Source organism: Desulfonatronovibrio magnus (genome assembly GCF_000934755.1).
In the GTDB taxonomy this organism is placed as follows: domain Bacteria; phylum Desulfobacterota; class Desulfovibrionia; order Desulfovibrionales; family Desulfonatronovibrionaceae; genus Desulfonatronovibrio; species Desulfonatronovibrio magnus.
Genome location: NZ_KN882180.1, coordinates 1 through 93,432 on the forward strand (window position 1 = coordinate 1; position 93,432 = coordinate 93,432).

Below are 93,432 nucleotides of genomic sequence, written 5' to 3' on the forward strand. Positions count from 1 at the left end.
ATTTCTGCAGTCTTTCCTTTATCTCATCATCTGTCGGATCAGATTCAGGGTACATGCGGATTACCAGGTGGAAGTGGTTGCCTAAAAGTGCGAATCCCAGCACATCTACAAAGTAGAGTTGCGACAGTTTCTTGATCAGGCCCAGCAGAAAGTCATTGTCTTTGTCCTTGATGGGCAGGCCCTGCAGGGCGGTTCGGGATATAACATGGTATACTGTAGGTTGGTTTTCACGAATAAATCTGGCTATTCTTGGCATGGTAAACCTCTGTTAGGGCTTGTGGTTGTTGGGTTGAAGGGAATGTAGCGAAATATGGTAGAAAATGCAACTTAAAGAACCTGTCCCAAATTTCTCTTATAGAATACAAACCCTCCACCCCGCCAACGGGAGGGTAGAAAATGCAACTCAAAAAACCTGTCCCCAATTTCATTGTTCAATCATCTTCACATTTCGCGCTTGACGCGATGTGTGAAGATGATGGGCTGCGGTCACCAGAGCAAAAGCATTGTCAGATTCAAGAAGATTATCCAAATCAGGCTCCCAGTCCAGAAGCTTAACCACTGGAAAATCCAGTCTCATGCGGCAGCCAAAAACTTCATAACCAAAACTGTCAGGCCTCCATCCGGTATTATCATCTGCCAGCACGGCAAGGCTGGCCAACGGCCGGGCATAACGGTCAAACAAACGGTAATGGTAGGTAAACATCCGCCTGGCAAAAACGTCTTCAGGATCTCCCTGTACCTCAATATGAACACTGACCCAACCCTCTTCTCCTGCAACCCTGAGCACTTGAACCAGTTTGTCCACGAAACGCCGCCCCAGTTATGCATCCCGAGTCACTTGCTGCAGTTCTTTGTCCAGAAACTGATATCCCGCAGTCCAGTCAATCTCTTTATAAACATCAGGGAAAAAGAAGGCAATAAACTCTGGAAAATAGCGCTCCAAGGCTATCTTCCATGGGCTGACCTACTCATCCTGCATCAGATCATGCTCCAGTACACTTTATTGGTTATAGCTTAATCCCTGCTTTAATTAGGCTGAAAAAGATCAAATACACTTAGAAAATCCTATTAAGAAGGTATAGGTTTACAAGAGCTATCCCGTTCTCCATCTGTCACTCCATTAATTATCCTTACTTCACTATTCTTTGCATGTTCAGCGCATGTATCTTCTATATAAATAGTGCCTCCAGCATCAAACCTGATGCCTGTATTAGCACCAGATCTCTCGGTCGTTAATTGGGAGCGCTGGGCATATATATTTCCACCTGCCTCTAAATAAATGTTTATCCTGGCTTCAATATTGACACCACGAATATCAATATTTCCTCCTGCTTTTATATGTATTTCTTCTCTATCACCACCAGAATTGCTTTCTGTTGAAAAAATCACACCTTCTTCTAGTGTAATATCTCCATTTTCTGATTCTAAAATAATCGAGCCGTGACCACTGTCAGGAGATGCTAAATTAACTCCAGATTCGATATATATTCCTCCGGGTGCAATATAATTAAAATGTTGACTTGATTGTAGACCGACAGCTGAAGTTAAGACAAGTATTTGATTCGCAGCGCATTCTATATCAGCATCTATGTTGTCTTCATATCCTAAGTATTCGGTTGGTTCCTCACCCACACATAAAACAATACCGTCATTACCATTCACTGAGCACATCATCTGAGTATCAAGATAATGAAAAAATGAGTGACTACCCCAAGTCCTTATTCCTGTATGCAGGTTTTTCCCAACAGGGCTAAAGATGTATGTTTCTGAAAATGTAAGTCTATGTTCCCAAGGTCCGAAATAAAAATCAGTAAAGTTTTCCATGTAATCAGGATCTGTATAATAATTTGTAGGTTCAAGATCAAAAACAGATGCCTGGACATTCCTTTGACCATCAGAATTGCTGACGTATAATCTAATATAATGAAGGTCTGTCCACCATGGATCACTTCGAGGTTCAGGTATTTTAGGATCATCACTATTTGTTAATATTTTATGCCAATTAGTTGCGGCATTGACACTTCTTAATTGAAGTGCTCCTTTTTCACCAAGCCCTCTGTCAAACATAAATCTAAATCCTGGGTCTGCGTCATTATTTAAACCCAAAACGGTATCAAAGTATATTCCGTAACCATGACCACCAGAACCTGCTGTAGTCCTAGCAACCGCCCTAACAACATAGTCATCACATTCATCCGGAATGGGCAAAAAAAGTTTTTGTCCATCACCACCTACCGTGCTTGTGTTGCCAAGCACAACATTGCCTGTTACACGAGACTCATAACTGTTAGCATCTCCTGTTGAACCCCAGCGATCTTGATGGGGGTCGTCAGTGGGGTATATTGCGACGTCATGAATAAAGTCAGAAATTTGTACTTGATCCATGGTGGCAAAGTTAAATTCTGTTCCCTCAAGTCCACCATTCCCATTATCCGAACCTACCTGTGCATACCCAAACAAAGCAGTCAACGTCTCCCCAGAATGTACATTACTCCTCAGCCCAACCTTCAAAACACAAGCACCAGAAGGAGCATTCTGATCACAGTCGCTTTCCATATATGAACCATTATTTTGGACAAATTCAATAAGCTTATTGGTATCCACAGCAGCATCACTTCCAACAATACCTGTCACGCTATCCCTGAAATTTTTTAGGGATTCGATATCTTCAGGTGAATCTTTGCGGTATTCCCCGGTTATTTTTGCCATGACCGAACTCAAATTGGCCGCATGGTCCAGATTCTCCAGAGGTTCATGACTTCTGGTCAGGGCAGTGCTCATAAAAGGGACCATCACAGCGGCCACAATACCGCCAACAACAATAACGGCGATTATTTCGAGAAGAGTGAAGCCTGAATTTTTATTATGCATGACGATACCTTACTTATTCGGGACAGTTAATTTCAACCCCAGTTCCAGAGCCATCAAAAGTAGAACTATAAGTAGTTGAAATGGGACTTGAGTCAAAAATTGATACACTAATTTCAATGCAGTTGTTATCATTATAATTGGCTGTAACTAAATAATATGGACCTTGTCGCAAACCTGGCTCCATGCCATCTGTCCCTTCAACAATGCTCTCAATTACAATGTCTTCGGGATTCCAGCATCCATCACAATCAAATGTAAACGCTCTTCGTGGGATACCTTCAACTGATTGATCACTTTCATCTCGTATCCAGACTTTAAAACTGAAAGATTGGCCAGGGCTCGGATCAAAGGATGGAAAAAGATCTTCAGCATGGTGACTCCAGCTGATGCTTACAGGCTCGTCATGCCAAAGGTCTCTGTCAACTCTAAACTGAGACTCTCTTGTACTGCCTGGGAAAACACGCCCCACAGAGATTACCCTTGGGCGGACAATTCCAGATTCTCCTGGCGTTACCTCTTGGCTATGAAAAGATATGTCGATTTCTTCATTGTCACTCATTGTTAAGAGAATTGGTTCGCTATTCTGCCAATCATACTCATCGAGGTTCAAGATATCCTCTTCAGCTTCCAAGGCAAATAGTCCATAATTCACCCCGGACATAGCCAGATACCTGGCCCGGTCTGATGGGTTGTAGGTCAATTCCGTGAACGTGGAAGATGTGGTCAGAGAAACAATCCCCGCTCCAAGAGCACCTGCAACAACCAGCACTGCCACCAGATAAATAAGAATTGATCCCTGCTGGGAGTAGCACAAGTTCGCAATGTTTTCCTGATCGCTCTGTTTGTGTTTTTTCATGAACTATTCTTCATCCTCTTCAGGCAGGGCCATGGTTTTTACAAATGTTTTCTGAGCATTATTGGCGCCTTTCATGATCAGGGTTACTGTGAAATAGCCATCGCTGAGCTGGGAATCGTCAATTACAAATGATTCAACCCTGTCAGTCAGGTTATGTTGTATATTGTTTTTTTCAAAAATCAGAAAGTTTCCATCCAGTTCGAATTTATTCTCCGTTTCTTTAGAATTATCAGGATATATTGCATCGAACTTAATTACATCATTACCAAGCTCAACTTCATCAACAGAATCAGCGTAGGCCATCTCCACAGACATCCTTGTCAAAGCAACCTGGGCCTTTTGGGCCAGATGGGCGTTGTCCTCGGCCCACTTATAGCTCTGAACCATCCTGACCATGAACAGTCCTCCGAACACTCCAATTATTCCAATCAGGACCAGCACGGTGATAAGTTCTATCAGGGTAAAGCCCTTGTTGTTTCTTGTCATAACAATACCATATTTTTGTCAGGATTAAACATCCCCGCTGCTCCCCTCAAGCAACTGGTCCCCAATCCACTTCTTCATGGTGGTAAGCACCAGTTCAATATCGCCAAGGTGATCAGTGCATATTGTACGGATTTCCTCATTGGAATCACCATGATAAAAATGAACCATGCGATTTCTGTAACCCGCCATGTTTCTCAAAATTTGAACTTGATTATCAGGGATAAGTCTTACCCTGGCCAGGGCAGGGCCGATTTCCCTGTATTCTTCAACTGCCTGGCCAAATTTTTTGGCCTGAATATGTCTTCCAAGATCAAGCAGGGCTTCCAGGGCGCGGCGCAAGCATGATTCACAGGCCAGGGCGTTTCTGGGGTCCGCAAAAAAATCGTCAATGTTTTCAACAGGAAGTTCTCTTATGTTCGCGATCATGTTCTCAATCCATTGAACCCTGTCCGCAACAACGCGCCTGGAAATATCACCCCTGGTCATATGTTGCCTCCAAAAAGCAGGCGAAGCCTCTCCCTGTGAAAAGGCATCAGGTCTCCAGCCCTTCTCAGAATGTACAGGTCGTATTCATCGGCCTGGTATTCATCCGCAGCATAAAGCCTTTGTCCCTGGATGATCCTTGAAGCCAGAAAAGGTGGTGCTTCCGGCAGAAAAACCAGGTCCACCCGGCTGACCCCGAAAAAGTCTTCCAGCCGGCTGCAAAGCTCCACCTTTTGTTTTGGCGACGTCTTGACACCAGGCATGGGCAGGACCCCGATATCCAAGTCTGAACAGGATGCACGCATTTTTTCGGTTTGATTTCTGATCCAGGAATAAGCATCCTTTGCCCGGCTGCCAAAGGCGTAAGCAATGGTTATGGAAAACTCTCTGCAGATGGCGGCAAGGTCTTTTTCCCTGGATTCTGATTTATATATTGTTGTTGATAGAGACATAATCACTTGAGACTTAAAAGTTATCAGTTAATTGTTAAGGAGCATTACGCGTTTCTGACAACCAGATAGGGGACAGTCCCGAAGCCAGGGACAGTCCCCCTCCGGGCTGTAAGCCTCCGGGCAGGAAGCCGTGCCAAGGCATGATAAATCGCTTTTAACCCCAAAAAAAACTGTGACAAACACATCATTTTTTTCAGTTGTCAGAAACGCGTAATGCTCCCAATTGTTATTAGTTGAAGAAAAAACGTTATGATTTCAAATGTTTAGGCCGTGAAAACGTCTGGACATCTAAAGCTTGTAAAATGGAAATAAATCCAAGGGGTTGCACAAGAAATTTTGACTGTCCAGTTAAGGATTATGTTCTGGTATATATTCTGATTCATCAATTTCAGTCATAAGATAGAATTCGGTAATCCCCCCAGAAGCACTACTTGATCACCTTTTCCGCTGATTGCAGTTTTCTGTCCATTTATACCTGTTATTGAATAAACCCGGTTTCAGGGGTTATGGTGATTGTCTGTGTGTTGCCAACGGATATATCATATGGGTTGGAAAAATTTTCAGGATCGCTGCCTTCAAGATAAGGTCTGCCACGAGCGGCACTAAACATGATGGTATCCTGAGGAGAAAGAGTTGCATCAAGATCATTATTTTCTGCGCTGTTTTCCCCTGGTAGATTTGGAACTGAACCATTATCCCTTACAAGTGTATACTTATTCGCCTCAATCTCAATCCCCCAGGCAACAATATCCCCCATGGCCCGGAGCTGGGCGTAGCGAAGATGAGCCTTAAGGGTATTAGCCGCGGCCAGATCATCAGCCCCGGTATCCTGATATCTGGAAACAGCCACTGCTGCTATTATCCCCAGGATAATGAGGACCGCCACAACTTCCAGCAAGGTAAAGCCCTTGCATGACTTGGGGTATGTATGTACGTTATGTTGCTTATTCATCATAAACTTACCTTATCCGCAAGAAAAATAGAAAGTCAATTTAAAAAGTGATCAAAATATATATTTCTCTGAAAATACATGAAAGGCGATTATCCCATGCTGAAGCTCGTTAACAAGGTCATGGAGCAGTCCCATATTTGGACATTGGGACAGTCCCCGCGAGGAACTGTGAGAAAGATTGATACTGAACTGGTTTCTGGAAGAAATTTGCTTTAATGAAAAAATATACACAGCGAGGGACAGTCCCCCTCCGGGCTGTAAGCCTCAAAATTAATGAAGGAATATAAGCTTACAATGTTTTCATTGACAGGAATTTAGCTTTGATTCATAGTCAAACATCTGAGTGATAATAGGTAATCATATTTATGGTTTTTGTCTTCTATCATAACTCATAACTAATTCGGGCTGTGCCCATAACACAGATGAAATAAGGGGCGTTTAGTTGAAGCGCTTCACCCTGTGGGTCCGGGACCGAACCTACGACTAACTTGAAATAGCCTTAGCGCGAGATTGCTTCGCTTCGCGCGCAACAAGGATTGCCGCGCTCGAAGACTCGCTCGCAATGACACCTGAGCTGACAGGGATGTGGTAACTGAAAACCTGTCATTGCGAGGGAGCCTAAGCGACCGAAGCAATCTGTATCGTAAAACCGTAATGCTTTGAATTTATTGCATATACGTTTGTAGTTACTTAGAAGCTCCTCACCTGGGCGGACCGGGACCGAACCTGTGAGTAACTTTAGGATACTGTCACTTTTCTGGAAATTGGGACAGTCCCCGCGAGGTACTATAAAAAAGATTGATACTGCATTGGTTCCTGGTAGAAATTTGTTTTAATGGAAAAATTTACACAGCGAGGGACAGTCCCTGTGCCTGGCGCAAAGCTCCCATCTTTGACGGAACTTTGCTGGCAAATGTGCATCAATCAAAGCAAAAATCGTCAAAATGTGAAAACTGTAAACATCTGATTTTATTAGCAAAACGATTGTAGTTACTTGTAAGGATTATTTTAAAAACAATGATTTTTTATATAGTTTAGTCTGGAGTCCTTTGAATTGGTACTTTAGTTTGACTTCGGACATTGACTTTGCTGTTTTTGCATATCTCAAAATTTTTGGTTTTTTTCTGCGATTTTGAAATTATATTAGAATTGCAAATATTTAATTTCTGGAATTCCTGGCGGGAGTATAAAAGTGCGTAGACTTATATCATTATTTTGCATGTTGCTTTTGAGTTTTGCTTTGTTGTCTTGTGGAGGTGGGGGCAGTGGAGGGCACGGTACTGACTATATGGTCTCTTTTAGTGTGGTAGGCGATGAAACCACACAGGTCGGTCTTGGTGCATCCAGAACTATTATGGCAAATGTTTTGAAATTTGATGGTGAGAGTCCTGCACCTGGAATTAAAGTCAGCTTTTCTATAACGCAAAACAACACTGGTGCAAGTCTAAGCAACGTTCAGTCTGAAACTCTTTCCAATGGTTCAGCTTCAGCTGTTTACAGGGCAGGCACTATGCCTGGAGTGGATATTATTGAAGTCAAGGCTGGGGGTGCAAAAAGCAGCATTACATTTACCGTGGCCGGAGGTGGACAGGTTGTGAGCACGATGATTCTGTCCGCTGATCAAGATGATGTATCTATAGGTGGTTATAGCACAATAAGAGTCGAAGGCAGAACCTATGATGACCTGCCTGCTTCCAATAGCCGGGTTGATTTTTCATTTCAAGTAAACAATTCCAATGCATCTTTCATTCATAATAATGAAAACGTACAGTCATTCAGCACAAATTTAGACAATGATGGTGTAGCAACTCTTACTTATCGTGCAGGAAACAGTTCAGGTATGGATATCATTCAGGTAGTCTTTCCCCAGGCTGTTGATGTTCGCGATACAATCAGCATTAATGTTGGGCAGGGTAAAGCTCTGGGCGAAGTGCGATTAGAGGCTTTCAGAATGACGGAAGCTTATAACTGGATTGTCAGGGCAGTTGTTCGAGACAGGGATGGCAATTTGGCATCTGGAGTGCTGGTTAATTTTATCGCTGATAATGGCGATTTATATTGGGATCTTGGAGAAGTGCTTCGTGAATATGAAGTTGAAACCAATGAAAATGGCATAGCACAGGTAAGACTTGTCACTTATGGTCAAGCAAGAGTTTACGCAAATGTGGAAAATGTTAGGCATGATATAACCGTTTCCATATACGACTATCTGGAAGTTGATTCTTTGACCCTGGAAGCGCCAGCTTCTACTAATGAATCGCCCGTAGCTGTCCGGGCTGTGGTCAGAGATAAAGATAACTTTCCAATGAATGGAATGCAGGTCAGCTTTTATTCTAACAAAGGAATTTTGTCAGAAACAACTGTTTTAACAGACTTTAACGGAACTGCATCAACGCAATTGTCTGCTGAAGAATCAGGAACAGCCAGGGTCTGGGCCAATGTCGGGAATATCAGTGTGTCCAGAGTCATTACTTTTAATTTTCCTCTGCCTCCCGGACCGGAACCCGAACCGGATCTTCCAGCCATCACCACGGGATCGCCACTTCCCAGCGGAACCCAGAATTCCAGTTATGGATTTCAGCTTGCGGCAAGCGGAGGCTTTCAGCCTTACACTTGGGGCATTGCCAGCGGTACTTTACCGTCCGGCCTTACTTTAAACCCTGAAACAGGTCTAATTTCAGGCACTCCCACTGAATCAGGATGGTACTCTTTCAATGTGGTAGTCACAGATGCCCGTGGATTTAGCGGGACTGCTTCCTTGTCCATGGAAATTGAGTGGGATGATTTCTCGTTGGTAATTACCACGGGATCGCCACTTCCCAGCGGAACCCAGAATTCCAGTTATGGATTTCAGCTTGCGGCAAGCGGAGGCTTTCAGCCTTACACTTGGGGCATTGCCAGCGGTACTTTACCGTCCGGCCTTACTTTAAACCCTGAAACAGGTCTAATTTCAGGCACTCCCACTGAATCAGGATGGTACTCTTTCAATGTGGTAGTCACAGATGCCCGTGGATTTAGCGGGACTGCTTCCTTGTCCATGGAAATTGAGTGGGATGATTTCTCGTTGGTAATTTCCTCTGATAATGACCTTGAACAGGGGACAATCAACACTTACTACACAGAAGTGCTCGAGGCCGAAGGAGGTAGAAGACCTTATTTATGGAACATTAAAGACTCACTTGGCTCTTTACCAGATGGTCTTGTTCTGGATAATAACCATGGCATAATCAGTGGTCTACCGACTACTACAGGTCAATTCAACTTCGTCATTGAAGTTACGGACTCCGAAGGAGCCCAGCATTATCAGCGCATGCGCATAGTGGTCAGCTCAATGGATGTAAATATAATTACTTCGTCGCCTTTGCCAGACGCTTACACAGGCGAACCGTATGAGCTAGTCCTTGCTGCCACAGGGTTTGTTGTGGCCGTATGGGATGCTCTTGAGTCAACTGATGGGGATCCCTTTGGAGCTCTTCCTGATGGATTAATAATAGAGGACGGCTTGATTCGAGGAGTTCCAACTGGACCTGCTGGAGTGTATTCGTTTACAATCAGGGTTGACGAAGGTTTTGCCACGAGGGATCCCGCTTTCAAAAGGTTTGAGCTTACTGTAAGAGAATAACTGAAATATCACTCACTTTAAATTCGCCTGTAAAATATTATTTGCAGGCGATAAAAAATTTTTTTGCCCTGAATGACCAACTTTTATGGAGATAGAGCCAACAATAGGATTTATATGTCAAATGGTTTGGCACATAGGGCTATGTGTGTTAGTTTTTCGTGAAATCAACTGAGCATTATTAGGATCTGAAACAAACTTTTAGTGTCAAACGCATATGGTCAAATCCTAACCATAAGATACATATTTGTTTAAAAAAGCCAAACCCGCTGAGAGGCGGGGACGGAAAGCCACGGGCCCATAATTATTGATTGTATTGCTTATTTATTCTAATTGGTTTGCTCACTATTTGGTTAAACAAGCAGGTCGCATAATATGATCATAATTATTCCCTCAGTAGATTACATGGGTAGCCGGGTTGCAAGCAAAGTATTTTTATGCTGCAACCCGGCTTTTTTTGTTGCAGGCGTCTTATCCTGGCGAGCCCATCGAGCACGGATCTCATCAGGACCACGCTGAAGATACTATTTTTAAAACCCGATAGAGGCAATCTTGACAAAAGACAATGAGATTTCTTCCACAGATAAACTATTGAGCCTTATCAGGAGCAATAAGGATGATATCTATGATAACTCAAGTCCTGAAAAGCCCTCAATAGAACATTCTTCTAAAGTCGAGGATAAGGCTGACCTGGAATTTCCTGACTTATCTGATGACTTGTTTGAAGATAGATCTGCAAATGCTGATAGTAGTGAGGATCCAGGCAAACAGGAGGAGGTAGAGAGTTCAGACATTGATGACCATGACTTGAGCAGGGAGGAATCTTATGGCCTGCCTGCTGGCCACAAAGAAGAATCTTACGAGCAGAAGACAGAAGATCCAGTTTCTTCAAAATATCAGGCAAAGTCATCCTATCTGGGTTTTTTGAAAAAGATGAAATTCTGGCCCGGCAAAGGTCAGGAGACTGTTGCTGTAGATTTTTCGCGAAAATCTGTGAAGATGATACGCATGGGGCAGCATCATGGCTCTAAAGCAGTGCTGGATGCCAGGGTTGTCAACCTTGACAGGGAAGTGGACGTTGATGATCCTGCTTTTATAGCGGCTTTCAAGAAAGCCTTAGATGACTTTGTTAAAGGTCGTAACGTGCAGCTTTGGTCAAGAGTGTCATCTTCCAAGGCTGAAGTCTGGACCATAAAGGTGCCGGTGGTGAAAAAAGGGCTGGCCAGTGCCATATACTGGACAGCAAAAAAGGAAAAGTCATTTGATGAAAAGGAAAATATATTTGACTATCGCATTGCCGGGTTTGTAAAAGATGAAGATGTTCAGAAGTATCTTGTCAGTGTTTACACAGTTCCAAGGCAGGAAAAAGTTGATATGGAAAATATCTTCATCAGAGCCGGTTATAAATTACAAGGTCTGACTGTTTCCACTTTTGCATTTCAAAATATTTTCAAGCACAGAATTGTACCTGTTGAAAGTGAAGGGTTTGCTGTTTTATATATAGACAATGAATCCACCAGGATTGATATTTTTGAGGCTGACCGGTTAAGACTTAGCAGACTGATTAAAACAGGTCTTGACAGTATGCTGGAGTCCATCGCTTATGAGACCATGCGCCGCAGGGATGCAGGTCAGCCTGCTAATGACAGCCCTGATGGTTCACTTGAAGAGCAGGGGCCTCCATTGGAAGAGATGGAAAAAGCCTCTGAGATGCTTTTGTCCATGCTTTGCAGATTTGACGAAGATAATGACGATGACAGTGACTGTTTTGAGTATATCGCTCCTGTATTGAGAAGGCTGGCTCTCCAGGCAGAGCGCACTCTTGATCACTACGTCAATGTTTTGGGCAACACACCTGTGACTCAGGTTTTTCTGGCAGGAAGCTCTTCTGGTATAGCAGGCATGAAGAGCTTTATTGCTGAGCAGCTGGCAGTTCCGGTTGAAGTGCTTGATCCTCTTAACCCGGCTTATTCTCTTGGCTCATCCAGAGTCTCGCTGAACAGGCTTGACAGGATGGAACTGGCTCTGGCCACCGGACTTTCACTTTCCGAGAGCCTGCAGACAGCCAACCTGCTATTTACAGCCAAAGACTACGAGCAGCAGAAAACTTCCAATGTTGTAAGCAGGGTTACTGCTGCAGGTTGTATGGTCATTGTTCTCGCTGCCGTCAGCTATTCATGGACTCAAAAGCTTGAAGCTGATTCTCTCGCCCAGCAGGCTGACGTACTTGAGGCTCAGCTTGATGGGTTTGACCAAATTTTAACAACTGATTATATTCAGGGAATTGCAGAAGAGCTTGAAGATTCCAGCCTTATGCTGCGTGAGGCTGTGAGAAAAAATGTACCGCTTGGAATATTAAGTGAGTTGTCAAGGGTGACTCCAGGCAGTATTAGGATTTTAAACCTTGTATACAACCCGGACAACAAAGCCCGGGAAGCAATATCTGGTTTTTTGACTGTGGAGGGAATTGTTCGGGGTGATCCGCAAATGTTTGAGACCTATCTTTCAAGCTATATAAGAATTCTTGGCGGTTCAGGTTTATTTTCTGACTCATCAATACACAACAGCTATAGAGACAGTTTGTATGGAGAAGGGGAAGTTTACAGGTTTGTTATTAACGTAAATCTTCCCACAACATGATGGATCTGCAAAATCTTACTTTTCCAAGAAGAGCCATGTATTATCTGGCACTGGCTCTAATAACGGTGGCAGTCATATTTTTTTTGGCCATTCTGCCAGCCTGGGATGATATTGATCGCCTTGAGCTTAAAATTAAGGAAAATCAGGTTTTGCTGGAGGAACAGCAGATACTGTTTCCAGTGTATTCAAACCTGATGAGTATTGTGGACTCCACAACTGCTCGAAAGGCTGGCTTGGAAGATAAAGGTTCCAACTCTTCTCAGGTAAATGTTGATCAGGGAATCAGAATGTTGAATGTTGCCGCCTTAGAAGCCGGATTTGTTGATGTATCATTTTCCCCGGTGCCTGCGAGTTATTCCCAGTCTGGCAGCAGAATTATGGTCAACGCGGTCCTTAAAGGCTCTTACCAGGCTGTATATGAATTTTTGGCAGAACTGGCTTTAAAGCCATTTTTTCTGGAGTATCAACAATTTGAGATTCGCAGCAGGCCGGATGAGTTTCGAGTAATCATGGAAATATGGATTGCTGTTGATTAGTTGTTCACAGTATTTGAATGTTAATTGTTATCAGTTAATTGTTAATAGTTATCAGTTAATTGTTATCAGTTAATTGTTAATTGTTAATGGTTAATGGTTAATGGTTAAAGAAGATTAGAAGCTTCTCACCGGGGGGCCTGGGATCGAACCTGTGAGTAACTTATACCCCTCGTTCACAGGCTCCAGCCTGGGGACGTTTTGCTCTTGCGGCTCCAGCCGCTTCTTTGAAATGTGGCTTAAGCCACAAAAAAAGAGGTAATAGCCTCAACACGTTTGAGATTGCCGCGCTCGAAGACTCGCTCGCAATGACAGCTGAGGTGTCAGGGATGTGGTTGCTGAAAACCTGTCACCCACGAGGGAGCCTGAGAGACCGAAGTAATCTGTATGGCAAAACCATAATGCTTTGAATTTATTACTTATTTGGTTTTAGTTACTTAGAAGCTCCTCACCTGGGCGGCCTGGGATCGAACCTGTGAGTAACTGTCTTTAAAGTGGAGCCTGCATCCTGCAGGCTATTTAATTCCCGGCGGCTGGAAGCCGCCTCCACATTGAAGAACTGTCACTTTTCGGGAAATTGGGACAGTCCCCGCGAGGTACTTTAAAAAAGATTGATGCTACATTGGTTCCTGGAAGAGATTTTCTTTGATGACAAAATTTACACAGCGAGGGACAGTCCCCCTCCGGGCTGTAAGCCTCCGGGCAGGAAGCTGTGCCAGGCGCAAAGTTTCCATCTTTGACGGAACTTTTCAGACAAATGTGCATTAATCAAAGCAAAAATCGTCAAAAGATGAAAGTTATAACCATCTGATTTTATTAGCAAAACGATTGTAGTAAACTATAAGTCATCTTATGTTGGGGGTTTGCACAAAGCTTCATGCTTTATTCTAACTTGATAATTTGCAAGCGGGCTATGCACTCCCGCAAAAGCAGCTGAATAATATGGAAAAAAGGCAGAAAATTATCCTGGCGGTGATGGTTATTGCTATCCTGTACGGGATATATGATTTTTTTTTGAAATCACCAGGGCAGGCTCCACAGGTTGTGCAGGAGCAAAGAGTTGAAAGAACCCGGCAATTAACTTCAGATGTGTTGGCCAGAATTGATAATTTAACGCTGGATTCTGAAGAAATGCTTGTTCTCGAGGCTTCAGTGGGTCGACCTGGCACAGACATCTTCTATTCCTGGCCTTATGGTGAAAGACCAGAGGAGAGAGAACCCGAGGTAGTTCAGGAGGAAATCACAGGACCTCTTACATTTGGGGGGTTCATTGAGATGGGTGATAAGAAGATTGCCATTATCAATGGATATGAATATACGGTTGGGGAGGTTATCCCGGAAGAGGGACTGCGGATTGTCAGCATTCTTCCTAATGAAGTGGTGCTGGAGTCTATTTCAACAAATAGAAGATTGTCCATTTATTTTGAGGACTCTTTGTTCGGGGTTAACTGATTATACAAGAATATCTGTAAACTCGTAACAGTTTACTCCTTTGGCTGGAGCATGGGGTCTGGATCATCCTGGACCCGCTTGCCGTAAAAAATTACAAATTGAAAACATAGATTGATAGTTCAGGTGGATCTCGGACCACCTGCCCCTGCTTTCCTTAAAATAGGGCTAAACTTTTATGTAAACTTCAAACAGATAAATTGTTTGTTGTAGATGCTTATGTTTTGAGTTATGGGGAATCAAATCGTCCTGCTTACAAAAAACATACTGAGGAGCGCCTGCAGTCATCCTCTAAGATCATACAGGAAAAGGCTTTTGGAAAATAATACTACTATCAGCAGGAATAAGTTTCAGGTATGGACCGTAACCATTTGTTTTTTTGTGGTCATGTTGCTTATGAGCGGATGCGCACACAAGCAAAAGGATTCCGGCCCTGATTTTTTTGAAAAGTGGAGACTGATGGCGGAACAGTCTCAGGGATACTCACCACCTCCCAAGGAACATGAAGTTGAAGTAACTGATATATTTTTAACACTTGAAGACGAATATGAAGACGAAGATATACAGCCTGTGCGATCATTGCCCACCAACAGGGTTACCCTCAAATTCCGTGATGTAGACATTAGAGCAATCATGCGGGCCCTGGCAAGGGCCGCAGAAATGAATATCATAATGAGCAGCAGAGTACATGGTACTTTGAGCATCAATATTGACAACATGCCCTGGGATCAGGCTTTTATGAGTATAGTGCGCACTCACGGGCTTGATTTTGTATGGGAAGGCGACATCCTAAGGGTTATGAGTGTTGAGGATATGCAGCGTGATATCGAGATTGAAAATGTAAGAAACAATAGGATGACTGCTCTGGCCAAACAGAAAAGGCTTGAACCGCTTAAGACATCAGTAGTCAGAGTTCGCTATCTTAATTTGACTGACTCAGGTAGAACTTCTACTGATGACAGAATAACAACAGATAATAGAAGGGCACAAGCAACAAGAACTGTTCAGTCCAGTAGCGCAGATTCCATTAGGAATAACCTTGAGAGACTACTCACCAGGGATGAGCATGGCACTCCAAGGGGTTCAATTTCTGTTGATGGACATAACAATGCTCTTATCATCCAGGCCATAGAAGATGATACTCGACGAATACTCCGTCTTTTGCAAAGTTTGGACCAGCCAAGGCCACAAGTCCTGCTTAAAGCCCATATTGTTGAAACCACTCAGGATGTTGCAAGAGAACTGGGTGTGCAATGGGGGGGGCGCTACAGATCCAGATTATTAGATGGAGATAACAGATTGTATATTTCTCCGGGACAAGGTGCTGAAGTACCTGGAGATATCAGGGCAGATCGGGCACCATGGGGTGGAATCAGTCCTGTTGGTCCGATAGTTGATTTTCCAGGAGCATTTGAAGAAGGTGGCGCCAGGCTCAACTTGATGTACGGCATCCTCGACGGTAATATTTTAGAAATGCAGCTTTCCGCCCTGCAGTCTGACGGGAGGCTGAATATTCTTTCATCGCCTTCCATAACCACTCTTGATAATCAGATGGCATTTACTGAAAACGGCGAAAGGGTGCCTTATGTATCAAGGGATGGAGATGGCGATCCTGAAGTCAGGTTTGAGGATGCTGTACTTAGACTGGAAATTACTCCCAACATTATCGATGCAGAACAGCTCCGGCTAGCAGTCAAGGTTCATAAAGATGAAGTGGATCTTTCAAGGACAGTTCAAGGCAATCCGTTCATTATTAAGAAACAGACCGAGACAAACCTTGTAGTCGCTGACGGAGAAACCATTGTTATTTCGGGATTGACCAGAGAAAGAAATTTCACTGCTCAGGATGGTGTGCCCGGATTGAAAGATATCCCAGGTCTGGGCGCTTTTTTCAGAAGAGATTCCAGAGGACGAATTATGGAGGAAGTTCTGATTTTTATTACGCCTCATATTCTCCCTTACAGACCACCGCACAGCAGAGAGTTTCGCTGATAATATAACATCCAGCATAAATTATGGACTACTTTAGACTTCTTGACTTCTACACGGAACCTTTTTCCAACTCACCTGATCCAGAGTTTTTTTATGGTTCGGCAAGTCATGTAGACTGTTTGCAGAAGCTGGAAATTTCCATCAGACTCAAGCGTGGTTTATGTGTTGTTGTGGGACAGGTGGGGGCTGGAAAAACCACTTTGTGCCGCAGGCTCATACGGGACCTTAAAGATGACCCGGAAATAGATACCCATCTTATTCTGGATCCGACATTCATGGGTTCTTTAGAGATGCTCGGCCATCTTAACCGGCTGCTCAGGAGACCAAACCCCAAAGAGCGCCCGCCAACCTCTGAAGCAGGCTATAAGGAACTGATCAAAAACCATCTGTTTGACAGAGTCGTACAAAAAGGCAGAAATATTGTTCTGATTATTGATGAGGGACAGAAAATTTCACCCTCCTGTCTTGAAGTTTTGCGTGAGCTTCTGAATTATGAGACCAATGATCACAAGCTTTTGCAGATCGTAATATTTGCTCAAAATGAATTTATAAAAGTTCTCAAGTCCCACCCGAACTTCAATGATCGAGTCAGCTGTTTTTGTCGCATCAGGCCTTTGACTGTGGATGAAACAGAAAAGCTTATCAACTTTCGTATTGAAAAGGCTTCTAACTATAAATCATCCCCAAGACCCAGGATTCGCTTTACCAGGGGGGCAGTCAAAACACTGCACACATTAACCCGCGGACATCCCAGGCGGATAATGAACTTGTGCCATCTGGTCATGTTGCTGATCATTGTGCTCAACAGGTACCGGGTTACTTCCTCCATGGTCAAAAGGGCTGTGCAAAATCTGCCCGGTGCCCCCAGGCCTTCCTTTTTCCGCAGGCGTGCCAAATATGTAATAAGCGCGCTTACGCTGATTATCATGGTAACAATCGGGTATTTTTATTCATCTGAAATCAGAACAGGTGTAGCTTCCTTACTCCTGCCAGGAGTTGAATCATCAGGGACTGATGGTCCATATTATGTTCGAATGCGCCTGGACCCTGTTTCTGAAGTGGAAGCAGGCAGAGTTGTGATTATTGAGGATACCTTAGTAGAAAAACAGGAACAGGAGGGAAATCCTCATGAAGGGTTGATTGATTCTGAAAGTGAGGTTTCTCATGTTGGTTCAGACAATGCTTCTGATTCTGATACAGAAAATCCTGCTGCAGATAGTTCTGATTTAGAAGCGCCTGCTTTAGATAGTGATGAATATTACTCAGATTCAGATTATGACTTTACTTCGCAAAATCATGCAGATGCAGATGTAGAAGGTGTACTGGATGCAGTTGCAAATACTGCTACATTGGAGTCTGATGTATTGAATGATCATGTCCGCAAAATTATAATACCGGATGAGTTGGGCAAAATCAGGGTCAGAAGAAATGAGAACCTTTGGAATATTCAACAAAGAGTTTATGGAAACGCTACAATTTCCAGAACTGAAAAAATTGCAGCCTATAATCCTCATATTGATGATCTGAATACTCTGTATGAAGGTTTGCGTGTTTTTATGCCTGTCACCAACACTCGGGAGAGAAATGCAGATGAACGATTCTGGATTGTAACCGGAACTTTTGCAGATCTGCATGATGCCTACATGGAATTAATCCAGACAGACAGTCGAAGGCTCAGGCTTGTTTCTTATCTTGATTCTGAATCTGAATTGTTTTTTTCCGTAGCCTGGCCCAGAAGCTTTGCCACCCGGGAAGATGCTCTTAACGAGCTTGAAAGCATGCCCTCTCATCTTGCTGGAAGTTCTGATTTATTGGAGATTGAGGAGGGAGTGATTCTGAATTAGGAATGAGTCATGATGCATTATGATCATGAATGAAGAAAGGAGATGGGAGACAATGATGAATGCCGAATTAAGAGTGAAGTTATATGCGTAAGAAGATCCGTCTTGGTGAAATGCTTGTTAATGAGGGGTTGTTGACTGAGGAGCAGTTACAGTCTGCTCTGGAAAACAAGAAGGGCTCTCCCCTCAGGTTGGGGCAGTATCTTATTCGAAATGACTATTGTAAAGAAGAAGATATTGTCAACACTTTAAGTAAGCAGCTTAGAATTCCTCGTTACGAACCGGAAAAGCATCCTTTAGATATGGGAATGGCTGATGTTTTACCTGCTGATGTCGCCAGGAAAAATGGTGCTGTTCCTCTTTATTTGCGCGGCAGGGTGCTTATTGTGGTCATGACGGATCCTCTGGATATTGACGCCTTGGATGCCTTGGAAATATACACAGATCGAGAAGTTGAGCCAGTGGTCTGCACTGAAGCCGAGTTTACCCAGCTTTTTTCTTCTGTTTACGGTATGTACAGGGGGCTGGATGATATTCTGGAAAGTGTGGAGAATATTACCACAGGAGATGATCCTGATTTTGCTGATGGCCAGGATCTGGATGTTGGGACCCTGGAAAGCCAGGCTGATCAGGCCCCGGTTATCAGGCTTGTTAATTCCATAGTTGCCCAGGCAGTTTCAGAGAAAGCCAGTGATATTCATATCAGCCCGGAAAAGGACCGGGTACAGATTCGATTCAGGGTTGACGGCAGACTTAAGGACGTACCCGCTCCCTCCAAGAAGCTTATGCCATCCATTGTTTCCAGGATAAAGATTCTGGGCAGAATGGATATATCCGTGACCAGGGTGCCTCAGGATGGCAGGTTTACTGTCAATATGGAGGGCAAGGAAATTAATGTAAGGGTTTCATGTCTTCCCACCATTTATGGTGAAAATGTTGTCATGCGTATTCTGGATATGAGCGCAGGATTATATACCCTGGACCAGCTGGGCATGAATAAGATGGATCTCAAAAAGATTGATTCAATTATTTATAAGCCTTATGGTATGATTTTGTCTACAGGACCCACAGGAAGTGGTAAAAGTACCAGCCTGTATGCCATTCTTAAAAAGGTGAACCGGCCGGACGCCAATATTATTACTCTGGAAGATCCTGTTGAATACAGAGTGACCGGCATCAGGCAGGTGCAGCTGAACCGCAGAGCTGGAATGACCTTTGCTTCCGGGCTGAGATCTGTTTTACGTCAGGACCCGGATGTTATCATGGTAGGTGAGATTCGTGACTCTGAAACTGCAAACATTTCTGTTCAGTCTGCCATGACAGGCCACAGGGTATTGTCTACTGTCCATACCAATGACGCTGCAGGAGCCATAACAAGGCTTGTTGATATGGGGGTGGAACCCTTTCTTGTGGCATCAGTACTTTTGTCATCATTTGCCCAGAGGCTGGTGCGCAAGGTTTGTTCCAACTGTGCAGAACCTTTTGATCCCCCAGCGGCAGGTTTGCGGGCCCTTGGCATTGATTCAGGAGCAGACTGCAAGTTCATGAAAGGCAAAGGGTGTCATACTTGTTCAGATACAGGCTACAAAGGCAGGACAGGGGTCTTTGAAATTCTGGTAATCGATGATGAAATTCAGGATATGATTATGAAAAGGGCTTCTGCCGGTGAAATAACCCGTTCATGTATCAAAAGAGGCAAATTGTCCACTCTGCGCGAAGATGCTGCCGATAAGGTCTGTCAGGGAATTACTACGGTGGAAGAGGCGTTGACCGTAGTTATGGCTTAGGAAGAGTATGAGGAATGAATTTTAATTATACAGCAATAGATCATATAGGCACCAAGGTTACAGGAACAGTAGAGGCCGCGTCTCCGGATGAAGCCATGGAAAGGGTTGCGGCGAGGGGGCTGATTCCCACCAATGTAAAAAGTGCGCAAAAAAATAAAGGTGATACTCTTACTGACAGAATCAATCTGGCTCTGGCCAAGGTAAAAGTTCCTGAACTGATTATTTTTACAAAGCAGTTTCGCACTCTGTTCAGAGCAGGGCTTTCCATGCGCAATTTGTGGACAGTCATGCAGGAGCAGACAGACAACTTAAAGTTGAAAAATGCGGCCAAACAAATAGGCAAGGACATTGATTCTGGTTTCAGTCTTTCAGATGCTTTTAAAAAACATCCCAAGATTTTTTCCAATCTTTACAGCAGTATGATCCAGGCCGGAGAAAACAGCGGTCGTCTGCCCGAGGTTCTGGATCGCCTGGTATATCTTTTACAGCATGAGCATAAGGTAAAGTCTGACATCAAGGCGGCCTTGAGATATCCCATTATTGTTGTGTTTGCCCTGACCGGTGCGTTTTTCTTTTTGCTGGGCTTTGTCATTCCGCAATTTATTCAAATTTTTGAGGGGGCTGACATTGATCTGCCATTGCCTACCCAGATCGCTGTAACTCTTCATGCATGGATTATTGTCAACTGGCATATTTCCTTTGCGGTTTTTGGTGCTGTTCTTACAGCTCTTATATTATATCTAAAAACCGATCATGGTCAGCTTCAAAAGGATAGATTTCTTTTAAGACTGCCTATTCTCGGGCCGGTTTTTGTGAAAGGGGCCATGGCCAGATTTTCAAGTATTTTTGCTATTTTGCAGGCCAGTGGAGTGTCTGTGATAAATACGCTGGGTATTCTTTCAGGCACCATTGGCAATGTGGCCATATCCTTAGAGTTTGACAAATTGCAGGAGAAGTTAAGAGAAGGTAAGGGAATTTCCGGTCCGTTACGCCAGGCCAGGTATTTTACGCCTATGGTTGTGAATATGGTAGCCATTGGTGAAGAGTCAGGTAATCTTGATGAGATGCTTCAGGAAGTTTCCAGCCATTATGATGACGAAGTGGCTTATGTGGTCAGCCGCATGTCTGAGACCATAGGGCCAGTACTCATGGTGGCTCTGGCCGGGGTGGTGGGCTTTTTTGCTTTGGCTATTTTTATGCCCATGTGGGATTTGGTGCAGATGGTTTAAAGATGTGGCTGCAAAAATATTTTTGCATCCACAGGAGTCAGAACTCAGGGGTCAGGAGACAGTAAAAACAAAGAGTTATGGAGATGTTTTTGCTGAATAGTTATTTGTCCGACTTTTTGCAGGAAAATCTTTAAAATTTAAGAGTTCAAAGTTCCAGGTTTTTCGTTCCTGGATGCAGGAAATAAAGCCCATAAATTAAAATATATATGGCCTTGATCGAAAGACCTGTTGAACTACCAGCTACCAGCTATGAGCTAATTGTATGCCAACTATATCTTTTATAATCGGACTGCTGTTGTTAAGCACCGGAATTTTGACAGTACTCCACCCGGTCCTTGCCGGGAGGTTTTTATTGTCTGTCTGGAATATGCTTCCCGGGTTAAACGCATACTATCGCATTGAGCGTTACTATTACCGCCATCACAGGCTGAGCGGGCTGCTCACTGTAGCTGGTGGTTTGGCCCTTTTATATGTTTCTGCAATAATGGCTATGAATCTGGCTCAGCCAGGAAGTCAAAATATTGAAGCCATAATCAGAGATGCTGGAACTATTTTGTTTCTTCTTTGCGGTCTTTTGATCTCAATTTTTGGACTGACTGTATTTATCAGGCCAAGTGCCCTCAAACCCATTGAATCCTGGGCCAATCAGCCCGTGACCAGAGAAAGAGCTTATGAATTTTTTGTAAAAATCAAAAAGTTTATCAGACAGTTTATTATATCCTTTCCAAGGGTGGCAGGTCTTTTTGCTGCATTAACAGGACTGGTTCTGATTTGTTTAACTGGAAATTAATGTCCATAACATGAGTTGTTAGCATGCGAAAATACAAAGTTTATCATCACCCATCCCAAGGCCTGGTTGCAGTCAAAGATGGTTTTTGCTGGCCCGCTTTTCTTTTGTCCATCCTCTGGATGGCCTTTAAGAAACTCTGGTTTCATGTTCTTGCCTGGGCATACTGGATTTTTCTGACAGTATTTTTATATGGGGAATTTTCTGACAAGCTTGCAGACAGTTTTGTGTTTTATGGTGCAGCAGCAGTTTTTTTCATGGTATTTTTTCTGATTCCAGGTATTTCCGGGCATAAATGGTTACAAGTCAAGACTAAGAAACAGGGTTTTGAATACTTGGATAGTGTTGCTGCAGCAAATGCATCTGCTGCTGTTAATGCAGTTTCCCAAAAAAAGCTCAAGTGGACTATAGCAGATTATACTGATCCGGATGAATCATCTATGCAGGATGAGCAGCTTTCAAAACCTGTTAGATTCACTCAGAATAAAGCCTCAGAAAAGCCTGGAAATTCCCTGAGGTATGGAGTTCTGATTTTGCTTTTTCTAAGCCTTGGGGCTGTCTGGTGGTTTTTAAATCCTTCAATATTTTCCACTGAAGATAATGGACTGGATGAGCAGGTTCAAAAAACAGAACAGGCAGATGACATTAATGATCATGCTTCGCAGGAAGCAACAACTGCATCCTCAAAAAAATCAGCACAGGATCAGGATCTTACTGAAAAAACAGACATGGGAACAATTTCAGAGCGACCTGGTGAACATTCTTCAGAAAATGATGAGGTTCTTCAAACTGATATTGATTATGCAGCCCGGTGTAACCAGGATTTTCTAACTGAGGATTGGAAACGGGCAAAAGAATCCTGTCATAATGCCGTCCAGGAAAAACCCGAAGATGCTCAGCTCTGGAACAGGCTCGGCCAGGTTTACATGCAGACAGACCAGGCCCACCAGGCGGAACAAGCCTATGAACAGGCTGCCGGCATTAACCCTGAGAGTGTTCAGGCCTGGTCTGGAAAAGCAGATGCCTTGTTAATGCAGGATAAGTCAGAACAGGCGGTTCAGGCCCTGAGTCAGGTTGTGAGTTTGGACCCGGAAAATATGCAGGCTCGAGCCAGACTGGCTGATGAATATACTCGTACAGGCCAATCTCATAAGGCCATTGATGTCTGGAACCAGGCAGAAAATATTCAGCCTGGATCAGGCATACAGGGCCTGCAGGACATAACCCGCATCCAGCCGCAAAATCCAAAGGCCTGGCATGAGCTGGGAAATGCTTATGACAATGTTCAGGATTCAGGCGGTGCGGCCCGGGCATATCAGAAAGCAGTAGATATTGACAGCGGCCGGGCTGATACCTGGGAAAACCTTGGAAATGCTCAAATGGCTATGGGAGATTTTAAGCAGGCCATTTCTTCTTATGAAACAGCCACCAGCATCAACCCCTCTCTGTCAAAATCATGGTACGGCCAAGGCAGGGCTTATCTGAGCAGTGAAAATTTCCATGAGCAGGCTGCCTTAGTCGGTGCGGGACAGACACACGGCTTTTTTCATAAGGAGCTCAATGTCTGGCATGGATTTGAAATGACCGGGGATGACCTCCTGCTTAGACTCAAGGCTGTAAAGGCCTTCAATAATGCTGTGGCCATTGATCCGGGTTTTGCTGAAGCATGGTATGAAATGGGCAGTTTTTTTCTTTCAACAGGCCAGTGGATGAAACCAGCCATTGTTTATCTTGAAAAAGCTGTTGATATGAAACCTGATTATGATCAGGCCTGGAAAACCCTATCCAAGGCCTATGATGCTGTCGGCAGAAAAAGTCAAAGCATTGACGCCCTGGAAAAAGTGCTCAAACTGCAGAAATACAACCCCGAGAACTGGGAGGCCTTGATCAAAGCCTGTCAAGAACATGGGCTGGAGAACAGAGTGAAAAAATTGACCCGGGAAATGAAGGTCTATTTTGAGGAAGAGTGAACGTAATAGTTAAGTAATTTGCATGTGGCATGTGGACAGGCACTCCGGCACCCACTTGAAGATGAAAACAGGCTCAAAAGGCACAAAAAACATTCAAGTGGGTGCCGGATAGTGCCTGTCCCCTGCTTTCCTTCTTCAGCCTTCAGCCTGAAAATTATGGTTATCGCCCCAACTTAACGATCATTTGTTAAATTGGGTTGCAGGCAAAGCTCGCCTTAGCTGATATGCCCGTAATGGCGGTGACAGTATAAAAAGTACATATCTGCAAGAGAAGTTATCAAGCATAACATTTTTGCCTGGCACATGATTTGCTTTTTGTTTTTCACTGCCTGCCCCTGTGGGACAGATCAGTACTATGAGGGTTTAAAAATTTTGGTAACTGTTCACCACATATGGTATTAGGCTATTAAAACACCCTGGATTCCGGCTTTCGCCGGAATGACGGAAAAAGGCAACTATCTGCTTTAACCGTCACCCCGGACTTGATCCGGGGTCCATGTCTTCTTATTCGATCGTATTGAATAGTTACAATTTTAAAAAAGAAAATGAAAATAACGCTTGACAATAAGATAATAAATAACATTAAATGATTAAGAAACAATTTATATCGGTCTCAAGCATAAATAGTTGCGACTCATTTTCGCTTGGGCTAACAATCTTAACAATCACCTGCGGGTGAAGTGGAGGTAGAACATGGAAAGAAGGATTCAAGGCGGACAAGGCGGTTTTACTTTGATTGAATTAATTGCGGTTATTGTTATCTTGGGGATTTTGGCTGTTGTTGCAATACCCCGTTATGTTGACCTTCAGGAAAGTGCAAGAGTGGCAGCTGCTGATGGTGCATGTGCAGCTGTTAATTCTTCAGTTAGCCTTGGTTTTGCAGAGGCATTAATTGGTGGTGAAGACACATCTACTGCTGCTGGTACAGCATGTGCTGAGGGAATTGCAACTTCAATTAGCGGAGATTGGGCATTCTCCACTTTTACTGCATGTACTGACACTGGAAATGGTAGCGTAGAAATTAGTCGTTCTGATTGGGATGGTGATTATGAATGTACAATCTTTTCACCAACCCCTAGCCCATAATGAATAGCAAGATTGCAATCATTGTTAGCCGGTTAAAATTTTGACTATCTGTTGTTTTGTTGGCTAAAGATAATTGTTCTCATGCACAAGCTATGAGAACAATTATCTTTAGGCCTCTTAGAATCCAGGCAAGTCAAAATAGATGTACTTCTTCTTCATAATTTACTAAATTTCTAAAGAAATGAGGCTGTATTTTCAGAAACAACTTGGCATCACCTTATACCCTATTAATACTTTTCACAGACATTTACTTTTCTTTAACTTCCAATTGCTGAACAAGCTCGTGACTTGACGGGTATTGTTCAAAATATCCGATAGTTTCGGATATTTTGAACTTTCGATTGGAACATTTCACTTGAAGATTTTTGCTGCAAGACGGTAATCTTTGCACCTTCCCTTGAAATTTCAAGATAACCATCTCTCCATTGCATCATTTTTTCATCATGAAGCGCCCCGGTTATAAACCCCTCTAATGGATTATTGATCCACATCGACCAGTTGAATTTCGACAACTCTTAAATCAAATAACCAACACTCATGAAGCCTTGGATCTGCCCATGCTCCTGAAACCGTGAGTGCACATTTACAATTATTCCAATTATGCCGGTGAAAGAGAGTGGTAAAAAGCTTCATTAATTTTTCTTGGCTTTGATGCCCTATGGGAGATGAGATTGAAAAGTGGATAATTAGTGGACAAAATAACCCCATGTCGATGATAATCATACGACATAAATGCCAGTTCTATAATTTTATTCTCTGTGAACACTGCGCCTCTATCGGAATCTTCAAAGGGGGCAAGAAAAAATATCTCACGCCCGGCCTGAAGCAGGCGGTTAGATTGACAAGCCATGAATAATGTACAATACTTTTGTACAAATCATTTCAATTTGAGAATTAAACGCTTATAACTATGATATAAATTACCACAGGCAGAATAAGGAGTACAAAATGCACGCCATAAATATATCTGATGCCCGCAAAAATCTTCCCCACCTGATCTCTGAAATTGCCGCCTCCCGAAATGAAGTGCTCATCACCAGACACGGCAGGCCGATTGCCAGGCTTATAGCCTATGAGCCTGACAAAAGTACACAAAACAAATACCCTTTGCGCGGTCTTGAGTTTCAGGTTGAGGGAGATTTTGACGAACCAATGCCGGATATGTGGGACGCCATGAAGCTATGATCATCCTTGATACACATGTCTGGCTCTGGTGGCTGCACACCCCGAACCTGCTGTCTAATGCTGCCTACCAGCGAATCAAAGAGGAAGAAAAGCTTGGAGGGATCAGAGTTTCAGCAATTTCAATCTGGGAAATTGCCGTCAAAGTGCAGATAAAAAAGCTTGTTTTACCTCTGGATATTGAAACATGGTATTTTTCAGCCAGCTCATATCCCGGTTTGACTATTGAACCCCTGTATCCTTTAGATGCCATTGAGAGCACACGCCTGCCCGACATTTTTCACAAAGATCCAGCAGACCGGATTATTGTTGCTGTTTCCCGGCGCTACGGAGTTCCTCTTGTAACATGTGACCAGAAAATTCTGAATTATGATCACGTACAAACATTATGGTAATATACCGAACACTCCCTGACCCTCTGTCCGGGCCCTGGAAATTAAATTTTTATGGTTAATCCTACGTAACTATTCACCACATTTTTTTAAAAAAAAGCTTGACAGGGTTTTAGTCAAAATTTTCAAAAATCAGCTATCTTTTCTGTAAGGCTACAGCATGGCTATGTGGCCTCATAATAAGCCTTTAGAGGCATGCTTGCAGCGGACGACAAGAAGCCTTGTGGGAAAATTATTTGCGGCCCGTACAAGCAAAGCTGGAGACAAAAATTCCGTTTTTAAAACCTGTGATATAGTGTTTTCATCACACGGAGCACAGGCTTTTAAGCATGACCATAAACACTAAAAATATCCAAGACCTTTTAGCGCAGGTCGAAAAGCAGATTGCCGAAGAAGAGGATTTGTCTCCAGCTCTCAAGACAAGTCTTGAGTTGATGGTAATGGTCATTAATCTGCTTGCTCAAAAACTTGGACTCGATTCCACAAACAGCAGTATTCCTCCTTCTGCTGACCCAAACCGGAAAAAGAAGTCCAAGTCACAGGGCGATAAAAAACCTGGCGGACAAAAAGGCCGCAAAGGGATCAATCTTAAGCCTGTAGATAAGCCAGACATCATTCATCAGATCCCCGTTGATATAAACACTTTGCCACAAGGGCAATACCGAGCTGGTGGTTACGAACGTAGACAGGTCTTTGACATAGACATATCAATGATTGTTACAGAGTACCAGGCCCAGATATTTAACAATGAAAAGGGACAGCATTTTGTTGCTCCTTTTCCTGAGGGCGTCTCCAGGCCAGCTCAGTACGGCCCCGGAGTCAAAACGAATGCAGTCTATATGTCACTGTTCCAGCTCACGCCCTATAATCGTGTTCAGTGCGAAATATGCCTGGAGCTATACGCCCCATGAGATAAAAAAACATGGCCATGATGAAAAACATACCGGCCATGGAAGCCATGCGCTGCACTATAAAGGTTACTGAAGTAACCATGATGGGGCTGGTGGCCCACAGGGCAGCAGCCAGCAGGGCAATGGAACCGGCCCGGTCCATGTATTTCTCCCGCAGTCTGGGCAGGTGCAGGGTATGGAAAATAAACAGATACAGGAAGAGTGCTGACAAACAGTGCACTATAAAATTAACCAGGTGATAGCCCCAGGTATCTAAGCCATGAAAAAAATAGTTCAGCCCGAATGTCAGGTAGGCGAAGGGCCGGTCAAAGCTCTTACCCCTGATGCTTTCAAATGTCCTGGCAATGCCCTCCCAGTTCAGCTGCTCCATGTGTACGTATGGATTCTGGACAATATTGGGCTCATCATCAAATACCCATGCGCCATTAAAGCTGTTGGCATAGATTATGGACAGGAAAATAAACAGAAGAAGCAGAGGAAATAGATGCGTCCGCCAGCACCTGGTGTTATCCGGGGTACAGGTCGGGGTGATGGTGGTGGTTGTTTGGTTGTGCATGTTGGTTTGTGGCTTGAGAGTTAAAGGTTGTCAAGGGTCAGAGGTCAGATGTCAGATATCGGAGGTCAGAGATCAGAGGTCAGTGGTCAGAGATCTGAGGTCATAGTTCGTCAGTTATAGGGACTGACCTTAAGCGTGGAGGTGGTTTCTAACCGCCTTTGCTCTAATAGCCTGCAGGATGCAGGCTCCACTTCTTCTTACAAGTAACTATAATCGTTTTTGTAATAAAATCAGACGGTTATAATTTTCACAATTTTTATAATTTTTACATATGATTGATTCTCAATTTCCTGAAAAGTTCCTTCAAAGATGGGAACTTTGCGCCTGGCACAGCTTCCTGCCCGGAGGCTTACAGCCCGGAGGGGGACTGTCCCTCGCTGTGTATATTTTTTCATCAAAGCAAATTTCTTACAGGAACCAATGCAGCATCAATCTTTTTTATAGTACCTCGCGGGGACTGTCCCAATTTCCAGATATGGGACTGTTCTTCAAGGTGGAGGCGGCTTCCAGCCGCCTGGAATTAAATAGCCTGCAGGATGCAGGATCCAGTTATAAAGACAGTTACTCACAGGTTCGGTCCCGGTCCGCCCGGGTGAAGAGCTTCTAATTGCCTTTGCTCTAATAGCCTGCAGGATGCAGGCTCCACTTATAAAGGCAGTTGCTTATCGGCATGGCTGTAGTCTGCCCGGATGTGGCGATCAACTGGGCTGCTATATTTATTTACCAGTCATAAAATTGTCTGAAAGTTTATGTTGCGCCATCCTGAGGTATTTGGAGCACAGCACGGACTACTCCCCTCCTCTTCAAGGAGGGGTTGGGGGAGGTTTGATCTAAATGACCAGTCCCTCATTATAATTGACCAAGATTAACGTAATTATAACATGGCAGTAGCCATAATTACCGTGACTATTGTTATGAGTTGAGTAAGTATCAGACCAGTCATCCAGCGTATAACTTTCTGATTGCCGCTGGCAAAGTCTGTTTTTACTTCAGTACGCAACTGTTCTATCTCAATCTGCAAGTCAGCTTTAACTTGTGCTATTTCTTTACTTAAGTCGGCTCTAACCTGTTCAATATCTTTGGTCAGGTCGGATTTAACTTGCGCTATTTCTTTGCTTAAGTCGGCTCTAACCTGTTCAATATCTTTGGTCAGGTCGGATTTAACTTGTGCTATTTCTTTGCTTAAGTCGGCTCTAACCTGTTCAATATCTTTGCTCAGATCAGCTCTTGCTTTCTCAATTTCTCTACCTAACTCAAAACGTACTTCTTCTACTCGTAACTTCACCAACTCAATTTCTTTCTGCAGGCGCAGTTCACTTTCACGAACACCACCAGCAGTAGCCAGATCTTTTAGTTCTGGATAACGTTCTTCCAGCCGCTCAAAAGCTCCGGCTATTATTTTTGCTCTGGATTTTTCGTCTTCCGCGCTAACCAGGCTTTCATATAAATCAATCACTGAAGCAGCATGGGCCATTATTTTCTCCTTATTAAGATGGCATATTATCATCAATTGTAAAATATTTCAATCCTGCTGAGCATGGATTAGTGATATGAATTGAGTTTTAAGTTTTAAGATTTAAGTGTTAAGCTCCTCACCCGGGCGGCCCGGGACCGAACATGCGAGTAACGTCTTTAAAGTGGAGCCTGCATCCTGCAGGCTATTTAATTCCAGGCGGCTGGAAGCCGCCTCCACCTTTAGTTCTTGCGGCTCCAGCCGCTTCTTCAAAATGTGGCTGGAGCCACAAAAAAATAGGTGTTCCCAGGCTGGAGCCTGGGAACAAGAGCAAGTATACTGAAATTTGTAAGTGTTTGATTTGATAGTCATTACGATTCCAGTTACTTGCAAGCTCCTCATCCGGCTGGCCCGGGACCGAACCTGCGAGTAACTGAAAATGAGTCTCCTCTATGGACATTGGGACAGTCCCCGCAAGGAAACGTTAAAAAGTTTGATACTGAATTGGTTTTTGGCAAAAATCGGTTTTAATGAAAAAATTTACATAGCGAGGGACAGTCCCTGTGCCAAGCGCAAAGCTCCCATCTTTGACGGGACTTTTCTGGTAATTGTAAGTGAATCTTAAAGAAAAATCGTAAAAAACTGAAAACCATAACAGCTTGAAATGATTGACATAAAAATGTAGTTACTTAGAAGCTCCTCCCCCGGGCGGCCCGGGACCAAACCTGCGAGTAACTTTAAGACTCTGTCACTTTTCTGGAAATTGGGACAGTCCCCGCGAGGTACTATAAAAAAGATTGATTCTGCATTGGTTCCTGGAAGAAATTTGCTTTGATGAAAAAATCTACACAGCGAGGGACAGTCCCCCTCCGGGCTGTAAGCCTCCGGGCAGGAAGCTGTACCAGGCGTAAAGCTCTCATCTTTGACGGAACTTTTCTGGCAAATGTGCATCAATCATGAGAAAAAATCGTCAAAATATGAAAACTGTAAACATCTGATTTTATTGGCAAAAACATTGTAGTTACTTGTAAGCTCCTCACCCGGGCGGATCGGGACCGAACCTGTGAGTAACTAAAAAAACAGCCTTAGCACGTTAGAGATTGCCGCGCTCGCCCCAGTTGAATGGCTGCGCCTACACTGCGTGTATTCAACGAGGTAAAAAGAATCGCTCGCAATGACACCTGAGTTGTCAGGGATGTGGTTACTCAAAACCTGTCACTCACGAGGGAGCCTAAGCTACCTAAGCAATCTGTATGGTAAAACCATAATACTTTGAATTTATTACTAATTTGGCTTTAGTTACTTAGAAGTGTTAAGTGTTAAGTTTTAAGAAGGAAAGCAGGGGACAGGCACCCCAACCCTTGTTTTTTGTTGATGTAAAACACAGATTTAATAAAACAAGGGCTGGAAGAGCCAGTCCCCATGCCACATGCAAAGCGCTAAACAGATACAAGAAAATAAGGAAGATTTTTTTTAAAAACCGAGCATCGGTTTTTAAAAAAGCTGCCTTTTCATTTGCTGCCTGCCTTGTTAAACAGACGTAGTCTCCGTCGCAGACGGGTTTAACTGGGTGCCCCGGCAAATGAAAAAACTTCTTTCTTCCTTTGTGCCCTTTGCCTGCCCGGTTAAACAACGCTGAAAGCGTTCCTGCGCAGCAGGGTTTAACTGGACGTCTTGAGCTCGCCCGGCCTGCCACGTAAAACCGGGGTCCCCCCTGGGGTGTTTTACTGGGGTTGAATAGACCTTCGGTCTACGGCAATGCCGTATTCAACTGGGTAAATCTTCGAACGGGCGGTGAAAATATCTTTTTTGGGTTGCGGGTACAACCCGCATTAGTCTTGCTTTAATCAGCGAGTTGATGCAGAATTAAAATTCATTCGCAAACATAAAAGCTGGTCACCTGGGCAAGATTATGCGTTTCTGAGCACTATGTAATCGTTGAGCCATATGCAGGAGACGCAGGGACTGGCTCTGGGTTCGAAACAGCCTGTTGTTTATTTTTCCGAAATCGGACTGGCTATTGTTCACGACCAATTAGAGAAGGACACTACAAAAATTTCACAAACTATTAAGCCAACTCGCTGGATCCATCCAAATGAAAAAACTACCCATAGGAATTCAGACTTTTGAAAACCTGATTGATGAAGGCTATTATTACGTGGACAAGACTCATTTTGTTCACCAGTTATCCTCAGAGGGCAAATACTATTTCCTGTCCAGGCCGCGCAGGTTTGGCAAGAGCCTGTTTTTGAGCACCATCAAGGCAGCTTTTCAGGGTAAAAAGGATTTGTTTCAGGGGCTGTTCCTAGAAAATAACTGGGATTGGGACCGGGTAAACCCTGTGGTGCATGTGAGCTTTGGGTCAGGCGTGGTCCGAAATGTTAGTGAACTTGAGGTTTCATTTGATGAGATTCTTTATGATCACGGACTGAAGTATAATATTGAGTATGTTAAAAAAAGTTTGAAAGGCAAGTTTGCAGAATTAATTTTCACTTTGCACGAAAAAACAGGGCAAAAAGTTGTCATACTGATTGATGAATATGACAAGCCAGTATTAGACAATATTGAAAAGAAAGATATGGCTGTAGCCATCCGGGAAGAGCTTAAGAATTATTATTCCGTAATCAAGGATGCTGATCCATATATCAAGTTTGTATTTATTACCGGTGTGTCCAAGTTCAGCAAGGTGTCCCTTTTCAGTGGGTTGAACAATCTGGAAGATATTACTCTGAATCAGAAGTATTCAGATATATGCGGTTATACCCAAGATGAGCTGGAGACAGTATTTGCTGATTTTTTAGAAGGTGTGGACCTGAATCAGGTAAGGTTATGGTATAATGGTTATAACTGGCTAGGCAAAGAAGTCTATAATCCTTTTGACATTTTACTCTACCTTAAATCCAAAGTATTTTCCAATTACTGGTTTGAGACCGGTACGCCAAGTTTTTTAATCAAAATGCTCTATAATGGGCAATACAACATACCCGGCATAGAAAATCTTAAGGCTGGAGAAGAGATTGTGGGCAGTTTTGATGTGGAGAATATTACGGCTGAAACCCTGCTTTTTCAGGCCGGATACTTGACCATTACAGGATTTGAACAGGTTGGATCCTTCAGGCGCTATACACTGACCTATCCTAACATGGAGGTCAAATCCAGTTTAAACAATTCAATCCTGAGCACTCTGGCCAAAGACAGTCTGGCCAAAACCAGGAATCAGTCAGATCTCATAGATGCCCTGCTAGGCAATGATCTGGATAGCCTTAAGGATATTTTTCATGCCTTTTTTGCTTCCATTCCACATGACTGGTATCGCAAAAATCAATTGTCGAGATATGAAGGTTATTATGCTTCTGTGGTTTATTGCTATTTTGCAGCTCTTGGGCTTGATGTACGCGCTGAAGAGTCAACCAGCAAGGGGCGCTTGGATCTGGTTATCCGCTTCCAGGGCCGGGTTTATATTCTGGAGTTTAAGGTTGTTGAGCTTGCAGGTGAAGGCAGACCCATTGAACAGATTAAAGACAGAGGTTATGCAGATAAGTATGTGGGACAGGAAGTGTATCTCATCGGGGTTGAGTTCTCAAGTAAAGAGCGTAATGTGGTGGGTTTTGAGTGGGAGTGAGGACCATCCATCCTGGCGTCCGGGACCATATAGTTTTAAGCAGTGGGGCTGCGAACTTCATTTCCAGTTTCCTATGGTCAAGCTTCTTGATTACAACGACAGAATCGATGAATTGCTGAAGCAGTCCAACCCATTTGCCATTATAACTGCTGCTCACCTGAAGACAAAAACCACCAAAAACAACCCGGAGGAGCGCTATTCGTGGAAGTGGTCCATTGTTATGGCCCTTTATGAAAGAGGATTTTCAGCTGACGATATTTTGCAGCTATACAGGCTGATTGACTGGTTAATGATCTTACCAGAGGATTTGTCCCAGAGATTTACTGACAACCTTGTTGAATATGAGGAGGATAAAGAAGTGACATACGTAACAAGTGCTGAAAGACATGGGATTAAAAAAGGCAGGATTGAAGGTATTGAAATAGGCAGAGGTGAAGGTATTGAGATAGGAATGCTGTCTAATGCCCAGGAAACGGTCCTTGACGCATTAGACACAAAGTTCAGTTCAAATATTCCCTCAGATATTGAAGAAAGAATCAAAAAAATGACCAGCAGGATGATGCTGAAACAACTGCTACGCTCTGCCATTCAAAGCAGCGACATAGATAGTTTCAGAAAATCCATTGATGAATTGACTTCGGAATAATCCGCAGTTTCTTGCGGACCGTAATCCTCTGTCACTCGGAAGGCTTGTCAAACAGCATATTCGACTTGCTCCAAAAGCTCCCTGCATTTCTTTTGCTGACGCGAACCCCATTTATGGCTCACTGCTTCAATACTTCCAGCCCTGGAACAAAGTGCGTAAATTTCCTGCAGAACAGGTCTACAGGGCTACATTTATACAAGAAAAATTTTTCATCAAACATCAGAACTTTCCACCAGGCACAGCTTTCTGCCCGGAGGCTTACAGTCCGGAGGGGGAATGTCCCTCGCTGTGTAAATTTTCATTAAAACCGATTTCTGCCAAAGTCCCAGGCGTTACCTGTCATTTTAATGGTTCCTTGCTCGCAGTTCATTCTTTTCTTTATATCTGACAAAGATGGATTGCCGCGATGGGGCCCGGCAATGACAATATTAGACCCTTTTCTCTGACCATAATTCCCCCGTGTTTGGTTTGTTAAAAGTAGTTATTTAAAAAGTAAGAAATGAATTGCAAATAACAGGAAATAATAATATAGGCTGAAAAATTTTTGCGGCGTTATATTAGTTTGTAATTACTTTTTGTAACACTTTTAATTATGTACTATTCAGGAGGCGGGATGAGAGATGGTGTTAGTCTTAAAGCTTGTGTGTTGATGATTGTGCTGCTCTGTTTTGTCTATGTCGGGCATGTGAATGCCGCCGGTTTTGCACTTTATGAATGGGGTGCCAGGGGCACTTCCATGGGTGGAACCATGATAGGCCGTGCTGATGATCCTTCTGCGGTTGCCTATAATCCAGCCGGTATTACTCAGCTGGAGGGTATTCAGGCCAAGGCAGGCTTCTCTGTGGTCTCTCCCACAGGCAGAATTCAAACTCCCGAGGGATCCAAAAGCATTACCAGGAATCACTGGATACCTCCTTATGCTTACCTTACCTGGCAGATGAATGACAAGGCCTGGCTTGGACTGGGAATTTACAACAGGTTCGGTCTGGGTACAGAATATGATAAAGACTGGTTCGGCAGGTATAACAGCCAGTATACCAGAGTTCAGTCACTGTCCTTTAACCCTAATATTGCCTATAAGTTGACTGATACGCTGTCCATTGCTGTTGGAGCTGAAATCATGTGGTTTGATTTTCACCAGGAAAGAGCTATAAATGACTGGGCCAGGGGCATGAGAGCGGCTGATATCGATGCCAAACTTGACGGGGACAGCTATGGTTTTGGCGGTAATATTGCCTTGCACTACAAACCCAATGACACGTGGGCTTTTGGCTTGACTTATAAAAGCAGAGTTAAGCAAAGTATTTCAGGAGATGCAAAATTCAGCCGTCATCCCGGTGCTGCAGTTCCTCAGCCCTGGTTTCAGAATACTTCAGCCAAAGGTGACATCACATTGCCTGACTCGTTTGCACTTGGTGTTACATTCAGTCCAATGGACAGGCTGAGTCTTGAAGGAAATGCTATTTACACTTTGTGGAGTACTTATGATGAGCTGAAAATTAATTTTGGACAGGACTTGACCCCAGGCAGTCCTTTGGGATCAACCACAACATCTTCCACTGATAAAAAATGGAAGGATGTCTGGCGTTTCCAGCTTGGCGCTGAATATGAACTGACTGATTTGATAAATGTTCGTCTTGGCTATGTGTATGATCAGATACCTGATCGTGACAGATATGCTGACTACATGACTCCCACCAACAACCGGCACATAATTACCACAGGCCTTGGTTTCAAGTGGGAAAAGGCCAGTTTGGACTTATCCTACTCATACCTGTGGTTCGCAAACAGGTCCATTGATGAACGTTACTTAGATGACGGAGTTTTGGACAGCAGGTTTAAAAATGGTCGGACTCACTTGACCGGAATAAGTTTCAGCTACAGGTTTTAATTATCGTAACAGTTTAGCCCTGCTTAAGGGAAGCTTGGGACCGGCTTTTCTGGTACCTGCTTGAACAATAACCATTGTTTTAAACTTGTTATTTATGAGGCAAGCGGGATCTGGAAGGTCCGGTCCTCTTGCCGGATCCAGGGCCTGAACTATTACAAATCGGAGAATTAATGAGTAAGGTGTATTTCTGGAATCTCAGGGCTTCGCGAAAAATGCCATATGATCTGCGTATAAAAAAGCTGCTGAAGAAATTAGAGCTGGGGGCTATGTTAGAGCCAGGAATGCTTGCAGCTGTTAAGATTCATTTTGGGGAAGGAGGGACAACCGGTTTTGTATCTCCACTCTGGCTTAAACCTGTTATCGATTTTGTTAAAAAATGTGGAGCTAAACCTTTTTTAATTGATACAAATACTCTTTATATAGGCAATCGAGGAGAAGCTGTCTCGCATCACCTGCAGGCCGCTGCCCATGGGTTTGATCCCAATGTTATCGGGGCACCAGTGATTATTGCTGATGGCATAAAAAGCCGTAATGAAAGGATCATAAACTATGCCGGCAACAGCTTGTCAGAATTTTATATTGCTGGTGACATTGTTGACAGTGACTTTATTGTCAACGTCAGTCACTTTAAAGGGCATGAACTTGCAGGATATGGTGGAGCACTAAAGAATCTGGCCATGGGTTGTGCCACCCGTCAGGGAAAAATGCGACAGCATTGTGGTTTAGGGCCCAAAGTTGATCTGAAGCATTGTATTGGTTGTGGTATGTGTGTGGAAGTATGCGCTCCCATGGCCTTAACTCTTGATGAAGAAAAGGTTGCCCTGGATCTGGGTAAATGCGTTGGTTGTGCTGCATGTTTTCTTGCTTGCAAGACTGGAGCACTGTCAATAAACTGGAAAACCGAAGTGGATGAATTTTTGAAAAGAATGATGGAATATGCTGGAGCGGTTTTGAGTCTTATGCATGATCGAGCCGTGCATATCAATTTTGTGTTTAATGTCACGCCTGACTGTGACTGTCCAGGTTTCAGCGATGCCCCTGTATGTGCAGATATTGGAGTGCTGGCATCCAAAGACCCTGTTGCCGTTGATCAGGCCTGTCTTGATCTTGTAGACAACGCTCAACCTCTGTTTCCCAGCAAACTTCCGGACAGCGCTGTCCCCGGAGATGACAAGTTCAAACTTGTCCATCCCAAAACCAATGGGCGGTGGTCTTTACAATATGCTGAGGATCTGGGCCTTGGTACCCGAAGCTACCAGTTAGAAACCATTTGATAATAATGACAGGTTTGGGCAGTATGTGTTTTGAGGTCTTTATTTCAATGATGCCTCAGACCTGGCTATGTCTCAGGGCAAAGAGCCAGCTGAAATGCCTTGGAAAATAAGGATAAACAAAATTCTGGACAGTGCATATTTTTTAATGCTATTTGTTAATATTGGTTCTCAGCGAAGAGATTTGATCCAAAGTATCTGTTTAGCGCTTTTAAGGAAAGCAGGGGACAGGCACTCGGGGACCCACTTGATAATCAATTTGTGCTCAAAATGACTCATTATTTTGGACAAGTGGGTCCCGGAAGAGCCAGTCCCCCTCCGGGCTGTATGCCTCCGGGCAGGAAGCCGTGCCACATCCAAAGCGCTAAACAGATATGATCCAAAAAAATAAATATCAATTCATAATCTCAGGAGGAATAAGTGGGAAGTCATAAAAAAATTGAGCGTAAAAAAGAGATTGACAGACGTCGCAGACGCCGCAGAAAAAGACTTAAGCAAAGAATCAGAGAAGCAAAAAGTGCAGCTAAAAAAGATTAGCTGTGAGGGACATTTTTTCAGCCTGAAGCTGAACACCTGCATTATTATTGCAGTGTAATTAATGCATTGTCCCCAGCTTTACAAGTTCTGATACAAAAATCATAATAGCTTAGACTTTTTTTATGGAAAGCAGGAAGACAGGCCCTCCTGACTCACTTGTGCACTAACCGGTGTTTTAAACATGATATTTGTCAGGCAAGTGGGCCCGGAGGTGCCAGTTCCCTGTTTCACATCCAAAGGTCTAAACTATTATTAGAAATCGTATCTGTTTAGCGCTTTTAAGGAAAGCAGGGGACAGGCACTCCGGGACCCACTTGAGCATCAATTTGTGCTCAAAGTGACTCATTTTTGGGACAAGTGGGCCCCGGAAGAGCCAGTCCCCCTCCGGGCTGTATGCCTCCGGGCAGGAAGCCGTGCCACATCCAAAGCGCTAAACAGATACTAGAAATCTATATCGCCTGTTAAGGAGGAAAAAGTAAATGCCTATTTATGAGTACAGGTGCAATGACTGCCAGCAGGTTTTTGAAGAGTGGCAAAAAGGCTTTGAAGACCTTGAAAAAGTCTGTCCTATCTGTGGTGGGGCGTCTTCAAGGCTCATATCCAACTCAGCTTTCGTGCTTAAAGGAAGTGGTTGGTATGTTACGGATTATTGCGGAAATAATTCAGCAGCCGGCAATGGGGATGGTAAGACGACTGAAAAAGAAAAGTCCGCCCCTGCTACTGAAACCAAGGCATCGGATACAGGCAGCACGCCTGCAACTTCAAGTTCCCAGGCAAGTTAGGCTTGCAAAGGCAGCTGGTCAGCTGCCTTTTTTTTATCAACTTGATTAAAACATTGTTAATGCTCAAGACTGGCCCGAAGAGCCTGTGCCCTGTTTTCCTTAAAAAGGGCTAACGCGGGCTGAACCCGCGACCCAGTTATCTGTTATCTGTTATCTGTTATCTGTTATTTGTTATTTGTTATCTGTTATCAGTGTAAGGCAGTGAATTCAGGCTTTTGTTCTTCAACAATTAACTATTAACAATTAACTGATAACAATTTCTTGTTTTTTATGACAGGGTTCCAGGTGTAAGTTACTAAACTGTAAGAATATTATATGGATTGTATTCATGATTGAACGATATACCAGAAAGGAGATGGGTGACATCTGGTCAATGGAAAACAGGTTCAAGTCATGGCTTGAGGTTGAGCTTGCCATTTGCGAAGCCTGGCATGAACTTGGAGTTATTCCAGCTGAAGATATGCAGCAGATTCGCAGCAATGCGGGATTTGATCTAAATCGTATTTTAGAGATTGAAGAGAAGACCAGGCATGACGTTATAGCTTTTTTAACGGCTGTTGAAGAGAAGGTGGGGCCATCTGCAAGATTTATTCACCTGGGATGTACTTCTTCTGATATTGTGGATACTGCCAATGCCTTGCTGCTTTTCAGAGCAGGCATGCTTATTTCAGGCGCATTAAACAGCCTGCTTGAGACTCTAAGTGATCTGGCTCACAGGCACAGGGGGCGCCTTGTCATGGGCAGAACTCATGGCATTCACGCTGAACCCACCAGTTTTGGTCTCAAGATGACCAACTTTTATGCTGAATTCAGTCGTCATCAGGCCCGGTGGAGAAGGGCTGTAGATAACATCAGGGTAGGTAAAATTTCCGGTGCTGTTGGCACCTATGCTCATTTAGATCCTGAAGTGGAAAGGATAACCTGTAAGCTCCTGGGACTTAAAGTTGATCCAATTTCTTCTCAGATTGTCCAGCGCGACAGGCATGCAGAATACTTTACAGCCCTGGCTTTGCTGGCCGGTGGAATTGAAAGGGTTTGTGTAGAACTCAGGCATCTGCAGCGCACTGAAGTTCTGGAAGTAGAAGAAGGATTCACCAAGGGACAGAAGGGGTCTTCAGCAATGCCTCATAAAAAGAACCCCATATCTGCTGAAAATTTGACTGGACTTTCCCGCCTGGTTCGAACCAATGCCTTAGCAGCCATGGAAAATATGGCTTTATGGCACGAACGTGATATCAGCCATTCATCAGTTGAAAGGGTTATTATGCCTGACTCAACCATCCTTATTCACTACATGTTATTCCGCTTGAATAACTTGCTGTCCAACCTTAAAATCAATGAAGCCAATATGGAGCGAAACCTTAATTCTTCCATGGGGCTCTATTTTTCCCAGCGTGTACTGCTTGGTCTCATTGAAAAGGGGATGCAGAGACAGGAAGCTTACGAATTAGTTCAGGGTCACGCCATGCACTGCTGGGAAAACCAGGTATTTTTTCCAGACAGAATCAGGTCAGACTCCAGAATTTGTGACTTTCTAAGTGCTGACAGGCTTGATACGCTTTTTGACACTCAATATTACCTTCAACACGAGAAACTAATCATGGACAGGGTGTTTGAAAATGGGAAATGACGAGCTTAAAATTAAACTTGCCAGGCTGCTTTATTCCAAATCCTACAAGGAAGGCGACTTTACCCTTACTTCAGGCAAAAAAAGTGATTACTATTTTGATTGCAAACAGACTGCCCTCCATCCTGAGGGCTGCTACCTGATAGGTAAGCTGTTTCTAAATATGATCCATGAGTCAGCTATGGAAATACAGGGTGTTGGAGGCATGACTCTGGGAGCAGATCCCTTGATTTCTGCTGTTACTGTTGTGTCATACTTAGAAAAAACCCCACTTCCAGGTTTTATTATCCGTAAAAAATCTAAAGGACACGGGACTAATGCCTATCTCGAAGGCATGGCCAACTTTAAGCCCGGAGACAAGGTATGCCTGCTGGAAGATGTTGTCACAACCGGTGGTACACTTCTGACAGCATGTGAAAGGGTTAAAGACCAGAAACTTGATATTCGCGGTATAATCTGTGTACTTGACCGTCAGGAAGGGGGCAGGGAAAATATTGCCAAGGCCGGTTACCAGCTGACATCCATTTTTACCAGAAAAGAACTGCTCCATGCGGCCCGGCAATAGCTGTTTTATTCTATCGGCCATTATTGTGCTAACTTTTTTGGGTATCGGCTGTCAGGTCAAAAAAGCACCCCATTTCCTTTGGCCGGATATGGACGATCCATATATTCAGACTACCCGTGAATGGACAAGATCTGGTGCCCTTTATTCCGGTATTGAGACCGACATACTGGTTCAGGCTACTTTAAAGAGCAAAGACTGGACCCAAGCCTATTTCAGAAAAAAACAAGCTGTTTTTTCACCTTCTCCGAGGGAAATCATGGAGCAGGAAGAAAGGGCCTTGCGAGATCTTGAAACCGAGATTACTGTGTTTGTTTCGCTGTTCAGCCCTGTACGGGATCATTCTAATCTGCGGTTCAACGATCCATTATGGTCAATTTTCATAGTTCAGGATGATGAAAATATTTACCCCATTGAAATAAGGCCGGTCAGGCTGCCTTTGGCCAGGCTGAAGGTGTTTTATCCTTATGTCGATCAGTGGCACAGAAACTTTAACATCCGGTTTCCAGCTCCTGCCGGAGAATCAGTGCTAATGGTCATGACAGGTCCTCTCGGGAGGATTGAACTTGAGTGGTGAGGTTAATAAATTGAGTCCAAGACTTTTATTTTTTTTACTTTTGTTTGTTCCTGCCCTGACCTATGCTGAGGCATGGAAGCCACACTTGACCGGCGATGCTTTTGCTCCTGAAACTATACTGACGGTAGATAAGCAAAATCAAAGCTTCTTAATTTTTTCCAACAAGAGTCCTTTGGTCAAGAAAGAGTCCTGGCAGTGCACAACAGGTCAGGCTCAAGGGGACAAACTGGTGGAGGGAGATCTCAAAACCCCCGAAGGGATTTATTTTTTAGAAAGAAGGATAGCCAACAATCCTTACCTGCCCTACGAGCTCTTTGGTGACCTGGCATTTACTCTGAACTATCCCAATCCAGTTGATCGCATAAAAAATAAAACAGGTCACAGCATATGGATTCACGGACGCGGCAGAGAGGTTGTTCCTTTTGATACTGAAGGCTGCGTGGCAATGGATATGGAGTATATGCTGGCTTTAGAAGATTATGTTGAATTTCGGAAAACTCCTGTAATCATTGCTGAAAAAATATCCTGGTCTCCTGATGAGATTGAGCATGAGCACTCTCGAGCAATTGCCCGCAACAGTCTGCAGTGGGCAGATGACTGGCGCAATAAATCCACTGCGTATTTTGAGCACTATGATTCCATACTTTTTCCCAAAAGCGAAGGGCAGAGTTTCAGAGCTTTCCAAGCCCATAAGCAAAGGCTCTTTAACCAGTATGCCTGGATGGATGTTTTTGTTGAGCAGCCCAAGGTTGTGCATGGACCGGACTATTCTGTCAGTTATTTTGGACAGGTTTTCAAGGCTCCTGGATTTTATTCCAGGGGGATTAAGAGACTTTACTGGAAACAAGATGATGACGGGCGATTCAGGATTGTAGGCGAAGAATGGCGTTCATATCCCAGTGCAGACCTGGAAAAGGCTTATCTTGACGCTCGCAAAGATGATATCTTAGAAGTACTTTCCAGGTGGCGAGAAGCCTGGTTAGATGCAGATCTTGATGCCTACGCCAGTTTTTATCACAATAATGCAGTTCAAAATAATCTCAGGGGCAGGAGCAGTATTGTTGATCATAAGGTTGATATCTGGGGCCGGGGACTATTGCCGAAAGCCATTGAAATCAGCAATATCAAGTTTGAAACATCCAATGAAGGATTTGTGCTGGTATTTTACCAGAATTATTCAAGTGTAACCGGTTTTTCAGATTTTGGTGAAAAAACTCTTACTTTGGCCCCTTTTAAAGATCAATGGAAGATAATTTCTGAACACTGGAGAGAAATTAGTTGAGCTCTCACAAGTATAATGTCATCTTAATGCGTGATGATACTTCAGTAAAGCGCTTTCGTCTCAGTCCTTTCTGGATCAGGTTTATTGTGCTTATTTTCCTGTTGCTGCTGAGCTCAACAGTGGCTGGGGGTTATTATACCTACTTTTTCTATAATCAGTATCAGACATTGAAAGTCTCATGCCAGTTGGATCGCGATGCTCTTGTTCAAGCCAACAGGGAACTAACCAGGCTTCAAAATATCAGTACTATGCTTGAAAGCCATAATGACGAAAAACTGCGCTCACTTCTGGCCCAGAGCAAGGAAAGACCAAGGGTTTATTCTGAAAGAGTTGACCTGCAGGACATTTTTGATCTTGTGGATTCAGGTCTTGTAGGTATCACCAATGTGCAGGCAAGGTTTGTCCGGGACAGTATGAGGGTTCAGCTTGAAGTCAACAACCTTGATTCCGGTCAGACAGTTTCGGGCAGGGTTCATATTTTTCTAGTTAGAAATGATGGTTTGATGATTGATCTTAATCTTGAAGACAGGGATCTTGACTTTTCAATCAACCGGTTCAAGTCTATGGATACCACTTTTGAACTGCCTGAGGTTATGGATCAGGATACAATTTTTGCCCTCAGGATTAAAGCCAACGATAACGAGGGGCAAGTTCTCTACAGTGAAACTTATCCCTTAAGCCATGTTCTTATATAGTTTAAAGCAGTCTGATGTTTTCTGATGGTTGCTATGCGACTTTTTTGCTTCTTTGTTTTACAATTAAAAAACTGGTATCTGTTTAGCGCTTTGGATGTGGCACGGCTTCCTGCCCGGAGGCATACAGCCCGGAGGGGAACTGGCTCTTCCGGGACCCACTTGTGCCAAAAATGAGTCACTTTGAGCACAAATTGATGCTCAAGTGGGTCCCGGAGTGCCTGTCCCCTGCTTTCCTTAAAAGCGCTAAACAGATACAAAAACTGCATAAAGCCTGTAGTATTCTGCCATGACCCGCTTTTTTGTCAATCTCCCATTAAGTTACAATCTTACTCAGCCTGATACATTTGATTTTTTCAGACACAACGCAGTATCTCCAGAGTTAGGCTTAGATCTGCTGACCCTTGAGGTTTACTCCACCGCTCACCATAAGATAACAGCTGGAAAGTTTGAACATCAGAAATTAAAAACAGCTGTGCATATGCCTTTTATCGATCTCAAACCGGGCAGTCCTGACAACTATATTCATGAGGCCAGCATCAGAAGGCTGAAAGAGGCGGTTGCATTTGCAAAGCTTTACTCTCCAGAACATATCATTGCACATACAGGATATGTTCCCAATGTTTATAACGGCCATTACAGCCGATGGATAGAGAATTCTCTTATCGCCTGGCGGGCAATCCTTGATGAAGCAGGCGACATTCCTGTTTATCTGGAAAATGTATATGAGCAGGATCCGACGGAGATAGGAGACTTACTTTCTGAACTTGGAGGCAGGGCTGGATTCTGTTTTGATCTTGGGCACTGGTTCAGCTTTGGGGGCGGTAAAAAGGGTGGTGATCTGACCAGTTGGCTGCAGGGTCTGGGGCCCTATCTGCGTCACCTCCATCTGCATGACAATGATGGCTTGCATGATGAACATCTCGGACTTGGAACCGGTAAGATTCCCTTTGTCGAGCTTTTTGCCGGACTTGAATTGTTAGATCTTTGTCCTGGGTTTACTCTTGAACCACACAGCCCGTATGACTTTGAAAAGAGTCTGGAGTTCATCTGCCAGAGGCAATACTGGTTCAGCCTGTTGGGATTCAAGAAGAATGACTTTGATCATATTCACAGACTGAAGTCACGAGTTCAGACTTTGAGATAGAGAGATATAATTCCGGATTAAACCTTCCTTCCCAGTCTGGCAGATGAGTGAAACTTTTTTTTCCCCAGTTTAGTCTGAAACTGTGCAGGTACATGGTTTTGCATTCTTTGTCTGTATGTTCTGTATCTCCAATAATTGGATGACCTTTTTGAGCTAGATGCAGTCTTATCTGATGAGTGCGCCCAGTATATATTCTGACCCTTAACAATGACATATCCTCAAAGCCGGCCACTACAGTTATTGAGCTTCGGGCTTCTTTTCCCCGGCTATCCACCCTTGCCCCAAGATGATCTTTTAGAATGCCTGCCTTAATTTCTGCAATATTTGCATCCCATTTCCCCTGAACCCATGCAAGATATTCTTTGCAGAACCCGGGTTGGTTCCAGATGCTCTGGATGTATCGCAACCATTTATAAGATTTGGCAAACAGTATTATGCCGGTGGTGTTTTTATCAAGCCTGTGCGCAGGTGTAGGTGCAAAAACAGCATGACTGTAAGCTGCATGAACACGCGTTACAAGGCTGTCGTTATGATATGTTCCAGGGTGAACCGGAAGTCCGGGAGGCTTGTCAAGGACAAGATATTCATGTGATTCATAAATTATATCAATGGGTCCGGCATCAGAGGTATCAGTTTTTGCTGATGAAGAGTGGGGGGGTACTCTTATTTCATCTGCAGCACAGACCCGTTGGAAAGGTTTGCATCTGCCTTTGTTCACCCGGACCTGGCCAGTCCTGATAAACTTCATTATGGCTGATCTGGGTATATCACGTCCAAGTTTTCGTTGCAGGTACGAAAATAGTTTCTGGCCGGATTCCTGTTCACTTACCTCATAGTATTTGACCTGGCTTGAGGTTTTCATTTTTTACGTGCTCTGCTGGGGCGGGCCGGACCGAACCTGTCAGTAACGCCTCGCCCCGAATCAAAATCAGGGTTGAGATGTCCGGCAACTTATTTTTATTGCTCTCTCCGGCCCATGGTTTCGGAGTCCAGCTTATATGCAAGCACTATAGTGCCCCGGTCCTGAAGACCTGTAATGCCCGGGTGCGTATTGACCAGTACTACAAGGTCTTTCTGGCCGTCGCCGTCAAAATCAAATAGTCCAAAATCCATGATTCCAGCTCTGATTTTTCTGGTATTCCAGTGAACATTTAAACCAATATCATCCCAGAACATTGCTCTGATTTCACCTTCAGGAAAGTTTCTGTGGCGAGCGAATATCCTTGTCATGCCGGCAAAATGCTTGTGGACAAGCAGGGTATAGTCTCTTGAATCTCCTATTCTGGCAGGCAACAGTCTTGTGGGTATATAGTAGTAATTTGGATCAACATCACTTCCGCGACCAAGGCCCGGCATAGTGTCATGTATTTCTATACCCAGCCTTGATCCAGCATATTCTTCAGTTGTGCTGTATCGCAGATTATGAGTGGAGCTGTAAACTTTCAGAATATCATTCTCAGCCAGGACAATGAGGTGGTCATCATCTTGTGGAAAGTAGGTGAAGTTAAAAACATTGGCGTTAGGTGGCAGAGATATTCTTGGCCCCAACTCAGGGCCGTCACTGGTCATAATGACTTCCTGTACCGAGTTGGGGTTGAAGAGTCTGGATCCGCTTGCAGGTCTCTGGCCGATAATGGCTGGCCTGTAATGAGGTGGAAGCATGACTATATTCATGTAAAATGGAATTCGCTGATGCAGGGTTGTGAACTCATCATTTTCAAACTTGAGAATAAGTGATCTAGCCCGTTCATCCTGCATTGCTGAGATGATTAATTCATCATTACCGTCTCTATTGATATCATAGGCGTTGATGTTGAGAGGCTGGTATGTCAGGGGAATTTCATAAGTATCAACAGGCATCATTCTGCCTTCCTGGAGCCGATAAGCATGGACATGGCGATCTCCAAGAATGAAAATAGTTTTGGTTCCGCTGGATTTAGACGAACCCAGAGCAATGCCTACACTGGAAAAAGATAAAGTCTGGCTTCTCCACCTCCCAGCGGCGTAAGGATCATCTTCAAATCGGAAATGCGGACTGACAAAAACATCGGCTTCTGCAGGTCGGGCAGGTGGTGCCGGGGTATCTGCAACGACCTCTTCCTGAGCAACGACAGTTTGCTCAGGAAGAGCCTGGCTGAGCAGGCTGGAGGCAACCTGCTCAAGAGAAGGAATAAGTTCAGACAGGGACGGCTGCTTAAGGATAGGTTCTAAAGGACCCTGAATGGATGCAGAAAATACATCAAGGCTGGCTTCTCTATCCATTATAGTTACATTGCCATATACAATGTAGTCAGCTCCCAGCATGGAGCGGATTTCCTGAGCCTGAGCTGTTGTATGGGGCAATTCCTGTACACGCTGATTGATTTGGCCGGCAGGAATTGATGAACTTTGACCAGCTCTGGTTAAACGTGAACTTAGCATGGACTGAATGCCCTGGGCAAGATATTGGTATTCCTGTGGTCCATGGACTTCAAAAGGAAGAACAGCAAAAGTCTTTTCTGACTGACTCCATGCCTGTCCAGCACTGAGTAAAAAGGCCAGAAAACTATAGAGTAAAATTCTTAATAGCATCATTTCCTCCGAACAAGATGTCTTAATTAATGTGTAATAGTTCAGGCGCAGGTGTACGGCCCGGGGACGTTTTTCTTTTCAGCATCACTTATATGCAACCCATATATCCCTGGCAGTAATCGGACTGTGCACAGCCATGGCCCAGGCGTTTATGATAAAGCTAAATTTATTCACTGATAATTCAACAGTTCAAAAATGATCCTGCAAAAAAAAACACTTAAGTTTCGCTGGACCATTAATGTTTGTCAACTTAAATTCTTGGCAATGCTGGTGGCAATGAAATCCTTTGTCAGGATCTAAGAATTTTAAGATAAACTTTAACCTGCCACTATAGCGGCATTTTTCGAGGATAATATATGAAGTCAGATAGTCGGTCCAGGCGCTGGTTTCGCCTTTGCTGCAGCAAAGGTGAGCGATCAGACGTACTGAGCCTGTTGCACAATGAAGGTTTTGAGTTTGCTGACTTTTCGGGTGATACTGAAATTATGTGTTTTACGTCTGGTGGAAATCCTCCCGGGGGTTCTCTAACCAACTATTTCGGGCTGATCTATATTCAGGACATTTCATCAATGCTGCCGGCCATGTTGCTTAATCCAGAGCCTGGGGCGGCAGTGCTGGACATGTGTGCCAGTCCAGGCAGCAAGGCCGGTCAGCTGGCTCAAATGGTTGGTTCCAATGGGCTGGTGGTGGCCAATGAACCAAACAGAACCAGGCTTGCAACACTAAGAGCGAATATCAGGCGTCTTAATCTGACCAATGTTGTAACTACAGGATATCTGGGACAGAACTTTCCTGACAGGAACATCAGCTTTGATTATATTTTACTTGATGTTCCATGCAGTGGATGGGGTACAGTGGATAAGAATCCCGAGGTTTTGAAGATATGGTCACAGGATAAAACTGGTTCACTTGTGGGACTTCAAAGAATTTTATTAAAATCTGCTGCCTCCCTTCTTGCTCCTGGAGGGCGGTTGGTTTACTCTACATGCACCACCAATGAACAGGAAAACCAGGAGCAGATTAATTGGGCTCTGCAGGAACTTCCACTGCAGATACCTTCAGGCAAAAACTTGCTTCCACAAGAGATTGCTCAATGTTCACAAGAGATTTTTTCCGGAATGTTCAAAGTTATGGGCAGAAGGCTGGGAGGACAGGATTTTTTCATGGCTGCTTTAGAATCCACCAAGGCTGACCAGGATGGACAAAGGCCAATTCCAATGAAAAAAAACCGGGCTGAACAGGTTGCATTTACAAATGATATGCGGCAATTAACCCATGGAAGGTTGTGGAACTTTTCCGGAAAAGTTTTCTTTGTTCCTGAAAGAGCATGGGAATTTATTGGTGCTGGAGTTAATGCTGCAGGCCTTCATGCAGGCAAGAGAAGCAGGAATAACTTTCTGGTGTGGCCTGGTATGCGGGCTTTTCTTCCTGGTAAGGATTGCGGAACATATTACGCAGTCAGGGATGTCTCTGAACTCAGGAGCTTAATCAATGGTCAAAGTCTCAGTGTTACAGGGGAAAGCAGGATGATTGGGTTATATTGGAATGATCTGGGGCTTGGCTGGGTGAAAATCAGGAAAAACAGGCTTTTCTGGTCGGATAGATAGGGCTTCAGGCTTGGACCTGGCGGTTGTTCGTGCTGGACGCAGGCGAATACGTGAGTTTTTATGTGCAGCATGTATAGTCAGGAGTCAGGAGTCAGGAGTCAGGGGGCAGGGGGGAACTTTTAACTCTCAAGATGAATAGTGCAGGAGAAGTATGACTGGACATAAACGAAGACTTGAACGTTTTTTTGATGTCAGGACACGCAAGACAATGATTTTGCCCATGGATCATGGAGTAAGCGAAGGCCTTGTGTCAGGATTAGATGATATGTCTAAGCTAATTTCCTCTTTAACCGACACTCAGGTTAAGGGGGTTGTTCTGCATAAAGGTACAGCAATGGAGCAAAGCGCTAACTTAAGCGTGAACCAGAATCTGGTGATTCACCTTTCAGCAGGTACCAAGCACGGGCTGCCATCATACGGCAGAGCACTGGTCTGCTCCATTCAGGAGGCCCTGCGCATTGGTGCTGATGCTGTTGCTGTACATATTAATATTGGTAATGATTTGGAAGACAGGATGCTTTCAGATCTTGGGCTTGTGGTTGATGAGGCGCACCAGCTTGGTGTTCCGGTGCTGGCCATGATTTATGCCCGGGGAGGACAGATTATTAATGAGCTTGATCCTCATCTTGTGGCGCATTGCATCCGAATTGGTTCTGAACTCGGTGCTGACATAATTAAGGTTCCATATAGCGGAGACAAAAAGATTTTTAACAGGGCAGTAAAATCAGTGTCCACGCCTGTTGTTATCGCTGGTGGCCCAAAGCAGGATGACTTTGAAAGTTTTCTGAATATGGTTGATGACAGTATCGAATGCGGTGCAGCAGGGGTCAGCATAGGCAGAAATATTTTTCAGCAGCCTGATCCTGTTTCGGCTATAGATAAGCTTTGGAAAAGAATAGCAGTAACAGGTTAGTAACTTACTCCTGAAGCTTTGTCATAAAAAACAAGAAAATTTGAACTGCTTTCTTCCTTTGCGCCCTTTGCGTCTTGAGTGAGTCTTCGAACGGGCGGTTAAAATATCTTTTTTTGGGTTGTGGGCACAGCCCGCGTTAGATTTTTGATTTTTGAATGTAACATGGAATTTGCAGTGTCTGCCCCTGCTTTGATTAAAGTAAGGCGAAACTATTTTGGATTTCGCAGGTGGTTATCCTGAATGAGGTATAAATGAAGGATTTTTTCAATATCATAAAAGTTAATGATTTTTTTTCCATACTTAAGAGACATCCTGTACTGGACAGTGTTGAGACAGAACTGGGTGAGGCTGGAGGGAGTTTTTCATCTGTTGATATTTTTGCTCCAGAAGATCTTCCTGCAACAGACAGGTCATCCATGGATGGCTACGCTGTAAGGTTTAAAGATACTTTTGGAGCAGGTGACTCCAATCCTGCCTATCTTGAGCTTTGTGAAAATATTGGCATTAATGCTGTATCCCTGCATGAACTAAAGCCAGGGCATTGCGCAGGCATTGTCACAGGCGCGACTTTACCTCCGGGTGCGGACAGTGTGGTAATGGTGGAGTATGCCCATGATATGGGAGAGGGATCAATTGAAATAAGAAGGCCTGTTGCTCCGTGGGAAAATGTTATGCTCAAAGGGGAAGATATTAAAAGCGGAGAACAGGTTCTTGGCGCTGGGGAGCAGATATCTTACCGCAAGATGGGGCTTCTTGCTGCTTTGGGTATTGAAAAGTTATCTGTTTACCAAAGACCTGCAGTGGGAGTCATTTCTACAGGCGATGAACTGGTGGAGATCAGCATGAGACCCTTGCCGGGATGCATCAGGGATATCAACTCCTTAGCTCTGGGGCAATTGTTGCGTGAGAATGGCTGTAATCCCACCATATACCAGATAGTACCTGACAGTGAATCCCTGCTGGAAGCATCACTCAGGCGTGCTCTGAAAGAAAATGATGTGGTTCTCATATCAGGTGGAAGCTCAGTGGGAAATAGAGATTATACAGTGAGTGCCATGAATGCCGTCCCAGAGCTGGAAATTCTGGTTCATGGAGTTGCAATCAGTCCGGGCAAACCGACGATTTTTGCTGCCAGGGGCAATAAATGCGTGTGGGGATTACCAGGTCAGGCCGGATCTGCCCAGGTTGTCATGCTGGCCCTGGTAATACCTTTTCTTAAGCATTTGCAAGGTGATCCAGATCCTTTTAATCCAAGAGAGGAACTCATGGTCAGAGCCAGCCTGTCACGGAATATTGCGTCAAAATACGGTCGCGAAGACCATATCCGGGTCAGGTTGGAGAAGAGTAATGGTCAGGTTTTTGCTGTGCCTGTGACAGGCAAGTCCGGTCTTTTGAAAACATTGCTCAAGGCCGATGGATTGATAAAAATTCCGGATAACTGCGAAGGGCTGTCTGAAAATGATGAGGTTCTGGTCAGGTTGTTTTAGCGGGCTGCACCTATCCACATGTAATTAACTTCTTGCTGAATAATAATGTATTGAACACCATTCTCCTTCTTGTTCAACCGTGGGGTCTTTTAAGCCAAGTTTAGAATAAACAGATATTACCTCATGGGCCTGGTCTATGAGAATACCTGACAGAATAAGATGGTATGAGTCATCAAGACAGGAAACCAGATGACTGGACAAATTTATAAGAGTGGAAGCCAGGATGTTGGCAAACACAAGGTTGAACCTTGTCTCAGAATTCAAGGCGCTCAAACTGCCCTGAATCACCGAAATACAGTCTTCTACACGGTTAAGCTTCATATTTTCCACGGTATTGACAACAGCTTCCTGATCAATATCCATGGCTAATCCCCTGTGACCCAATCGGGCAGCCCCAATGCTTAAAATGCCTGACCCGCATCCAAGGTCCAGAAAGTTGCACTTGGGCGGCATCATCCCGGTGCGTTGCAGCTTTGCCATGGTTTTGAGACAAAGTGCAGTCGTTGCGTGATGTCCGGTACCAAAGGCCATTTTGGGTGTAATCACAATTTTTATCATTTCTGTTTCTTTGCCAGCCAGCCAATGCGGTACAATGATGAATGTGCTGTGAATTTCAATGGGGGTGAAGTATTTTTTCCATTCTTCACTCCAGTCGGCTTCGTCTACCTCCTGACCGGAAAAAATAAAATTGTGGGGTAGTTTCTGAATAAGGGCCTTTATGTCCCGGGCTTTTTCCTGGCTTGAAAAATGGATGCTAACTGCCCCGGAATCATGTTCTTCCCATCCCCAGGAGATGCGCTGGTGAAGCAGGGGCAGAAGGCTGTCCATGCCTTCAGAGCTGGAATGTATGGTCAGGGCATACATTTAAGGCTCACAAAGTTCTTTACTGCCCAGCAACTGGTCAAGGGCAACGGCAAATGATTTCAGGTGATCTTCTTCAATAATTAGAGGAGGCAGCAACCTCAAAACTGTGTCCTGAGTCAGATTGAGAACAAAACCCTTTTCAAGCAGGGCCAGCCAAATCTTGTTGCCGGGAAAAGTTAGTTCTATTCCAACCATAAGGCCTTGACCGCGAATTTCTCTGATTTTTTCAGGATGTCTTTTTTTTACATTTTCAAGTTCAGCTTGAAGCATGAGGCCCTTTTGAGCTGCCATACTGATGATGTTATCTCGTTCTATAATTTCCAGGGTTTTAAGAGCAGCCATGCAGGATATGGGACTGCCGCCAAAGGTTGTTCCGTGAGTGCCCGGGCCAAAAGCAGAGGCAACATTATTTCGGGCCAGAACCGCACCCATGGGAAGGCCTCCTGCCAGTGCCTTGGCTGTGGTGATAATGTCCGGTTTCAGCTGGTAGTGTTCATGAGCCCAGAACCTGCCTGTCCGGGCTATGCCGGTCTGAATCTCGTCCACAATGAGCAGCAGGTCATGCTTTTGACATAATTCACTAATTTTGGCGACAAAGCTTTTTGTTACAGGTTTTACTCCTCCCTCACCCTGGATTACCTCAATCATAATAGCTGCTGTATCTTTGGTGATGGATTGCTCAAGGTGCTGTTCATCATTGAACCTGATAATTTTAAAACCCGGCAGAAGGGGGGCAAAGCCATCTTTGATTTTATCCTGACCGGTGGCGGTTAGCGTGGCCATAGTCCGGCCGTGAAAAGATCCTGTTAGAGTGATAATTTCAAACCGTGTTTGATTTTTAATTTTCTGCATATATCTGCGAGTCAGCTTAATGGCCCCTTCATTGGCCTCTGCTCCTGAGTTGCAGAAAAAAGCCTTGCTGTCCGGAAAGGTAGCTGTAAGCTTTCGGGCAAGCTGAATCTGTTCTTCCTGGTAAAACAGGTTGCTGACATGAATAAGCTTTTCTGCCTGCTGCTTGATGGACTCTACAATTTCAGGATGACTGTGGCCAAGGTTACAGACCGAAATTCCTGCAAGCAGGTCTAAGTATTCCCTGTCTTCAAAATCATAAAGCTTACAGCCTTTGGCTTTTTTTACAGCAAGAGGATATCTTGCATAAGTTGGGCAGATATAATCGCTGGTATTTTTCTGGAAAAAATCCACTTCAGACATGATTGAAACTCCTGTTACATATTTCCAGTATGGCCAAACCCGCCAGATCCGCGGGTTGTAGCGCAAAGATCCTCTACTTTGGCAATATCTGCCTGATAAAAGGGCATAAAAACCAGCTGGGCTATGCGCTGGCCTCTTTTGACATGGTGTGTTTGCTGGGAGGTGTTGCGCAGGCAGACTAATATTTCGCCGCGATAATCCGGATCGATGACTCCCACACCCTGGCAGACCACCAGCCCTTTTTTGGTTCCCAGACCGCTGCGGGAAAAGATAAAGCCTGCTACACCCGGATGCTGTGGCTCAATACTGATGCCAGCTGGAAAAAAAAAACTCTGGCCGGGTACAAGTTCCACAATTGATTCATCCATAAAGGCTCTCAGGTCAATGCCGGCTGACATGGATGTGGCATATTCAAGCCTGTTTCCAGATTGATCTGTCTGTCTTAAGAATTTTACCTTGACCGCGATACTATGCATTGTCGTTCCTTTTGTCTTGCGAGTAAAATATGGCCGATTGATAACCTTGAGTGGAAAAACCTGCAAGGATTAAATTTTAACTTTTTATGTAATAGTTTAGCCCTTTTCTAAGGAAAGCAGGGGACAGGCACCCCAGTCCTTGTTTTTTGTTGATGTAAAACACAGACTTAATAAAACAAGGGCTGGGAGAGCCAGTCCCCCTCCGGGCTGTATGCCTCCGGGCAGGAAGTCGTGCCACATGCAAATGGCTAAACTGATACCTTTTTATGAATTACAGGTTTGCAAAGATGTTTTTATGCCAGAAATGAGTTCTTGCAATTTCAAGCTTAGTTGGGCAAGATCACCAAAATGATTTAATCGGAGGTTTTTTATATGCGTCCACTGAAAGTTTACAGCGTCACGCCAAGGCTGCCGGACAATCTCACCCCCTTGTGGGACCTGGCTTTTAATTTCTGGTTTTCCTGGAATCACGATATCTGCGAATTGTTTGAGCGGATTGATTATCAGTTGTGGCAGCAATGTCGTCAAAATCCAGTAAAGTTTCTTAATCAGGTTTCGCAGGAAGCTATTGAAGAATTGTCCAAAGATGATTTTTTTCTTGAGCGGCTTCAACGCACGAGAGAAAGTCTGGAAAAATATACTGGAGCAACCAAGGCTGCTTTTGATTTCAAAGACAGCAAAGGTGAATCAGTTATTGCTTACTTCAGCGCCGAATACGGCATCAGCCGGTCGCTGCCCATTTATTCAGGAGGATTGGGGATTCTTGCCGGGGATCATCTTAAATCAGCCAGCGATCTTAATATTCCCTTAGTGGCCATTGGCCTTTGCTACCAGAACGGTTATTTCAGACAATATCTGACTGCTGATGGATGGCAGCAGGAAAGGTACCCTGTAAATGATTTTGAAGAAATGCCCATGACTCTGGTTCGAGACGAGGACGGCAATCCTTTGAAGGTGCAGGTTACTCTTCTGGATCGCCTGGTCAGTCTGCAGATTTGGAAAGCCAGAATTGGGAGAGTGGATCTTTTTCTTTTGGATACGAATCTCAATGAAAATATACCGAATGACCGAGAAATTACAGCCCAGCTTTATGGTGGTGACTGGGAAATGCGTCTTAAGCAGGAAGTGGTGCTGGGAATCGGCGGCATCCGGGCTTTAAAGGCTTTGGGGCTTAACCCCAGGGTAATTCATATGAATGAAGGGCATTCCGCTTTTGCTGGTCTGGAACGTATCAGTGTTTTCATGCGTGAGTATAATATGTCTTTTGAAGCAGCCACTGAGCTAGTTGCCTCCAGCAGTGTTTTTACTACACATACTCCTGTTCCAGCAGGCAATGACCGTTTTGATCCAGAACTTATGCGCAAATATTTTGAAAGTTATGCCCGTGAGCTGGGGCTGGCATTTAAGGTTTTCCTGGCATTGGGCAGAGAAGATCCCCGTGATGACAGTGAACTGTTTTGCCAGACGGTTCTGGCTTTGCGTCTTTCCAGATTTAATAACGGAGTCAGCAAACTCCACGGCAGGGTGGCCAGAAATATGTGGAAGCGAGTATGGCCTCAATATCCTGTAGACGATGTACCTATTGCAGCCATTACCAACGGTATTCACATTCCCACCTGGACTGCACCAGACATATCTTATCTTTTTGACCGCTATCTTGGTGCAGACTGGAGAGAAGATCCAGATTGTCAAAGGGTCTGGAAACAGGCTGAATCCATACCTGATTCAGAACTGTGGAGAACCCATGAACGACTAAGGGAAAGGCTGGTGGATTTTGTGCGTACCAGACTTAAAGATCTGACTCTGGCCCGCGGGGGAAAACGTTTAGAACTCCAGCTTGCCGGGGAAGTTCTTGATCCAGGTGCCCTGACCATTGGCTTTGCCAGGCGCTTTGCTACTTATAAAAGGGCAAACCTGATTCTAACGGATGTAAAAAGAATTCTCGAAATAATGAATAACTCCAAACAGCCTGTTCAGTTTATTTTTGCTGGAAAAGCCCATCCCAAGGATGTTGAGGGCAAGAAGATAATCCAGCAGATAGTGCAGTTTTGTCGCAAGTCCGAGTGCAGACATCATTTTGTATTTATTGAAGATTATGACATGGAAATTGCCGAACATATGCTTCAGGGCTGTGATGTATGGCTTAATAATCCCAAACGACCTCTTGAAGCCTGCGGCACCAGCGGTATGAAGGCTGTTGCCAACGGAGTTCTTAATTTGAGTGTTCTGGACGGATGGTGGGATGAGGCTCATACCCCGGACAACCGTTATGGTTGGGCCATAGGCGACGGTGAAGAACATTCTGACCAGGAATACCAGAACATGGTGGAAAGTCATTATTTATATAATGTACTGGAAAGAGATATTATTCCTACATTTTACAATCGCTCTCATGGCAATATGCCTGTTGAATGGATTAGAAAAATGAAAAACGGACTCAAGGATCTTTGTCCTGTTTTCAGTTCGCACAGAATGGTGGAGGATTATGCAACTACAGCGTATCTGCCTGCCTATGACAACTTTGTGAAGCTTGAAAAGAACGAATTTGAAAAGGCCAAGAGCCTGGCTTCATGGAGAATGGACCTTATGACCAAGTGGGGAGATGTCAAAATCAGAAATGTTCGCTCTGTGGAAGAGGATGTACTGCATTCCGGTGATGAACTAACCATTTCAGCAGAAGTATATATTAATGGTTTGTCAGCAAAGGATATTCAGGTTGAAATCTATTCAGGATCTGTGGACATAAATGGAGACTTTTTGAACAGAAATACAATGTGCATGGCTCGAAAAGAAGAGGTTGAAAAGGGGTGGATACGTTACGAAGGTACTATCAAAACCTCCACCACCGGGCGCTTTGGATACACCGTGCGTATTCTGCCTCACCATCCATTGCTCCTTGATCCTCATTGTCTGGGGCTGATCCACTGGGCCTGATGATTAACGCAAATAAATGAAAAGCAGGCAACGGGCGGACCAGCTGCTTTTTGATCAAGGTCTTGCTGAATCTCGAGAAAAGGCCAAAAGACTGATAATGGCCGGGCAGGTTTTTGTCCTGTCCGGTAATGACCGGGAAAGGATTGACAAGCCTGGTCGTGCCCTGAGCAAAGAATCTGCCTTAATGGTCCTGGAGGATCAGCGTTTTGTGAGCAGAGGGGGATATAAACTCTTGACTGCTGTTGAGAGATTTGATCTTCATATTCAGGATAAAATTTGTCTTGATGTGGGAGCATCCACTGGAGGTTTTACAGATTGCCTTTTGCAACATGGCGCAAGGAAAGTTTATGCTGTCGATGTTGGCTATGGGCAGCTCCATTGGAAGCTTCGTGAGCATGAAAGGGTTGTTAATCTCGAAAAAATCAATATTAGAACTGCTCCGGAAGATCTTCTTTCAGAGCAGGTTGATTTTTTGACAATGGATTGTTCTTTTATATCTGCTATTCTTGTTTTGAAGTCTGCCCTTAAATTTTTGCGACCTGGTGGAGAAATTGTGGCCCTGATCAAGCCTCAGTTTGAGGTTGGTCCGGGTCAGACCTGTAAAGGGGTTGTCAAATCTTTGGAAGTGGCTCAAGAAGCCCTGCACAGGGTAAGGGATACGTTTATACAGGACCTGGGGTTGACTTACAGAGGAGTTACGCCTTCAGCAATCAAAGGTCCAAAAGGAAATCAGGAATACCTTTTATATCTCGAAAAATATTATGACCCATAGACCACGAACACCTCAAAGGGCTGAGAGGATTCGTCAGGTCCTCAGCAGACGGCAAAAGGATCTGACCCTGGTAATCAATAATATTCACGACCCGCATAATGTGTCCGCCATTTTAAGAAGCTGTGATGCTTTTGGAATCAGCGCTGTTCACCTTCTTTACACCAGCAATACTTTTCCCGCCCTTGGTAAGAAATCATCTGCCTCAGCCAAAAAATGGGTGGAACAAATTAGACATCATGATGCTCAAGGACTGGTTCATGCCTTGAAAAAAAGCGGTCTGAATCTGGTCAGAACTGGTTTCAGCCATACTGCTGTGCCTTTGTTTGAGTGGGACTTTTCCCGGCCTACAGCAGTAATCCTCGGTAACGAGCACAGCGGAATTGAAGAAAACCTAATTAAATTTGTAGATCAGGAATTGTATATCCCCATGCAGGGTATGGTTCAGAGTCTGAATGTGTCTGTAGCTGCTGCCATTATTCTTTATGAAGCCTTCAGTCAGAGGCAGAAGGCAGGATTGTATGACAACCCATCTTTGGAGCCTGCAGAGCTGGATGAACTTTTTGATAATTGGATTCAGAAATAAGCTCCTCACCTGGGCGGCCCGGGACCGAACCTGTGAGTAGCTGTCTTTAAAGTGGAGCCTGCATCCTGCAGGCTATTAAAGACCAGGCGGCTGGAAGCCGCCTCCACATTGAAGAAAAGTCCCATATCTGGAAATTGGGACAGTCCCCGCGAGGTACTATAAAAAAGATTGATGCTGTATTTGTTCCTGGAGGAAATTTGCTTTAATGATAAAATTTACACAGCGAGGGACAGTCCCCTCCGGGCTGTAAGCCTCCGGGCAGGAAGCTGTGCCAGGCGTAAAGCTCTCATCTTTGACGGAACTTTTCAGGCAAATGTGCATTAATCAAAGCAAAAATCGTCAAATATGAAAATTATAACCATTTGATTTTATTAGCAAAACGATTGTAGTTACTTGTAAGCTAAGGTCAGGCTTAGTCCCAAAAATACACGATAATAGACAGTGATGAAGTATAGAAATGTTTACCTTATTGGCTATCGGGCCAGTGGAAAAACTACTTTGGCCAGGAAACTCGCAAGCCTGTTAAAGATCAGGTTTGTTGATGCGGATCATGAGCTTCAGCAGCAGTATGAGATGACTATTGATGAAATGGTTAATAAGCATGGGTGGCCATATTTTCGGGAAAGGGAAGAAAAGATTTTAAGTGAGATAAATGCAAGGCAGGGCCAGGTGGTGGCCACTGGAGGCGGCGTGATATTACGCTCTTCCAATCGGAACATCTTAACTCAAACACAGAACTATTGTGTTTATTTACAAGCAACTATATCCTTAGTTCTTGAGAGATTAAATGCTGATCCCATTTCCGGACAGAGGCCTGCGTTGTCAGATATGTCTCTTGAGCAGGAAATTTCAACTGTAATGAGTCAAAGAGAACAGCTTTATCTGTCCTGTGCTGACCTGGTTATGGACGTATCCCTGCCAGTAGAACAAATTGTAATTTCCATTGCAAGCCATTTGAAATAGTATTCATCTTCAAAAAGTATCCATTTCATGAAGCCATTAACTGGAATTATCTTTTTTTTTCTTATATTTATTTCGCAACAGACAAATGCCTGGTCCGGACATTCGCACCAGGCATTGGATATACCCTGTATTGAGTCTAACGAATGCGCGGTTGAATTCAGTTATTTTGTCCATTTGCAGCCACGCATGGCCAGTAATCAGTGGGCAATCTGGATAGAAAAGCCTGATGGTCAGTATGTGGCTACAGTATTCGCCACTGCCTATACAGCCAGGGGAGCTTATGAACACAGGCCCCTCAGCCTTCCCATGTGGAGAGAAGTTTCAGGCTGGAGCCATGAAAATACCGAATACGTGGATGCTGTGAGCGCAGCTACTCCAATTATATCAGGACGCCATTCCAGCATTTGGGACTGCCGGGATCATACAGGGGAACCTGTTGGGTCTGGAAAATATATCTTTCGCATGGAAGGCAATATTTTCTGGGAGCACAGGGTTGTCTGGTCTGGGGAACTGGTAATGGGAGACGATACTCGTGTATTTTCGGCCCAGCCCGAGTATATTCCAGAACGCGCCTTTCGAAGGGGCATACTTCTGGAAGATGTTAGAGCAGAAATATTGGTCAACCCCTGACATTTTTCTGGAGAGCTATTAATTGTCCAAAGTCCAGGATTCAAAGTCCAGTGCCTTCCACATCCAGCCTGAAGAAATTTAACCATCCCAATCATAATGATCCTTTTTTGAGTTGGGTTATGGGTAAAGCTTTCTTTAGACATGATTTCTCAGTTTAAGCTCCATTGGATGAGGATTTAGATAAACCTGCTGTCTCAGATAGGATTGATCGTATTTGCGCACATAGTGATTGAGCAGGGTTATCGGTACTATGAGAGGCACTAAGGAATCAGCATATGCCTGAATGATTTCCAGCAGTTCCTGTTTTTCATCGCTGGTAAGTTCTTTTTTAAAGTATCCCATGACATGATGCAGCACATTAACGTTCTTCTTGATGGTGGATGACATTTTGAGTGCCTGCATGAGTTTGGATATGTATTCCTCAGCAAGCTGGTCTGGATCATATTCTTTTGCCTTGGCCACCATGCGTCCCAGGTCTCTGTAAGCGTTGACATTATGGGACATGATGAGCAATTTATGTCTGGTGTGAAAATCCACCAGCCTGCCTGTGGTCAGGTCCTGGTCCAATACATCTCTCCATCTGCTGAAAACAAATATTCTGGCAATAAAGTTTTCTCTGAGCATGGGATCATTCATTCTACCGTCTTCTTCTACAGGAATCAGTGGAAATGCATCCATGAACATGCCGGCAAATATTCCCCTGCCTTTGGGTATGGGGTGGCCTTTTTCAGAATATACCTTGACCCTTTCCATCCCGCTGCTGGGAGATCTGGATTTGAAGATGAATCCGCAAAGTTTTGCCTTTTCCAGCTCTTTAAGTTTTTCTTTACCCCAGTTTTGCAAACGATCAGTGTGATCAATCCTGGTTTGGATAGTCAACAGCCTGGGGTTTTCAGGGTCACCCACAAGACGCATGGCCTCTCTTGGAATTGGCAGGCCTGATTCTGACTCCGGACAAACAGGTACATAGTTTACATATTTTCCTAACAGGTCGCGCAGATATTTATCTAACTTGTGCCCTCCGTCATAACGTACATTTTCACCCAAAAGACAGGTGCTTATTCCGATTTTCATAAATTATTTCTCCTGTATATATCTGTTTAGCAATTAGCATTGAGCATTGGTGGTTGACTTTTCCAGGTTCTACTTGTCTTAAAAAGGATGTCATTTGTAAGCTCATCACCCGGGCGTGCGGGACCGATCGTGTGAGTAACTGTCTTTAAAGTGGAGCCTGCATCCTGCAGGCTATTTAATTCCAGGCGGCTGGAAGCCGCCTCCACCTTGAAGAACTGTCACATATTTGTTCCCCTGGGGCGGCCCGGGACCGAACCTGCGAGTAACTGTCTTTAAAGTGGAGCCTGCATCCTGCAGGCTATTTAATTCCAGGCGGCTGGAAGCCGCCTCCACCTTGAAGAACAGTCCCATATTTGGAAATTGGGACAGTCCCCGCGAGGTACTATAAAAGAGATTGATGCTGCATTGGTTCCTGGATGAAATTTGCTTTAATGATAAAATTTACACAGCGAGGGACAGTCCCCCTCCGGGCTGTAAGCCTCCGGGCAGGAAGCTGTGCCAGGAGTAACGCTCTCATCTTTGACGGAACTTTTCTGGCAAATGTGCATTAATCAAAGCAAAAATCGTCAAAATATGAAAATTATAACCATCTGATTTTATTGGCAAAACAACTCCAGTTACTTGTAAGCTCATCACCCGGGCGGCCCGGGACCGAACTTGTGAGTAACTAATAATCAGCCTTAACACGAGATTGCTTCGCTTCGCTCGCAACAAGGATTGCCGCGCTCGCCCCAGTTGAATGGCTGCGCCTACACTGCGTGTATTCAACGAGGTAAAAAGACTCGCTCGCAATGACAGCTGAGGTGTCAGGGATGTGGTTGCTGAAAACCTGTCACCCACAAGGGAGCCTAAGCGACCGAAGCAATCTGTATGGTAAAACCATAATATTCTGAATTTATTGGATATTCGATTGTAGTTACGTGTAAGTTTAGCCAACATGTATATATTTTTCTGGATAAAGACAAGCCCTGCAAAAACGGAGTCTTCAGTTAACTTGAGAGGGGTGAATGTTTACCCCGTATTTCAGGAAAATACAGGACAGGCACTTTTGTGCATAGTTGAGCAATAGCCGATGTTTTGAATATGTCGCTTATGAGGCAAGTAGGTCCCGGAAGAGACTGAAGAGTACGTTGAAGTCTTCATCAACCTCTGGGATGTAAAAGAAAGCAAAGTGGAGCTGCCATGCAAAGAAGAAAGTCAATTGAGGTCAAAATAGGTCATGTGGGTATTGGGGGGGATAATCCAGTTCGAGTTCAAAGTATGACCAATACTGATACCAGAGACTCCGAAGCTACCTTGGAACAAATAAAACAGCTTGCCAGAGCAGGGTGTGAAGTAGTGAGGGTCGCAGTTCCGGATCAAGAAGCTGTGTCAGGTCTAAGGGAAATTGTGCTTTATTCTGAACTGCCTGTTGTGGCTGATATCCACTTTGATCATCGACTGGCTCTCGGGGCTATTGAATCTGGAGTCCACGGGCTGCGTCTTAATCCAGGAAATATTGGTGATGAATCCAGGGTGAACAGAGTTGTGGATGCAGCTAAATCGGCTCGTATACCTGTTCGCATTGGAGTTAACAGTGGTTCCATTGACAGGAAAATATTAAAAAAATATGGAGGTCCAACTGCTGAGGCCATGGTGGAAAGCGCTTTGGAACATATCCGCTTTTTGGAAAATAGAAATTTTAATCTCATCAAGATTTCTCTTAAATCATCTTCTGTGCAAAATACAATTGAAGCATACAGGCTGATGGCAGAAAAACGGGACTACCCCTTACATATTGGCATCACCGAGGCTGGCACCCCATTCAGGGGAGCCATAAAATCCGGGGTTGGCCTGGGTATACTTTTGTATCTTGGTCTTGGAGATACTTTGAGAGTTTCCCTGACAGGAAATCCTGTTGCGGAAATGCCTGTGGCCTGGGAAATACTACGTTCCCTTGGCATCAGGCAACGAGGACCTGAGATTATATCCTGTCCAACTTGCGGCCGCACTGAGATCGATCTGGTTAACATGGCCACTGCTGTGGAAGATCGTCTGCAAGATGTGGAGCAGGTGTTTACTGTGGCGGTAATGGGCTGTGTGGTTAACGGCCCTGGCGAAGCCAGAGAAGCGGATATTGGGTTGGCCGGAGGCCGGGATTGCGGGATTATTTTCAAAAAAGGCCAGGTGGTAAGGAAGGTGCGTGGTCAGAGCCTTTTGCAGGAATTCATGAAAGAGCTGGACAACTATCTTGAGAGCTCAATGAACGATTAGACCCTTAAAGAGATTTGTCAATTTATTGGAGCTTGACATACATGCATTGTAAGAATAAAAGAGACGGTTTACCTTGCTCTCGCGAGAGGGCCAAATGACCACAAGGAGGACCATTAATGAACATGACTTATGAAACCCTTCTTTTGCTGAGCCCTGAGCTTGGCTCAGAAGGCAGCAAAGAAGTGGTGGACACGCTGACAGGCATCATTGATCGCGATGGTGGCCAGAGCATCACAATTGACGACTGGGGCATAAAGGAGCTTGCCTATCCAGTGCGCAAGCAGGTCAGAGGGCAGTATATCCGTATGGAGTATACCCTTCCAGGGGATAAGGTGAATGAACTTGAAAGAAATATCAGAAACGCTGATGGAATTTTTAAGTTTTTGACAGTCAAGTTAGATCCCAAGGCCAAAGCTAAAGCCGAACAAAAGACCGAGTCCAAGGAGAGTTAAATGGCATTCAGAAAATTCGCCCCAAGAAAGAAATTTTGTCGTTTTTGTGCTAACAAGGAAATTCAGTTGGATTACAAGAATGTTGAGTTGCTTAATGATTTCATAACTGACCGTGGTAAAATCATTGCCCGCAGAATTACCGGCACCTGCGCCAAACACCAGCGCAAGCTTACCGGAGAGATCAAAAAGTCCAGGCAGATGGCGCTGCTTATCTATACTGCCACGCACAGCAATCAGGTGCATAGAAGAACTATCTAAGGCTGACTGTGCCCGCAATCCAGTTTAAATAAGGATCCTTAAGTTGGGGCGATAACCAGAATTTTCAGACTGAAGACTGAAGGCTGAAGAAAAAGGATTTTGGGTATTATTGCTCTTGTCAGGGTTAAAAATTTTCTTGTTTTTTTCTACAGGATTGAGGCAGTAAGTTACTAAGGCAAATAGTGCCCGCAACCCAGCTATTCTTTTGATTGCTTAAGACAAACAACAGTTAGTAAAGAATTTGTGTTGCAAATGTCATGTCCTCCTGAAAAAAATGGGCATCAAGACTGGTTGATGCCTGTTAACATCAGATGTGACAGGACACACACATTCTTTGTTTCAGGAGTATAATTATGCAGATAATTTTAAGAGCAGACGTTGACAACCTTGGTCGGCTCGGAGATGTGGTCAAGGTTAAACCCGGCTATGGTCGCAATTATCTTATCCCTCAGGGATATGCCATGCCTGCTACCAAGGCCAATATGAATGTATTTGAAAATGAGCGTAAAAAATTAGAAGCCAGAATGCAAAAAATCAGACAGGCTGCCCAGAGTCTGGCTGATCGCATAAATGCAGCCCACGTTATCATCCCGGTTCGTGTTGGGGAGAATGAAAAGCTATACGGATCAGTAACTACAACTAATATCGGAGATGCCCTCACAGAAATGGGTATTGAACTTGACCGGCGCAAAATTGTTCTGGAAAATCCCATTCGTGCCCTGGGTGATTATACTGTAGAGGTTAAACTGCACCATGATATAAGCTGCTCCCTTAAGGTCAGCGTAATCAAACATGGTACAGAGTATCAGCCCTCAACCCAGAATGAACCGGAACAGTCTCAGGAGAATACTGAGCAGGAAACCGCCAAGTCTGAGTAATATACAAGAGTAGTCTGCGCAAAAATACATCAGTTCAACCATCTGCAATCGTCAATAGTTTGATTCTTTATAGATGACTGAACGTTACAGGCCATTATTAGATTCGCCCTTTGTCCTTGAATATTGAATAATCATGGCAAAGGGCGTTTTAATGGCAACCTTTGCAAGAAAATGAGCAACTTACCTATCTGTATCATTTATCATTAAATGAGGCTATCTGTGTGTCATCGCCAAAACAAGACAATTTTCCTGAAAGCTTAGACAGGGTCTCATCTGATTTGATCAGAAAAATGCCTCCCCAGAATATGGATGCCGAACGTGCAGTCCTGGGCGGGGTTTTTTTATCAAATACTGTCCTGCACTCCATCATTGATATCCTCACTGAAGAAGATTTCTATTCACCGGCTCATCAGATAATTTTTCGCTGTTTTCTGGATCTTTACCGCCGCAGCATTCCAGTGGACCTTGTGACTATTCATGAAGAGCTGGAAAAGAGAGGTCAGCTGGATGCAGTTGGGGGAGCTGTTTACATTGCTTCACTTGGCGAATCTGTGGCTTCGGCTTCCAATGCAATCTATTACGCTGGGATTGTTAAGGAAAAGTCCATCCGCAGGCATTTAATCCGGGCAGCCACTGAAATTATTTCCGAAAGTTATGAGCCAGGCTCTGAGGTCGGTGATCTTTTGGATTCATCCGAGCAAAAAATATTCACCATAAGCGAAGCTAAAACAAAACAGGTGTTTCGTTCTTCAAAAGAACTGGTGACAGATGTTTTTGAGATGCTTAGCAGGCGCGTGGAAGATAAAAATCTTGTAACCGGGGTACCCACCGGTTATCATGCCTTAGATGAAATCACTGCAGGGTTACAGCCTACTGACCTGATCATTATAGCTGCCCGCCCAAGCATGGGTAAGACTGCTTTTGCCTTGAATGTAGCCATGCGAACAGCTGCCTCTCATGAAGTTCCTGTGGCAATTTTTTCTTTAGAAATGTCCATGGAACAATTAATGATGCGCATGCTATGCTCATTTGGAAAGGTTGATCTTAAAAGTCTTCGTACCGGTTACCTCACAGATGAAGACTGGACCAGACTTTCCCAGTCAGCAGATGTGCTTTCCAGAGCTCCACTATATATTGATGACACTCCGGCGCTTTCCTCTCTCGAGATGCGTGCCAGATGCAGGCGCCTGAAATCTGAAAAGAATCTGGGCATGGTTATTGTGGATTATCTCCAACTCATGCGTGCCGGCAGACGAATTGATTCAAGAGAACAGGAAATTTCTGAAATATCCCGGTCTCTCAAGGCTCTGGCCAAGGAGATAAATGTGCCAGTGGTGGCTCTTTCTCAGCTCAACCGCAAAGTTGAAGACAGGAAAGACAAGCGGCCTGTTCTATCAGACTTGCGTGAGTCCGGAGCCATTGAGCAGGATGCTGATGTCATACTTTTTCTATACCGTGATGATGCTTATAATCAGAAAGAGGACAATCCCAAGCAGGGAATGGCAGAGGTTATTATTGGCAAACAGAGAAATGGTCCGGTGGGTATGGTGGAGTTATCCTTTTTGAAGAAATTTACAGCTTTTGAAAATCTGGCTGACATTCCAGCACCATCAGAGAACATTGACGATGGCTACGCCTGAGTTCCCTTAATTGTTAATTGTTGAAGAACAAAAGCCTGAATTCGCTGCCTTACCCTGATAACAAATAACAATTAACAATTAACAAATAACAGATAACAGATAACTGGATTGCGGGTACAGCTCGCGTTAGACATCTTAAGTCTGTAAAAGTCCAATATAGCCAAGGGTTTGCACGATAACTATTGACTGCCCATATATTTATAGCGACAAGGAATTTATATGCAGTATTTTGACAAAGTTGAGTTTGCGGACAGAAGTGAAATAGAACAAATACAGTCCATCAGGCTCAAAAATACAGTTTATCAGGCCACTGCTTCGCAGTTTTATCGAAACAAGCTGGCCATGGCCGGGATAAAAGTAGGTGACATTAAGACGCATAATGATGCTTCTAAGCTGCCCTACACTGTCAAGGAGGATTTAAGATCCAGTTATCCTTATGGTCTGCTGACTCAGCCAGTGGACAAAATGGTCCGCCTGCATGCTTCATCTGGAACTACCGGGGCAGCAACGGTTATTTTTCATACTGAAAACGATCTTAATTCCTGGGCTGATCTTGTGGCGAGATGTATGCATATGTCTGGAGTGCGATCCAGAGATGTATTTCAGAATATGAGCGGTTATGGCCTGTTCACAGGCGGTCTGGGTATACATTATGGAGCAGAACGTCTCGGTTGCCTTACAATTCCAGCCGGAGCAGGCAACAGCAAACGTCAGATAAAAATGCTCAGTGATTTCAAAGTCAGTGTGGCTCATATCATTCCTTCCTATGCATTGCATTTAAGCTCGGTTTTCACGAAACTGGACATTGATCCCAAATCCCTGCACCTTAAAATCATGCTCATTGGAGCAGAACCTCACTCCGAAGAAGTTCGGCAGAGAATTGAGGATATTTATGGGGTCAAGGCTTACAATTCCTACGGGCTGTCAGAAATGAACGGACCTGGAGTGGCTTTTGAATGTTCTGAACAGTCTGGAATGCACATCTGGGAAGATGCTTATCTGGCTGAAATCGTTGATCCTGAAACCTTGGAGCCTGTTCCTGAGGGAGAACTTGGTGAACTTGTGCTGACCACTCTCTGCCGTGAAGGCATGCCCATTATCCGGTACAGAACCAGGGATCTGACCAGATTTATTCCAGGTGAGTGTTCTTGTGGAAGGCAGCATAAGCGTATTGATCGCATCAGTGCCCGCTCTGATGACATGATTGTACTCAAAGGGGTGAATATTTTTCCCATGCAGGTTGAAAAAATACTCATGTCCATTCCTGAGGTTGGGGAAAATTATGTCATTGAATTAGAACGGCAAGGATACTTAGATCAGATGCGAGTCAAGGTGGAGATCAGAGACGAGTTTTTTGTGGAAGACATGCGCTCTCTTCAGGCTTTGCAAAAGAAAATCACTGGACAGTTGCGCGAGGAAATCCTCATTACCGCCAAAGTAGATTTGGTGGAGCGTGACAGTCTGCCCAAAAATGATGGCAAAGCAGTACGAGTGATTGATAATCGATAAATAGATATCTACAAGGCTGCAGGTGACATTTAGTGTATCAAAACAATAGTGCTGCTTTTGTTTTCTTGAGCTCGGTTTTTTGTGGCAGCTTAGTCATTGCTTCGGTAATTTCCTCCAAAATTATTACCATTGCAGGCGTAGTTCTGCCTGCGGGAATTCTGGCTTATTGCATTACGTTTGTGGCCTCTGATGTCATAAGCGAAATATGGGGCAAGGAAAAGGCACGACAGGTAGTTATGGGAGGATTCGCGGCGCTTATTGTGTGTCTGGGGCTGATTCATCTGGCACTGCTTTGGCCGGCTGCTGAATTCTGGGACAATCACCATGCATATGGTTCAGTACTGGGAGCTGCACCGAGGATCATTATAGCCTCGCTAATTGCCTATGTAGTGAGTCAAAATCATGATGTCTGGGCCTTTCATTTCTGGAAAAAAGTTTTCAAGGGTCGTCATCTCTGGATAAGGAATAATCTATCCACAGCCTCGTCTCAGGTAATAGACAGTGTGATATTTATTACCATTGCTTTTCTCGGGGTAATGCCCATTTTACCTCTGATTATCGGGCAAGTAATTATCAAAATGCTCATTGCTTTTATGGATACTCCTGTTGTTTATTTTCTGGTCTGGCTCATCAGACGTTCCGGAACCGGGACTGAAGCCAACAGGATAAGTCAGACAAGTTAGTTCAGTGGGCAGTCCGGAACCGGACTGCCCCAATACCATTTCTGACTATTTTTTCAGACCTTTCTGTCCAATATCCCGGCGCATATACTTATCCGCAAAATTTATTTTATCCGCCGCCTTGTAACAGCGGTCCATGGCATCTTCAAGGTCATTTCCCAGGGCAGTCACTCCAAGAACTCTTCCTCCATTGGTCAGGATCTGGTCATTTTCAAGCTTGGTGCCAGCCTGAAACACCTTGACCTTTGGATCAGACTCAGCATCTTCAATACCAGTAATGACGTTGCCTTTGGCATATTTTCCAGGATAACCATCAGCGGCAAGGACTACGCAAACACTGGTGTCCTGTCTGATATCAAGAGTTGTTTTACCAAGTCTTCCCTCAACACAGGCCATCATGACCTCAACAATATCCGACTCTACCCGCATAAGCAAAGGCTGACATTCCGGGTCACCAAAACGGACATTGTACTCCAGGACCTTGACTCCTTCAGCAGTGAACATAAGCCCGGCATAGAGAATACCCTTGAAAGGCCGTCCCATCTCTTCGAGGTGCTGGATAATGGGTCTTATGACCAGTTCAGCTGTTTCTTCGTATTTTTCTGCAGGCAGAATTGGTGCTGGACTGTATGCTCCCATGCCACCTGTATTGGGACCGGTATCATTTTCTCCTATACGCTTGTGATCCTGTGAAGAGGGCAGAAGTACAAAATCATGACCGTCGCAAAAGGCCAGAAATGAAGCCTCCTCACCTTGCAGGGCTTCTTCAATGACAACTATTTCACCGGCTTTGCCAAAAACCTGCTTCACCATCATATCATGCAGAGCTTCCTTGGCCTCTTCCCGGTTTTGAGCGATAATAACTCCTTTGCCTGCAGCCAAACCATCGGCTTTAACTACTAAGGGATATGTCTGTTTGTTGATGTAGTCCAATGCCTGGTGGTAATCTTCAAAAACTTTAAAAGCGGCAGTAGGCACCTCGGCTTTTTCCATGAGAAACTTGGAAAAAACCTTGCTGCCTTCAAGCTGGGCAGCGTATGAACCCGGACCGAAGCAGGGAATCTTTTCTCGGTCCAATGCATCGGCAAGTCCAAGAACCAGAGGCAGTTCAGGACCAGCAACCACGAGATTGATTTCTTTTTCTCTGACCAGCCTGATTATGGCAGGGATATCATCTGCATCCACATCAATATTTGTCCCAAGTGTGGCAGTACCACCATTACCAGGTGCAATATAAAGGTTTTTGAGTAGAGGGCTCTGTTTGATTTTCCAGGCCAGGGAGTGTTCTCTTCCTCCTGAACCCACAATGAGAATATTCATACAACCTCCTGTTGATCTTGAAAGTTATCTTTTAAACATTTTTTCCAGTTCTTTTGAGCCAAGCTCCCGCGTAATGGGACGGCCATGTGGACAATACTGGTTATTGTCGCATGACAACAGTTGATCCATCAATCCCAAAGCCTCGTCAGACGTCATATTTGATCCTGCCTTAATGGAAGACTTGCAGGCCATGGTAATGAAAATTTCATCCAGGTCGGACTTTTTTTCCGCCATAATATCACGCAGAACCTCAGTGGCTTCAGATATGTTCATAAAGTCAGGAATACCTGAGATTAGAAGAGTGCTGTCCTCCTGAAGTTCCAGTATATAGCCCATGGTCCTGATTTTTTTCCAAATGCCCTGGATCATATCCAGTTCAGAAGGGTGCAAACTGAGTCTTTCAGGCAAGGCAAGTTTTTTTATGACAATTTTCCTGAACCCTTTTTTGTATCCTTCCAGCATAACCCTTTCATGCGCTGCGTGCTGATCAACAATTAGCAGATTATGGTCCTGTTTTTTAAATAGCAGGTAGGAATTAACGATCTGACCAAGATAAGCCAGCCTGCCCACAACAAAACGGTCCTTGCTCTGATGGTTTTCAACCTGATCTACAATTGTTTCATGAACCTGTGAAGTGTGAGGCACAAAGTCATAGCTCGACTTTTTTTCTTTAAATCGGCGCTGCAGGCTTTCCTGCTCCTGGTAAGTTTCGGACATATTATCTTCATGTATACCCTCGCCTTGAAATGCAGCAGATAGTTCAGAACTATCTCCACCATTTCCACCACCATCTTCATTATCGAACTGTCTGGTAACATGAGAAGATGATTGATAAATATTATCATTTAATATGGATCCAATGCCTGCTACAATCAGAGAAAAGATTTCTTTTTCGTTTCTGAATCGTACCTGGGTTTTGGCTGGATGCACATTGACGTCCACTTCTTCTAAGGGAACAGAGATAAAAATAACAGCCTGTGGATATTCCCGGGAAAGCAGGCGACCCTGATAAGCCTGTCGCAATGCAGCAAGAAGCATCCTGTCGCTTACAGGTCTGTTGTTGATATAAAACATGATTCTGTCGGCCCTGGCTTGAGCGCTTTCAGGGCTTGAAGCCAGACCATGTATGGCAAAATCATGACGTCGCAAAGAGAATTCACGCAAATGTTCACAAACCTGATTCGGCCAGATGGCTTCAATTCTTTGCTGCAGTGTTTCACCCGGGTAAAAACGATAAAGGGATCTGGACTCTGAAAGCAGCTCAAAGTCAGTATACAGATTGGTCAGAGAATGCCTGATGAAGGCCTCTACGCACTTTTTACCTTCTGTAGCTCTGGTTTTGAGAAATTTAAGCCTGGCAGGCACATTGGATAGCAGGTTTTCCACCCTGATTCTGGTACCGCGGGTCATAGCGAGAGGTCCCTGGTCAGCCACTTCACCAAAAATCAGTTTATAAAAGTATCCCTCATTATTATTTCCGGGGCATGATGATATGGTCATTTTGGAAATGGATGCAATGCTTGGCAGAGCTTCTCCGCGAAATCCATAACTGGATATGCGGCTTAGTTCTTCCAGAGCCGAAATTTTACTTGTGGCGTGCCTGGTCAAGGCCAGTGGAATATCTTCAGGTCTCATGCCCTGTCCATTGTCAATGATCTTGATAAGACTCTGACCGCCAGACTCGAGATGAACCTGAATACTGGTTGCACCGGCGTCAAGACTGTTTTCCATAAGCTCCTTGACAACTGCAGATGGACGTTCAACAACCTCGCCTGCAGCTATCTGGTTTTGAAGTCCTGGCGGTAAAACCCGGATCATGCTCATAATTTATCCACCAAATGTCCCAAGGTTCAACAGATTTAAACGAACCTCAAACTTGCGGTCAAAGTCGGATTCAGTATATTTGAACCTGATACTGTAACATTGATGCTGATAGAATATACCAACTCCGCGCTCCACATCTTCGTTAAACTCCAGATCTCTTCGGTAGGTCAGGTTAAATTGCCAGTTGGGAATAAATTCCAGAGTAGTACCGATTTCCATGATGCTTGTTCTGGAGTTAATGCGGCGTTTGTATTCATCAATTTTTTCCAGGAAATCGAGGCTGAACCATGCAGATGCCTTTTGAGGCCAGTTCATGGTCAACGTATGCTCATGTTCTGTGATGCGGTTTTCGTATGGAGAATACCATGTTTTGTTGCGCAGGTTGACCCATTTACCGGGAAAGACTGTTGTTTCAGCTAATATATCTGAAAAGGGACGCCTGGAATATGTTTCTAAGTCCTGGCTGCGTCTCGCTTCCCGAAAATCATAGCTTTGTTCAAATTTTATGCGGAAAAAATCCAGATAGTTAGCGCTTAATGCTGGACCAGTAGAGCTATCACCCGGCACTACAGTGTCTGAACGGCGAGTAAAAACATTGCTCAGGGAATAAGTAAGCTCTTCTCTTGGTTCAATCCTGTCACTGGAATCAAAGACAGGATGTTTTTCCTGATTTACGTTGGGTATATAGTCAAAATCAATTTCCGGTCTGACGCTGTGCTGAATTCTTGTCCACTTGCTCATGCCGAGATTTTGCAGGGAGGGTTCAGGCATGCTGTTTAACTCAAATATCCTGTGCAGGCTTGTAAAGGCATTGATATTGATGTCATACAAGCCCCTGGTTTGCATGGAGTTATCTGTGTCGCGCTCAGAAGGTTCATTTTCAAAGCGATCAATGGCCCATAAAGTCTGACGCCAGCCAATGCTGGGAGTAAGAGTACCGAAATTGTTTCTTAAGGGGGAACTCAAGCGAGGATGTACATCAAACCTTCCCGCTCTGGTGCCGTACTCACGCCAGAAATATACGCCCTGGGCAGCGGCTTCAAGTTCAAGCGGGGTCTGCCCGAGGTTTGTTCTGAACAGATTGAGATTGAGCTCAGGCAGACGTTGAACTGTAGGGTTTAAACTTGATGGAAGGTTGTCATTTTTGTGTCTTAAGTTGTCGGAATAGACCAGTCGGGTATCAAGGCCCACATTAGTCCAATAACGGGTTGCACTGACAATATTGGTTCTGATAAAGCTGTTGTGATCATCAATATCCCGCCCGAATTTTTTTAGAAATTCGTTACGTGAATTATCAAATCCGGAAATGCCGGATTTGAACTCTCTAAGGTAGTAGTGATCAGAGACATAATCCAGGTCAAGTTTATAAAACCATCCGCTCTCAGGATGATGCCCATCATATTTACCTCTGAGCCAGTAGCGGTCAGTATTGTCTCGCATCATCCCGTCATCTCTGAAGCGTCTGGGCTTTGATTCAGGGGTATCGTGTTTTTCGCGGTCATTAAGCCAGTCTAACCTCCACAATCCCTTGCTAAGTAAAGATGGGGTGTGCCGATACTCGAGCCCTGTCATGAGTCCCCGTTTGGAGTAATAGTTGGCATAGATGGTAGCATCGCGCTGTTCATCTATAGCCCAATAATAAGGAAGGTTTATGTTGGTTCCGTATTCAGAGCCATAGCCGACATCAGGTAGTAAAAAACCGCTTTGTCGTTCTGTCTTGACAGGGACAATCATGTATGGAGCATAAAAGACTGACTGATCTTTGATCCGCAGCCTGGGGTGACGCATGGTAGCGTATCCATCAACATTGATGCGTCCACTGGTTGATACAATGGACCATGGAGGACGTTCTCCATCGCATGATGTCATGGATCCCTCAACAAAAGTATAAGTGTTTTCATCTAATTTTTTCAGTTTTTCGCCGGTAAAGTACACGTGTTCTTTTGCCACGAATATTTGGCCATGCGTGATCCAGCCCACATTATGTTCGAGATCAAATTCAGCCTCTTGACCCTCAAGATAATCACCATCCCAGTAAGCCCGGATGTTTCCCTTAAGATAAAGAAGACTGGTTTCGGTGTGCAGTCTGGCATAGTCTGCCTGTAGAAAATTATCTTGCCTGTGCAAATAGACATCATCAAAAGCTTCAATGATTTTATCGCCTTCATGGGATGTGAGGCGTTGTGCTTCGAGATGCCACGGAACTTCGGCATGACTGAAGTCAAAAGTATGGAGCAGTGTAAAAAATGTTATAAGCAGGATTAATCTTGTTGTTTTCACTGGAAGGGCTTGCTGGAAAAATGGTTAAGAGGATCTGCCTGTGATTGTGTAAAAGCGGTTTATCACTAATGCGACATTTAATGTAAATTAATGCCTCGGCTAATGAGGACAGGCGTTTTTGCCGATTTTATCATGGATTCAGGCATATCATCGATTTTTGCTTACAAGTAACAATAATCATATCTGAAATAAATTCACAGCATTATGGTTTTACCATAAAGATTGCTTCAGTCGCTCAGGCTCCCTCGTGGGTGACAGTTTTTCAGCAACTACATCCCTGACAGCTCAGGTGTCATTGCGAGCGAGTCTTTTTACCTCGTTGAATACACGCAGTGTAGGCGCAGCCATTCAACTGGGGCGAGCGCGGCAATCCTTGTTGCGAGCGAAGCGAAGCAATCTCGTGTTAAGGCTGTTTCAAGTTTTTTTACGATTTTTGCTCATGATTGATGCACATTTGCCTGAAAAGTTCCGTCAAAGATAGGAACTTTGCGCCTGGCACAGCTTCCTGCCCGGAGGCTTACAGCCCGGAGGGGGACTGTCCCTCGCTGTGTAAATTTTTTCATTAAAGCAAATTTCTTCCAGGAACCAATGCAGCATCAATCATTTTTATAGTACCTCGCGGGGACTGTCCCAATTTCCAAATATGGGACTGTTCTTCAAGGTGGAGGCGGCTTCCAGCCGCCTGGAATTAAATAGCCTGCAGGATGCAGGCTCCACGTTAAAGACAGTTACTCACAAGTTCGGTCCCGGTCCGCCCAGGTGAGGAGCTTCTAAGCAACTGCCCGGAGATAGGCAAAACGTCTTCTTGTAATTTAGGCGAAACGTATATAATGTTTTATGTCATCAACAACTGATGACGATAGCATAATGAGTATTTGTTCGCAACTTATTACTTGCAGGTGAGTTCAGCAATATGGATCAAATTTTTGAAGAGTCTGTAGAGTTTCATGATACGCAGGGTATCCAGGAGCTTTTTGGCCCTCAGGGCATTAATCTGAGTATTATTCATGCCGGTACCGGAGCCAGGATAGAAAACCGAGGGGGGCTGGTTACTCTTGCAGGTCCTGATAAATCAAAGCTTAAACTGGCCAAGGCCTGTCTTGTGCAGCTCTACAGGCTGATTCTTTCAGGTTATAAGATAGTTCCACAAGATGTTGAGGCAGCATTGCGCATACTTGAAGGCGATTCTCAAGCAGACTTGAAAAAGGTTTTTAAGAAAGAGGTCTTCATTGTTTCCAATAAGAAGACTATAGTTCCTAAAAGCGCTACTCAACGACAGTACCTTAACGCCATTAAGACCAGGGATCTGGTTTTTGGAGTGGGACCTGCCGGAACAGGCAAAACTTATCTTGCTGTTGCCGTGGCTGTCTCCTGCCTGACACAGAAAATGGTCAAGCGCATAATCCTGACCAGACCGGCTGTGGAGGCTGGAGAAAAACTGGGTTTTCTGCCTGGAGATATGATGGAAAAGGTCAATCCCTACCTGCGCCCTCTTTATGATGCACTGCACGACATGCTTGATTTTCGCAGGGTTCAGGAAATGCTTGAGACAGGCATAATTGAAGTAGCTCCACTGGCCTTTATGCGGGGCAGAACCCTGAATGATTCTTTCATTATTCTGGATGAAGCCCAGAATACCACACCAGAACAGATGAAAATGTTTCTGACCAGGATGGGGCTTGGCTCTAAGGCTGTGGTGACCGGAGATGTTACCCAGGTTGATCTGCCTGGAACATCAATTTCCGGACTTATTCAAAGTGTCAAGGTGCTGCAGGGGGTTGAGGGTATTGAGTTTGTTCATTTCAATCAAAAAGATGTCATACGACACAGTCTTGTGGGCAGGATTGTGCATGCTTATGACCAATATGATCAGGCCAGGCATAAGGGGAAGGCTGAAGGGGGAAGGCTGAAGACTGAAGACTGAAGGAGGAAGGGGGAAGGCTGAAGGCTGAAGGGGGAAGGCTGAAGACTGAAGGAGGAAGGGGGAAGGCTGAAGGCTGAAGGGGAAAAGAGCTGGGTATAACACCTCTGACCTACAGCTTTAACCTTGTAGACTGGACAGGCAAAAGTTTCTGTAAATATTTATTGCAAACTGGAAAGCAAGACTAAATAACAAGACCTGCAACCACGAACCTTGAACCATGAACCAGGAACCACGAACCAGGAACGAAGAACCAGGAACGAAGAACCATCAAGGTATGATAAATATTCATTCTGACACAAATCTTGTTTTACGTGTAATCATAAGCCTGCGAGAGGTTAAGTTTTTATGTGCACGTATATGTGCAGAACTTGGTTGTATGGATCCTGAACTGGATATCCTTATCAGTCATGATGCAGCCATGGCTCGTTTTAACAAGGATTTTCTGGACATGGAAGGCCCTACCAATGTACTCAGTTTTCCTGAAGATGAAAGTTGTGATAGTATTTGCGGACAAATTATAATCAATGCCGACGCGGTCAAGCGGGAAGCATTGCTGTACGGAGAAACCCCGCTGGATTGCTTCAGACGCCTCATAACACACGGCATTCTGCATTTGAGCGGTTTGGATCATGGTCCTGAAATGGAGGCCATGGCCCGTAGAATTCAAGAGGTCTGCCATGCCTGAAGATTTTCAAAGGCTAAAAATCCTGATAGTTCTGCCCATGTATGGAGGATCTCTGCCAGTGGGCAGAAGTTGTGCCCAGGCCTTGAAAAAGCAGGGGCACCTTGTGGAAGTGTTTGAAGCACCTGGGTTTTACAGTTCGTTTACAGCTCTGAAAGAGCTTCGAGTCAGCTCAGTCAGTCTTGAACAACTGGAAAACAGCTTTTTGCAGGTTGTGTCCAATGCTGTTCTGGCCAAGGTTGATTTTTTTGAGCCGGACCTTGTTCTTTCCCTGGCCCAGGCACCTTTGAGCAGGCAGGCCCTGCGCAAGCTGCGCGGGGATAAGGTGCCCACAGCCATGTGGTTTGTGGAGGATTTTCAGGTATTTACTTACTGGCAGGCCTTTGCGCCATATTATGATATTTTCGCCGTGATTCAGAAGGAACCCTTTTTTTCTCAGCTTAAGTCCATTGGCGTGGAAAATTATCTTTATCTTCCTATGGCTGCTGATCCGGATTTTCATTGTCCTGTTAATCTGAGTCCGGTGGATCAAAAAAAATGGGGTAGTGATCTGTCCTTTATGGGGGCCGGGTATCCCAATCGGCGCAGGGCATTTAAGGAATTGACCCATTATGATTTCAAGATCTGGGGTTCGGAATGGCAGGGAGATACTGTTCTTGCACCCTATCTGCAGCTTCAGGGAAGGCGTATAACTGCTGAAGAATGCGTCAAGATTTTTAATGCTTCCAAAATCAATCTAAACCTGCATTCCAGTGTGCAGGGTGATAAGGAAGTCCAGCCGGGGGATTTTGTCAACCCCCGAACTTTTGAACTGGCATCGTGCGCTGCCTTTCAACTGGTGGACGAGCGTACCCTCATGCCGGAACTGTTTGATCAGGATGAACTGATCACTTTTACTGATATGAATGATCTCAAGGAAAAAATTGATTATTTTTTGAGTAATCCGGAAAAAAGAATCAGCCTGGGTCAAAAGGCCAGAGACAGGGTGATTCAGGATCACACCTATGACAGACGCATGCGGGAGCTTATTGACTTTGCAGTCAGTCGGAAAGGTATTCAGACCCGTCAGGCTCAGTACACAGTGTTTGATGAATTGCCAAAGGACCTGAAAAATGAACTGGAAAATCTTCTGTCTGAGCTGGGGCTTTCTAAACATGTTAGTTTTGAAGATCTGGTGCATTATGTTAGACAGGAAAAGGGGCAGCTGAGTTCTCTCGAAACAGCTATATTGTTTCTGGATGAGTGGAGAAAACAGTATAAAAAAAATTAGTGTTTATCTTGATAGTTACAAGTTACCTGTAAATTATCACTGTTTGGAAAAATTATGATAGATTCAAAAACTCAAATTAGATGGGAAGGGCTGAATGCCATTATTATGGTAGTGCTGTGTACTCTGGTTTTTGCTATTCTTGGCTGGTGGTGGGCAGCCCTGACAGGTCTGGTTGTGACCGGTCTGGTCCTAAATTTTTTTCGCGATCCCGAAAGGGTTGTACCGGATGAGACGGGTGTTGTGGTTGCACCGGCAGATGGTAAAATAATTAAAATTGAACATATGCGCGATCCTTTCAGCGGGGAGAGCAGACAGACCATTTGTGTGTTTATGAATGTTTTCAACGTTCATGTGAACAGGATGCCTGTCAGCGGAACCATCAAGGGCATCAAATATTTTCCGGGAAAATTCATCAATGCCTCATTTGACAAGGCTTCGACAGATAATGAGCGGTGCGCCTGGCAAATTTCAGATGAAAATGGTGATGAATGGACCATGGTCCAGATTGCAGGCCTTGTGGCCAGAAGAATAGTACCGTTGGCCGAAAAAGGAGATCAGCTTTCCATGGGCGAGAGATATGGTTTGATTAAATTTGGTTCCAGGGTTGACCTTTATATGCCAAAGGGCTATGATCTTGTAGTAGATAAAGGAGATAAAGCTTTTGCTGGCCAGACTGTACTTGCTAAGCGCATAAGGGGTTTGAGAAGCAATTAGCTCGAAATTTTAAACAATTGCCTTTAACGCTTAATGCTCTCATCAGGAACTTTAGCGAAAATAACACATAGTTTCCAATTATTGCATAATAAAATCAATGACCCAGAAAATTGGCCCCCGACATAAAGGTTTTTATATCCTGCCCAACTTGCTGACAACAGCCAGCCTGTTTATTGGTTTTATGGGCATTTTATGGGCAATAGAAGGTCGTTTTCACCTCACTGCCATAGCAATTTTGGGAGCCTGTGTTTTTGACGGACTCGATGGTAAAATAGCAAGACTTACCAATTCCTCATCAGATTTTGGTATCCAGTTTGACTCTCTCTCCGATCTTGTTTCGTTTGGAGTTTGTCCTGCTCTGACAATGTATTTATGGCAGCTTGGCAGTTTTGATCAGGCTGGTCTTGCTGTGGCCTTTTTATTCATGGCCTGTGGAGCCCTCAGGCTTGCCAGGTTCAATCTCATTACCAAAAGTTCTCCTAAAAAGTTTTTTGTCGGTCTGCCCATTCCTGCTGCAGCCTGTACTCTGGCAGCTTTTATTCTCTTCAGCAGTTATCTGCCTCATAGTTTTGCTGAAGTAATACTTCCCAAGGCCACATTAATGTTGACCTTTGTGCTGGGTCTTCTCATGATCAGCAAGGTTAAGTACGCTTCCTTTAAAGAGTTTGAAATGGTCCGGCTGCATCCCTTTTCTTCCATAGTGACAGCCATTATGATTTTTGTGCTTGTTGCTTCGGAGCCCAAGTTTATTCTTTTTCTGTTTTTTATTACCTATGTTTTTTCCGGCCTTATCTACACTTACCTGTACCTTCCTCTACGCAAGCCAGCCAATCTACGGGAGCCCGAAAGGCGCTCTCATAATAGTTAATATACTCTCATATCAACCGTTTTGGTTATTTTTTCAGGCAGGAAGATTCAGGCTGAATGTTTTAGACTGAAGGCTGTAGGTTGAAGGCTGAAGGCTGAAGGCTGAAGGTTGAAGGCTGTAGGCTGTAGGTTGTAGGATGAAGGCTGTAGGCTGTAGGTTGTAGGATGAAGGTTTGAAAGTTTGAAGGGCTGATTATAATCCTGCTATATGGGAATGTTGGAAGGTAAGACACAGTTTAAATTTCAATCAAAATTGACATCTACAAGATTTCAGGCAAAATTTAGTTTATACAGATAGAACCGGGAATAACCATCACCGGACATCAATTAACAATTAGCGAATAACTATTAACAACTAACTATTAACAGATAACTATTAACAGATAACGTTCAACTATTAATTAAAAATCAGGAGATATACAATGTCTGACAGAATTTATATTTTTGACACAACTTTGCGAGATGGAGAACAGTCTCCGGGCGCCACCATGAACATGAGAGAAAAGGTCCGTCTGGCAAGGCAGTTAGAAAGACTGGGAGTAGATATCATTGAAGCTGGTTTTCCGGCAGCCAGCCAGGGAGATTTTGAATCAGTGGCCAAAATTGCAGAAGCAGTCAAGGATTGCAGTGTGGCAGGCCTTTGCAGATCAGTGAAAAGTGATATTGACGCTGCATGGGGGGCAATTAAAGGCGGAGTATCCCCCAGGATTCATACCTTTATTGCTACATCAGATATTCACATGAAATACAAGCTTGGAAAAAACCGTGATCAGGTTCTGGAAATGACGAAAGAGGCAGTGTCTTATGCTGCTGGTTTATGTCCGGATGTTGAGTTTTCCGCTGAAGATGCTTCACGCTCTGAGCCTGTTTTTCTGGCCCAGGTTGTGCAAACGGCTATAGCTGCTGGTGCCCGCACCATCAATATTCCGGATACAGTTGGTTATGCGCAGCCCCAGGAATATGGTGAGCTTATCAGGTATCTTATTGATAATGTTCCCAACAGCCAGGAAGCAATATTCAGTGTTCATTGTCATAATGATCTTGGGCTTGGAGTAGCCAATACTCTGGCTGCCATTAAGGCAGGTGCCAGACAGGCTGAGGTAACTTTAAGCGGCATAGGAGAGCGGGCTGGCAATGCTGCCATGGAAGAAGTAATTATGGCTCTCAATGTCCGCAGGGATTACTACAATCTTGAGACCCGTGTGGACACTCAACAGATTTACCCTTCCTGCAGATTGCTTTCCATGATTATCGGTCAGCCTATTCCACCATACAAGGCCATTACTGGAGCAAATGCCTTTGCACATGAGTCCGGCATTCATCAGGACGGCATGCTCAAAAACAGACAGACCTATGAAATAATGACACCAGACAGCATTGGAAAGTCATCCAGCGATATTGTCATAGGCAAGCATTCAGGCCGACATGCTCTCAAGAGTAAACTGGACGAACTTGGCTATAAGCTTACAGAAGAGCAGTTGACCCAGGTTTTTCAGGCAGTCAAGAACCTTGCAGATAAGAAAAAGCAGGTATTTATCGAAGATGTGGAAGCTGTTGTCCTGGAAGAGGTTTACAGGATACCGGACAGGTTCAAGCTTAAATATCTGAGTTCCATGTCTGGAAATATGGCCATCCCAACAGCAGCACTCAGGATGGAGGTACGGGGCGAGGAAAAGCAGCTTTCAGATTTTGGCGTAGGTCCCATTGACGCAGTTTTCAATACCATTGATCGGCTTGTGGAAAGACACCCCAAGCTTTTACGCTATTCAGTAAATGCCATAACCGGTGGCACTGACGCCCAGGGTGAAGTCACTGTTAAGCTGGAAGAAAATGCCATGACATCAGTAGGGCGAGCATCTGATCCAGATATTATTGTTGCCAGCGCCAAGGCTTATATCAATGCCTTGAACAGACTGGCAAAAAAGGAAGGTGACCCGAGAAGTGATGTTGGCTATTATGACTCAGTCACCCCATAATACTGCAAACAAAAAGGTAACAGCCCTTTGCATGAGGCATGTGGGCTGCATTTCTCCGGGGTTCAGCTTAGGGTCAAAATAGGAAATTACAGGATATTTTTGCTACGAGCCCCGGAAACATACCTGTTAGAATGACATTAAAATAAGGAGAATGAAATTGTGGCACAGACATTAGCTCAGAAGATATTGCAACGACATTGTTCAGAGGAGGTCGGAGTTGCGGGAAATATTGTACAGTGCAGCACCAGTCTTGTGCTGGCCAATGATATTACTGCTCCATTGTCCATTGATTCTTTTAGAAAAATGGGAGCCAGAAAAGTTTTTGATCGTGAAAAGATTGCTCTGGTTTGTGATCATTTTACCCCTAACAAGGATATTGATTCTGCCGAGCAGGTAAAAAAGGTACGCGAATTTGCCAGAGAAATGGATATTTTGCACTATTACGAAGGCGGTAATTCAGGAGTTGAGCACGCTCTTTTGCCTGAGCTGGGCTTAGTTGGTCCAGGTGATATAGTAGTCGGTGCTGACAGTCACACCTGTACTTATGGAGGTCTTGGGGCATTTGCCACAGGCATGGGCAGTACTGATATCGCCGGTGCCATGGCGCTTGGTGAGACGTGGTTCAAGGTTCCGGAAACCATACGGGTTAATATTACGGGCAATTTAGAAAAATTTACCACTTCCAAGGATCTCATCTTGCATCTCATCGGTGTTATAGGTGTGGACGGAGCATTGTACAGAGCTCTCGAGTTCGGAGGTTCGGTTGTGGATGAAATGGAGATTGAAGCCAGAATGACCATGGCCAACATGGCCATTGAAGCCGGAGGCAAGGCAGGGCTTTTTCCTGCCGATTCCAGAACAATAGCTTATTGTACTGATAGCGGATTTGCTGATCCTGAAGAAATTTATCCAGACAGTGGAGCTGAGTATTTTCGAGTAGTTGATATCGATGTCAGCGGCATGTCTCCGCAAATCGCCTGTCCACATCTGCCGGACAATGTGAAGCCTGTGGAAGAGCTGAAAAATGTGAAGGTGGATCAGGTTGTGCTTGGTTCCTGTACCAATGGACGCATCAGTGATCTGCGGGCAGCTGCAGAAATTATCAAAGGCAGGAAAGTGCATAAGGATGTAAGATTTATTGTTCTGCCTGCCACGCCTCGGATTTATGAACAAGCTTTGGATGAGGGCTTGATAAAGATTTTTGCCCAAGCCGGCGGCATTGTGGGCCCCCCCACATGCGGGCCATGCCTTGGCGGTCATATGGGCATCCTGGCAGCCGGGGAAAGATGTCTCGCCACTACCAACAGAAACTTTAAAGGTCGGATGGGCAGCTTAGAAAGCGAGGTTTATCTTGGCTCACCAATTACAGCTGCAGCTGCTGCTCTAACGGGTGAGATTATTCATCCTGAGAAGGTATAACTCTTAACAATAACCATTGATCTTGGAGTAAGATATGAAATACGCAGGCAAAGCCCATAAAGTGGGCGATCACATTGATACTGACGCCATAATTCCAGCCAGGTTTCTGGTCACCTCGGATCCACAAGAGCTGGGTCAAAAATGTTTTGAAGGTCTTGAGGAGGGTTGGGTAAAACGGGTCAATGCAGGAGATATCCTGGTAGGAGGCAAGAATTTTGGTTGTGGATCATCGAGAGAGCATGCTCCCATTGCCATTCTTGGCGCGGGAATGCCCGTGGTCATTGCTCACAGTTATGCACGCATCTTTTACCGCAATGGCTTTAATATGGGGCTTGTGCTGTTAGAGATTGGCGATGACATAGAAAGAATTTCTGATGGTGATGAACTGGAAGTAGATGCCAAATCCGGCACCATTCAGAACAAAACCACCAATGAGGTCATTAAAAGTCTTCCTGTGCCTGAATTTATGACGGAAATCCTGACCAGCGGCGGGCTTGTTGAGTATGTTCGCAAAAAGGTTGCTTAAGGTTACTTGTAAGCTCCTCACCCGGGCGGCCCGGGACCGAACTTGTGAGTAATTTATACCCAAACCTGGATTCCGGCTTTCGCCGGAATGACGATAAAGAGTAAAAAAATCTGCTATAACCGTCACCCCGGTTCCGGCTCGAGTCCGGGATGACGGATTCGGGGTTCTTTTTTTAGTTTCTTCTAAGTAAATGGAATCGTATATGTAATCGTATATGTAATAAATTCAGATCATTACGGTTTTACGATACAGGTTGCTTCGGTCGCTTAGGCTCCCTCGCAATGACAGGTTTTCAGCAACCACATCCCTGACAGCTCAGGTGTCATTGCGAGCGAGTCTTCGAGCGCGGCAACCCTTGTTGCGAGCGAAGCGAAGCAATCTCGCGTTGAGGCTATTTCAAGTTACTCACACGTTCGGTCTCGAGCCACCCGGGTGAAGAGCTTATAAGGCAAGGCTCAACTCTATAGAAAATTAAGCTCATTGTTGTAATATTTATATACATCAACTCATAAGGATATTTTAATATGAATATGAAAATATGTGTTCTGGCCGGTGATGGCATTGGCCAGGAAATTATGGTTCAGGCTGAAAAGGTTATGAATAAAGTTTGTGATCAGTACCAACATGACCTTGAAATAAGTTATGGTCTTATAGGCGGTGCAGCAATAGACCAGACAGGAGTTCCGTTACCTGAAGAAACCATATCCACATGTTCTGATGTGGATGCCATTTTGCTTGGAGCAGTAGGTGGTCCCAAGTGGGATGATATTGATAAATCCATCCGCCCTGAAAAGGGGCTGCTGGGTATAAGAAAAGAGTTTGATCTGTTTGCAAACCTGCGTCCAGCCATACTTTTTCCAGAGCTTAAACAGGCATCTTTGTTAAGGCCTGATATTGTGTCTAATGGTATTGACCTGCTTGTGGTGCGTGAACTGACCAGCGGAGTTTATTTTGGCGAACCCAGGGGAGAGGAAATCCGCAATGGCAGGCGCGTTGCTTTTAACACCATGATTTATTCCGAGGATGAAGTAAGAAGGGTGGCCAGAGTTGCTTTTGATGCAGCGCGCAAAAGAAGTTCCAAAGTCTGTTCAGTGGATAAGGCCAATGTTCTGGATGTCTCCCAGCTTTGGCGCGAGGTGGTGATTGAGGTGGCCGGCGAGTATCCGGATGTTGAACTCAGTCATCTATACGTAGACAACGCAGCCATGCAACTTGTGCGTGATCCATCCATGTTTGATGTCATTGTGACTTCCAACCTGTTTGGAGACATATTATCTGATGAGGCGGCAGTGATTACCGGTTCTCTCGGTATGTTGCCATCAGCTTCCATGGGAGACAAAAAACCGGCCCTGTATGAACCTATCCACGGTTCGGCCCCGGATATTGCCGGAAAAGATCTGGCCAATCCTTTAGCCACCATCCTGTCAGTAGCCATGATGCTCAAGCATTCATTTTCTCTTGATGCCGAAGCTGAAATTGTGGAGGCTGCAGTTAAAAATGTTCTGGCCCAGGGTTATCGCACCGGAGATATCATGTCTTCAGGCATGAAGCAGGTGGGATGTCAGGAAATGGGTGATCTTGTGGTTCAGGCTATACAGGGTTGAGTTGGAGTCAGAGATCAGAGGTCAGAAGTCAGAAGTCAGAGGTCAGGGGGCAGATGTTGTTTACTATCGGCAGATCATTTCTAAATAGTCGAAAGTTCCTGTCCCCTTTTTTCATAAAAAAAGCTAAACAATTACTATCGCTGTAGTTTTAAGTGCCAAGGTTTTGCCTGATCCTGCAGACACCACAAACATCTTCTGATGTTGGGTAGGAGCACTGCGAACATGGAGTGGGTAAAACCCCTTCATCCTGATCCTGTCTTGCAAAGGCCTTTCTTCCTTTGGAAAGAAAACCTTCATAAAAGCTTATTTTGCGGCCAGGTTGTTTATGTTCCAGCTCATCCAAAATGGTTTTGTAAAAGGTAAAGCTTGCGCCTTTGCTGTACGGGCAGGGCGCAAAGCCATAGTCGATACCTGCAATAAAACAGTAATTGGCTGTCTCAAACTCTGAAACACGGAATAATGGCTTTACTTTGCGTGCAAAACCTTTTTCAGCCGGAAGTGCCGGCCCCTGATCACCGAGGTAGGCGGCATCCCATCTGAAAACATTGGAAAAGAGTCTGGCTGCTTCATCATCTAAGTTATGTCCTGTGGCCAGGACAGTAAATCCATGGTCCAGGGCGTGCTTATTAAAATAGTATCTTTTTATCTTACCGCACACCGAGCAGACAGGTCTTCTGATTTTTTCTTTGACACGTGGTATGGGCAAACCTAATGCATCCATTTCCAGAACATGCATTTCTATATCGTACATAGTACAGAATCTTTCCACATATCCACGGGCAATGGGTGAGGATTCAGGAATAGCCAGATCAATATGCAGTCCGGTTATGTCATAGCCCAGATCTTTAAGTTGTTTTGCCAGGGCCAGTGAATCTTTGCCTCCACTTAAGGCTACAAGAATTTTATCATCAAAGGTGAAAAGTTTTTGAGCTTTGATGGCTTTTTCCACCTGCCTCTGAAAAAACTTCAGATAGCACGGAGGGCAAAAGCCGGCATTATGGCTTGGTAAGGCAACCACTGCCTTTTCTTTGCATCTTGTGCATTTCATGTTTATCCCCTTGAAGCAACAACGCGAACGGTAATTTCATCATCCGGGTGGATTTTTTCATCTGGTGTGAGCAGAGTATTGTTTCGAATGACCAAAGCCTGGGTTGACTTGAGCCCCAGCTTGTTTAACATACTTAGCACGGTTGCAGCTCCAAAAATTTGTCTTTTGGTATTTTCGGGTTCAAGAATTATTTGCATGGACTTGTGCCTGGTTTTCATATAATTTCCTTATGCAAGTCAGGGAATATCAGTTCGAAACAAAATAAATAGCAAAATATGACCGATAACAGCTCCCATAGGAGAGAAAATTATGAGCAAGAAAATTTTAGTGGTTGATGACGAACTTCACATTAGAATGCTTTATCAGGAAGAATTTGAGAGTATTGGTTATAAAGTATTCACCTCTGACGGAACTGAAGAAATTCTCCAGATTGTTGATAAGGTGCAGCCAGATCTTGTGGTGCTCGATATTAAGCTCGGTCATGACCGATCAGGTCTTGACCTTTTACAGGAAATCCGTTCCCAGGATCAGGAGTTGCCGGTTATTTTGTGTACTGCATACGACAGCTTTCAGCATGATCTGAAATCCATTGCAGCTGATCACTATGTAGTCAAGTCGGTTGATTTGACTGAACTCATCAGCAAGGTGAAAAAAGTTCTTGAATAAGTAGTTTTTTACCTTTTTTGCTGTGTCAATTTTGAAGAGCTTCCGGAAAGCTTACAAGTAACTATAATCGTTTTGATAATAAAATCAAGGCATTATGCTTTTACCATACAGATTGCATCGGTCGCTTAGGCTCCCTCGTGGGTGACAGGTTTTCAGCAACTACATCCCTGACAACTCAGGTGTCATTGCGAGCGAGTCTTTTTACCTCGTTGAATACACGCAGTGTAGGCGCAGCCATTCAACTGGGGCGAGCGCGGCAATCCTTGTTGCGAGCGAAGCGAAGCAATCTCGTGTTGAGGCTATTACACCTCTTTTTTTGTAGCTCCAGCAACATTTTAAGAAGCGGCTGGAGCCGCAAGAGAAAAACGCCCCCAGGCTGGAGCCTGGGAATGGAACTGTTCTTCAAGGTGGAGGCGGCTTCCAGCCGCCTGGAATTAAATAGCCTGCAGGATGCAGGCTCCACTTTAAAGACTGTTACTCGCAGGTTCGGTCCCGGGCCGCCCGGGTGAAGTACGAGTTGGATCCGGGGTGCCTGGCCCCTGCTTTATAAATGGCTGAACTATTACCATATTAGCGGCTTCTCTGATACTTGTGTACAGCCCGGTTATGTTCTCGAAGGTTAGTGCTGAAATGATGTGTACCGTCATTTCTGGATACAAAATACAAATAGTCATGTTGCTTGGGGTTTAAGGCGGCCTTGATGGACGCCAGTCCCGGGGAACAAATGGGTGTAGGTGGGTAACCCCTGTGAATGTATGTGTTATAGAGGTTATCCGCATCATCTAACTGCGACCTTCTTATCCTGCCTTCAAAACTTTCTCCAATACCGTAAATAATTGTGGGATCACATTGCAGGAGCATGTTGCGGGCAACGCGGTTATGGAAAACTCCGGATATTATTTCCCTTTCATGGCTGGCTCCGGTTTCTTTTTCTATAAGTGAGGCCAGGTTGATAAACTCATATATTTCTTCAAAGTCCATATCCTGCCAGAAATTTCGGGTAGAGGCCCAGAACTGGTCGAATAAAATACCCATTACCCGTCTGGCTCCAGTATCGCGTGTAGGTGAAAGGTAATAGGTCTCGGGATATAGAAAGCCTTCAGCAGTAGGTCCGTAAAATCCATGGCTTTTCAGAAAATCCTGGTCATGGACCAATGTCTTGAATTCGTTATAATTAACCAGGCCCATTTCTTCCAACAACCTGCCTGTTTGCCACCATGTAAGACCTTCAGGAATTTGCAGACGCAAAAGAGCTTCCCGGCCTTTTGTAAGATGTTCAAGAATTTCGAGCATATTCCATGCTTTATCAACTTGAAAATGACCAGCCTTGACTTCTGTAGACTGTCCGGAAAACCTTCCAAGATAATAAAAGACCGGTTCATTGACTATAAGCCCTTGAGAGTAAAGCTGTGCAGCCGTTGTCTTGAAACCCTGCCCGGTAGGAATGGTAATGTAAGCCTGTTCACTTACCTCGCTGTTGGACATGGTTATCAGGTGGTGAATGTAACCTGCACCTGCCAGGCAGAACAGCAAAATTGCAACAAATGTTATTATCAGTATTTTTTTCATATCTTTTATGTCAAAATAATGTGTCTTTATGCGTAGTTAAAAGAGCCTCATTTTCTGTGCGGGGTCGCGAAAAAAGGTGTTGTATGCTATCAGCCTTAGTCACTGTCAGCTCTGAAGCTTTCCAGGATCAGCATTGCAGCTGCCTGGTCCAGACATTGCCTGATTTTTTCCGCTGGCATATTCATCTTTTGCAGTATAGCCCTTGCTTCTGCCGAGGTAAAGGCTTCATTGACCATGAAGACTGGTAAATCAACCCTTCTAACGAGGCTTTCCCGAAAGTTCCTGACCTGTCTTAAAGTTTCACTGTCCTGTTCGTCAGGAAGAACAGGTAAACCAATGACGATGGCATCTATCTTCTGTTGAACAATGACTTCCAATAGTTCCTGAAAAAGCTTCTGGCGTGTGGTGCGGTTAATGGTTTTCAGGGGGAAAACCATGCTGGAGTCAGCCGGGCTGATGGCCAGGCCCACGCGTTTGATTCCAAAATCAATCCCAAGACAGCGTTTGCACAACTGAGCCATTACGTTTTCCCTGAGATATCTGCTTCAACAATTTCTTTTGCCATTGAGGTCCGAAAAATAATTCTGCCAGGAACTCTAAGGTATGCAGCACCAATATTTTATGCTTAAGTTCATTTATGCTTCGACTGATTCCAATTTTGCATGAAGGACATCCCACTATAAAAGTGGAATTCTCGGTGTAGCGGGGCAGCTGTTCAGACAGAATTTCCTGTTTTTTGCTCCGGATGAGGTTATATATCTGTGGTGTGGTCATGGCCCCAAGTCCTGACTCTCCACAACATCCCGGGCTTATTTCCACACTGGCATTCAGGAAACTGCCCAGCCTTTCTGCATATATATCTCCAGCCTTTAAAGAGTTGACCCCGGTCCATTCGGCATGACAGGCTGGATGGTAAAGAAGGGGCTCACTAACCTTTTGTGTTGACGGAGGCAGAACTTCTAAGAGGAATTGGGTCACATCCTTATGCACGAGATCGCCAGCGTTACCTTTCAGATGATAATCGCTCACCCCTTCGCGGCATGTACCGCAAGAAGTCAGGATATGCCCGACTTCAAGGCCTTGGTCTGTTGCAGTATGCAGTAGACGGCGCAGAGTCTTCTTGTTTCCTTCCTGAATTTTAATGAAGCTTTCACCGCATCCTCCGGCCAGCAATGGATAGCCACAGCATAAATGAGCGCTGGGAAGAATTACGCTGGTTCCGGATTTTAAAAGCAAAGCCACTGCAGCCATGCCGATATCCCGGTAGAACAGGCTGCCACCGCATCCAGGAAAGTAAATTACCGTCTGCTGTGAATCATTTTGTTCTGGAATAAAGATATTATTTTTATCAAGACGCAGCGCATCAGACAAATTACGCAGACCAATTCCTGGAGATTTATCCCGCAGCAGAGGATTGGTCAGTTTCTTTCGCCAGAAAGAAGGTACAATGCCAAGTGCGGTGTTCTGGATTCTCTGTCCGATTCCGGCCAGCTTTGCAGCTCTTGGGATATTTTTCTGAGGGTCATTGCTTAAATATTTAAGCACCCTGTTTTTTACAGGATGACCTGATGCCTTGTTGAGATCAAGAAAAGAGCGCATTTCAAGAGCTGCTCGGGCATTTTCAATCTTGACTGGGCAAGCTTGGGTACACTTGCCGCAGGCAGTGCAGTGTTCCATGATACGTCTTAAATGCCCGATTACTTCCGAGTCTGGATCACCCTGAATTATCTGGGTGTAATAAAGGGCTTCAATGAGTGCTCCCATGGCAATATTCTTGTTTCTTGGGTGAAATAAAAGGCCTTTCTGGGGCAGATACATGGGACAGGTCTGCTTGCATTTGCCGCAGCGTGAACAGGTCTGGATACTGCGTAACAGGTTTATGAGACGATCCTTTTCCTCCAGGCCAGTCTTGCTTAAGTCTTCAATAAGCTGGTTAAAGGAGAAAGTGTAGGGATGTACCGGAAGATCCCTGCGTACAAGTTTTTGCGGGTTGAATACATCACGAGGATCTATGACAGCTTTGTAATCTTTCAGGGCCGCAATTTTTTCTAATGATAAAAAACCGATTTTTGTTATACCGATGCCGTGCTCGCCGGATACCTGTCCATTAAGTTTCAGAACCTCTTCAAAAACTTTGCCTGCGGCCTCTTCTGCCAGGTGCATCATATCAGGATCATTGGAATTGACTGGAATGTTTACATGACAATTGCCGTCCCCGGCGTGCATATGGTTTGCCACCACTATGCGGGTGTTGTTAAGTTCAGCCAGGATGGCCTCTAAGCTTTCCCTAAGTTCAGGGTATCGTCCCTTGAGGTCCTGGAAAAAGAACCCGATCTGGACATGAAATACCTGCTCTGGCAGATTATCCTTACTGGTTTTGTTTTTGAGCACTCCCATGGCTACATCCAGTTCCATATGGATGAACTCGTCATCCATATCCACTCCACTTAGATCCAGAACTTTATTTAGAGCCTTGCGGTAAGCCAGAGCCAGGTAATACAGGTTCAGCTCTTCAATAAAATCGGAAAATTGAGGAATGACATCCAAGGGTATGACTACGTCTTCATTGATTTTAAAACCACTGGTGCGTTTGGTAATGGCTGAGAGTTTGTGCCGGTCTTCCCAGAAAAGCTCAGCTTCCTTTGCGTCTCTTGCCACAAAAACATCTACCTGATCATAGGGAGCGCAAATATCCACAATGCTTTCTACAGACTGGTTCAATGCTTCCAGGTCGTTGGAGTCAAGTTGCAGAATAAGCACTGAAATTGGTTCACCTTCGTATTGATCTGATTTTTTCAGATACTCGATGGCCTGAACATATTTGGATCCGAATTCTTCGAGAGCAGAAATCTTTACAAGATCACCAGTCTTTCTGATTTTATCCCTGAGCCCTACAATATCCTTGATGACCAGCATAGCGTTGTGCATGGAATGACCGTAAAATTCCAGACACAGCACCCTGGATAAGGCCATCATGGGGTGCAGGGTAAAGCTGGCTTCAGTAATAATGCCGTCCACACCTTCCTTCTGGATTCCGGGAAGACCTCCGAGATACTTGTTGGTCACATCTTTTCCCAGTCCAGGAGTTCGTATGTCTGCTCCCCCAAGGATGATGGTGTCAGTAACCTTTCCATTTTCATCCAGGACCTCAAATTTAACCTGTTCATGATCCAGGATTTTATGACCAGGATGGTTGACCCTGCGCACTTCAATGAGGTCTCCGCTGGCCATGACCATTTTATAACTTAATATGTTATCAATAGTAGTTCCATATTCAAATGCAAAAGGACCGCCTGCGTTTTCAGATATGTTGCCACCGAGGGAAGAAGCAGCCTTGGAAGCAGGATCTACAGTAAACAGCAGATCCTGTTTTGCTGCGGCTTTTATAGCGTCTAAGGTGATGACTCCGGTCTGTGCGTGCAGCACAAGTTTGTCTTTGTCTATGTCAATTATTTTTTTCAGCCGGCTCAAGCTCAGGATCACACTGCGCCTTGTAGCCGGGATAGCTCCGCCAGTAAGTCCTGACCCTCCTCCCCTGGGAACTATGGAAAAGCCCATTTCATTGGCAAGTTTGACAATGCTTTGAATTTCCTTTGTGTTTTCAGGAAAAAGAACCATCATGGGCAGTTCCATACGCAGATCCGTGGCATCAGTCGCGCATTCAATGAGATTATTAGGAGTGGTAACAATATTATTTCTAAGGAGATGCCTGCTCAGATTTCTTATGACCTGGCCCTTGAATTCCTGGTCGGCAATAAACTCCTGCCAGTATTTTTCCAAGCGTGTTGATATGTCCTGAAAATACTGAGGAGACAGGGTGGATCTCTCAGAGTTGAGTCTGGCCCATACGCTTTGCTGCACAAGATCAGGGTTGATAAATGGATTGTATCTGATTAAAAACAGCTCACCAGCTAAGCTTAAAGCAAGATCGCGAACAGATTCAGGCCAGGAATTGAAGTTTTCCTGGCTCATGCGCAGCACTCTGGTTATGAGCTTGTCAGCGGGCAGGGAAATATGAGGTTTTTTATTGGACATGGGTGTGCTCCCTTATTATTTTGGATGAACCATTCAACATAAGTACTCGGAAACTGAAAAGCAAGAACTGATTTTTTCCTTTTTGCGGGAAAGCTTGACTTATGCTTGAATGGTCGTAAATTTTAGCTCTCAAGTATACTGAAACCTCTTAAAAACCGGACAGTCAAAAGCTGCCATGCAACTTTTTGGATTTATTGCACTATTATTAACTTTACAGATCCTGAAGTGCTTCACACTTAGACTCCTGAAATCGCGATGTTTATTTCTTTAACTGTTAACAACTAACAGATAACTGATAACTTTTTATACTCAAGTAAAAAAACAACAATTGAATTCATATATGACCAGTATCATATCTATTGATAAAAATCAGGATTACCAGAATCTCATTAAAGACTCTCTCCCAGTTTCATATGACTTGAGTTTGTGCAACCATGTGGAGGAATTGGAATATTCTTATCCCCAAAAGAGCTTTGATCTGGGGATTATAGATTTGAATGCTGGAGGAGCAGAGAATCTGACTTCTCTGAATACTCTTTCCAAACATCTGCATGACTCTCCTATTATTGTCACCAGCGAAAAAGAAGATGCTGACTGGGTTGTAAAAGTGGTTAAAGCCGGTGCGTTTGATTTTCTGTCCAAGCCGTTTTCCGGGGAAAAACTGAGGCTTGTAGTGGACAGAGCCTTGGAAAAAACCAGACTCAAGGATGAAATCGACTACTTACGTCGGCAGCAGGATGTAATTTATGATCTGGACAAGATTATTGCTGCAAGTCCTTCCATGAAGGCTGTCATGTCGCTGGTCAGAAAGTACAGCAGTTCAGATGCCAATATTCTCATCACTGGTGCAACAGGCACCGGAAAAAGTTTTCTGGCAGGTGCCATACATTTTAACAGTCTTAGAAAGGCTGAGCCCTTTGTTAAAATAAACTGCGCCAATATTCCTGAAACTCTGCTTGAAAGCGAGCTTTTTGGTCATGAAAAGGGTGCTTTTACAGGCGCGGTCAAGACCAGGAAGGGGCGCGTGGAACAGGCCAGGGGCGGAACTGTTTTTCTGGATGAAATAGGGGAAATGAGCCCAGGACTTCAGTCCAAATTTCTTCAAGTAGTTGAGGAAAAATCCTTTGAACGGCTGGGTGGCAACAAAACTATCAAGGTTGACGTGCGATTCATAGTAGCCACCAATCAGGATCTTGCAGAAATGGTCAGGGAAGGGGAGTTTCGCCAGGATCTTTACTTCCGGCTCAATGTTCTGGCTATTCATTTGCCGGCTTTAGCTCTGCGCCAGGATTGTATCCCACTGCTTGCTGATCATCTTTTATCCAGAATCTGTCGCAGAACCAGTAAGAGTATTAAGGCTTTCAGCAGCCGGGCTCTGCAGAAGCTCAAAGAATACCCGTGGCCAGGAAATATTCGAGAGTTGTCCAATGTTATAGAGCGGGCAGTACTTCTGGAAAACGGACCGGTAATCAGGGACAGCGCAATTCAGTTGAGTCCTGATGAAGCTGTGGTGGCCAGGGTAAAGCAGGGATCTAAAAGTAAAAGGCTTGATGAATCAGAATACAAGACAATTCTCGATGCCCTGGAAAGTAACCTTTGGGTTCAGAAAAAAGCTGCCCAGCAACTTGGCATTTCACCAAGATCTCTGAACTATAAAATCAACAAGTTAGGTATCACTCACTGGAGCTGGAGGAGAAACAAAGGGGTTGGTGAATTATAGCTTGAACCTGATTCGGGCCTGTTTTTTTGCGTAAGCTGAAGGCTGAAGGCTGAAGACTGAAGGCTGAAG

The 93,432-nt window shown here is 44.4% G+C and carries 77 protein-coding genes and 1 riboswitch; of the genes, 51 read left to right on the plus strand and 26 right to left on the minus strand.

Translation table 11 applies throughout. From position 1 onward, the window contains the following. The 9 genes from LZ23_RS18295 to LZ23_RS18330 all read right to left on the minus strand — a co-directional run. A partial coding sequence (locus tag LZ23_RS18295) for a hypothetical protein (protein ID WP_045216563.1) occupies positions 1-256 on the minus strand: 256 nt, incomplete at its 3' end. Positions 257-424: 168 nt separating this feature from the next. Continuing rightward, the gene (locus LZ23_RS18300; protein WP_198146049.1) at positions 425-805 is read right to left on the minus strand and encodes an RpnC/YadD family protein; all 381 of its coding nucleotides are present in this window, start codon (positions 803-805) and stop codon (positions 425-427) included. Between the two features lie 15 nt (positions 806-820). Further along, positions 821-943, minus strand: coding sequence for a hypothetical protein (locus tag LZ23_RS25395; protein ID WP_269745194.1), 123 nt, complete (start codon positions 941-943; stop codon positions 821-823). Between the two features lie 125 nt (positions 944-1,068). Next, positions 1,069-2,871 (minus strand): type II secretion system protein, encoded by a 1,803-nt coding sequence (locus LZ23_RS18305; RefSeq protein WP_045216565.1) that lies wholly within the window; start codon positions 2,869-2,871, stop codon positions 1,069-1,071. 13 nt (positions 2,872-2,884) lie between these two features. After that, entirely contained in the window at positions 2,885-3,727 is an 843-nt protein-coding gene (locus tag LZ23_RS18310; protein ID WP_045216567.1) for a hypothetical protein, read from the minus strand. 3 nt (positions 3,728-3,730) lie between these two features. Then, positions 3,731-4,213: a type II secretion system protein gene (locus tag LZ23_RS18315; protein ID WP_045216568.1), complete on the minus strand. Its 483-nt coding sequence runs from the start codon at positions 4,211-4,213 to the stop codon at positions 3,731-3,733. Between the two features lie 24 nt (positions 4,214-4,237). Continuing rightward, positions 4,238-4,699, minus strand: coding sequence for a type VII toxin-antitoxin system HepT family RNase toxin (hepT, locus tag LZ23_RS18320; protein WP_045216570.1), 462 nt, complete (start codon positions 4,697-4,699; stop codon positions 4,238-4,240). Continuing rightward, complete coding sequence (locus LZ23_RS18325) at positions 4,696-5,148, minus strand: nucleotidyltransferase domain-containing protein (RefSeq protein ID WP_045216572.1); 453 nt, start codon at positions 5,146-5,148, stop codon at positions 4,696-4,698. Before LZ23_RS18325 ends, hepT begins: the two co-directional genes overlap by 4 nt. Before the next feature lie 478 nt (positions 5,149-5,626). Next, positions 5,627-6,103 (minus strand): type II secretion system protein, encoded by a 477-nt coding sequence (locus LZ23_RS18330; protein ID WP_045216573.1) that lies wholly within the window; start codon positions 6,101-6,103, stop codon positions 5,627-5,629. A gap of 1,189 nt (positions 6,104-7,292) precedes the next feature. Here LZ23_RS18330 and LZ23_RS18335 point away from each other — a divergent pair. The 14 genes from LZ23_RS18335 to LZ23_RS18415 all read left to right on the plus strand — a co-directional run bounded on the left by LZ23_RS18335 (position 7,293) and on the right by LZ23_RS18415 (position 27,518). After that, entirely contained in the window at positions 7,293-9,722 is a 2,430-nt protein-coding gene (locus tag LZ23_RS18335) for a putative Ig domain-containing protein (protein WP_157493325.1), read from the plus strand. Positions 9,723-9,968: 246 nt separating this feature from the next. After that, positions 9,969-10,145: riboswitch (cyclic di-GMP riboswitch) on the plus strand. 126 nt (positions 10,146-10,271) lie between these two features. Further along, the gene (pilM, locus tag LZ23_RS18340; RefSeq protein ID WP_045216576.1) at positions 10,272-12,359 is read left to right on the plus strand and encodes a pilus assembly protein PilM; all 2,088 of its coding nucleotides are present in this window, start codon (positions 10,272-10,274) and stop codon (positions 12,357-12,359) included. Then, positions 12,356-12,895: a hypothetical protein gene (locus LZ23_RS18345; RefSeq protein WP_045216578.1), complete on the plus strand. Its 540-nt coding sequence runs from the start codon at positions 12,356-12,358 to the stop codon at positions 12,893-12,895. Before pilM ends, LZ23_RS18345 begins: the two co-directional genes overlap by 4 nt. Positions 12,896-13,834: 939 nt before the next feature. Next, positions 13,835-14,344 (plus strand): hypothetical protein, encoded by a 510-nt coding sequence (locus LZ23_RS18350; RefSeq protein WP_045216580.1) that lies wholly within the window; start codon positions 13,835-13,837, stop codon positions 14,342-14,344. 312 nt (positions 14,345-14,656) lie between these two features. Then, on the plus strand, positions 14,657-16,333 hold the full coding sequence (gene pilQ, locus LZ23_RS18355; RefSeq protein WP_052507509.1) for a type IV pilus secretin PilQ: 1,677 nt from the start codon (positions 14,657-14,659) through the stop codon (positions 16,331-16,333). A 23-nt stretch (positions 16,334-16,356) separates the two neighbouring features. Then, positions 16,357-18,177, plus strand: coding sequence for an AAA family ATPase (locus LZ23_RS22940; protein ID WP_052507510.1), 1,821 nt, complete (start codon positions 16,357-16,359; stop codon positions 18,175-18,177). Between the two features lie 83 nt (positions 18,178-18,260). Beyond that, entirely contained in the window at positions 18,261-19,961 is a 1,701-nt protein-coding gene (locus LZ23_RS18365; protein ID WP_045216581.1) for a GspE/PulE family protein, read from the plus strand. Positions 19,962-19,975: 14 nt separating this feature from the next. Further along, on the plus strand, positions 19,976-21,190 hold the full coding sequence (locus LZ23_RS18370) for a type II secretion system F family protein (RefSeq protein WP_045216583.1): 1,215 nt from the start codon (positions 19,976-19,978) through the stop codon (positions 21,188-21,190). Between the two features lie 262 nt (positions 21,191-21,452). Further along, on the plus strand, positions 21,453-21,980 hold the full coding sequence (locus tag LZ23_RS18375) for a hypothetical protein (RefSeq protein WP_045216584.1): 528 nt from the start codon (positions 21,453-21,455) through the stop codon (positions 21,978-21,980). Between the two features lie 23 nt (positions 21,981-22,003). After that, positions 22,004-23,947 (plus strand): tetratricopeptide repeat protein, encoded by a 1,944-nt coding sequence (locus tag LZ23_RS18380; protein WP_045216586.1) that lies wholly within the window; start codon positions 22,004-22,006, stop codon positions 23,945-23,947. A gap of 693 nt (positions 23,948-24,640) precedes the next feature. Continuing rightward, positions 24,641-25,033 carry a type IV pilin protein gene (locus tag LZ23_RS25400; protein WP_052507511.1) on the plus strand — a complete coding sequence of 131 codons (393 nt, stop codon included), beginning with the start codon at positions 24,641-24,643 and terminating at the stop codon, positions 25,031-25,033. Positions 25,034-25,981: 948 nt separating this feature from the next. Next, the gene (locus tag LZ23_RS18400) at positions 25,982-26,218 is read left to right on the plus strand and encodes a type II toxin-antitoxin system Phd/YefM family antitoxin (RefSeq protein ID WP_045216591.1); all 237 of its coding nucleotides are present in this window, start codon (positions 25,982-25,984) and stop codon (positions 26,216-26,218) included. Further along, positions 26,215-26,610 carry a type II toxin-antitoxin system VapC family toxin gene (locus LZ23_RS18405; protein WP_045216593.1) on the plus strand — a complete coding sequence of 132 codons (396 nt, stop codon included), beginning with the start codon at positions 26,215-26,217 and terminating at the stop codon, positions 26,608-26,610. Before LZ23_RS18400 ends, LZ23_RS18405 begins: the two co-directional genes overlap by 4 nt. A 326-nt stretch (positions 26,611-26,936) precedes the next feature. Beyond that, positions 26,937-27,518, plus strand: coding sequence for a DUF6444 domain-containing protein (locus LZ23_RS18415; RefSeq protein WP_052507512.1), 582 nt, complete (start codon positions 26,937-26,939; stop codon positions 27,516-27,518). Here the strand turns inward: LZ23_RS18415 and LZ23_RS24290 are convergent. From LZ23_RS24290 to LZ23_RS18440, 3 genes are all read right to left on the minus strand, one after another. Next, entirely contained in the window at positions 27,463-28,074 is a 612-nt protein-coding gene (locus LZ23_RS24290; protein WP_157493326.1) for a hypothetical protein, read from the minus strand. The two genes, LZ23_RS18415 and LZ23_RS24290, sit on opposite strands and share 56 nt — an antisense overlap. Positions 28,075-28,948: 874 nt before the next feature. Continuing rightward, on the minus strand, positions 28,949-29,548 hold the full coding sequence (locus LZ23_RS18435; protein WP_052507513.1) for a hypothetical protein: 600 nt from the start codon (positions 29,546-29,548) through the stop codon (positions 28,949-28,951). A 184-nt stretch (positions 29,549-29,732) separates the two neighbouring features. After that, positions 29,733-29,987, minus strand: coding sequence for a hypothetical protein (locus LZ23_RS18440; protein WP_045216603.1), 255 nt, complete (start codon positions 29,985-29,987; stop codon positions 29,733-29,735). A 1,635-nt stretch (positions 29,988-31,622) separates the two neighbouring features. On the opposite strand from LZ23_RS18440, the gene LZ23_RS18455 reads away from it, so the two are divergent. The 11 genes from LZ23_RS18455 (at position 31,623) to LZ23_RS18515 (ending at position 44,163) form a co-directional block, all read left to right on the plus strand. Next, positions 31,623-33,149: an ATP-binding protein gene (locus LZ23_RS18455; RefSeq protein ID WP_045216606.1), complete on the plus strand. Its 1,527-nt coding sequence runs from the start codon at positions 31,623-31,625 to the stop codon at positions 33,147-33,149. Then, positions 33,136-33,795 (plus strand): RpnC/YadD family protein, encoded by a 660-nt coding sequence (locus LZ23_RS18460; protein ID WP_232300542.1) that lies wholly within the window; start codon positions 33,136-33,138, stop codon positions 33,793-33,795. The genes LZ23_RS18455 and LZ23_RS18460 overlap by 14 nt, the downstream gene beginning before the upstream one ends. A 613-nt stretch (positions 33,796-34,408) precedes the next feature. Next, positions 34,409-35,686: an OmpP1/FadL family transporter gene (locus tag LZ23_RS18470; RefSeq protein WP_045216610.1), complete on the plus strand. Its 1,278-nt coding sequence runs from the start codon at positions 34,409-34,411 to the stop codon at positions 35,684-35,686. A 170-nt stretch (positions 35,687-35,856) separates the two neighbouring features. After that, positions 35,857-36,960 carry a DUF362 domain-containing protein gene (locus tag LZ23_RS18475; protein WP_045216612.1) on the plus strand — a complete coding sequence of 368 codons (1,104 nt, stop codon included), beginning with the start codon at positions 35,857-35,859 and terminating at the stop codon, positions 36,958-36,960. A 1,013-nt stretch (positions 36,961-37,973) separates the two neighbouring features. Next, entirely contained in the window at positions 37,974-38,276 is a 303-nt protein-coding gene (locus LZ23_RS18480; RefSeq protein ID WP_045216614.1) for an FmdB family zinc ribbon protein, read from the plus strand. A gap of 328 nt (positions 38,277-38,604) precedes the next feature. After that, the gene (gene purB, locus LZ23_RS18485; RefSeq protein ID WP_045216616.1) at positions 38,605-39,906 is read left to right on the plus strand and encodes an adenylosuccinate lyase; all 1,302 of its coding nucleotides are present in this window, start codon (positions 38,605-38,607) and stop codon (positions 39,904-39,906) included. Continuing rightward, complete coding sequence (gene pyrE / locus LZ23_RS18490; RefSeq protein ID WP_045216618.1) at positions 39,896-40,468, plus strand: orotate phosphoribosyltransferase; 573 nt, start codon at positions 39,896-39,898, stop codon at positions 40,466-40,468. The genes purB and pyrE overlap by 11 nt, the downstream gene beginning before the upstream one ends. 88 nt (positions 40,469-40,556) lie before the next feature. Further along, positions 40,557-41,042 (plus strand): hypothetical protein, encoded by a 486-nt coding sequence (locus tag LZ23_RS18495; protein ID WP_157493327.1) that lies wholly within the window; start codon positions 40,557-40,559, stop codon positions 41,040-41,042. Continuing rightward, positions 41,032-42,324 carry a L,D-transpeptidase family protein gene (locus tag LZ23_RS18500; RefSeq protein ID WP_045216621.1) on the plus strand — a complete coding sequence of 431 codons (1,293 nt, stop codon included), beginning with the start codon at positions 41,032-41,034 and terminating at the stop codon, positions 42,322-42,324. The genes LZ23_RS18495 and LZ23_RS18500 overlap by 11 nt, the downstream gene beginning before the upstream one ends. Next, positions 42,321-43,019 (plus strand): hypothetical protein, encoded by a 699-nt coding sequence (locus tag LZ23_RS18505; protein ID WP_045216623.1) that lies wholly within the window; start codon positions 42,321-42,323, stop codon positions 43,017-43,019. The genes LZ23_RS18500 and LZ23_RS18505 overlap by 4 nt, the downstream gene beginning before the upstream one ends. A gap of 286 nt (positions 43,020-43,305) precedes the next feature. After that, a complete protein-coding gene (locus tag LZ23_RS18515) occupies positions 43,306-44,163 on the plus strand; it encodes a sugar phosphate isomerase/epimerase family protein (RefSeq protein ID WP_052507515.1) in 858 nt (285 codons plus the stop codon). On the opposite strand, the gene LZ23_RS18520 is transcribed toward LZ23_RS18515, so the two are convergent. Both LZ23_RS18520 and LZ23_RS18525 read right to left on the minus strand, forming a co-directional pair. Beyond that, positions 44,102-45,025: a pseudouridine synthase gene (locus LZ23_RS18520; protein ID WP_052507516.1), complete on the minus strand. Its 924-nt coding sequence runs from the start codon at positions 45,023-45,025 to the stop codon at positions 44,102-44,104. The genes LZ23_RS18515 and LZ23_RS18520 overlap by 62 nt on opposite strands. A gap of 95 nt (positions 45,026-45,120) precedes the next feature. Beyond that, the gene (locus LZ23_RS18525) at positions 45,121-46,737 is read right to left on the minus strand and encodes a hypothetical protein (RefSeq protein ID WP_157493329.1); all 1,617 of its coding nucleotides are present in this window, start codon (positions 46,735-46,737) and stop codon (positions 45,121-45,123) included. A gap of 353 nt (positions 46,738-47,090) precedes the next feature. Here LZ23_RS18525 and LZ23_RS18530 point away from each other — a divergent pair, with 353 nt between their 5' ends. From LZ23_RS18530 to LZ23_RS18540, 3 genes are all read left to right on the plus strand, one after another. Continuing rightward, on the plus strand, positions 47,091-48,341 hold the full coding sequence (locus LZ23_RS18530) for an RsmB/NOP family class I SAM-dependent RNA methyltransferase (protein ID WP_045216628.1): 1,251 nt from the start codon (positions 47,091-47,093) through the stop codon (positions 48,339-48,341). 151 nt (positions 48,342-48,492) lie between these two features. Continuing rightward, positions 48,493-49,254: a class I fructose-bisphosphate aldolase gene (locus LZ23_RS18535; protein ID WP_045216630.1), complete on the plus strand. Its 762-nt coding sequence runs from the start codon at positions 48,493-48,495 to the stop codon at positions 49,252-49,254. A gap of 251 nt (positions 49,255-49,505) precedes the next feature. Continuing rightward, a complete protein-coding gene (locus LZ23_RS18540; RefSeq protein WP_045216632.1) occupies positions 49,506-50,741 on the plus strand; it encodes a molybdopterin molybdotransferase MoeA in 1,236 nt (411 codons plus the stop codon). A 24-nt stretch (positions 50,742-50,765) separates the two neighbouring features. Here the strand turns inward: LZ23_RS18540 and LZ23_RS18545 are convergent, their stop codons facing one another. The 3 genes from LZ23_RS18545 to dut are packed head-to-tail and all read right to left on the minus strand — an operon-like array spanning position 50,766 to position 53,293. After that, positions 50,766-51,605 carry a 50S ribosomal protein L11 methyltransferase gene (locus LZ23_RS18545; protein WP_052507517.1) on the minus strand — a complete coding sequence of 280 codons (840 nt, stop codon included), beginning with the start codon at positions 51,603-51,605 and terminating at the stop codon, positions 50,766-50,768. Continuing rightward, entirely contained in the window at positions 51,606-52,817 is a 1,212-nt protein-coding gene (locus LZ23_RS18550) for an aspartate aminotransferase family protein (protein ID WP_045216634.1), read from the minus strand. A gap of 14 nt (positions 52,818-52,831) precedes the next feature. Then, on the minus strand, positions 52,832-53,293 hold the full coding sequence (gene dut, locus LZ23_RS18555; RefSeq protein WP_045216635.1) for a dUTP diphosphatase: 462 nt from the start codon (positions 53,291-53,293) through the stop codon (positions 52,832-52,834). A gap of 372 nt (positions 53,294-53,665) precedes the next feature. Between dut and glgP the strand changes: the two genes are divergently transcribed. From glgP to LZ23_RS18580, 5 genes are all read left to right on the plus strand, one after another. Then, positions 53,666-56,227, plus strand: coding sequence for an alpha-glucan family phosphorylase (gene glgP, locus LZ23_RS18560; RefSeq protein WP_045216637.1), 2,562 nt, complete (start codon positions 53,666-53,668; stop codon positions 56,225-56,227). Positions 56,228-56,243: 16 nt separating this feature from the next. After that, entirely contained in the window at positions 56,244-56,999 is a 756-nt protein-coding gene (locus tag LZ23_RS18565) for a TlyA family RNA methyltransferase (protein WP_045216638.1), read from the plus strand. Continuing rightward, positions 56,989-57,582 carry a TrmH family RNA methyltransferase gene (locus LZ23_RS18570; RefSeq protein ID WP_045216640.1) on the plus strand — a complete coding sequence of 198 codons (594 nt, stop codon included), beginning with the start codon at positions 56,989-56,991 and terminating at the stop codon, positions 57,580-57,582. The genes LZ23_RS18565 and LZ23_RS18570 overlap by 11 nt, the downstream gene beginning before the upstream one ends. Before the next feature lie 444 nt (positions 57,583-58,026). Then, positions 58,027-58,545 (plus strand): shikimate kinase AroL, encoded by a 519-nt coding sequence (aroL, locus tag LZ23_RS18575; protein ID WP_045216642.1) that lies wholly within the window; start codon positions 58,027-58,029, stop codon positions 58,543-58,545. A gap of 27 nt (positions 58,546-58,572) precedes the next feature. Next, positions 58,573-59,175 carry a DUF2271 domain-containing protein gene (locus LZ23_RS18580; protein ID WP_052507518.1) on the plus strand — a complete coding sequence of 201 codons (603 nt, stop codon included), beginning with the start codon at positions 58,573-58,575 and terminating at the stop codon, positions 59,173-59,175. 135 nt (positions 59,176-59,310) lie between these two features. On the opposite strand, the gene LZ23_RS18585 is transcribed toward LZ23_RS18580, so the two are convergent. Then, the gene (locus LZ23_RS18585; protein WP_045216644.1) at positions 59,311-60,249 is read right to left on the minus strand and encodes a YbgA family protein; all 939 of its coding nucleotides are present in this window, start codon (positions 60,247-60,249) and stop codon (positions 59,311-59,313) included. A 1,149-nt stretch (positions 60,250-61,398) separates the two neighbouring features. Here LZ23_RS18585 and ispG point away from each other — a divergent pair. The 7 genes from ispG to LZ23_RS18625 all read left to right on the plus strand — a co-directional run bounded on the left by ispG (position 61,399) and on the right by LZ23_RS18625 (position 67,922). Then, complete coding sequence (gene ispG / locus LZ23_RS18595; protein ID WP_269745195.1) at positions 61,399-62,502, plus strand: flavodoxin-dependent (E)-4-hydroxy-3-methylbut-2-enyl-diphosphate synthase; 1,104 nt, start codon at positions 61,399-61,401, stop codon at positions 62,500-62,502. A 116-nt stretch (positions 62,503-62,618) separates the two neighbouring features. Continuing rightward, on the plus strand, positions 62,619-62,954 hold the full coding sequence (gene rpsF, locus LZ23_RS18600) for a 30S ribosomal protein S6 (RefSeq protein ID WP_045216649.1): 336 nt from the start codon (positions 62,619-62,621) through the stop codon (positions 62,952-62,954). Next, complete coding sequence (gene rpsR, locus LZ23_RS18605; RefSeq protein ID WP_045216651.1) at positions 62,955-63,212, plus strand: 30S ribosomal protein S18; 258 nt, start codon at positions 62,955-62,957, stop codon at positions 63,210-63,212. Between the two features lie 353 nt (positions 63,213-63,565). Next, the gene (gene rplI, locus LZ23_RS18610) at positions 63,566-64,090 is read left to right on the plus strand and encodes a 50S ribosomal protein L9 (protein WP_045216653.1); all 525 of its coding nucleotides are present in this window, start codon (positions 63,566-63,568) and stop codon (positions 64,088-64,090) included. Positions 64,091-64,380: 290 nt separating this feature from the next. Continuing rightward, entirely contained in the window at positions 64,381-65,730 is a 1,350-nt protein-coding gene (gene dnaB / locus LZ23_RS18615; protein ID WP_084591144.1) for a replicative DNA helicase, read from the plus strand. Between the two features lie 219 nt (positions 65,731-65,949). After that, positions 65,950-67,239 carry a phenylacetate--CoA ligase family protein gene (locus tag LZ23_RS18620; RefSeq protein ID WP_045216654.1) on the plus strand — a complete coding sequence of 430 codons (1,290 nt, stop codon included), beginning with the start codon at positions 65,950-65,952 and terminating at the stop codon, positions 67,237-67,239. 32 nt (positions 67,240-67,271) lie between these two features. Further along, the gene (locus LZ23_RS18625) at positions 67,272-67,922 is read left to right on the plus strand and encodes a queuosine precursor transporter (RefSeq protein WP_045216656.1); all 651 of its coding nucleotides are present in this window, start codon (positions 67,272-67,274) and stop codon (positions 67,920-67,922) included. A 45-nt stretch (positions 67,923-67,967) separates the two neighbouring features. Here LZ23_RS18625 and purD read toward each other — a convergent pair whose 3' ends face one another. The 3 genes from purD to LZ23_RS18640 are packed head-to-tail and all read right to left on the minus strand — an operon-like array spanning position 67,968 to position 73,343. Beyond that, positions 67,968-69,239 carry a phosphoribosylamine--glycine ligase gene (purD, locus tag LZ23_RS18630; RefSeq protein WP_045216657.1) on the minus strand — a complete coding sequence of 424 codons (1,272 nt, stop codon included), beginning with the start codon at positions 69,237-69,239 and terminating at the stop codon, positions 67,968-67,970. Positions 69,240-69,263: 24 nt separating this feature from the next. Next, positions 69,264-71,063: a DNA mismatch repair endonuclease MutL gene (gene mutL / locus LZ23_RS18635; protein ID WP_045216659.1), complete on the minus strand. Its 1,800-nt coding sequence runs from the start codon at positions 71,061-71,063 to the stop codon at positions 69,264-69,266. A 3-nt stretch (positions 71,064-71,066) separates the two neighbouring features. Next, entirely contained in the window at positions 71,067-73,343 is a 2,277-nt protein-coding gene (locus LZ23_RS18640; protein WP_052507519.1) for an LPS-assembly protein LptD, read from the minus strand. Positions 73,344-74,256: 913 nt separating this feature from the next. On the opposite strand from LZ23_RS18640, the gene LZ23_RS18645 reads away from it, so the two are divergent. The 9 genes from LZ23_RS18645 to leuB all read left to right on the plus strand — a co-directional run bounded on the left by LZ23_RS18645 (position 74,257) and on the right by leuB (position 84,325). Then, positions 74,257-75,267, plus strand: a complete 1,011-nt coding sequence (locus tag LZ23_RS18645; RefSeq protein ID WP_045216661.1) for a PhoH family protein — start codon at positions 74,257-74,259, stop codon at positions 75,265-75,267. 217 nt (positions 75,268-75,484) lie between these two features. Beyond that, positions 75,485-75,952 (plus strand): rRNA maturation RNase YbeY, encoded by a 468-nt coding sequence (gene ybeY / locus LZ23_RS18650; RefSeq protein ID WP_084591142.1) that lies wholly within the window; start codon positions 75,485-75,487, stop codon positions 75,950-75,952. Beyond that, positions 75,945-77,219, plus strand: a complete 1,275-nt coding sequence (locus LZ23_RS18655; protein WP_045216663.1) for a CgeB family protein — start codon at positions 75,945-75,947, stop codon at positions 77,217-77,219. The genes ybeY and LZ23_RS18655 overlap by 8 nt, the downstream gene beginning before the upstream one ends. Positions 77,220-77,273: 54 nt before the next feature. Further along, complete coding sequence (locus tag LZ23_RS18660; RefSeq protein ID WP_045216665.1) at positions 77,274-77,933, plus strand: phosphatidylserine decarboxylase family protein; 660 nt, start codon at positions 77,274-77,276, stop codon at positions 77,931-77,933. Positions 77,934-78,030: 97 nt separating this feature from the next. After that, positions 78,031-78,801, plus strand: coding sequence for a CDP-diacylglycerol--serine O-phosphatidyltransferase (gene pssA, locus LZ23_RS18665; protein WP_045216667.1), 771 nt, complete (start codon positions 78,031-78,033; stop codon positions 78,799-78,801). Positions 78,802-79,222: 421 nt separating this feature from the next. Next, positions 79,223-80,776: a 2-isopropylmalate synthase gene (locus LZ23_RS18670; RefSeq protein WP_045216668.1), complete on the plus strand. Its 1,554-nt coding sequence runs from the start codon at positions 79,223-79,225 to the stop codon at positions 80,774-80,776. A 159-nt stretch (positions 80,777-80,935) separates the two neighbouring features. Further along, positions 80,936-82,195 carry a 3-isopropylmalate dehydratase large subunit gene (leuC, locus tag LZ23_RS18675; protein ID WP_045216670.1) on the plus strand — a complete coding sequence of 420 codons (1,260 nt, stop codon included), beginning with the start codon at positions 80,936-80,938 and terminating at the stop codon, positions 82,193-82,195. A gap of 34 nt (positions 82,196-82,229) precedes the next feature. Continuing rightward, positions 82,230-82,721: a 3-isopropylmalate dehydratase small subunit gene (locus LZ23_RS18680; protein ID WP_045216672.1), complete on the plus strand. Its 492-nt coding sequence runs from the start codon at positions 82,230-82,232 to the stop codon at positions 82,719-82,721. Between the two features lie 524 nt (positions 82,722-83,245). Continuing rightward, positions 83,246-84,325 (plus strand): 3-isopropylmalate dehydrogenase, encoded by a 1,080-nt coding sequence (leuB, locus tag LZ23_RS18685; protein ID WP_045216674.1) that lies wholly within the window; start codon positions 83,246-83,248, stop codon positions 84,323-84,325. Between the two features lie 148 nt (positions 84,326-84,473). Here the strand turns inward: leuB and LZ23_RS18690 are convergent, their stop codons facing one another. Both LZ23_RS18690 and LZ23_RS18695 read right to left on the minus strand, forming a co-directional pair. Next, positions 84,474-85,373 (minus strand): PP-loop family protein, encoded by a 900-nt coding sequence (locus LZ23_RS18690; RefSeq protein WP_045216676.1) that lies wholly within the window; start codon positions 85,371-85,373, stop codon positions 84,474-84,476. Positions 85,374-85,375: 2 nt separating this feature from the next. Continuing rightward, on the minus strand, positions 85,376-85,591 hold the full coding sequence (locus LZ23_RS18695; RefSeq protein ID WP_232300543.1) for a hypothetical protein: 216 nt from the start codon (positions 85,589-85,591) through the stop codon (positions 85,376-85,378). A 91-nt stretch (positions 85,592-85,682) separates the two neighbouring features. Here LZ23_RS18695 and LZ23_RS18700 point away from each other — a divergent pair, with 91 nt between their 5' ends. Continuing rightward, complete coding sequence (locus LZ23_RS18700) at positions 85,683-86,039, plus strand: response regulator (protein ID WP_045216677.1); 357 nt, start codon at positions 85,683-85,685, stop codon at positions 86,037-86,039. A gap of 570 nt (positions 86,040-86,609) precedes the next feature. On the opposite strand, the gene mltG is transcribed toward LZ23_RS18700, so the two are convergent. The 3 genes from mltG to LZ23_RS18715 all read right to left on the minus strand — a co-directional run bounded on the left by mltG (position 86,610) and on the right by LZ23_RS18715 (position 91,643). After that, a complete protein-coding gene (mltG, locus tag LZ23_RS18705; RefSeq protein ID WP_045216679.1) occupies positions 86,610-87,608 on the minus strand; it encodes an endolytic transglycosylase MltG in 999 nt (332 codons plus the stop codon). Positions 87,609-87,703: 95 nt separating this feature from the next. After that, entirely contained in the window at positions 87,704-88,129 is a 426-nt protein-coding gene (gene ruvX / locus LZ23_RS18710; protein WP_045216681.1) for a Holliday junction resolvase RuvX, read from the minus strand. Then, positions 88,095-91,643, minus strand: coding sequence for an FAD-binding and (Fe-S)-binding domain-containing protein (locus LZ23_RS18715; protein WP_045216682.1), 3,549 nt, complete (start codon positions 91,641-91,643; stop codon positions 88,095-88,097). Before LZ23_RS18715 ends, ruvX begins: the two co-directional genes overlap by 35 nt. A 340-nt stretch (positions 91,644-91,983) precedes the next feature. On the opposite strand from LZ23_RS18715, the gene LZ23_RS18720 reads away from it, so the two are divergent. After that, positions 91,984-93,363 (plus strand): sigma-54-dependent transcriptional regulator, encoded by a 1,380-nt coding sequence (locus tag LZ23_RS18720; RefSeq protein WP_045216684.1) that lies wholly within the window; start codon positions 91,984-91,986, stop codon positions 93,361-93,363. Positions 93,364-93,432: the final 69 nt, after the last annotated feature.

What these genes read in the sequence shown, in the direction of transcription:
- mltG (WP_045216679.1), bottom strand. Translation starts at nt 87,608, where the DNA reads ATGAAAAAAATACTGATAATAACATTTGTTGCAATTTTGCTGTTCTGC.
- rplI (WP_045216653.1), top strand. Translation starts at nt 63,566, where the DNA reads ATGCAGATAATTTTAAGAGCAGACGTTGACAACCTTGGTCGGCTCGGA.
- LZ23_RS18530 (WP_045216628.1), top strand. Translation starts at nt 47,091, where the DNA reads ATGAAGTCAGATAGTCGGTCCAGGCGCTGGTTTCGCCTTTGCTGCAGC.
- LZ23_RS18660 (WP_045216665.1), top strand. Translation starts at nt 77,274, where the DNA reads ATGATAGATTCAAAAACTCAAATTAGATGGGAAGGGCTGAATGCCATT.
- ybeY (WP_084591142.1), top strand. Translation starts at nt 75,485, where the DNA reads ATGAACCAGGAACCACGAACCAGGAACGAAGAACCAGGAACGAAGAAC.
- LZ23_RS18470 (WP_045216610.1), top strand. Translation starts at nt 34,409, where the DNA reads ATGAGAGATGGTGTTAGTCTTAAAGCTTGTGTGTTGATGATTGTGCTG.
- LZ23_RS18570 (WP_045216640.1), top strand. Translation starts at nt 56,989, where the DNA reads ATGACCCATAGACCACGAACACCTCAAAGGGCTGAGAGGATTCGTCAG.
- LZ23_RS18370 (WP_045216583.1), top strand. Translation starts at nt 19,976, where the DNA reads ATGAATTTTAATTATACAGCAATAGATCATATAGGCACCAAGGTTACA.
- LZ23_RS18495 (WP_157493327.1), top strand. Translation starts at nt 40,557, where the DNA reads ATGGACGATCCATATATTCAGACTACCCGTGAATGGACAAGATCTGGT.
- dut (WP_045216635.1), bottom strand. Translation starts at nt 53,293, where the DNA reads ATGCATAGTATCGCGGTCAAGGTAAAATTCTTAAGACAGACAGATCAA.
- ruvX (WP_045216681.1), bottom strand. Translation starts at nt 88,129, where the DNA reads ATGGCTCAGTTGTGCAAACGCTGTCTTGGGATTGATTTTGGAATCAAA.
- pssA (WP_045216667.1), top strand. Translation starts at nt 78,031, where the DNA reads ATGACCCAGAAAATTGGCCCCCGACATAAAGGTTTTTATATCCTGCCC.
- LZ23_RS18350 (WP_045216580.1), top strand. Translation starts at nt 13,835, where the DNA reads ATGGAAAAAAGGCAGAAAATTATCCTGGCGGTGATGGTTATTGCTATC.
- LZ23_RS25400 (WP_052507511.1), top strand. Translation starts at nt 24,641, where the DNA reads ATGGAAAGAAGGATTCAAGGCGGACAAGGCGGTTTTACTTTGATTGAA.
- LZ23_RS18365 (WP_045216581.1), top strand. Translation starts at nt 18,261, where the DNA reads ATGCGTAAGAAGATCCGTCTTGGTGAAATGCTTGTTAATGAGGGGTTG.
- LZ23_RS18695 (WP_232300543.1), bottom strand. Translation starts at nt 85,591, where the DNA reads ATGAAAACCAGGCACAAGTCCATGCAAATAATTCTTGAACCCGAAAAT.
- LZ23_RS18380 (WP_045216586.1), top strand. Translation starts at nt 22,004, where the DNA reads ATGCGAAAATACAAAGTTTATCATCACCCATCCCAAGGCCTGGTTGCA.
- LZ23_RS18520 (WP_052507516.1), bottom strand. Translation starts at nt 45,025, where the DNA reads ATGAAAACCTCAAGCCAGGTCAAATACTATGAGGTAAGTGAACAGGAA.
- LZ23_RS18415 (WP_052507512.1), top strand. Translation starts at nt 26,937, where the DNA reads ATGACCATAAACACTAAAAATATCCAAGACCTTTTAGCGCAGGTCGAA.
- LZ23_RS18720 (WP_045216684.1), top strand. Translation starts at nt 91,984, where the DNA reads ATGACCAGTATCATATCTATTGATAAAAATCAGGATTACCAGAATCTC.
- LZ23_RS24290 (WP_157493326.1), bottom strand. Translation starts at nt 28,074, where the DNA reads ATGCACAACCAAACAACCACCACCATCACCCCGACCTGTACCCCGGAT.
- LZ23_RS18580 (WP_052507518.1), top strand. Translation starts at nt 58,573, where the DNA reads ATGAAGCCATTAACTGGAATTATCTTTTTTTTTCTTATATTTATTTCG.
- LZ23_RS18540 (WP_045216632.1), top strand. Translation starts at nt 49,506, where the DNA reads ATGAAGGATTTTTTCAATATCATAAAAGTTAATGATTTTTTTTCCATA.
- LZ23_RS18565 (WP_045216638.1), top strand. Translation starts at nt 56,244, where the DNA reads ATGAAAAGCAGGCAACGGGCGGACCAGCTGCTTTTTGATCAAGGTCTT.
- LZ23_RS18700 (WP_045216677.1), top strand. Translation starts at nt 85,683, where the DNA reads ATGAGCAAGAAAATTTTAGTGGTTGATGACGAACTTCACATTAGAATG.
- LZ23_RS18330 (WP_045216573.1), bottom strand. Translation starts at nt 6,103, where the DNA reads ATGATGAATAAGCAACATAACGTACATACATACCCCAAGTCATGCAAG.
- LZ23_RS22940 (WP_052507510.1), top strand. Translation starts at nt 16,357, where the DNA reads ATGGACTACTTTAGACTTCTTGACTTCTACACGGAACCTTTTTCCAAC.
- LZ23_RS18525 (WP_157493329.1), bottom strand. Translation starts at nt 46,737, where the DNA reads ATGATGCTATTAAGAATTTTACTCTATAGTTTTCTGGCCTTTTTACTC.
- mutL (WP_045216659.1), bottom strand. Translation starts at nt 71,063, where the DNA reads ATGAGCATGATCCGGGTTTTACCGCCAGGACTTCAAAACCAGATAGCT.
- LZ23_RS18375 (WP_045216584.1), top strand. Translation starts at nt 21,453, where the DNA reads ATGCCAACTATATCTTTTATAATCGGACTGCTGTTGTTAAGCACCGGA.
- LZ23_RS18405 (WP_045216593.1), top strand. Translation starts at nt 26,215, where the DNA reads ATGATCATCCTTGATACACATGTCTGGCTCTGGTGGCTGCACACCCCG.
- glgP (WP_045216637.1), top strand. Translation starts at nt 53,666, where the DNA reads ATGCGTCCACTGAAAGTTTACAGCGTCACGCCAAGGCTGCCGGACAAT.
- rpsR (WP_045216651.1), top strand. Translation starts at nt 62,955, where the DNA reads ATGGCATTCAGAAAATTCGCCCCAAGAAAGAAATTTTGTCGTTTTTGT.
- LZ23_RS18535 (WP_045216630.1), top strand. Translation starts at nt 48,493, where the DNA reads ATGACTGGACATAAACGAAGACTTGAACGTTTTTTTGATGTCAGGACA.
- LZ23_RS18715 (WP_045216682.1), bottom strand. Translation starts at nt 91,643, where the DNA reads ATGTCCAATAAAAAACCTCATATTTCCCTGCCCGCTGACAAGCTCATA.
- LZ23_RS18690 (WP_045216676.1), bottom strand. Translation starts at nt 85,373, where the DNA reads ATGAAATGCACAAGATGCAAAGAAAAGGCAGTGGTTGCCTTACCAAGC.
- purD (WP_045216657.1), bottom strand. Translation starts at nt 69,239, where the DNA reads ATGAATATTCTCATTGTGGGTTCAGGAGGAAGAGAACACTCCCTGGCC.
- leuB (WP_045216674.1), top strand. Translation starts at nt 83,246, where the DNA reads ATGAATATGAAAATATGTGTTCTGGCCGGTGATGGCATTGGCCAGGAA.
- LZ23_RS18480 (WP_045216614.1), top strand. Translation starts at nt 37,974, where the DNA reads ATGCCTATTTATGAGTACAGGTGCAATGACTGCCAGCAGGTTTTTGAA.
- LZ23_RS18305 (WP_045216565.1), bottom strand. Translation starts at nt 2,871, where the DNA reads ATGCATAATAAAAATTCAGGCTTCACTCTTCTCGAAATAATCGCCGTT.
- LZ23_RS18455 (WP_045216606.1), top strand. Translation starts at nt 31,623, where the DNA reads ATGAAAAAACTACCCATAGGAATTCAGACTTTTGAAAACCTGATTGAT.
- purB (WP_045216616.1), top strand. Translation starts at nt 38,605, where the DNA reads ATGATTGAACGATATACCAGAAAGGAGATGGGTGACATCTGGTCAATG.
- LZ23_RS18655 (WP_045216663.1), top strand. Translation starts at nt 75,945, where the DNA reads ATGCCTGAAGATTTTCAAAGGCTAAAAATCCTGATAGTTCTGCCCATG.
- LZ23_RS18620 (WP_045216654.1), top strand. Translation starts at nt 65,950, where the DNA reads ATGCAGTATTTTGACAAAGTTGAGTTTGCGGACAGAAGTGAAATAGAA.
- LZ23_RS18325 (WP_045216572.1), bottom strand. Translation starts at nt 5,148, where the DNA reads ATGTCTCTATCAACAACAATATATAAATCAGAATCCAGGGAAAAAGAC.
- rpsF (WP_045216649.1), top strand. Translation starts at nt 62,619, where the DNA reads ATGAACATGACTTATGAAACCCTTCTTTTGCTGAGCCCTGAGCTTGGC.
- LZ23_RS18475 (WP_045216612.1), top strand. Translation starts at nt 35,857, where the DNA reads ATGAGTAAGGTGTATTTCTGGAATCTCAGGGCTTCGCGAAAAATGCCA.
- pyrE (WP_045216618.1), top strand. Translation starts at nt 39,896, where the DNA reads ATGGGAAATGACGAGCTTAAAATTAAACTTGCCAGGCTGCTTTATTCC.
- LZ23_RS18680 (WP_045216672.1), top strand. Translation starts at nt 82,230, where the DNA reads ATGAAATACGCAGGCAAAGCCCATAAAGTGGGCGATCACATTGATACT.
- LZ23_RS18315 (WP_045216568.1), bottom strand. Translation starts at nt 4,213, where the DNA reads ATGACAAGAAACAACAAGGGCTTTACCCTGATAGAACTTATCACCGTG.
- dnaB (WP_084591144.1), top strand. Translation starts at nt 64,381, where the DNA reads ATGCCTCCCCAGAATATGGATGCCGAACGTGCAGTCCTGGGCGGGGTT.
- LZ23_RS18585 (WP_045216644.1), bottom strand. Translation starts at nt 60,249, where the DNA reads ATGAAAATCGGAATAAGCACCTGTCTTTTGGGTGAAAATGTACGTTAT.
- LZ23_RS18515 (WP_052507515.1), top strand. Translation starts at nt 43,306, where the DNA reads ATGACCCGCTTTTTTGTCAATCTCCCATTAAGTTACAATCTTACTCAG.
- hepT (WP_045216570.1), bottom strand. Translation starts at nt 4,699, where the DNA reads ATGACCAGGGGTGATATTTCCAGGCGCGTTGTTGCGGACAGGGTTCAA.
- LZ23_RS18310 (WP_045216567.1), bottom strand. Translation starts at nt 3,727, where the DNA reads ATGAAAAAACACAAACAGAGCGATCAGGAAAACATTGCGAACTTGTGC.
- LZ23_RS18645 (WP_045216661.1), top strand. Translation starts at nt 74,257, where the DNA reads ATGGATCAAATTTTTGAAGAGTCTGTAGAGTTTCATGATACGCAGGGT.
- LZ23_RS18545 (WP_052507517.1), bottom strand. Translation starts at nt 51,605, where the DNA reads ATGTATGCCCTGACCATACATTCCAGCTCTGAAGGCATGGACAGCCTT.
- LZ23_RS18440 (WP_045216603.1), bottom strand. Translation starts at nt 29,987, where the DNA reads ATGTCCATAGAGGAGACTCATTTTCAGTTACTCGCAGGTTCGGTCCCG.
- aroL (WP_045216642.1), top strand. Translation starts at nt 58,027, where the DNA reads ATGAAGTATAGAAATGTTTACCTTATTGGCTATCGGGCCAGTGGAAAA.
- LZ23_RS18435 (WP_052507513.1), bottom strand. Translation starts at nt 29,548, where the DNA reads ATGGCCCATGCTGCTTCAGTGATTGATTTATATGAAAGCCTGGTTAGC.
- LZ23_RS18670 (WP_045216668.1), top strand. Translation starts at nt 79,223, where the DNA reads ATGTCTGACAGAATTTATATTTTTGACACAACTTTGCGAGATGGAGAA.
- LZ23_RS18400 (WP_045216591.1), top strand. Translation starts at nt 25,982, where the DNA reads ATGCACGCCATAAATATATCTGATGCCCGCAAAAATCTTCCCCACCTG.
- LZ23_RS18550 (WP_045216634.1), bottom strand. Translation starts at nt 52,817, where the DNA reads ATGTCTGAAGTGGATTTTTTCCAGAAAAATACCAGCGATTATATCTGC.
- LZ23_RS18345 (WP_045216578.1), top strand. Translation starts at nt 12,356, where the DNA reads ATGATGGATCTGCAAAATCTTACTTTTCCAAGAAGAGCCATGTATTAT.